Origin of the sequence: Neisseria sp. HMSC069H12 (genome assembly GCF_001812735.1) — a bacterium.
Classification (GTDB): domain Bacteria; phylum Pseudomonadota; class Gammaproteobacteria; order Burkholderiales; family Neisseriaceae; genus Neisseria; species Neisseria subflava.
In genome coordinates this window covers 1-113,432 of record NZ_KV810242.1, presented here as the reverse complement: position 1 = coordinate 113,432, position 113,432 = coordinate 1, and the positions used below count along the sequence as shown (strand labels likewise).

Here is a 113,432-nt window from a genome sequence, read left to right as displayed (position 1 = left end):
TTCTGAAAGAGGCCGACCGCGAGGCGGCGGCAAGAGCGCAGACGGATTTATTTGCAGCTTGATTGTGTTGTGTGTTTCTTGTGAGTGGACCTTTGCCCTGCTTTATGCGGGGCTTTTTTTGTTTGCGGGATAGTAAGTGCATTTGTGCCGACCGTCTTATGCCGTCTGAAAAGGTTAAATAAGGTTTTGAAAATAAATCGTGATTTAACTTTGGAGATGCTAATGGGCAAAACTGTAACTTTAACCGCAGGCCACAGCAATACAGACCCGGGCGCAGTCAACGGCAGCGACCGTGAGGCGGACTTGGCGCAGGATATGCGCAATATCGTGGCTTCTATTTTGCGCGATGACTACGGCTTGACCGTTAAAACCGACGGCACGGGCAAAGGCAATATGCCGTTGCGCGAGGCGGTTAAGCTGATACGCGGTTCGGATGTGGCGATTGAGTTTCACACTAATGCAGCCGTGAGTAAGGCGGCGACAGGCATCGAAGCCTTGTCCACGCCGAAAAACAAACGCTGGTGTCAGGTATTGAGCAAGGCTGTTGCGAAGGTAACCGGCTGGAAACTGCGCGGCGAAGACGGCTTTAAGCCCGACAATGCCGGCCAGCATTCCCGTCTGGCTTATGCGCAGGCCGGCGGCATTGTGTTTGAGCCTTTTTTCATCAGCAACGACACTGATTTGGCTTTATTTAAGGCTACTAAATGGGGCATCTGCCGCGCGATTGCGGACGCGATTGCGATGGAATTGGGAGCGGCGAAGGTATGAAAAAGTCTTTGATTGCTTTGGCTCTGTCTGTCTTGAAACCGCAGATGCCTGAATTTGAGATTAAGCCTGCCAGCATTGGCTATTTGAAACAACATCCGTCTATGCGCCTGGGCAAGTCGGGCGTGGCGGCTGCCAAACGTGCGGCGCGTAAACGCAAGGCGAGAAAGTAAGAAATATGATTGACGGTTGGGATGGTTATTAAGATGCGTATTTTTGACATTTTCAAAAACCCCGCGACAGGCGGCATTTCACACTCGAAGCTATGGGCAAACATCGCCTGTGCGGCGGGTACGTTCAAATTTGTTATGCTGCCTGACCCATCGGCGGAAATTTGGGCGGTGTACTTAGGCATTGTGGGCGGCTATGCGGTGGCGCGCTCGCTGGTCAGCGTGAAGCGACAGGAGGTAGAGAATGAATCCGAATCTCGTGAAACTGTTGGTGAATAACTGGCAGCCGATTGTCATCATCGCGCTTGTCGGTACGGGATTGGCTGTGTCGCACCATCAAGGCTACAAGTCGGCGTTTGCGAAGCAGCAAGCGGTCATCGACAAGATGGAAAAAGACAAAGCGCAAGCCCTGCTGTTGTCGGCTCAAAACTATGCGCGCGAGCTGGAAAATGCGCGCGCGGAAGCAAAACAATCTGAAGCCAAGGCGCACGCCGTCGGTGTGAAATTGGCACAAAAGCAGGCGGAAGTCAGTCGTCTGAAAACGGAAAATAAAAAGGAAATCGAAAATGTCCTTACTCAAGACCGTAAAAATGCAAGCGGTAATTGTATTGACGGCTTTGGCCATCACGGCCTGCAGCTCTACAAGCGCGCCCTTGGCTACGGAAATTAAGATTGTCGAAAAGGCGGTCATGCCGACACCGCCTGCCGCATTGATGGTTGCGCCGGTACGCCCGAATCCGCCGAAAGACGGCAAGACGACCACGCTGCTCGAACACGCCGCTGAGTTTGGCGGCTATGTTGCCGAACTGGAAAATCAAAATCAGGCTTGGCGCGACTGGGTCAACAGTCAAGCGGAAGTTGACAGTTCGGAGGGTGCGCGATGACGACTTATCGTGAGTTGGTACAACGTACGGTCGCCTGCCGCCATGCGGATTTAGAGCTGGGACTGAGCCGCGCACGCGAGCAAGAGCCGTTTGTCATCCATGTTTCCGACCTGTTGGATAAGGCCGGTATTGAGTACGCGGTACGCATGGATAAGGATTTTCAGACGACCTTTTGTGTGGAGTTTTCCGCGACCGCTCCTGCTGATGTGATTGGTATTTTGAGAAAGTATTATTCAGTCTTTTTTGACGGCCAAAAGGTCGAGGCAGCGAGTCGTCATCCCGAAGGCTACGCGGTCCGTATCGTATTTGGCGACGTGCCGGTTTAAAGGGGTTTTAAATGGACTTTGAATTTGGGTTTAAAACCCTGTGGCCGATTGCGACGGCGGCATTTTGGTTTTGGGTCAACGGCATTTCAGGCCGTCTGAAAGAGGCGGACAAGCGTATCGACGACCTTAAAGAGGAGCTGCACGCGGTCAAGCTCTCGTACCACACCAAGCAAGATGCCAAGGCAGACCGCGACAATATCGCGGCTTCTTTGGGACGCATCGAAAACAAGTTGGAAAAAGTAAACGAAAAACTGGACAGGAAAGCGGACAAATCATGAAAGACCCGATTTTGGAAGCCTTGGCGCGTATTGAAAACAAGACTGATCAGACTCTGAAAAATCAGAAGGAAATGCAGGCGGAAATTGCACAAATCCGCCAAGACACGAAACGCACGGCCATTACATTCGGCGCACTGGGCGGCGGCGTGATTACGGTCGGCTGGGAATTGCTTAAAGCGAAAATGGGACTGTAATTATGGCTCACCCGCAAGAAATCCGTGAAAAGTTACGCCGGCTCTATGTGAGCGGCGAGCAAACTTTGGAAACGGCGGCCTTGATGTGCGAAATCCCGCAGGCCACTGCGCGTGCGTGGAAACGTGCGGATAAGGAAAAAGGCGACGACTGGGATAAGATGCGCGCCGCCTACACTTTGGCCGGCGGCGGTATTGAGGACTTGAGCCGTGCGATGCTGGCCGGTTTTATGGTGCAGTACAACAGCACGATGACGATGCTGCAGGATTCGAGTACCGAAGATTTGCCGCCGTCCGACCGTGCGAAGCTGTTGGCCAGCCTGGCCGATGCGTTTACGAAAACCGTATCAGCCAATGCCCGTGTGATGCCGGAAACGTCAAAACTGGCGACGGCTTTGGAATTGATTGAGTTCTTGATGGCGTTTGTGCAAGAAAAACACCCCAAACATTTGCCTGCCTTTGTGGAGGTATTGGAGCCGTTTGGGGCGGAAGTGGAGAAGAAGTTTGGATAAGCAAAAACCTACCGTTGGAAGCCTTTTTGCAGGTATTGGCGGGTTTGATTTGGGATTTGAACAGGCTGGTTTTGATACTGCTTGGCAAGTGGAGATTAATCCTGTACTCCGTGCAGTTTTGGCCGACCGCTTCCCACACGCAAAACAGTTTGAGGATGTCAGAACGGTATTGTCAGAATTATGGCCGGTAGATGTGATTATTGGCGGATTCCCATGTCAGGATGTATCAATAGCCGGTAAGCGCAAAGGACTTGCCGGGGAAAGAACAGGTTTATTTTATGACGCAATGCGTATTGTCGACCAGCTTAAACCCCGCTGGATTGTCCTTGAAAACGTTACGGGTTTGCTCAATAGCAACAATGGCGAAGACTTTCAAACAGTCATCCAGTCCCTTGCCAAATGCGGGTATGTGGGATACTGGCGCGTGCTTAATGCAGCATATTTCGGAGTCCCCACGGCACGCCGTCGGGTTTTCTTGGTCGCTGGCTTGGGAGAGTACCCCCCCTATGAGTTTATGGCTGACGCCGGCTCAATTGGAGTCTTACCTCGCGCGGTTGAGACGTATGGGCTACAAAAGCCACATGGTACTTTGCTTAGAGGGATTTCCAAGGGAGCCATTGACCGCTCAGGCGCAAATATTCTCGTTACGCCCAACGGACGGGGTGCGATGGTTGAGCGGCAAAGAGCGTCTAACGATGATGGGCTTTGCCTCGGAATGGATGAGGCCAACATTGCGGAGGCTCAAGCTGCGGGAAACGCCGTCTGTCCGCCGGTCTCACGCTGGATTGCCGAAAAATTGATTAAGACTTTTTAAATGCATGAAAACAAAAGAATTCCTCAAATCCCTCGCCGAACTGGCCGCCAGCCTGCGCCAAGTCATCGAAGCGGAAGTGGACGGCTTTGATGCGTCGCCCAAGGCTATTGCTGCACGCCGTGCCAAGGTGTTTGACCCGGTAGGCGGTTACGAATATTTCGTAAATACCTACTTCCCCCATTATATCCGCTCGCCTGAGAAATCCGAACTGCATGCGTTTTTATTCAGCCGTCTGCCGGAGATTATCCGCTCCCCCAAAGGGGAAAATGAGGCGGTAGGTGCGCCGCGCGGCGAGGGTAAATCGACGCAGGTTACTCAGTTGTTTACGCTGTGGTGTATTGTGACCGGCCAAAAACATTATGCCGTTATTGTGATGGACAGTATCGACCAGGCATATCCGATGCTGGAGGCCATTAAGGCAGAACTTGAGTTTAATCCACGCTTGAAAACCGACTTTCCGGAAGTATGCGGGCAAGGCCGTGTATGGCAGGCCGGTACGATTGTGACGGCCAATGACGTTAAGGTGCAAGTGGCCGGTAGCGGTAAAAAGCTGCGCGGTTTGCGTCACGGCCCTTACCGTCCTGACTTAACTGTTTTGGACGATATTGAGAATGACGAGCAAGTCCGCAACCCGGAACAGCGCGACAAGCTCAATGCGTGGCTGACTAAAACGGTATTGCCTTTGGGCGGGGTCGGCCAGAAATACGATGTGATATATATCGGCACGATTTTGCATTACGACAGCGTACTTAACCGCACTTTGAATAACCCGTTTTGGCACGGTATTAAGTTTAAGGCGATGAAACGCTGGCCCGACCGCATGGATTTGTGGGACAGATGGGAGGAACTTTTCCGCAACGACGGCGAGACGGTGGCCGAGGCGTTTTATCTCGCCAACAAAGACGAGATGGAGCGCGGCGCACAAACAAGCTGGGCGGCTCGCGGCGTACTCGCGCTGATGAAAATCCGCGCCCGCGACGGCCATGCGACATTTGACAGTGAGTACCAAAACGACCCGGTCAGCGGCGAAGATGCGCCGTTTGCCGAAAACATCAAATACTGGTCGGAATTGCCGGACGATTTGGTGTACTACGGCGCGCTCGACCCGTCATTGGGTAAAGCGGGCGCGGGGCGTGACCCGTCGGCGATTTTGGTCGGCGGTTATCAGAAATCAACAGGCCGTCTGTTTGTAACCGTTGCCCAAGTCAAAAAACGCCTGCCCGATTTGATTATCGAGGACGTGATCCGCATCCAAAAAGAGGCGCGGGTCAAGCCGGTATTGTGGGTGGTTGAGACGGTGCAATTCCAAGAGTTTCTCAAGGACGAGCTGATTAAGCGTGGGGCGCGGTCGGGTGTGCATATCCCCGTGCGCGGTATCAAGCCGTCTTCGGACAAGATGTTGCGGATTGAGACCTTGCAGCCGCACATGGCAAACGGTTTGATTCTGCTCAACTCCGACCAAAAGACGCTGATTAGCCAGTTGCGTCACTTCCCGAAAGCCGACCACGACGACGGCCCCGATGCGCTTCATATGCTGTGGATGGCGGCAACGACGGGCAATGTGTCAAACAGAGCGCGAGCGATTGATTTGCCTGCGCCGATGTTGGAGATTTAAAAATGTGTGACGGAAGAGAACGTATAACTGCTCGTGAAAAAGAGCTGACAGAGGATGTTGAGTACCTCGAGCGTGGTTTGGATAAAGCGATTGCACATCTGCAAGAGGTTGTCTCCTGCTATAAGGCTGGGCGGCTATTAAATCTACATTTTATTGTCGCTGGAATTGAAGGTTTTTTGGTGGCTCGCGGCGAAGAGTATTGATTTTAAGGTCGTCTAAAAACGGTTTCAGACGACCTTTGGAGTAAGAAAATATGTTCGGATTGATTAAAAGCGCAACACGAAAAACAGCCATCAAGACATTGACGAGCGCGACTGAAGACGCGTTGGAAAGCCTGTTTTCTAATATGGAAGGCACGGACTCTCTACTATCTCGCCTCGGCGTGGACAGACAGCAGGCATTGGATGCGGTGGTAAGCGATGATGAGGTTGCCGCCTGTTTGGAGGATTTACACTCTGCTATGCAGAATAAATCTTGGCGCATTTATGGCGAGGACTTAAGCGACGAAGACAAAGACCGCTTGTGGAAAACGCTGAAACGCCACCTGCCCGCGCTTGCCGAAATCGTGTTGACGGCGCGTTTGGGCGGCTATGGTGTCGGTCGGTACGTTTATCAGCCCGAACCCGACGGCTTTTTGACGATTAAGCATATCAGCAACAAAAGCGGCGAATTGGCGAAATACGTTCCATACCGCGACGGCTCGCTGGTGTATCGCGGCAGCGGCGGTGAGGAAACCTGCAATACGGACGTTCTGTATCTCTTTATTACCCATCGTGCGACATCGACCAATCCTGCGGGCGAAATGGCGGCGGCGCGGCTGTATGCGCCGGTTGCATTGCGTAAAAAAGGCTTTGTTTATGCCGCACAATTTATTACGCGCTACGCCCAGCCTTATCTGATCGCTAAAATCCAAGCCAACAGCAACGACGACCACGACAGCTTCATGAGCCGATTTTACCGCTTTGTTTCCGGCGGCGCGTTGAGTATCGAACGCGAAGACGATGTGATGATGCTGCAAAACAGCGCGGATGGTCAGGCATTCCGCCGACTGGAAAACCTTGCCAATGCGCGTATCCAAAAAACGCTGTTAGGCAAAGTCAAAACCAGCGACCTTGAGACCGCCAGCCGCGCCAGTCAGGAAACCGAAGAAAACAACCGCGACGAGCGCATCGGCGCGTATCTCGCTCTGCTCTCCCGCGCTGCACAGCACTTTATCGACGCGCTTGTGATGGTCAACAACGCCTACGGTAAGCCGATTAATGCGCCCAAAGGCGTATGGTTTGAGTTTGAAGACGAAATCAAGGTTGATAAAACCCGAGCCGAACGCGACAAGATGTATATGGATACGGGGCAGCTCGTGTTGACCGAAACCTACTACCGCGACATCTTGGGCTTTGAGCCGGAACATTTCGAGCTGCGCGACCCGAAAGCGTTGTCTGAAAACCCTGCGTCCGCCAAATTCAGCCTGCGCCTGTCTGACGGCCTTGCCCATAATGCGCCTGATACGGTGGAGCAGGCAATCGCCCGACCGAAGATGGAAGCAGTGTTGGGTTTGTTGGAAGGTTGCAAAGACTACGCCGAATTTGAGGCAAAGCTGTCCAAACTTGATTTGAGCCAGGGCGATAATCTCTTGATCCAGCGTTTGGTTTCAGACGGCCTTTCGGCTTGGGCTGACGGAGCAGGCGATGGACGGGATTGAATACAACTTCGCCGGCTTAGTCGATAAAGCCGCTTTCGAGCATTTCAAGGCTAAGAAAATCCTGCCCGGATTCAGTCATTACGATGTTTGGCTATATCAACACAGCCTTGCCTTTACCGTCGCCAAGATGATGGACGCGGATATGCTCGCTGAAGTCAAAGATGCCATTGAATCCGCGCAGCAGAACGGCACGGCATTTGCCGATTTTAAAAAGCGTTTAAAACCGTATTTGATGGCGAAAGGCTGGTGGGGCGAGCAAGTGATGACCGACCCGCTGGACGGCGAGCCGAAATTGGTACAGCTCGGCAGTACACGTCGTCTGAAAACCATCTTCAACACCAATATGCAGACCGCCTTTGCGGCGGGGCAGTGGCAGCGGATTCAGGCAAACAAAAAAGCCCTGCCGTATTTGCGCTACAACCATTCCGCCGCAGGGCATCCGCGCGACAGCCATAAACGCTACTATGGCTTAGTCCTGCCGGTTGACCACGACATTTGGAAAGTCATCTTTCCGCCCAACGGCTACGGCTGCAAATGCTCGGTTTCCGCACTGACTCGTCGGCAGGCGGAGCGCGAGGGTATCAGCGGCGAGCCTGATGTGGATATGGTTGAGTTTACCAATCCGCGCACAGGCAAAACGGTATTGATACCCGACGACATCACGCCGAGCTTCGCGCACAACCACGGCGACCGATTGGGAGCGATGGACGCACTGTTTGGCGAGAAAAACGGCGAAGAGGCACTGGCCGCCATGATTGCCGAGCGCGAGGCGTGGCTGGACAAGCGGTACAGCGTGCCGTCTGACAAAGTGGCGGTGTTGGCTTTGCCGGACAAGGTGTCGGAAAAAGAAGTGCGCAGGCTGACAAAAGAGCAGTCTGCCAACAATACCAAAGACCACGAAGCGAGAGCTGCGGCAGCGTGGCAGGCTGAAACGGGCGACAGGCTGGAAGTGTTCGATTTGGCGGTAGAAAAAAGCAAAGGTCAAGCCGATTATCTGATTGTTTCAGACGACCTGCCCCGCGAGGAATGGGTAAAACTGGATTTTATGTTTACCGAAAATCCCGAACGTGCGGAATTGATGAACCGTTATTTTGCACACACAGCCGGGGCATGGAATACTAAGGTCGATAAGATTCAGGAACATTTTGATAAAGCCGATATTGTCCCGCTTGATTTACGCCATCTGAATGCGGCAAACCGGCATAAATTGTTGCAGTATGTGTTATCATTGCCGAAAGAACAGCGGGATAAAGTCCGCTTATTGGTAAAAATATCGGAGTAAGTCATGCCGTCTGAACTGTATGTCAGCCGCGAAGTAAAAGTATTTTTAGGCGGGAAAACCGCCCCGTCAGAATTGTTGGACTATCTGTACCCGCGTCTTGCTGAAATCGACAAGGAAGCAGCCGAGCAAATGCAGGGCGAATTTTCGGGCTGCGTATTTTCGATTGCGGATTTGTCCGCTGCGGCATTTGCCCGTGTGCGCGGATGGATACTTGAGGCAGCAGAAAAGTCCGAGTGGATTAAGCCGTACAAGTCCGATTTAAAAGCCGCGCTTGAAGCTGATCCAAGATTCAAATCTACATAACCCACAGGTCGTCTGAAACCGTTTCAGACGACCTTTTTCATAACCGCCCAAATTTCGCGTTTAAGCGCGTTTTATCGGTCAGGATAGGCAAACCCCCGTCAGAATCTTAAAAATCAATCTGGCGCGATTCTAAAGCGGTTTTAAAGTGGGTATTTTTATATTTTGCGCATAAGAATTTTCAAAGGCCGTCTGAAACCTGATATTCGGGTTTTAGGCGGCTTTTGCATTTGGATTGGGAAGTGAAATCCTGCCGTCCGTCTTTTTGAACTTGGCAAGGCAAAATGGAGCAATGGATACGAACAACACCCCCCTCAAAATCAAATTGTCCGCCGCGCTGCCGGTTGCCCTGGCGACCGGTGCCGACAAGGTGCGTACTTTTAAAGGCGTTGCCAATTCGGGCAAGCCCTTCGGCTACGGCGGTTATCAGACAGTCGTCGATTTGGCCCAGCTGTCGCACAAAGCGTCCGTCCCCGTCCTGTTGGAGCATTCCCCCGTCAAGATGGCGGGCGTGTGCAGCCTGTCGGTAACGGCGGACGGCCTGATTGCGGAAGGTAGTCTGTTGTCCAACGAGTTTGGCACGCAGATCGCCGAAGCAGCCGACCAAGGTTTTCCTTGGGAAATGTCGGTTTACGCGCAGGCGGAATCCTATGAGGAGCTGGCGGCGGGCGCAGTATTGTCCGTCAACGGCAACGAGGTAACCGGGCCGGCCGTCATCCTGCGCCGTTGTGCGATACGCGAGGTGTCGTTTACCGCCGTCGGTGTAGATGGCGAGACGGAGGCGGTGGTGTTGTCGGACGGCAGTCCCTTGCCGGATATTTTTAAACAACCTTTGGAGTTATCTATGACACCCGAAGAAAAGAAAGCGTTTGACGACCTGAAAGCGGAAGTCGATACGCTCAAGGCTGAAAAAGCCGAAGCCGAGAAAAAGCTGAAAGAAGCCGAAGCGGCTGCCAAGAAAAACCAAGTCAAGGCGAAATTGTCCGCCGCAGGTTTCAAAGAAACCGAAGACGGCAAGTTTGAAGGCTTGTCCAACGCAACCATGACCGTGCTTTTGTCTGCCGACATTGACGCGGCAGAAGCCATGATTGCCGATTTGAAGCCGAAAGCTGCTCCGTCTGTCGTACCGCCCGCGCTGTTGAGCGAAGGCGTAGGCAATGGCGAATCCGAACACACCGGCGAGGCGGAGGGCAAGTTCTCCATCGCCAGCCACAAAGGCTCATTGGGAGGCTATTATGTCTAAAGTGAAAACAGAAATCTTAGGCCCTGTTATTTCCGACTTTTTGAAATATGAGGCGACGCCGCAGACCCGTGTTGCCGTTACCGCCGATGCCGGCACAAAGGCCGGCAAGTTTGTCGAGTACCCGCTGCGCGGCAAAAAGCTGCTTGCGTTGACTGATGAAGCCGACGGCAAGGTCGTCGTACAGCCGATCAACTGCATCATCGACCTGTCAAAAGTTGCCGATGCGGACGTCAAAACAGCCACTACCGGCAAAACCTTGGACGCGCTGAAAAAAGAAGGCGACGCATACGGCATCGTTTACCAAGGCACGCCCATCGCCTGATTTTCAGACGACCTTTAAACCCGATTTAACAAGGACACATCATGCCTTTATCCGATAACAGCAAGTTTGGCGTGCAGGCTTTGACCACCGCCGTCAACAAAATCGACCCGGGCGCAAGCCAAATCCGCGAGCTGGGTATTTTCGAACCCGAATATTTGACCACCACTTATGCCGACATTGAGTTCCAAGACGGCAAAGTCCACTTGGTTGCCAGCAAAGAGCGCGGCACATCCGGTCAGGCGGTCGAAAGTCCGAAACGTACCGTGCGTACCGTCAAAGTGCCACACCTGCCGATTCATGATGTCATTCGTGCCGACGACGTGCAAAACCTTCGCGCTTTCGGTACGACCCAAGCTGCGACCGTCATGGACAAGGTCAATGAAAAGCTGGCCGGCGGCAAATCCGACCTTGAATACACCCGCGAGCATCTGATGCTCGGCGCATTACAAGGCAAGATTTTGGATGCAGACGGCAGCGTGCTTTTGGACGTCAACACAGAGTTCGGCGTGCAGCGTAAAACGCAAAACATCGAATTGTCGAAAGACGAGACCCAAGTCGGCTCGGTATTGGACAAGCTCTTGTCCGAGCAACGCCAAAAATTCAAAGGTGCGCAGGTACGCGGCTGGGTCGTGTATTGCGGCATGGATTTCCTGAATGCGCTCAAAGAGCATAAGTCCATCTTCGAAGTGTATAAACGCTACGACGAAGCACGCGCCTACCGCGAAGGCGATACGCTCAATCCGACCGAGTTTGTCCACAAGGGCATCCGCTTTATCGAGTATGCCAACCATTTCGGCAGCGACGCCGATATCGGTGCGGACAAAGCCATCCTGTTGCCGGTCGGCCGCAATCTCTACAAAGAGTATTTCGCCCCGGCGGACATGAACGCCACCGTCAACACCCGCGCCCTGCCGTATTACGCCAGCCGCGAAAAATTGCAACACGACAAAGGCTGGAGCCTGCACATGCAGTCCAACCCGCTGCCGATTGCGCTGCGCCCTGAGTTGTTGGCAACGCTGACCATGTCTTAAACGGATTTCAGACGGCCTTTAAGGCAGTTTTAAAGGTCGTCTGAAAACGGAGGACGGCATGATTACCATCCAAGACATGATTACCCGCTTCGGCGCACAGGAAATGGCGGAACGGTCGAATCATGAAAACTACGAAACCATAGACGAAGCGGTGATGGCAGCGGCAATAGCCGATGCGGAAGAAGAGGCGGCAAGCTACCTTCGGGCGGCGAAACTGTTTTTTACCAACGACACCGCGCCGCAGGTTTTGAAAATCAAAGTCTGCGACATCGCCCGCTACTATCTCTACGACGATGCGGTAACAGGTATTGTCGAAGAGCGTTATCAGTCGGCAATCGCCTGGCTGAAGATGGTCGTCAAAAATCCGAATATGCTGGACGAGAGCCGCGTGTCGGATGACCGCAGACCGTCAACGTGTGCCGTTTATGTCAATGCCGAACCCGATTTGCGGGAATGGCTGAAGGAGTAGGCAATGCGGATTACGGTATCACACGATTTATCTCGTATCGCCCAAAGCCTGAACCGCCTGTCTGGCAGGTTGAATGGCAGCCTTGAAGAGCCTTTGCGCGCTATCGGCGGCATCCTCGAATCTTCGACCCGCCGCCGTATCGCCGAAACCAAAACTGCGCCTGACGGCAAACGCTGGCAGGATGTCAGCCCCGCAACGGCGGCAGCCAAAAACGGCCGCGGCGGGATTTTGGTGGACTACGGCAACCTCTTGGCAAGCATTACGCACGAGGCATCGGCAAAAAGCGTGATTACCGGCTCAATCATGGGCTACTCGGTTTATGTGCAGGAAGGCACGAAAACCATGCCGGCGCGTCCGTTTTTAGGATTGTCTTCGCAAGATTATCAGGACATTGACGAATTGATGTCCGATTGGCTGGAAGGATTGATTGTCTGATATGGCTTTGAAACAGCATGAAAACTTATTGGCGGTCTATCCCGAAATCCTAGGTCGTCTGAAAACCGTCAAAGGTATTAAGGCGGTCAAGGAAATCGGCGAACTTGCCGAGCTGCTCGCTCAAGGCACAGCGAAGCGCAAAGCCGCCCCGCTGGACGGCGCAGTCTATGTCGTTTATGGCGGCTCGACCTTTGCCGACGAAGCGAAAAACGGCAAATTCCTCAAATCGACGCTGCACTTTACCTTTGTTCTCGCGCGAAGCTATACCGCCAACGGCAAATCCACGCTGTACGAAGTCGGCGAGACTCTGACGGCAATCCAGCGTGCGTTTTCAGGCTGGGACGCGGGCGACGAATATGCCGTTACCCCTTTCCGCCGCATCGCCTCGCCCTCCATCGAATACAACGACGGCTTTGCTTTTTACCCTATTTCATTCGCCTGCGACACCGTGCAGGCGGCAAACTAAAGGAGCTGCCACATGGCAAAACAAAACGACCACGGCTTAATCTTTGAGGGCAACGTCAAGGTACGCAACCTCAATCAAAAAGGCTCGGGCTTTATCGACATCGGCAACACCACCGCCCTGACCACGCAAACCAGCGTGGAAACCAAAGAGCGCGTGTCCAAGCAAAAAGGCACTTACGGCAGCGCACTCGACAGCCTGAAAACCGTCAAGCCTACCGAAATCGGCCTGAAGCTCGACACTTTCGACAAAGACAACCTTGCGCTTGCCCTGATGGGCGAAGCCGCCGTCATCGCGGCTACGGCGCAGACCGTTACGGGCGAGACCGTGACCATCGGCAAAAAAGGCATGGCGTACAAACTGGCAAACGGCAACATCGACCCGGCTACCGTCAAAGTCAAAAACAAGTCAAACGTCAATGTTGATGCCAAGCATTTGGACATCAATGCCACCTTGGGCATGATTACCATCCTGCCGGTCGCAGATACCGTCAACGACGGCGAAAACATCACCGTCGAATACAAAACCCGCGATTCTGGCGGCTACAAAGTCTCTGCTGCGACCTTGTCCCGATTGGATTTGGAAATCTACGTTGACGGCCGCAACCGCGTTACCGGCGAGACCGGCATCCTGCATATCCCCCATGCCGTACTGGCGGCGGACGGCAGTATCGACTGGTTCGGCGACGACTTCAACGAAGCCGAATTCAAAGGCACGGCGGTGTTGGCTTCGGGCGAGACCTCGACCTATTCCTTCACGTCGTATAACAACTAAGATTCGGTAATAAATAAAGGCCGTCTGAAACTGGCTTCTGCGTCTAGGCGCAGCGGCGGCAGGTTTCAGACGGCCTTTTTTAAAGTGGTTTTAAAACAGGATTAAATCATGGCGAATATTCAGGCAGGTTTAGAGATTAAAGCGGGCGTGTCCGGTGTTGAAAACATCGACGCGCTGGCGCAGTCCATCGAGGCGGCGGGCATTGACACAGGCAAACTGACGGAAGAAGCGAAAGAGCTGGGCGCGACGCTGTCGAAAGCGCAAGCACAACAGGCGGCGATTGCGGAATATAAGGCGTTGTCGGCGGAATTGGATAATACAGCTAAAGAAATGCGCGCCTTGGACGAGCTGACCGCAACGCTCGAGAAATCCATGCGCGGCGGCGGTACGCAGCAACAGCAGGCCGATTTGGCGAAACTGCGTGCCGAATCCGAACGCCTGGTAAAAAGCGAAACCGAGCTGACGGGCAAGCTGTATGCCGCCCGCGATGCGATGTCGGTATCGGGCGTGTCTGTCAAAAATCTTGCCGCCGAAGAGGCGCGCCTGTCGTCCGAATCTGCCGCCGCAACAGCGCAGCTAGACCGCCTGACCGCCGAAGCACAAACCCTAAAAGCCATTGCTGATGCAAAAATCCAGCTCGGCATCGATACCGACGATAAGGCACGGCAGGAAATCCAAAAGACCAAAGACGCCTACGAATTGCTTAAAAACAGCGGCACACTCTCGCATGAAGAATTAGCCCGGGCGGCGCAGTTGCAGGAAGGCAAGGTGCGCGAACTTGAAGCCAGTCTGAAAGGTGTGAAGCCGTCTATTTCCGAAATTGCCTCTGAAGTTCAAGGTTTGGTCGGTAAGGCAGGCGGCTTGGCGTTTGCTGCCAAAGAGGCGATGAAGTTTGAAACCGCGATGGCGGGTGTGAAGAAAGTTGCCGAAGGCACCGACGAGCAGTACGCCAAACTTTCAGACGAACTGAAAAAAATGAGTGCGGAATTGGGCATTTCCGCCGCTGAAATGGCGGATCTTGCCGCTGCTGGCGGACAGCTCGGCATCCCAATTGAGAAGTTGTCGGAATTTACCGCCATCGCGTCCAAGATGTCGGTTGCCTTCGGCATGACCGCTGAAGAGGCAGGCAATGCCGCCGCGACGATTGCCAACGTGTTCCAACTTCCAATCGGCGAAGTGGAAAAGCTCGGCGATGCCATCAACGTTTTGGGCAACAATACCGCCGCACGAGAAAAAGACATTGTCGCCGCAATGGCGCGTATCGGCGGTACAGCGAAACAGTTCGGCTTGGTTGCCGACGAAGCCGCCGCGCTTGCCGACGCATTTATCGCATTGGGCAAACCGCCCGAAGTGGCTGCGACCGCCATCAATGCCATGCTGCAAAAACTGCAAACCGCGCAAAGCCAGGGCAAAGACTTTCAGGCGGCCTTGGAAGGTATCGGTACGTCTGCTGATGAGATGGCGGCCAATATCGCCGCCAATCCGCAGCAGGCTTTGACGGACTTCTTGCACAAACTCGAAGGCTTGGATAAACAAAGCCGCGCCCTGACGCTCTCGCAACTCTTCGGTACGGAATATAGCGACGACATCGCGCTTTTGGTCGGCTCGTTGGGCGAATATGAAAAGGCTTTGGGCTTGGTCGCCGACAAGGGACAAGTCGTCGGCGCGATGCAGAAAGAAGTCGCCAATGCCATGTCCACCAGCGAGGCGCAGATTGCCAAAGCCAAGCAGGAAATCATCAACGTTGCTATCGAGGTCGGCGAAAAGTTGCTGCCTTTAGTGTCTCTATTGGCGAGTACGACCGGCAGTGTGGCAAGTGCAATCGGAGCGATTACCGAAGAGTTTCCGGTTTTGACGCAACTTGCCGCGCTGTTTGCAGCAGGCGCAGTTGCCGTCAAGGCTTATGAGGCGGCTGTCCGCCTGACTGGTGGTGCGGTATCGGCATCATTTGCGACCCAGCGTGTCGGAATTGAAGCAACCAAAGCATCCATACTGTCGACCACTGTCGCAGCACGAGAGCTGGGCATCGCGCTCAAATCCGCTGCTGCCGGTAACGGTTTCGGTAATGGCGCGGCGGCTGCAGGAGCGTTGGCTCAAAATCTCAAGACCGCGGCATCCAATGCCGGATTACTGTTTGCGGCTTTTGAGGTCGGCCGTGGAGTGGGCGGCTGGCTGCGCGAAAACACGGATTTAGCAAAAATTTTCGGCGATAACCTCGCCCGTATTCCTGCCATTTTGGATAGCCTGTTTACTACCGGCAGTCTCGACAAGTATCACGAGTTTTTCAAAACCGAAGCCCAAATTAAGCGCGAGTTGGAGATAGCGGATAAAAAAGCCCAGGAAGCCGCCGAAAAAGCCGCCGTCGCCAAGAAAAAAGCTGCCGAAGAAGAGGCAGCCGCCGTCAAGGCCCTACAAGCCGAATATCGTGCGTCTGCAACAGAGTTGTCAGCGTTGGAACACAGTATGGCCGCCTTGCGTGCCGACGGTCGCGAAACCAGCGACTTTTACAGCGAACTGGCAATCAAGTTGGAAAACGTGCGTACCAAAACCGCCGAACTGAAAGCCGAACTTGATAAGAAAAACGTCAAAATCAGCGCAGATACAGGCGAGCTTGCCGCAGCACAAAAAGCCCTTGAGGCTTTGGGTTTGACGGCGGAAGAGGTAACCACCGGCATAAGCAAAAAGGCGGCGGAAGGTATTGCCAATTTTTCGCGTGTTGCCTCCCAGTTTGGTAATGATGCCGAGCAGATGGGCCGGGTGTTTCAGGCTGCGCTCAAGCAGATGGACAGCAAAGAATCAACCGATGCTCTTTTGGCTGAATTGGAAAAGGTAGGTAAACAATCCGGGCTGACGGCCGAAGAAATTAAGAAAATCGGAGATACGGCAAGAGAGTCGACGGACAAGGTTGCCGATGCCTTCGCCAAAATCGGTGTAGACAGCAAAGCCGTGATGACGGGCATCAGCAGCGACGCGCGGCAGGCATTCGCTGATTTTCAGACAGCCTCGACAGAAGCGGCGGCCGCCGGTCAAAAAGATGCCAAGCTGATACAGGCAGCCTTTGAGGCAATGATGGGGAAACTTAAAAGCAAGGAGGAATTTGCCGAGTTTCAACACCAGCTCAAAGCCAGCGGCGACGCGGCACTGTTGACGCAGGAGCAGCTTGCCCGTTTGGGCGATGCGGCTTCGGGCGGTGCTGAAAAAGCCAAAGCCGCCTATCAAGGGTTAAACGATACTGCCCTCAAAACGGGCGAAGCCGCGAAAGCCGCGCATGACAAAGGCTCGCAAGCGGCGGAAAACCATGCCCAATCGGTCAGAAAAGTGGCGACAGCCAACAAAGAGGCGGCAGCGGAGGCAGACAATGCAGCCAAAGCGGCGGCAAATGCATCTAAATCGTTTAGTGATTACGGCTACCGTCTGACGCAAACGGCTGGGTTTTATAAGCTCAATAATGAGCAATTAAATCTCATGAATCAGCAGTTCTCTGGTATTAAGCTGGGCATGGAGGCCACATTCCGCGCTGCTCAGATGAAAGAGTACACGCAACAGATTTACAACGCGAATACCGCGATGCAAAGGCTGACCAATGCTTCTGCTCAAGGCGCAGTGACACAGGATATCTTGAACGATGCGGCCAGCGCGGCATCTCGTGCTGCCAATAAATTGGGGAATACTGAGCTGACAAAATTCCGCAATGCGATATCCGATGCCCAACGCCGGCTGAATGCCCTGCGTCAAGAAGCACATGATGCAACCCGCGCGCTTGAGGCTGAACTTGCCGAGCTTAATGGTAATACGGAAGCGATTTATTCTTTGCAGCAAGAAAGAAAAATTCGCGAACTGCAGCAAAAACTGGACAATGCCAACCGCCTCAAGCAAACCGACGTTGCACGCGAATATCAGCGTCAAATCGACTTGCAACAACAGATTTACAGCAGGCAGCGCAGCAAGCGCGCCGAATCTGCCGCGCAAGAGCAAGTCCGCAACCAAGGTTCGTATGGTAACAGTAATGCCGCCCAGCGGTTGCAACAAGTCGGCAATATGCAGATTAACATTGACCCGGAAAAGCTCAACCAAATTTTGGCGCAGCGCGACCAGGCAGTTGCCGAGAAAGCTGTTAACGGTTTTATTAATAGTTTACAAGCTTCATTAAAGCGCACGACATAATTCAGACGGCCTGCAAACATCTGACTGCAACCATGCCAAGCCCCGATTTTCGGGGCTTTTGTTTTAATAGGGTTTTGAGAAAAATATGCAAAGGCCGTCTGAAATGGCAAATCAAGAATGGACGTTGAAACGAAAAGACAATGGCGTGGCCGTACATCTGCCGCAGGATATGCGCTGGGAAGATGAATTTAGTTGGAACAAGGTGGCGCAGGCCGCGCCGCAGCGCACTCTGTCGGGCGGATTGGTGATCCAGCAAGGCATCAAGGCAAACGGCCGCCCGATTACGTTGTCGGGCGATTGGGTATGGCTGGACTTGGGGTCTTTGCGCACTTTACGAGACTGGACGGACGTCCCCGAATTGGAAATGACGCTGACGCATTATGACGGACGAGAGTTTAATGTCGTTTGGCGCACGCATGACGCGGCTTTGGGCAGCGTCGAGCCGGTGCGTTATTCAACACCGGAGGCGGACAGCGAACGATACACCGCCAAGCTCTGCCTGATGACGTTTTAAGGTCGTCTGAAAACAGGTTTAAACAGGATTTAAAAAGGTTTCAAAAATGGAAAAAACAACGCGCCTGACGCAGCAGGATTTGCAGATTTACCCAAGCCAGCGCATGACCGATACGCCTGACGGCGGCGGTTTGATGGTCGGTCAGCCGCTGACCGGCGAGGATAACGAGATTTTCCCACCTATTTCCGACGTTGACCGCACGATGGGCAGCCTGGATGCGCGTCTGCTATACCCTGCCGTCTTGCGCAACGATTCCGAGCCGCTTTACGGCGGTCATTTCGTCATTACCGAGCCGCCGACCTCTGAAAACGTGTCTTTTTTGGCGTTTAAAGCGCGCAACTACGGCGAGAGCCGCGCGGATATTATGCCGCGTATTGAAGCGTATTCGGTGCCGACAGTGGAAAGCCGTATGACGTTATTGGGCCGCCATTTGGCTGGCGTGCGCCTTGTGCAGGCATATCAGCGCGAAGAAGCTCCGTTGCCGAAGGTTGGCGAGCGTTATTGCCTGCAGTATGAAGAAAAAACCAAAGATGTGACGCGCCGTATCACGGAGTATTTCCGCATTATCAACATCGAAGACGAAGTGCGCATTTTTGAGATTCCGAAATCAAACGGTGAGGTCGAGGAAGTGCCGCGCCGTGTAGTCAAAATGGAAATCAGCAATCCGTTAACCCGAGATTTTGACGGTGTCGATTATCCGGTCAAGGGTTATGCCGAGTCTAAAGTTAAGATTTTGGAAACCCAAGTTGCAGATTCCGCGGCTTACTATGGCGTAAAACCTGTATCAGACGGCCTTTCGGCAGGAGATGCCGCGCTGACGGTGTCAAGCATTTACGAAAAGCTTGTACCGACCTCGACAGTCGAGACTCCTTATGCGGATGAATACCCGGTTCCCGGGGAAGCATGGGTCGCCGCTGCGCCGGAAAAACAGCTTTTTGCAGGGCGTGTCGATAGTGGAACCTTAACTTTGCCTTCGGCTGTTTTACCCGGCAGTATCAAGGTTGGGAACTACACAGACAATGGCTTCGGTCAACTTAAAAGCGGCGACAATGTTGTCAATGCTGATTACGCCAATGGGCGTTTGAGTGGTTTGCCGTCAGGTTATTACACGGTAACTGCGGTTCCGGGTTCTAAAACATCATCTGCTCGATATGCTTTTGCGGTAGAAATCAAAGAAACTAACCACGGGACATCATACGCACCGCTGTTACGCCCGATCCCCTTGGCAGGAAGTTTGAGGGTATCGTTTATGGCTTTGGGCGTTTGGTATCTGCTCTCAGATTCGGGCGACGGTATATTGCGTGATGCGGCCGGGAAAGCTGTCGGCACAGTATCATCGGCGACGGGGTCGGTTGTGCTCAATTTACCTGTTCTGCCCGATATCGGTAGTAGGTTGGTATTTCAATGGGGTGCTGCTTCGGGTTTTGTGGCGTTTGACGGGGGCGCACTTGGTGGCGGCAATACCCCCAAACGTGCAGAGGGACAGTGTATCTATTCGTTGGGGCACGCTGTCAAGCCAGGGTCTCTGGTGCTGACTTGGCAAGATAAGGGCTCAAAAACAGCAAGAGACGACGGCAAAGGCAAATTGACTGGAGACGCTTCGGGCGATGTCAATTATTTGACCGGGGAGATAAAAATGCCCACATACATCAATTCAAATAACGTCAATTATGTCTGCACCGAGCCTGAGCGTATCCATGCGGTCATGGATAATGGCTTCTCAGTAATCGAGAGTGAGCATGAATGGGTGTTGAATTTCGGCGACAAGGTGCCTGATCTCCAGGCGATTTTAATTACGGCAGCAGGTCGTGTCGATGATGCGAAAGATTATTCTGTTTCAAACGGCTATGCCATTGATGCATTGAGGTAATGATGGGATTTTTTAAGAAGATGTTTGGCCGCAAACGTCGGGGTGACAGTGCAGTCAGCGTAGATAAAACAGCCGGTATCAATTTGACAGGAAGCGTATTACGCGTGCCGAAATCGGCATTTAATGTAACAGTTACGCCGTGGGGGCTGAAGGCCGAAACTGCGTTGGGGGCGACATGGCAGCACCAATATGGGCTTCAGACGACGGTAACCAAGAATTTAAAGCTTAAAGAATGGGTGGTTGATTATATCCTTGCTAATTCGGACCGCGGCCTTCGCCAGGGCAGTTTGAACGGCGGCCTGTCGTTCAACGTATTGCGCGATTTCGACCAAGGCAGTATTTGTGTATTTAATACCTGGTCATTTCATGACGGCAAGACAGTGTTTTTTGAACGAGGCGGCACGCTTTATAAAAACTGGGATGCAGAGCGCGGTATCGGCGAGGCGGTCGGAACATTGTCTGAAGAAGGCGAAGTATCTATCACGGACCGCAGTATCGGGTTTATCAACCTAAAAATAAACTCCGGGATTGTCCGTAAACCTCAAGTCAAGACATTCGGCTATGCAGGCCGCACACCTGCCGCGCCGGTCAAGCCTGAAAGCTTTACCGTTTACGCGGGCAATGGCGAAATTGTCGGCAGAAGCAACGCCGCCGGGGAAATTACCGGCGGCATTACGGGCAAAATCGACTACGAGACAGGCTTTTACGAAATCAAGCGCGATGAGGGTTTCTACCCCGAAGATTTACGCTACAACGCCGTGACACAAGACAACCTGCCTTTGGATTCGTCGATTATCGGCATTGATGCCGTGCGCCTGCCTGCCGACGGACGCGTCCCCGTGTTTAGAAAAGGCGATATGGTCGTGATTTCAAACCGGCTCAAGCAGGATTTGGGCAGCGCGTTTACCGCCGCCCAGAAAATCACGCTCAACCGACAAAACATCGACCGCCTCTGTTTGGTCGATGCCAAAGGCAAGCACGTCCTCGCCGAAAAATACACGGCAGACCTCAAGGCGGGCAGCATTACTTTTGCCGAGCCATTGGACTTGTCGCAATATACCCTGCCGCTGACCGCTGTTTGTGCGTGGGAAGAAGAAAACCGTGTGACCGGCGTCGATATTTCAGGCCGTCTGAAACTCCAGTTTGCGATTGGGCGCAACTATCCGAAGGAGCATACATTTGTGTCCTCCGCCCTGATCGGCGGCGATTTGCTGGTGCGCGCTACCGAGCCGTTTTCGCAACAGGCATGGGACAATGTGTGGAGTGACGCGCAACGCGGGGAGCCTATTTTGGCGCGTGCCAATGTCAAAGACTACCCGATTAAGTTGGCCAGTAATGGCGCGATTACTGAGCGCTGGCTGATTAAATTCATTACTCCAACCCAATTTGAGCTTTACGGCGAACGGCTGGGCTTGGTCGCAAAAAGCGATACCTTGACCGATCTTGCGCCGACCAATCCTGCAACCGGCAAGCCGTATTTCACGTTCAAGGCGGCGGCATTCGGCGGCGGCTGGTCGGCTCAAAACTGCATCCGTTTCAACACCTACGGCACGCCGTTGCCCGTATGGATTTTGCGCAGTGTTCAGCCTTCGCCGGACAAGCAAAACGGCCGCGATGGTTTTACCGCGTGTTTGCGCGGTAATACGGTCGCTGAGTAACTGGTGGAGCGGCAAAGGTCGTCTGAAGCTTGAAATCATGGTTTCAGACGACCTTTTATTGCCGTTTGTTTATTTTTAATGCCGTTTAATTTAGAATATCAACGTCATTAACCAATAAGACAAAAGGGAAACTATGAATATTATTACTATTATTGTTATCGCAACCAGTATTTGGGTATTGATTGATGCCCAAACGATAGGCATTAAAAAGGGGCAGATTCAAGGGATGGGCAATATGGGACCGATTAGCTGGTTTCTTGCCTGCTTGCTGATTTGGATTGTGGCCTTCCCGTTTTATTTAGCTAAACGCGGTGAGTTTAAGCGGATTAATCGCAAATAATATACTCGACTGCAACCATGCCAAGCCCCGATTTTCGGGGCTTTTGTTTTAATGGGGTTTTAAAAACCAAATTAAAAAGAAAGGCCGTCTGAAATGTTTGATACGCAACGTGTGCCGGTAAAGGTTTACCGCTGGGATGACGAGGGTGCGCCGCGGGTTGAAACGGCGGCAGGCAGCATTAAAACGATTTTAAAAGCCTGCTTGGTTACCGGTTACGGCGAAGGTGATAAACGCAAGGACGGGCTGGGATGGGAAATGGCGTTTGAAAAGACGCAAGAAGCCTGTTTCCGCAGCACGCACCCGAAGGCGACAAAGTGGTGGCTGGGGGTGGATGATACGAAGTATCTTGCAGGTGGCGACAGAAATAATCGTTATACCGATGTCTGCGGGATTTTAGAGCCGACATCTGCTACAGCGGGCAAGGCTGTTCAGTATGTTTGGCGTAATTCGAACAGGGTTCGGTTTGCTAGCGCCGGTTATTACGACGATAGTTTCAGATTGAGATGGGTTTTAATAGGTCATGCACGTGCCTTTGCCCTTGTTTTGCTGAGTCAGGGCGATTCGTTCGGCAGCCCTGTACTCTATTTTGGAGAGTTTCCAAGCCTGGCGGTGGCGGATGAACATCAAAACCTATTGGGGCTAGGGGCGGATGGAGATAGAGGATTTATTAATCTTAATAGCAGCACCAACGGATTTCATTGCGCGGCCATGCGCGATTACAAAGGTGATGCGCCAAATGGATTTTATGCCGGTTCTAATGTGGTTCAATCCGCTGCCAGTTACCCAAGTCCTATCAGTGGCGGCTTTACGGCTTCCGATCTGTATCTTTTTGAGGCGATTGATGACAGTAGATATGCGATTCGCGGCTTAGTTCCGGGTTTGATGCGTACAAACGAAGCGATGCCGAGTAACGCAATTATTCCGCAGGGTACGGTTTACGATAATTTAGACAATTCCGGCGACAAATGGATGTATGTCAAAGTTTTTGGTAATCATTCCGGCCTGCTGATCAACCTCACAGCCTGGGAGCTGTAAGCCATGCCGAATTATGTTTTCCGCAGCCGTCTTGCCGTTAAGCGCGGCAAGTTGCGCGGCAAAATCGTCAACCGGATTGCGCGAAGCCGTGCTGTCAATTCGCCGCACTGGAAATACGGTGGCCACGGCTATATTGCCGGCGAAGGTACGGGCATTGTTACGGTGGGTGGTCAGCCGGCTTCGCGCCGTATTTATCTGTTTGTCCGGCCTAATATGTACTGCATCGCCGATACTTGGAGCGAGGAAGACGGCAGCTACCGCTTCGATCGGCTCAAAGAGGACGAGGAGTATTTGATGGTGGCGACGGATTATAAAAAGCAATACGAGCCTGTCTCCTATGATTTTATCAAGCCCTTTGTCGATACTGACGGCGGATAAGGTCGTCTGAAATGTCTGACGATAAATCCAAAACCTATGCCGATTCGGCGCGTATCCCTTTGCCTTTCGGCTTGGCGATTGGCTCCCGTCCGTCGTCCAGGCTCTTGCCGTTGGCGTTCAGACGGCCTTCACGCCATGTTGAGGATGGCGGCGAGATTGTCCCTGATACGCCGCCTAAGCCTAATCCGTACCGCCCTCCGGATGGTTATGCGATTGTTTCGGGGGCGTGGGGCTTTGTGCAGCAGGCGGTGTCAACGCAGGCGGCGTGCGCGGCCGGTCGTTATGATTTGGGCGGCATGGCTGCCCAAGTGTCGGGGATAACGGCGGAGGCTGTCGGGGAGGCGGTTTGTTTTCAGACGGCCTTTTCGGATATGCCTGAATTGGAAAGCTGCCTGCGTGAAACAGTCGGCTTGTCTGACGGGGTTGCCGGGTGTATGCAGGCGGTGCAGGTCGGAATGGATGGACTGGACGGCTGTCTGCATGATGCTTTCCCCGATGATTTGTTCTTAAGCGGCTGTAATGCGGACGGCTCGTCGGCAGGTCTTGGCGAGGCTTTGGCGGCGTGTTCGGAGAGTGTGTTTTCCGATGACGCGCCGGTTGGCGATTGTTTGGTATCGGAGGTGCGCGAGGCGGCGGTATTGGCGCGATGTGCGCATCCGCAAAGCCTTCCTGCTTTGGCTGTACCTTGCGAGTATTATGAGATTCCGGTTGAGCCGGAGCCTGTGCCTGAAACTTATGTTTGCGGTATCCGCCCGCCTTCAAACCGTCTGCACCTGCGGTTCTACCGCAAAAAGATTGCACACGATGCACGCCATATTCCGCTGCCGTTTGCTTGTTTTGATACGGTAAGCACTCCTGTTTTAGACGGATATATCATGCAAAATATTATTAAGGCTACGGTTGACGGCCAGCCGATCGGGCTGTTTTCTGCTTCCTTTACGACGGACACTGCCGGTTATTGCTGGCAAGGCAGTTTGACGGTTTCGCCCGATGATTTCGCCAAGATTAATCCTGATGCCCGCCCGAAAGGCCGGGAAGCCGAAATCGAGGTGCAAATTAATGCGGATACTTTTGTCATCATCGCGGAAGATTACAGCGACAACCGCCGCTTCGGACAAAAGAGCTATACGGTAACCGGCCGCAGTGTTACCGCCCGTTTGGGCGCGGACTATGCGCCTAAAGGCCGTGGTACATACCGCAATCCGATTTATGCGCAACAAATCGCAACGGAGGTTTTACGCCCGACAGGTGTGGATTTGGACGGCTGGACGATGGTTGATTGGTTGATTCCGGGAGACGTGTATTCGTTGACCGATAAAACGCCGATTGCTGTTTTGCAAGAGCTGGCTCAAGCCGCCGGTGGATTTGTGGAGAGCGACCGCGCCCGACCTGTTGTCCGCTTTAAGCCTAAGTGGAAAAAGGCTGCTTGGGAGGTTTCCGATGCGCCTGCCGATGTCAGTGTCCCTGTCAGCGTGATTTTCGGCATCAGCGGTCAGCGCAATGTATCGGAGCGTGCCAACGGGGTTTATGTTTGGCCAAGCCATAACAAGGGCAAGGGCGCGGATGTGTACCGCAACGGCAGCAACCGTGAGCCGCGTGCCTCCGCACTGACCAATGCGCTTTATACCGACCAGCCGGTCTTGCTCGCCGCCGGTATTGCCGCTTTAAGCGAGACCGGCGTTCATAAGCGCGAAACGGTGTCTTTGCCGGTATCGGATAAGTACGCCATCCCTATGGCGAATTTAGGCGAGATTTGGCAAATCAATGAGCCTTCGGGGAGCTGGCAAGGCGCGGTGGTTGGTGTGTCGGTTGAGGTTAAAATCGAAAACGACACGCCTGTCGTTACTCAAAATGTAACGATAGACCGCTATTTTGACGAGTGATTAAAGCTGGTTTAAAGATGCTTTAAAGGCCGTCTGAAAGCCATGTTCAGACGGCCTTTTATCTTTTTGTTGAGGATAACAAAATGACTAATCTGTATCAAAACCTGACGGCACTGCTCAACCGCGAACAGCGCGGCATCGCCAAAATAACGGGCGATTTGGGCGGCGGCTCATGGGCAGCACAAACGCAAAGCGGCGGCAATCTTGTTTTAAGCGGACAAGCCGCTTTAAATCAGCGCGTTTTTTATGATGTCTTGAGCAACCGTATCCTTGGGCAGGCTCCCGATACTACTGTTTTAGAGCTGGGCGTATAAGATAAGTGCAGTACAGCCAGGCGTTGCTTTCGTATAACGTCTTAAAATAATTATTATTATTTTAAGGAGGCTTTATGCGAACTGAAGTGTTGGGCGTCAGTATTGGCGACATTTTAAAATTTGAAGCCACTGCCTTGACGCGTGTGAAGGTAAAAGTGTCTGAGGGTACGCGTGCCGGTGATTGGGTTAAGTTCTCTTTGCGTGACAATAAATTAGTCGCGTTAACCGATGAGCAGGACGGCTACGCTTTGGTACAGCCACACAACTGTATTATTGACCTGCGTTATTGCGCCAAACCTGAAAATATTTCTGATACCTTGCAGCAAGGCGACCAATTCGGCATTCAATATATTGGCGCACCGGTCGAGCATGAGCGTCATACCGTTATGCCGTCCGGCCCTGTTGTTCCTCCGAAAGAGGCGGAACGCCCGGTAGCTCCTCCTTCTCCCCCTTCCGCATTGAAACGTAGCCTCAATTTCTTCGGCGACTCCACCAATGAGCGTATCGGTGATCAGGCTGTGAGTGTTGCCGCTGCCGAAAATCTGCCGGTTGTAAACAACGCAAAGGGCGGCAGCCTGGCTGCGTATGCCTTGATGTCGATGGACGGCAGTCCGGTGGAAGTTACTTTTAAAGTTGATACTATTCCGGCAAAAGCGAATGGCGTGATGGTTGATGGCGAGTTGGTTTACGGCGAAGGCGTTACGCCTTTCAGTATGCACTCTACCGTCGTTATTATTGGCGATGACATCGAAGCGGTCATGGAAGGCCAAACCGCCAATATTAAAGTTATTCCGCGCGATAGCCAGGCTCATAGCGTTGTTCCGGGTAAAAAATATACTGTACGGCTGAAAAACAGCGGCGGTGTCGATGGTATTTGTGTGTTGGCAACGGCCAAGAATGATATTAACGGCGCAAATCTCGGCAACTGGCAGACGGTCTTAGAGCGAATCAAAAGCTATGTTGAAAAATGTATTCAACAAGTCCAGCCGAAAGAATCGCCGCGTTATATTGTCCTGACTGTATGGGCTGATAATAAGCCGGGTTGGGCCAAAGAGAATCACCCATACCGACATCAGCTCAAGGATCAATTTAATAATTGGCTCAAGCTTAAATATAGCAATAATGTCTTTGATATTGAACAATATATTTTATCTGAACAGATTTGGACAGATAGCGGCCTCACGCCGAACGAGGCGGATAAAAAAGCGCAAACAGATGGCGTAATGCCGTTGTCCCTCTCGCAGGACGGCGGTGCTCATCTGCTTCCGGCGGTTGAGGCTAAAGTCGCCGAACGTATCATCGCAAAAGCCAAAGAGTTGAGCTATTTGTAGGCAAATATAAATAAAAGGCCGTCTGAATAAGGCGGCCTTGGGGAGGATTTTAAATAGTAAGTGGGACGGCGACGTAACAGTGCAGCAACACTGTTACGCCAGCCAAGCAGAGCATACCTGCATTGACTTCTAAGACCGCCTTAGTCTCTAGAGACCGAGGCATTCTATCTGATACAGGAGTGGATGCAAATGCAAATCTATCGTGAATTACGCTGTAAGTTTTGTGGGAAATTGCTGGCAAAAGGCAGCGGTTGTGTACAAATAAAGTGCGCTCGTTGTAAAAATATCAATTCTTTCAGCTAATTAATAAATCAAAAGAATGCCTTTGAGCGTCATATTAAATCTGATTTAGAGCATCGCGAATGCCATAATTTAGGAGTATATATGATGCAAAAAATGCAACAGACATTACCTATTATCCCCTGGATGGGTGGCAAACGTCGTTTGGCAAAACATCTTTTACCCATGTTCCCCGAGCATTCTTGTTATGTTGAGTTGTTTTCCGGGGGCGCAGCATTGTTCTTTATGCGCCCGATTCCTGCAAAAGTAGAGGTACTCAACGATATCAACGGACAGCTCATCAATCTCTATCGTGTGGTACAACACCATTTCGACGAGTTCGTCCGTCAGTTCGAGTGGACGCTTACCAGCCGCGAAACATTCTCCTGCCTGCAAAACACGCCGCCCGAATGCATGACAGATATTCAACGTGCCGCTCGCTTCTTCTACCTTCAGCACAACGCCTTCGGCGGTAAAACCGTCCACCAGCATTTCGGGACAGCCACCACGTCAAAAGCGTGGGATGCGTCTCAGATTGAGGTTAAATTAAAGGCTGCTAAAGACCGTTTAAAAGGTGTTTATATAGAGAATGAATCGTGGGATCGTTGCTTTAAGCGATATGACCGTGAACACACCTTCTTCTACGCAGACCCACCATATTGGCAGACCGCAGGCTATGACCAATCATTTGGCTGGGATCAGTATGAATTACTGGCCAAGGTAATGGCAGAGAGTAAGGGTAAGGTCATGTTATCCATTAATGACCACCCTGATATCAGGGAATTGTTTAAAGATTTCCGTATTACTCAACTTGAATTGGCTTATACAATCGGAAGGAATAAAACTGGCAAAGCCAGTGGAGAGTTGGTTGTATGTAATTGGTAAAATAAAAAGCGACGGTATCGTCGCTTTTGTTTTCATTTCTGAATTGCAATTTATTTGGCACAGCCGATATTTTTAAAAGTGTCAAAATTTCCGCGAAACTATGACAAATCCGCCGCGACCTTACAACTGCGCCCGCCATGCCTGTACATAATGGCATGAGTAAGGCAACGGGGGCGTAGGTTAGCTCCAAAATAAAGGCTATGGCGGTCAGGGGCATTTTGAGGGAAATACCGAGGAAAACGGCGGCGCCGACAATGGCCGCGCTTTCAGAGGACATTTCAGGAAAAACACTGTTCCACGCGGTGGCAGCGGCAAAGGCGATGGTACTGCCGAGCATCATGGACGGGGTAATCAGACCGCCGTATGCGCCGACGGCAAGCGCCATTAAGACGACCAACCATTTGACGGCGGTCAGCTCAAGGCTGTGTTGCCAGTCGGTTATGCCGCCAAAGGTCAGTTGGTTGCCTGCTTTGCCATTGCCCAAAATTTCGGGAAACCAAATGGAAATTACGCCGATGAGTGCAAACATACAGACGGCCAAGGGAATGATTTTGACATTGTCGCGTTTAATGAGGGGGAACTTTTGGGCGGTACGCTGGAAAAAGACGGCGGTTGCGCCCAGTATCGGGCCGATGATGGCGGAAAACCAAAGTAATGAGGTGTTGATGGAAAGGTTGGTCGGATGATATTGCTGCACGTCGCCCAAACCGATGCGCGCGACGGCGGTGGCGATGACTGAAGTCAGCAATGCGGCGGCGACGGCTTGCTGCGTCCACAAGCCCAGCATGACTTCGAGGATGAAAAGTGTGGACGCGAGCGGTACGTTATACACGGCCGCCAGACCTGCACCCGAGGCGCAAGCAATGACCAGCCTTGCGTCGTCTTCGCTCAACCCGAAACGGTTGACACCGACTGAAGCGAAAGCGGCGGTCATTTCGCGCGGCGCAACTTCGCGGCCGAGCGGCGAGCCAAGCCCGACAGTAATGATTTGCAACAGGGCATGGCTGACGGTTTCAAAAAACGGAAAACCGGCAAGTGGATTTTTAACCACGGCTTTAATGCCCGGTTGCGGCCTGCCGTAGCGTTTGAGCAACCACCACCCCAAACCAACCACCGCGCCGCAAAAGGTCATCACGCCGATACGCCGCGCAGGACTTGCCTGCGATACGCCCTCCCGGAAAGAAACGTATAGGCCGTCTGAACCGTAACCATAAGCAAGATGTTGAATCGTATGCATGATTTCGGTTAATACAATGCCGACCATGCCGCCGATAATGCCGGTAATGATGAGGGCGGCCCAAAGTTTATGCGTTTCTTTCACGGGATTTGGCTTGAGGTAGTAATGGTTTGATAAAAGCGTTTTAAGGGAACTATTATCCGCCTAAGGGATAGTTTTTGGGGGCGACGTGGGTTTCGCCGTTATAAGGGAAAATATATTTCTGATTTTTATAATTTTTCTTTCCTGATACGCCGCTGAGTTTTGCAGCCAACGCCCATACGCCGGATACGGCAGGACGGCTTTTGTCAAAAGCGATTTTGGCTTCCAGGCTGGTATACCTGTCTTTGCAGTTTCGTTTTTCGCGCCCTTTATATTCATCGCAATTGCCGTAATATGCGCCGTTATCGTTACCGTTGATAATTAAGCTTTTACGGACACGGTTGCTATTATCGGTAAACAGGAAATTTTCTCCGGTTGTCGTTTCACCCTGACCTGTATAACCTGATTCGACAGTGTAGCCCCAGTTTTGCTCACCCATCTGGACAAACCGCCAATCCTTATTCTCCGGCACATCCCCCCATGCGCCAATTTCATCGCTTCCATGTTGTTTGATTGCCCACTTTCCGTCTGCTTTTTCCAAAACAAACAATTCCGCCTGACCCGAAGAAGCATGGGCATTCTGTTTGACTTTGAGCTTCATATCATAGGCAAAACCAGTGTACAACACATAGCGCGTAGGCGTGCCGTTGCGCATTACGGTATGATCGGCAACGGGTTTCATGCAATACATAATATTGTCAGATGCTGTCTCACTGTCTTTCGGCGGCTTGGCGAGCTGGCATTTGTGCGCGGCAAGCGGTCGGTTGTAATACTTGGCAATGACGGCCTGTACGGCGGCTTTGTCGTTATCGGGTGCAGCCGACGCCAAGACAGGACAGGCAAGCAAAAGCAGGGAGATGATGCGTTTCATAGAAATTTTCCCAAAATGTCTTATTGAAAAAAGATACTGCTTACTTCAGGCCGTCTGAAACTGTTTTCAGACGGCCTTTTTGTGTTTGCTGCTGACACGCGCCAACATACCGGCGACAAAAGTGGACGCAATAACGACGGTAATGCCCATCGCAGACATCGCACTTAAATGTTCACCCAAAATTAACACCGCCATGATAACGCCGATGACTGGCTCAAGCGAAATCAGCAGACCGGAGACGTTGGCAGGGACTGTGTTCATGCCTTTGTTCCACAACAGATAGGCAAGCCAGCTGCAACCGATCCCCATATACAAAATCGACAGCGTACCGCCCCATGACCAGTTGATTTGATAGCTGTCTGCCAACACCAGCGAAAACGGCAGGCACAACACCGCCGCCACGGCCATGGAAGCTGCGGTAAATGCGGGCGCACCGATACGGGCAATCATCTGCTGGCTCGGACGTATCACGCCTGCAAAACCCAATCCCGCAAGCAAAATCAACAGACAGCCGAACCAGTCAATCGTACCGCCCTCTTCTGCACCGCCCATTACCATCATGCCCACGCCTGCAAACGCCACCGCGCCGCAAATCCAGTGGTAAAGTTTGGCTTTGTCGTTGAAGAAGAAATGACCAACAAAGACCACCAGCAAAGGCTCCAACCCCACCATGGTAATCGCGCTGGCAGCGGATGTATATTTCAAACCGATAAACTGGAGCATCAAAACGACAACGTAGTTTACAAAGGAAATCCACAACAACGGCTTCCACTCGCTCCGCGGAATCCTACCCAAATGACGGCGGCACGACGGCAGCACCATCAACGCGGCAATCAACAGCCGCGCCTCAACCATCAGCGTCGGGTCGAGCATCTCGTAGGAATACTTGGCAGCGATAAACGAGCTGCCCCAGATTAACAATGCGAGTATTTGGTAAAGCATGGTTCAACTCATGGTAAAAAAATTAATCGTTTCTTCTCTGGTTTTCAGACGGCCTGAAGCCTTTTCAAGCTGTTTTTATTTTGATTGTGTCAGCAAATCCAAAAATATCTAACTAATGGATAAATGACATGGCCGGTTCTTTCATTATAGGCAGGCAGAAATGTCCGTCCTATCCTCACTATTACAACAAACCATGCTGCTGCAGCTTTTTGCGCAAGGTATTGCGGTTTAACCCCAAAATAACCGCCGCTTTAGATTGGTTGCCGCCGCATTGTTCCATCACGCAAATCAGCATCGGTTTTTCGACTTGGTGCAACACCATATCGTACACGCCGCAAGGTTCCGTACCATCCAAGTCTTTGAAGTATTGTCGTAAGTTTTGTTCAATACATTGCGCAATGTCAGTAGTCGTTTGATTCATCGTGATGTCTTTCTTTGGATTTGTTTTTAAATGATAAGGCCGTCTGAAACTCTTTAGCCTTCCCGATAGTGGCATACCCAACGGTCGGTTTTCTCTAAAAGCGTCTCAAGATAGGCGGCAAGGGTGTCGTATTGTGCCGCGGCGCTATCCAAGCGGTTGATTTCCCCGCATGTTTGTTCGCCGTCGGGCATTTCATCGATATACCAGCCGATGTGTTTGCGAGCGATGCGCACGCCGGCAATTTCGCCATAAAATTCATGCATGGCGCGGATGTGGTTCAAAATGGTGGCGTTGCATTCTGCCAAGCTCAAGGCCGGCGGCAAAACGCCGTGTTCGGCGTAATGTTTTAAATCACGGAAAAGCCACGGCCTGCCTTGTGCGCCGCGCCCTATCATGATGCCGTCGGCGGCGGTTTGCTTGAGGACGGAGGCGGCTTTTTGCGGCGAAGTGATATCGCCATTGACCCAAACGGGGATGCTCAGACGGCCTTTGGTTTCGGCAATCAGTTCGTAACGCGCTTCGCCTTTGTACATCTGCGTACGGGTGCGGCCGTGGATGGCAAGGGCTACGATGCCTGATTCTTCGGCAATTTTGGCGATGGTCGGCAAGTTTTGATGTTCGTCGTGCCAGCCCAAACGGGTTTTGAGGGTAACGGGTACGTCCACCGCGTTGACAACGGCTTCCAAGATTTCGCCAACCAAAGGCTCGTTTTGCATCAACGCGCTACCTGCCTGCACATTACAGACTTTTTTGGCCGGGCAGCCCATGTTTATATCAATGACCTGCGCACCTAAGCTGACGTTGTAACGCGTAGCTTCCGCCATCTGCTGCGGATCGCTGCCGGCAATCTGCACGGCCACAACTCCGCCCTCGCCTTCAAAATCGCTGCGGCGCAAGGTCTTTTTGGTATGTCTCAGCGTCGGATCGCTGGTCAGCATTTCGCATACCGCCCACCCTGCGCCAAACTCGCGGCAAATCCGGCGGAACGGTTTGTCCGTAATGCCTGCCATGGGGGCAAGTGCGATAGGGTTGTCAATGAAATAGCCGCCGATGTGCATGATGTGTGCGCCAAATTGAAAGGGCTGAAATTGTACAATTTTTAAGCAACTTTTCCAATCGTATTTACATGTTGCACAATGAAAAAGGCCGTCTGGAACTGAGTTTCAGACGGCCTTTTTCAGCCAAAACATTTAAATAAACAGCATGACAACCATCTGCACTGCATCCTGAATCATGGCGATAATCGGCCAAATCAGTTTGGCCAGCAGACCGGTAAACAACAGAATCAGGATAATCCATGTGCCGTATGGCTCGATTTTGCGGAACTGCATGGACTGTTTGGCATTAAGGAAGGTATCGATAAAAATACCGCCGTCCCAAGGCAAAATCGGAATCAGGCTGAACGCGACCCAAATCGAGTTCACCATCACGCCGTAACCAGCCATCTGCACCAATGGCGCTTGATAAGACTCAGGCACATACGCGGAAAATACGACGACAAAGCCCCAGAAGAATGCCAAAATCAGATTGGCAATCGGACCTGAAATCGACACCCAACGCCACGCACGGCGCGGATCGCGGAAATTGCGCGAATCGATGGGCATAGGACGCGCCCAGCCGAACAGAAAACTGCCTATCATCAGACACACCAGCGGCACGACAATCGTACCGACAGGGTCGATGTGCGGCAGCGGATTGAGCGTCAAACGCCCAAGCTGCTCGCCGGTATGGTCGCCCCAATACCGCGCCGTATAACCGCGTGCCACTTCGCGCACGGTAATGGCCAACAACACGGGCAATACTGCCAGCAGAAATACGCCTAAATCAAAATTTGCAAACATGGTTTTCCTTATCAAACATGCCGTCTGAAAACAGAAAATATCCTTTCAGACGGCCTGAGGCTTTAATCGTCTTCTTTTTTATTCGAACTGAAAAACTCTTTCAGCTCTTTCCAAGTAATGCCCTTACCTTGCGGATTCAATTTGAAGACTGGTTTGCCGTAATTGCTGTACACACTGTCGCCGATAATATTAATGGCCTTATGTGTGCCGTTGATTTGCATATACATGCGGGAAGCCAACATGCGGCCTTTGCGGTCGAGATAATAGTCGACAACAAGATTGTTACCGAATATCCTCTGGAAGCTAAGTGGCTGGTTATCACTTATGTTGACAGACATACTGAAAAATTCCCGCGCATTTTTATAATCTTCTTCTGTTGACCCTGGTTGAGGCGTTTTCTGTAATTTCGACAATTCTTCATCAAAAGCCTTAGCCATTGCCTTCATTACGACAGAATCATACTCCGGTTTCATGACATGACGTACACGATAGCGTGCATGGTTTGCCTTACCAAAGGCATCCATTTCTTTAAATACATATGCATCGGCAGGCATAGCCTTATTGGCACTCAAAAAAGCACGTACTCCCGCCTCTGCAATATGATCAAAAGACATGTGTTTCGAATCACCGATTTCTTTCAAACTCACTTTTAAAGGTTCTTTAATCAAACGTTTGCCGATTTTCTCATCAGTGTACACATTAACAATGGCAGACACGCTGGCAGGCAGATCAACATAAATTTCCCATTTTTCCGCATCTAACTTCATAGGAAGTTTGATACTAAGTTTTTCATTGTGGTTGTTGATGACCAATTCAGGAATCATCTCAAATTGACGCGTTGACAAATCAACTGCCGACTCATAATTCAGATGAACCCCTTCCATATAACTGGATATGGCAGGATATTTATCCAGATAATCAACGGCAACTTGTGCGATATTGCCATCCGGCAAGGCATCAAGCATTGCATTGCGGAACTCAGCCTCTTCTCGTTCAGAAAACTCCTGCTTCAAAGCAGCGTCGTCTTCTTGAGCAACCTTCATAGAGGATGCCGCCTCCCCCTCTTTGGCTTTGGCATCCTTTGCTTTCGCTTCGGCTTTCTTTTCCACCTTTTCATCTACCAATACAGCTTCAGCCAATGGGCTGATATATATTCGAGAGCTGCCTGTGATGTTAAAGCTGCGGTCTTCTTTTAAAATACGGTCATTGGAAATCGACATGACCTCGTGTGCGGTTTTGTGATCTAAATTACTGCACGCGCTCAAACCAAATACCGCAGCAATGGCCAAACCAATTATCTTATTCATTTTGCCCAACCTTTTTGATTAAATGATTCCGTTAGTACAATTTAACACAAGGCAACGATTCCATAAAGGCTTCAAACGGCATGATTCATTGCTGCTCGCTATCATACCTAATTCAATCGCCCTATCTATTTCAAGCCCAAAGGCCGTCTGAAACTTCAAATCCAGTTTCAGACGGCCTTTGATTTCCTATTTAAAATGCCTTAGCTGTTTTACAGGCTGTAATACATTTCAAATTCCAGCGGATGAGGTGCCATACGGATACGGCGGACATCTTCTTCTTTGAAGGCGATGTAGCTGTCGATCCAGTCTTTGCTGAACACACCGCCGCGCAGGAGGAATTCGTGGTCGGCTTTGAGGGCGGCCAGTGCTTCTTCCAAAGAGGCGCAGACGGTCGGCACCAATGCATCTTCTTCCGGTGGTAGGTCGTACAGGTTTTTATCGGCAGGGTCGCCCGGATGGATTTTGTTTTGAATACCGTCCAAACCGGCCATCAACAAGGCGGCAAATGCCAAGTATGGGTTGGCGGTCGGATCAGGGAAACGCGCTTCGATGCGGCGTGCTTTGCTGCTGTTCACAGACGGAATGCGGATGGAAGCGGAACGGTTTTTGGCGGAGTATGCCAGCTTGGTCGGCGCTTCAAAGTGCGGCACGAGGCGTTTGTAGGAGTTGGTGGATGGATTGGTAATCGCGTTCAGGGCTTTGGCGTGTTTGATGATGCCGCCGATGTAATAAAGGGCGGTATCGGACAAACCGGCATAGCCGTCGCCTGAGAACAGGTTTTGACCGTCTTTCCAAATGGATTGGTGAACGTGCATACCGCTGCCGTTGTCGCCCATAATCGGTTTAGGCATGAAGGTGGCGGTTTTGCCGAAGTTGTGGGCAACGTTTTGAATCACGTATTTCATGTCTTGGGTTTGGTCGGCGCGTTTAACCAAGGTGGCGAAACGGGTACCGATTTCCATTTGGCTGCCGGTACCGACTTCGGCGTGATGGACTTCCACTTCGATGCCGAGTTCTTCCAAAACATTGACCATGGCAGAACGCAGGTCTTGGCCGCAGTCAATCGGCGCAACAGGTGCGTAACCGCCTTTGACGGTCGGACGGTGGCCGGTGTTTTGACCGTCCATGTGCAGGCCGCTTGACCATGCGCCGCTTTCGGAAGTGATTTCGTAACGGGTTTTGTGCATATCGGTTTCAAATTCTACGCCGTCAAAAACGAAGAATTCAGGCTCAGGGCCGAAATAGGCGGTGTCACCGATACCGGAAGATTTCAAATAGGCTTCGGCGCGGCGTGCGATAGAGCGCGGGTCGCGGTCGTAACCTTGACCGTCGGCGGGGTCGATGACGTCGCAGGTGAAGACGACGGTGGTGTCGTCGAAGAAGGGGTCGATGAAGGCAGTCGCGGGGTCGGGGCGCAACTGCATGTCGGATGCCTGAATGCCTTTCCAGCCGCCGATGGACGAGCCGTCAAACGCCTGACCGTTTTCAAACCACTCTTCAGGGTCGTCGAGGACGATGCGGGCGGGGATAGTGAAGTGGTGCTGCTTGCCTTTGGTATCGGTAAAGCGCAAATCTACGAAGCGGGCTTCGCTTTCTTCAATCAGTTTTACAGCGTCTTTGATGGACATCTTCATCTCCTGAGGGAATAGGTTTAAGTTGTTATTCTACCACGGTAAGGCCGTCTGAAATACATCAGGGCACCCGTTTTTACGCAATGAAATATAGTTTCAGACTGTTTAATTGTCAACAATTTTACATTACGCTTTCTTAACATAAAGACCGCTATAATAAGCACTCTTTTCTTTTGTTTTCTCAGACCGTTTTATGAACAACACCTCGCGTTACGCCGTTTTCGGCAATCCCGTTGCACACAGTAAATCGCCGCAAATCCATCAGCAGTTTGCGCTGCAGGAAGGCGCGGCCATCGAATATGGGCGCATTTGTGCCGACATCGGCGGTTTTGCCGAGGCTGTTGCGGCGTTTCGTGCCGAGGGCGGGCAAGGTGCGAATGTAACTGTTCCGTTCAAGCAGGAAGCTTTTGCGCTGGCGGATGAGCATTCCGAACGCGCTTTGGCTGCCGGCGCGGTTAATACGCTGGTGTGGTTGGAAGACGGCAGGATACGCGGCGACAACACCGACGGTATCGGTTTGGCCAACGACATCACGCAGGTCAAAAACATTGCCATCGAAGACAAAACCATTTTGCTTTTGGGCGCGGGCGGCGCGGTGCGCGGCGTGATTCCGGTATTGAAAGAACACCGTCCTGCCCGTATCGTCATTGCCAACCGTACCCACGCAAAAGCCGAGGAATTGGCGCAGCTTTTCGATATTGAAGCCGTCCCGATGGCGGATTTGAACGGCGGTTTTGATATCATCATCAACGGCACGTCCGGCGGCTTGAGCGGTCAGCTTCCTGCCGTCAATCCTGAAATTTTCCGCGGCTGCCGCCTTGCCTACGATATGGTTTACGGCGACGCGGCGCAGGCGTTTTTGAACTTTGCCCGAAGCAACGGCGCGGCCGAAGTTTCAGACGGCCTGGGCATGCTGATCGGTCAGGCTGCCGCTTCTTACCATATTTGGCGCGGATTTACGCCTGATATCCGCCCTGTTATCGAATACATGAAAGCCCTGTAACCATGTTCCGCATCATCAAATGGCTGATTGCCCTGCCCATCGGCATCTTCATTTTCTTCAACGCTTATGTGTACGGCAACATCATTACCTACCGCGCCGTCGCGCCCAGCAAAACCGCCTTCATGTCCATGCGCATGAGCCAGTTTGCAAGCGAAGGGCGCGATGTCGAGCTGGACTACCGCTGGGTGCCTTACGACCAAATCTCCGTCAACCTCAAAAAAGCCCTGATTGCTTCCGAAGATGCTAATTTTGCCGAACACAGCGGCTTTGACTGGAACGGCATCAAATACGCCATGAAACGCAATAAGCAAAGCGGCGAAGTCAAAGCCGGCGGTTCGACCATCAGCCAGCAGCTGGCGAAAAACCTGTTTCTCAACGAAAGCCGCAGCTACATCCGCAAAGGCGAAGAAGCGGCGATTACGGCGATGATGGAAGCCGTTACCGACAAAGACCGCATTTTTGAGCTGTATTTAAACTCAATCGAATGGCACTACGGCGTATTCGGCGCGGAAGCGGCGTCCCAGTATTTCTACAAGAAACCTGCCTCCGCCCTCACCCGCCAACAAGCCGCCAAACTCACGGCGCGCGTTCCGGCTCCGCTGTTTTACGCAGACCATCCTAAGAGCAAACGGATGCACAACAAAACCAATATCATCCTGCGCCGCATGGGTTCGGCAGAATTGCCCGAAAGCGATATGGATTAATTCAAAAGGCCGTCTGAACATTTCAGACGGCCTTTGTTTTTAGGCTTTCTCTTCCGGCTCCGGTACGTCAAACACTTGGCGCAGATAAGCGAGGAAGGTGTTGTTGGTGGTCATGGTTTTGCCCGGGGAGTCGGAGAGTTTGGCAACGGATTGGCCGTTGCACTCGACGAGCTTCAAGACAATGTTCAAAGGCGTATGTCCCAAGTCGTTGGTCAGGTTGGTACCGATACCGAAACTGGTTTTGAAACGGTCTTTGAAGTATTGGTGCAACGCCCATGAACGCTCAATATCGAGGCCGTCTGAAAAAGTCAGCATTTTGGTGCGGCTGTCGATTTTGAGTTTTTTGTAATGCTCGTAGGCTTTGTCGCCCCAGACATAAGGATCGCCGCTGTCGTGGCGCAGGCCGTCGAAGAGTTTAGCGAAGTACAGGTCGAAGTCGCGCAAGAAGGCATCCATGCCGACCACGTCGGTTAAGGCGATACCGAGGTCGCCGCGGTATTCGTGTACCCAACTTTCCAGCGCGGCTTTTTGGAAATTACGCAAACGTACGTCCAAGGCTTGAAAGGCTTGGAGGAACTCGTGCGCCATGGTGCCGATAGGTGTAATGCCGAGTTTTTTGGCCAGATAAACGTTGCTGGTACCGCGCACGATATCGGGAGCTGCATCCAGCAAGGTACGGATAACGTGTTCCTGCCATGCAAGGGTGTAGCGGCGGCGCGTGCCGAAATCGGAAATCAGGAACGGCGGATCATTCGGATTTTGTGTAGCCGCGATTTCTTTCAGCTGTTGCGCTTTGGCCTGCAAACGGCGCTCGCCTTCTTCGATGACGGCAGGCGTTTCCAAGCGGCGGAAATAGAGTTCATTGACGATGGCAAGAATGAAAATCTCGAAGAACATCGCCTGTATCATCGGGCCTTCGATGCGGATGTTCAGACGGCCTTGATCGTCAGGGCTGACTTGGACGAAGCGGCGTTGGAGTTGGAAAAGTTCGAGATAATCGACAAAGTCGCTTTTGATAAAGCGCAGGCTGCGCAGATAGTCGAGTTCGTCATGGGTAAAGCGCAGCTGGCACAGGGCGTCGAGTTCGCGTTCCAAGTCTTCTTGAATATCGGCCAGCGGATACACCATCTCTTTGTTGCGGCAGCGGAATTCGTAGAGGCTGTGGGTTTGCGGGAATTGGTGTAACACGACTTGCAGCATGGTGAATTTGTACAGGTCGGTATCAAGCAGGGATTGGATAATGGGCTGATAAGCAGACATAAGTTTTCTCTGAGTAAACGTGGGCGTGATGAGGGTATCGATTTTAATAGGAAAGGCCGTCTGAAAGAAACCTTATTCAGACGGCCTTTATCTTATTTAATCCAACTGCGCTACGGAAACCGGCAAAGAACGGATGGTAGACAACATCGTGCTGGCATCTTTTTGCTGTTTGCGGAATGCGGCCATATTGGTCGGGGTCAATTTCGGCGTCGGCAGGGCGACGGTAGTCGGGTTGACAGGCTGACCGTTGACGCGTGCTTCGTAGTGCAGGTGCGGACCGGTCGAACGGCCGGTTGTACCGACAAAACCAATCACTTCGCCGGCGCGGACTCTGCCGTCGGCAGGGCTGAACGCGCTCATGTGGCCGTACAGGGTCTCCACACCGTTGGCATGTCGAATCATCACGGTATTGCCGTAGCCGCCTTTCCAACCTTTGAAAATCACTTCACCGTCGGCAGCAGCCTTAATCGGGGTGCCGGTCGGCGCGGCATAGTCGATACCGGTGTGCATACGGACGGTATGCAGGACCGGGTGGACACGGTAGCCGAACGGGGAAGAAATGCGCGTGTATGCAACAGGCTCGGTATTAAAGCCTGCTTTTTGTTGTAGGGACTTACCGTTTTGGTCGTAGTAGCTACCGCTTTCTTCGTCGCCTTTGCCTTGGCTGTAATAATAGGCTTGGTAGGTTTTGCCGTCTTTAACCACTTCAGCCGCCAAAATATCGCCGACCGCCATTTGCTGGCCGCGGAAATACATGCTGTTGTACAAAAGACGCACGGTATCGCCTTCGCCCAAGTCGCTCATATTGAACGAATCGGCAAAGATTTCTTTGAGCTGGATATACACTTCGGAAGGGATTTCGGCACGGAGCATATCACCGATGGCGGAAGTGCGGATTTTCACGGAACGCAGGGTCGGCATGGTTTTCATGTCGATTTCGGCATTGGAGATGCGCCATTTGCCTTTGACTTTTTCCAAAGCGACCAAGTTGCGTTCCAATTCTTCATCGGTAAAGAATTGAACGTCGGTCACTTGGCCTGAAGAATCGATACGGATGTTGACGGATTGGTTGGTCCGCAGGTTTTTCATGTCGAGGTTGGCATTGTTTTTCGCCATGATTTGCTTGATGTCTTCTTGGTTGACACCCATGCGCGTCAAAACGTCTGCCAAAGAGTCGCCGGCTTGGACGACTTCTTGCACCCAATAGCTGGATTGATAGGTATTGGTTTCCACATAAACGGCAGGCAGCTCTTCGGAAATACGCTCGACTTTGAAATCGGTTTGTGCAGGTTGAGGGTCGGTAATGGCGTATGCGGTCATGATGCCTGAAGCCGGCAGCAGAAACGCTAAGAGGGTTGCTTTGAATCGAGTGGAATATTTGTTTTTAATCACGCGTTATCCTTAATGGGGCGGTCTGTTTTTTAAAGTTTGTAGAATGCCGGCACATCCGGCCTGCTGCGACCACCTGCTGGTTTAAACAGTTTTGGGGATAAAGGACTTTGAGTCTTTTTTCCGATCTGAAAATCAGGTTTTCATTCGGAATGAATGAGATCGTGTTTGAGATTGACGTTATTATCAGGGCTATTGTGTTGATTTACACCCTGTTTTTCTGAAATTTACGCCACGCATTCTAGCATGGCAGCCCGTTTTTTCCAAACCGGCCGTCTGAACGGCTCTTTTTCAGGGCGTAAAGGCAAGGTTCCGAAACACATCATTTGTCGCGTAAAATAACGGTTTTCCTATCTATTTGCGCTTATGAAGCTGACCCTCGCCCTCCCCTCGCTCAACCGTTTTGCCGACGAATCCGTTCCTGCGCTTGCCTTACCTGCTTTTAACTGTCTTTTGCGTTACGGCATATTACGCAAAGAAACACTCAGGCCGTCTGAATTTTACGGCCGCCATTTGTGGAGCGGCAGCCTCATTACCCAAGTGCAACGTTTACGCCACACAAGCCCAAACCGCACAGCCGCTTTTGCCTCTCCGGTTTGGCAACAGATGGGCATGCACCATGTCAACATTATCAGCGGCGAGTTTATCGGCATCCAAAAAGAGGAGGCGCAACGGTTATGTGCGGATTTGTCGGCGTTTTATCAAGATAAAGATTGGCAATTCGAGCCGCTTTGCGAAAGCATGTGGCTGCTCAGTATGCCGAAGATTGAAGATTGGGGCGCGGAATGTGTTTTGGATGTGTGCGGACAGCCGGAAATGGACGGTCAGGCACACGGCAAAGATGCGGTGTCTTGGTTAGCCATGCAGACGGAAATCCAAATGTTTCTCCACACACATCCGATTAACCAAGCGCGTGAACAACAAGGATTGCCGGAAATCAACGGTTTGTGGCTGTGGAATGATGCGGACGGTACACAGTCTGCGGATATCGTCGCTTCAGACAGCGCATGGGCGCGTTTTTCGGATAAGCCCAAACTCGATGCGCCATATGATTTGAAGGCTTGGTTTGAGATGGTTCAAGAAACAGACAACACGGTTTCAGACGGCCTTATCTTTTTGGACGACTTGGTTTCCACCTTACAAACAGGCGATGTTTGGGCATATAAAGATATTTTGGAAAGCTGGGAAACCCGTTGGTTTGCGCCTTTATGGGACGCACTCGCATCAGGCCGTCTGAAAACCGTTTGCATTGCTACAGACGGCGAAAACGGCGGCACGCTGGAAATCGGCCGCCGTTCCAAATGGGCGTTTTGGCGCAAAGCTAAAACGTTTAACGGATCGTGGTAAGCGGTTTTAAGCCTCCAACGCCTCCAATTTGGCCGAAATTCTGTCCCACACATCCTGCAACGGAATCGCTTTCAACAGACGTGTCGGATCGTTGGTGTCGATACTGTCAGGATGGGGCAATTCGGCATAATCGCCGGCATAAATGACCTCGGCCTCTTCGGAATACGGACGCCATTTATCCACCCATGACGCGCCAAACAAAGCGATTTGCGGTTTATCCAAAGCTGCGGCGATGTGCATCGGTGCGGAATCGACACCGACAAACAGCTTGGCGCCCTCAATGGCCGCCGCCAATTCACGCAGACTCAAGCATCCGGACAGCACATATACTTTTCTGCCTTCCGGAATATTCAGACGGCCTATAATTTCCTGAAGCATGTATTGCTCGACAGTGTTGTGAGAAGCAGTCAATACGACATTCTGTCCGCTGTTGAGCAGAAGCTGTACGATAGCGGCGTTTTTGCCGTCTTCCCAACATTTGAAATGCCAACGCGCACCCGGGTGCAGCAACACATAATCTTCGCCGCTCCAACCCTGCTCACGCAATTTCTGCCGCATGCTTTCCCTTGCATCTTGTGCCACCCAAAGGCGTACTTTCGCATCGGCCACGTCTTCCGGCTGGATAAGCGGCGCAAGGATATTCAATTGATTTTCAACGATATGATGACTGGTATCAAGCTCATGGTTGATAAAATCATGACAGAAACGCCACCAGAAACCGTCGCGCTTGATGCAGTCCAAACCCACGCTACAACGGGCGCACAGTTTGGCGATTATTGCCGCGCGCCATTGGTCGGACAGGTTGAAAGCCCAGTCGTAATCGCGTGCCTTCAGCTTAGACAAAAGGTTTTTCTCACACGCCAACTGCTTGATTACGCCCAGCTTCTTCCAATTTCGATCAATGGTAAAAATCTGCGCAATCTGCGGATTATCGGCAATCAGCTGCCCCGTACCGGCATACACCAGCATATCGATTTCGCAATCGGGGAAACGGGTTTTCAGCGCATCGACCACCGGCGTGCTCAAAAGCACATCGCTATGATGGCGCAATTTGATGATCAGAATACGTTTGGGTTGGGCTAAAGACATACAAATACTTTCAGACGGCCTGTTGATTGGCTGCTATTGTAAAGCGGAAAACAGGTTTCATAAAATACAAAACAGGCCGTCTGAAACCTATCCTGCTGATTCATCGCTATAAAATCCGCACAAGTCATGCAATTTATATTACAATCCGCACCCCGTGGTTCGAAAACCTCCCACATTAAAAAACTAAGGAAACCCTCATGTCCCGCAACACTGAAGAGCTGCAAGGCATCTCGCTTTTGGGCAATCAAAAAACCCAATATCCGACCGGATACGCTCCCGAAATTCTCGAAGCATTCGACAACAAACATCCCGACAACGACTATTTCGTCAAGTTCGTCTGCCCCGAATTCACCAGCCTCTGCCCCATGACCGGGCAGCCCGACTTCGCCACCATCTACATCCGCTATATCCCGCACATCAAAATGGTGGAAAGCAAATCCCTGAAACTCTACCTCTTCAGCTTCCGCAACCACGGCGACTTCCATGAAGACTGCGTCAACATCATCATGAAAGACCTCATCGCCCTGATGGATCCGAAATACATCGAAGTATTCGGCGAATTCACACCGCGCGGCGGCATCGCCATTCACCCGTTTGCCAACTACGGCAAAGCAGGCACAGAGTTTGAAGCTTTGGCACGCAAACGCCTGTTTGAGCATGATGCACAATAATCCTATTCAGACGGCCTAACGCCCTTCTCATTGCAAGACTTTCTCTATTGCACAATCTTGCAAGGCTTCATGCCGTCTGAAAAACTTCCGAAAGATTCCCATGTACGAATTTACTGCCGCACAGCAGAAGAAAGCACTCTTCTGGCTGGTGCTTTTCCATATTTTTATTATTGCCGCCAGCAACTATCTGGTGCAGTTCCCCTTTCAAATTTTCGGTATCTTTACCACTTGGGGCGCATTTTCCTTTCCCTTTATCTTCCTCGCTACCGACCTGACCGTGCGCATTTTCGGCGCGCCGTTGGCGAGACGGATTATTTTTTGGGTGATGCTCCCGGCCCTGCTGCTCTCTTACGTCTTCTCCGTCCTCTTTCATGAGGGCAACTGGACAGGCTGGGCATCTTTAACTGAATTTAACACCTTCGTCGGCCGTATCGCATTGGCCAGCTTTTCCGCCTATGCGCTCGGGCAAATCCTCGATATTTTTGTGTTCAACAGATTACGCCGTCTGAAATCATGGTGGGTTGCCCCTACCGCTTCTACCGTGGTCGGCAACGCTTTGGACACGCTGGTGTTTTTCGCCGTTGCCTTTTATGCAAGCAACGATGAATTTATGGCGGCAAATTGGCAGGGCATCGCATTTGTCGATTATCTGTTCAAACTCGCCATCTGCACCCTCTTCTTCCTGCCTGCCTACGGCATCGTATTGAGCATCTTGACCAAAAAGCTGACTTCCTTAAACGTCTGTCAAGAAATGCCCGAATCAGTTTTAGCCAAATAAGCTGCAGATAAAAAACAAGGCCGTCTGAAACTTTAATCGTTCAGACGACCTTTTATGTTTTAAACAATTAACCGGTCAATTGTTTGGTAATCAGTTTTTTCAGCGGTGGGAAGTTATTACTTGCACGCAATACCAAACCGCGCAGCAGTTTTGCCGGAGCAGTTTCATTGGTAAAGAGTTTCAGCAGCATATTAGTGCCGTGGTAAATCGGATGGGCATGGAACATATGCTTGGTGCTGTATTTTTCCAGCAGACTCTTCGCACCAATATCCTGACCGCGTTGCTCAGCTTCGAGAACCAATTTAGCCAAAAGATCGGCACTTGCCAGACCCAAGTTGAAACCGTGCGCCGTCACCGGATGCATACCGACTGCGGCATCGCCGATCAACGCACTGCGTTTGCCGTAGAAACGTTGGGCAATCATACCGACCAAAGGATAATTGTGAATGGTGCTGACCAATTCCATATCGCCCAAACGGCCTTTGAGTTGCTCTTTCACGCTGGCTGCCAATTCTTCCGGCGACATGTTTTTAATCGTTTCGGCTTTATCGCTGTCCACCGTAATCACGGTATTGGTCAAGTGTTCTTCCAAAGGCAGTAACGCAATGGTGCGGCCGTAGTGGAAGCATTCATATGCGGTATGCAGGTTGGACAGAGTATGCTTCATGCGGCACACAAACATGGTGCGGCTGTAATCGTGCATATCTGAAGAAATGCCCAGTTGACGGCGCGTTTGCGAGAAGCGACTATCGGCGGCCAACAACAGACGGCCGGTCAATACTTCGCCGCTTTCCAAAATAACTTGCGCCTCATTGTCAGAAGTTTTAACTTCTTTAACATTGGTGCCGGTCAGGATTTTGACGTTGTCCAATTTGGACACGACTTCATAAGCGGCTTTGCGGATATTGTGGTTGGAGATCAAATAGCCCAAGCAGTCCGCAGGCTCGCCGCGCGCCTGAGTCGGTTGCGGGAAGTGGAGCTGGTAATCGGAATGACCGTTCAACACTTTGGCATCGCGCAAAGGATAAATTTCGTCTTTTGGAATCAAATCCCACATCCCCAACCGCTGCATGATTTCGCGCGACAAGTGCGTCAGTGCGATTTCACGGCCATCATACGGCGGATTTTGCAACACTTCTAAAGGACTTCTTTCAATCAGGGTTATGTTCAAACCGCTTCCGGCCAACTCTGCGGCAAAACTTAATCCGGCAGGGCCTGCGCCGACGACGAGAATATCACTGTGTAAGCTCATGTGAGGAATTCCTTGTATTCAACTGATACGGATTTTTTCAGACGGCCTTAAGTTTACTGTGTTTAGCTACAAGAGGGTAAATCAAAGGCATTTGATAGATTATATAGAAAGAGTCAATAGAATAAAACAAAGACCATCGATTGTAAGCACGTTTTTACTTTGATCTTAATATAAATCAAGCTTCACGACATACAGATTTTATCCAACAGACAAAATAGTCTGACAAACAAAAGCCGCATTCCGAAAAGGAATGCGGCTTTCAATCGTAAAACGATTATTCTTCAGAACCGGTGTAAGGACGGATGCTGACGGTTTTACGGTTCAGCGCGCCTTTGGTTTTGAATTCAACGTAACCGTCGACTTTAGCAAACAAAGTGTGGTCTTTGCCCATGCCTACGTTGTCACCTGCGTGGAATTTAGTACCACGTTGACGAACGATGATAGAGCCTGCCGGAATCAGCTCGTTGCCGTAGGCTTTAACGCCCAAGCGTTTGGCTTCTGAATCGCGACCGTTGCGGGTGCTACCGCCTGCTTTTTTACTTGCCATTTGTAATACTCCTGAACTTACTTGAAATTAGGCGATTGCCACGATTTCGATTTGGGTGAAATTTTGGCGATGGCCTTGGCGTTTTTGGTAGTGTTTGCGACGACGCATTTTGAAAATGCGTACTTTCTCGCCACGACCATGAGCAACGACTTTAGCTGTTACTTTTGCGCCTTCGATAAAAGGTGCGCCTACTTTTACAGATTCGCCGTCAGCAATCATCAAAACTTCAGTCAGTTCGATTTGGCTGTCGAGTTCGGCTGGTATCTGTTCTACTTTCAATTTTTCGCCAACGGAAACTTTATATTGTTTACCGCCGGTTTTTACGACCGCGTACATACTCAACTCCATGAGAATTAGGTTAACATTCCGCACACCATGTGCGAAACGAGCTATTCTATTTCTATTTGCCTGTTTTGTCAAAATTTATTTTATTTACAAGTGAAAAGGCCGTCTGAAAGATATGTTGCATGCTTTTTAACTGATATAATCACGCGCTGGATTGCTGATATCTTTATGCAACGTTATTACCCCGACCGAATGTACGGGTTTAAACAGATTCCTTGGAGCCCCGCTCCGTTTTGTCAACAGAGAATGTTTTATGCTCGAAAACCTGCCTTACTTCCAACGCCACCTGCCCGATGACCTTGCCAAAGTTAATGCGGTCATCACCCAAGCTATTCAATCTGATGTTGCGCTGATTTCGCAAATCGGCACATACATCATCAGCGCGGGCGGTAAGCGCCTGCGTCCGATTATTACCATTTTGGCAGGCAAAGCAGTCGGGTATGACGATGAAAAACTGTACTCGCTGGCAGCAATGGTGGAATTCATCCACACCTCCACCCTCCTGCACGACGATGTCGTCGATGAAAGCGATTTGCGCCGCGGTCGTAAAACGGCAAACAACCTCTTCGGCAACGCGGCGGCTGTTTTGGTCGGCGACTTCCTATATACACGCGCCTTCCAACTGATGGTTGGTTCGGGCAGTATGCGTATTTTGGAAGTAATGGCAGACGCGACCAACATCATCGCCGAAGGCGAAGTCATGCAGCTGATGAACATCGGTAATACGGATATTACCGAAGAGCAATACGTCCAAGTTATCCAATACAAAACAGCAAAACTGTTTGAAGCAGCCGCGCAAGTCGGCGCAATTTTGGGCAAGGCTTCCCCCGAACACGAGCAAGCCTTGAAAGACTACGGCATGTACGTCGGTACGGCTTTCCAAATCATTGACGATGTATTGGACTACTCTGGCGAAACCGAAGAAATCGGCAAAAACGTCGGCGACGATTTGGCAGAAGGCAAACCTACCCTGCCATTGATTTACTTGATGAGAAACGGCTCCGAGCAGGCCGCAAACGATGTGCGCCACGCTTTGGAAAATGCCGACCGCAGCTATTTTGAAAAAATCCACGACTTTGTCGTCAACTCCGACGCTTTGCCGTATTCGATTTCCGAGGCGAAAAAAGCTGTCGACAAAGCCATCGCTTCATTGAACGTGTTGCCTGACAGCGAAGTCAAAGATGCCATGATCCAACTGGCAAAAGAATCCTTGGCCCGAGTATCTTAATCCGATGAATTTCAGCTTTATCCCTTTGTTTCTGGTTACGCTGATTTTTTTAGGCGTTGTCAGCAACAACAACTCGATTACGATTTCGGCGGCCGTCTTATTGCTGATGCAGCAAACCGCTTTGTCGCAATACATTCCCTTTGTAGAAAAACACGGCCTGCAAGTGGGCATCATTATGCTGACCATCGGCGTATTGAGTCCACTGGTTTCCGGCAAAATACAGATTCCGCCGCTGTCTGAGTTTCTCAATTTCAAAATGATTACCTCCGTCCTGATCGGCATCTTTGTCTCTTGGCTTGCCGGACGTGGCGTTCCATTGATGAGCGAACAGCCTGTTTTGGTAACCGGATTATTAATCGGTACTGTCATCGGCGTTGCTTTTCTTGGCGGCATTCCGGTCGGCCCCTTAATTGCCGCCGGCTTATTGTCTTTTTTTGCCGGAAAGGTTTAAAATCCCCTCCTTTAACGCCTCGCCATAGTTCAACGGATAGAACGTATGCCTCCTAAGCGTAAAATACAGGTTCGATTCCTGTTGGCGAGGCCATAGTTTCAATAAAAGCCTTTCATACTTTGAAAGGCTTTTTTGTTATCAATAAATAAATGCCGTCTGAAACTTTTCAGACGGCCTTTTCATTTTGCCAAACCGTTAACCCGGACGACCATCCGAACGCGGACGGATCAACCAAGGAATATATTTCCATGCGTACAACAGCAGAGATACGGCAAACAAGGCGGCGGAGCAACGGATACTGTGTATGTATGCCGTACCGCTCACAAAGGTAGCCAAAACACGGATAACCGTTGCGGCAATCATCAGCCAAAAGGCGACAGGAACCACTTTAGGCGGCGGATAAATAGAGTTGCCGGTATGGCCAAGCGCAGTTCGTGCCATCATGCCCAAAGTCAGCACGCCGATACCGCCAACGCCGATAAGGTGTACGCCCAAATTCAGGAAACTTGAAATCCAATAAGAAATACCGACAGCAATCAAGCCCAAGCCTGTAAACAGATAGCCGGCAAACAAAATCCAAAGCATAGGCTCTTTCAGTACGGCTTTATACCACCAGCGGTACACCTGCACGGTAAAAATCACACCGGCAGCGATAGAGAACAAAGCAGCCAATTCCGGCAATATGTTATGAGCCATCATCATAGCAGTCAGCATAGGCAGCCAAAGCGATGCGTGCGCGACCCATTGAGGGCTGGGAATTTGCGGTACGTTCAAACGTTTGGACGTAAAGAACGAGATAATCCGCATACCGATCAAACCGATAAAACCGGCCACCATAATCAAACCGGATTGCAGACCGGTCATCAGCGCGATGGCATCAAACGGCTGCATTTTCATATGGAACGCGAAATGGGTGCCGCCCAAAACAAAAATAGCAAATACGGCAACATAGTTGCGCTTGTTTTGAGAACGGATTACCGGCAAAGCCATACACACCGCGCCATACCAGAAAAAGATCGTGCCGAATATGCCGCTTGCCGTCGCACCCCAGCCGGGAATAAACACACACAAACGCGCAAGCAGCCAAAATGCGGTCAAACCTGCCAAAGCCTTACCGCGCGTGGGCGGCTGGCCAGTCCAAGTTGCCACGGCTGTCAGCAAGAATGCAATGACAACCAATCCGGCGTAGCCCCAAATCATTTCATGGGCATGCCAATAAAAACCCGGCAACTCAGGCGTACCCTGATAGCCGAAGCCCCAAAGCAATATAGACAATGCGCCATACAAAGCCGCCAACGAATAAAACGGGCGGAAGGCCATTGCCCACACAGGATGTTTGAACAAATCGTTCATGGTGGTTCCTTCAATTTTTATATCATTATAAAACAGCAACAGAGGCCGTCTGAAACTTTTCAGACGGCCATCGATTCCCTGCCCTATTACACATTCTCAGGCAAAGGCAAAAAAGGTTCAATCGCAGGAAAAAGCTCGCGCTCCTCAAAACGCGCATGATCGCGCAAAGTTACCGCAAAATCCTTATTCCATGATTCATTCATATATTCAGGATGAGCCATCATCGCACGCAGCTTGGCATGATCGCCTTCAAAACGCTGCCTCAACGCCGGATCAACCTTATCCCAATACGGCGCAAACATGGTTTCCTCTTCCAAAAAATGTGGCTCAAGCTCCACAAAATGAGGATCCAGCTCCGCTTGATGGCTTTGCTCCGGCGTACGCAGGAGACGGACGCACAACGACAGCGAGCCATGATGCTCGCGGGAAAGTTCTATTAAGGCAGGGTGGCGTTTCAAGGGTTTCATAAGTTCGTTATAATGGCAACAGTCTATCAAACTGGATTAATTCAAATGTTTCAGATATTATGAAACCCAACCCCACATAAAGTCAAACGGCCCCTCTCCAAGTACTACGCTTTTGACATATAATAAAAATATCTAAAGAGCCAGCCATGTATCTGACCCAACATACCGATTACGGATTGCGCGTATTGGTTTATACCGCCATCAATGATGACACCCTCGTCAATATCAGCACCATTGCCGAGACTTACAATATTTCCAAAAGCCATTTGATGAAAGTGGTTACCTCATTAGTCAAAGGCGGATTTCTGGTCAGCGTGCGCGGCAAAGGTGGCGGTTTGCGCTTGGCGGATGTTCCAGAAAAAATCAACATCGGCGCAGTCGTCCGCCATCTTGAGCCGATGCAGGTTGTCGAATGCATGAGCGATAACAACGAATGCCTCATTACCCCATCCTGCCGACTGACCGGCATCATTACCGGCGCCATCAAAGCCTTCTTCAACCATTTAGATCAATACTCCCTGCAAGATCTTTTGGACAAACCAACCTACGACATACTCTATACTCCGCGTATCCCGATCAACGAAATACGCAGAATAGTTGATTAAGTTTTCAGGTCGTCTGAAAAACAGTCCGGCTATATCAAAATAATCATCAGCCTCTCAATATAGGCGCATGTGATATTACTCGGAAAAATAAAAAATGCCGTCTGAAATTAAGATTTTCGGACGGCATTTTTTATAAAACACTCTGCAGTTTAAGTAACTGACTTTCATTTGATAGGTTAATTTTTATGCTAAATATGTCGAATATAAGACAACAGAAAAACATAAAATAAGAATGATCATAGCAACCGTAAAATTTATTCTTAATATTTCAGATAAAATTTATTGGATATTTTTTGTATTCCAAACAGTATCTTGAAAATTTTAATTGCATACTTCTATGAGTAAATAGATATTCAAAAAAACCTATATCCATCCCTTCTGATTTTAATATTTTATATAGCATTACTAGATTAATTATAATTGCAATAAAATACAAAAATACTAAACAAAACAGAAAATAACGCAATAACTACACCAAACTACTCCTTCTTTTTAAAAAAGAATTTCCCTAAAAAATATATTGGACGACATAACCGAATTGCTATACTCGACATTATATTCCAACCCTTCACAAATCAATAAATACAAAAATGCCCGAAGCCAAAAGCCTCGGGCATTTTTAATATTTGGTGGGTCCGGTGGGTTTCGAACCCACGACCAAGGGATTATGAGTCCCCTGCTCTAACCCCTGAGCTACAGACCCGTCAAGAGTAGAAGCGGATTATAGCATAACTTGTTGCTTGTTCAAGATGCCGGGCAAATGTTTCAGACGGCCTGTTGGTTTTCTATCCGGGCATTATGCCGATACGCCCAATGCTTCCCAAACTTTCAAAGCATCTGCCGTTGCTTTAACATCGTGAACACGGATGATTTGCGCGCCTCGGGCGACTGTGGCCAAAGCGGCTGCCACGCTGCCGTGTACGCGTTTGGCGGCATCTTGTTCGCCTGTCAGCTCGCCAATCATGCTTTTGCGCGATATGCCGATCAGAAGGGGGAATCCGGTTGCGTCCATCAATTCAGGCAAATGTTTTATCAGGGTGATGTTGTGTTGCAGGTTTTTGCCGAAACCGAAGCCGGGGTCTAGCGTGATGCGTTCAGGGGCAATGCCTGCTTGAACGCATTCTGCCGCACGTGCTTTCAAATAACGCGCGACTTCTTCGACGACATCTTGATATTGCGGATTCAGCTGCATGGTTTTGGGCAAACCCTGCATGTGCATGAGGCACACGCCCGTCTTCGGCTGTTGCGCCAGCAATGCGACTGCGCCTTCATCACTTAATGCGGCAACATCGTTGATAATATCGACGCCGCCTTGCGCCAAGGCTTTTTCCATGATCACCGTGCGGCGCGTGTCCAAGCTGACGGGAACATTCCACTTGGCGACTTCCGCTAAAACCGGCTGCACCCTGGCCCATTCTTCTTCAAGAGAAACATCATCCGAACCCGGGCGGGTAGATTCGCCACCGATATCGAGAATATCCGCACCGTCTTTCAGCAGCTGCTCGGCATGTGCCAATGCTATTTGGACATTTTGCGAATAGGTGCCGCCATCGGAAAATGAATCAGGGGTCAGATTGACGATGCCCATGATTTTCGGTTTGTCTAAGGCGATTTCAAATCGGCCTGCCTGCCAAATGTGCGTGTTCATAATGCGTCCATTGATGAAATAATAGGATAGAGGCAGTCTGAAATTTTTCAGACGGCCTTTAGGTTTTGACTTCAAACAGTCAATTACATTCCGCCGTAATTCGGCCCGCTTGCGCCTTCGGGACAAATCCAAGTGATGTTTTGCGTCGGGTCTTTGATGTCGCACGTTTTGCAGTGTACGCAGTTGGCGGCGTTGATTTGCAGGCGCGGGCTGCCGTTTTCTTCGACGATTTCATATACACCAGCCGGACAATAGCGGGTTTCGGGCGAGGCGTATTCTTTGTAGTTTACGTCTATCATGACCTGCGGATTTTTCAGCACCAAATGGTCGGGCTGGTTTTCTTCGTGCGCAAGGTTGGCAAGGAACACGCTGCTCAAGCGGTCGAAGGTCAACACGCCGTCGGGCTTCGGATAATCAATCGGTTTGCATTCGGCTGCTTTTTTGAGCTGCTCGTTGTCTTTGCCGTGATGTTTCAAAGTCCACGGGGCTTTGCCTCTGAAAATCATCTGGTCGATACCGGTATAGATTGAGCCGAGGTAAACGCCCCATTTGAATGACGGACGGACATTGCGCGCGGCGTAAAGCTCTTGATACAGCCAGCTTTGTTCAAAACGTTGCTGATAATCCACTGCCTCTTTGCCGCTGTCGAAGCTTTCCACTTCTTCAAGGTTTTCCAACAAGGGGAACACGGCTTCTGCGGCGAGCATAGCGGATTTCATCGCAGTATGAATACCTTTGATACGCGGCATATTGAGGAAACCCGCCGCATCGCCGACCAAAACGCCGCCTTTGAACGAGAGTTTCGGCAGGCTTTGCAAACCACCTTCAATCAGCGAACGCGCGCCATACGCGATACGGCGGCCGCCTTCAAAGGTTTTGCGGATTTCAGGATGGGTTTTGAAACGTTGGAACTCTTCAAACGGCGACAGATAAGGGTTTTGATAATCCAAACCGACCACAAAGCCGACAGCGACTTTGTTGTCATCAAAGTGATAAATAAACGAGCCGCCGTAGGTTTTGCTGTCCAGCGGCCAGCCTGCACTGTGCATGACCAAACCGGGCTGATGTTTTTCAGACGGCACTTCCCAAATTTCTTTAATGCCCAAGCCGTAAGTTTGCGGCTCGCTGTTTTGGTCGAGCTGGAAGCGTTCGATGATTTGCTTGGAAAGCGAGCCACGGCAGCCTTCGGCAAATATGGTTTGTTGCGCCCAAAGCTCCATGCCGGGCTGGAAACTGTCGGTCGGCTCGCCGTCTTTGCCCACGCCCATATTTCCGGTTGCAATGCCTTTGACCGAACCGTCTTCGTGATACAGCACTTCGGCGGCGGCAAAGCCCGGATAGATTTCCACGCCCAAATTTTCCGCTTGCTCCGCCAACCAGCGCACGACTTCGCCCAAGCTGGCAATATAGTTCGCATGGTTGTCGAAATTCGGGGTAACCGGCAGGTTGAAGGCTTTTTTCTCGGTCAGGAACAAAACCCTGTCCTTCGTCACTGTACGCGTCAGCGGCGCTCCTTTTTCTTTCCAATCAGGAATCAGCTCATTCAAAGAAATCGGATCGATGATGGCGCCTGCAAGCGAGTGCGCACCGGCCTCCGAACCCTTCTCCACCACGCAAACGCTGATTTCGCGTCCATTCTTTTCGGCAAGCTGCTTGAGTTTGATGGCGGCGGACAAACCCGACGGGCCTGCGCCGACAATCACGACATCGTATTGCATACTGTCGCGTTTGATGGTTTCTGTCATAGTGGTTCCTGTATTGTCATTATTCAATTTAATCCGCTAATTATACAGCCTGGACATATAGTTACCAAATACAACAAAAGGCCGTCTGAAACTTTACTCAAATTTCAGACGGCCTTGACTGTGTTCAAAAGATTACTGCGCTTTGGTTTCCGTTACAAAACCGATTTTGCTGATACCGGCTTCGCGCGCCGCTTGCAGGGCTTGGTTGACGTAATCGTATTCAACCGCTTTATCCGCCGCAATCGCCACAATCACATCTTCGTTTTTCGCTTTGGCTTCTTTCAGCTTGGCGGTTACCGTTGCCAAATCCACTTTGGTATCCGAATCGCCGCCAACGACATAAGCACCACTGGCATCAATGCTCAAACGCAAAGGATCTTTAGGCTGCTTATCCTCTTTCGCCGCTTTTTCCGAAGCAGTCGGCAACTCCAAAGGAATCGAGTGGGTCAGTACCGGCATGGTAATCATAAATACAATCAGCAACACCAGCATCACGTCCACCAAAGGCGTAACGTTGATATCCGACATCGGCGCATCATCGCCGGAATTCATTGATCCGAAAGCCATGGTTTAATCCTTTTGGTTCAGAAGGCGGACATGCAGGTCATGTGCAAATGCGTCCATATCTTGCGCGATGGTTTTTGTACCGCGGTTGAGGAAGTTGTACGCCAATACGGCCGGAATCGCCACAAACAGGCCGACAGCAGTCGATACCAAAGCTTCGCCAATCGGACCGGCTACGGCAGCAATGCTCATTTGGCCGCTTTCGCTGATGCCGATCAGGGCATGGTAAATACCCCAAACCGTACCCAACAGGCCGATAAACGGAGCGGTTGCACCGATAGAGGCCAAAGCGGTCATACCGTAGTCAAACTGACGCATAGTTTGGGTCAAACTGTTACGGATGTGAACGACCAAGTATTCATTCAAAGGCAATTCGTCAATCAGCGATTTGCTTGTCGTTTGACGGTAGTTTTGGTATGCGCGCAGAGATTCATCTGCAACACGGCTCATCGGTGCTTCTACCGCTTTGGCTTTTTGTACAGCATCAGCCAGCGTAAACGCATTCAGCATCAACTCTTTTACCTGTGCATTGCCTTTTTTCGCTTTGCGGTATTTGATGCAGCGAATCACAATGACGCTCCAAGTCACCACACTCATCAACAACATCAGGACAAATACACCAATCAGTACCACATCACCTGATTTGAAAACTAAACTTAAATCCATAATTTTTCCAAGTTAAAAATAAAATTAAAATTTCTATCGGGTCATTTAAAATTATTTCCCAACAGCATATATTTTCCAATCAATCAGCTTAGGCCTAGATACTTATTCGAGCGTGAATTTGACAGGTACTTTAAATTCAGTCCAAACGCTTGCATTACAGCTACCATCTTTAACGGCTTTACGCGCTGCATTATCCAGACGACTATAACCACTTGATTTATTCACACTGATTGAATCCACTTTACCGCCGGGACCAACCAAGACTTTCAAAACAACCAAGCCTTCTTCACCATTTTCAGTGGATAGTGAAGGATACGGAGGTCTTGGAATATGGCAGGTTCCTTTTGCCGGATTGCCTTTACTGCTGCCGGCACCTGTACCGCTGCCACCACCTCCGCCACCTGTGCCGGAACCATGTTCGCCTTTCGCACCGCCGCTGCCGGATCCGCTGCCTTCGCCACGGCCGCTACCTGTACCTTTCGTACCGCCGCCGTTGCCTTTTCCTTCTCCGCTCAAGGCTTTGCCTTCGCCGTTGCCTTTACCGTTTTCAGCAGTATTCGACCCGGTTTTGCTGCCTGAGTGTTCAGATGCTTTGGGAGATGGTTTAGGTTCTGCCTTCGGCTCTGGTTTTGGTTCAGGTTTTGGCTCGGGCTTCGGCTCTGGTTTAGGTTCCGGCTTAGGCTCGGGCTTAGGTTTCTCGATAGGTTTCGGTTTTTCCTTTTGCTGTACGATATCCGCTTTTTCTTTTTTCGTTACCACAGGTTTGATAACAGGTTTGGGCGGCTCGACAGGCTTAGGTTTGGGCTTCGGCTTGGGTTTTGGTTGTTCGGGGGTAGGCTCGGGGGCGGCAGGTGCGCCTTCGCCTTCAGGGCTGCCGTCGCCACCGCCGAAATCGCCCAAATCGACAAATTCAATATTCGCCATTTCGACAGGAGGCGGTTTGTGCGCGTGCCATAAAAGTGCAACCAAACCGACGTGAATCAACGCAACGGAAGTCACGACGGCTGGAGTTAAAATTCGTTTTTTATCCATAATTCCGTTATGTTAATAGCAACAATTCCCGTTTGCAAGTCGTTTTACAGTCAAAATAAGCATTAATGCTTATATAGAAAGTTTATAGACCTGCTGTTTTAAAGGCTGCATATCATAATATGATATTAGCTCTCATTACTAATATTATCAAACAAGCGGTCATCTGAAAAGATAAACGGTATTGCAGAAGCCATCGTCTCTTACAATCTTTATGCCATCCGCACATCAGACCAATATTGAAACCTCATCAGACCGATAAAAATTCAAATGGTTTCAAACCATCTACATTTTTACCATTAATAAGACATCAGGCCGTCTGAAAACATTCTTTCAGACGGCCTGACTCAAACCAAATTATTTTTTCCGTTTCGCCCTTGGGTGCGCTTCATCATAAACGCGCGCCAAATGGTCAAAGTCCAGCTTCGTATAAACTTGCGTAGCAGAAAGATTGCTGTGTCCCAACAATTCCTGCACAGCGCGGATATCGCCCGATGCCTGCAAAAGATGGGTCGCATAGCTGTGGCGCATCATGTGCGGCGAGATATGGCTGGCACTGCCCACGCGCACCGCCCACGCCTGCAGGCGTTTTTGGATTTGACGTTGCCCCAGCCTGCCGCCGTTCTTATTGGTGAACAAGGCCTGCTCGCCCTCTTTGGTAATACGCACTGCCAAATAATCGCGCAATGCCGCAATGCTTTTAGCCACTAAAGGCACTTGCCGTTGCTTGCCGCCTTTACCCTTCACACTGACCCAGCCTTCATCCAAGACGATACCGTCCAGATTCAAGCCTTGTATCTCGCTCAGGCGCAAACCGCTGCCATACATCAATTCAAACATGGCCTTATCGCGTACATCCAGCTCGTCATCAACAGGCGCATGGTCGAGAATATGGTTTAAAGGTTCTTGCGGCAGCGCTTTGGGCAGGCGTTCGGGCAGGCGCGGCGCTTTCATATTAAATGTCGGGTCGCTTTCCATGACTTCTATCTGCACCAGCCAACTGCAATACTGCCGCCACACCGACAATTTCCGCGCCAAGCTGCTTTCGCTCAAGCCCTTTTGCGACAGTTTTTTCAATACCGCCACAAAATCGCGGCGCGTCGGCAGGCCGTTTTCAAGATTATCGGGCAACAGGCGCATCAACTCACTCAAATCGCGCCGATAAGCGGAAACGGTATGCTCCGACTTGCCTTGTTGCAGCAAGGTTTTCAGATAGCGTTCAAGATGAAGCGCAAAATTGCTTGATTCCGCCATTTCAGACGGCCTCCAATACCGTTTTCAATGCCGAAGGCAAACGGCAGACACACTGCTTGCCATAATCGAAACACACCATGCCTGTCTGCACTTTCGCCAGCATAAGGCCGTCTGAAATCCTGCGGATACGGTACAGCAAAGAAAAGCCCACACCAGCCACGCCTGCCGCCCCCATTTCTACCGACAACTCATCGCCATGATGACCTTGCGCCAAATACTGCACCGCCGCATCCGCCATAATCAGGCCTGCCCCTCCGGCATCCATTTCGCTCCAACCCAATGCCGCAAGCCAACGCATCCGCACTTCATGGCACAAACGCAACACCGCATCGTTCGCCAGATGGCCGCCATAGTTCACATCGCCCACCTGCACCGTCAAGGCCGTCTGAAACAAAGGCTTATCACACTCGGCCACTGAAATCCTATCCATTTTGCACACCCGTTTTCAATACTACGCCATTATAAACCGAGACCCTGTTCGTTAATATATAAAAACAATGTAACAGCTTGTAGTCTTTCATTTCAAAAAACATTATAATTTATCGGATAAATTTACCCTTCACTACCTCAGGAGCTCCTCATGGCACTCGTATCCATGCGCCAATTATTGGACCATGCAGCCGAAAACAGCTACGGTCTGCCCGCATTCAACGTTAACAACCTCGAACAGATGCGCGCCATCATGGAGGCGGCCAACCAAGTCAACGCCCCCGTTATCGTTCAAGCATCCGCAGGCGCACGCAAATACGCAGGTGCCCCATTCCTGCGCCATCTGATTTTGGCCGCAGTTGAAGAATTCCCGCACATCCCTGTCGTGATGCACCAAGACCACGGTGCATCTCCTGATGTGTGCCAACGCTCCATCCAACTGGGCTTCTCCTCCGTGATGATGGACGGCTCGCTGATGGAAGACGGCAAAACCCCTTCTTCTTACGAATACAACGTCAACGCCACCCGTACCGTCGTTAACTTCTCCCACGCTTGCGGCGTGTCTGTTGAAGGCGAAATCGGCGTATTGGGCAATCTCGAAACCGGTGAAGCCGGTGAAGAAGACGGCGTAGGTGCAGTGGGCAAACTTTCCCACGACCAAATGCTGACCAGCGTTGAAGATGCCGTACGTTTCGTTAAAGATACCGGCGTTGACGCACTGGCTATTGCCGTCGGCACCAGCCACGGCGCATACAAATTCACCCGTCCGCCCACAGGCGATGTATTGCGTATCGACCGCATCAAAGAAATCCACCAAGCCCTGCCGAACACCCACATCGTGATGCACGGCTCCAGCTCCGTTCCACAAGAATGGCTGAAAGTCATCAACGAACACGGCGGTAAAATCGGTGAAACCTACGGCGTACCGGTTGAAGAAATCGTCGAAGGCATCAAACACGGCGTGCGCAAAGTCAACATCGATACCGACTTGCGCCTCGCCTCTACCGGTGCCATCCGCCGCTTCATGGCAGAAAACCCATCCGAATTCGACCCGCGCAAATACTTGAGCAAAACCGTCGAAGCCATGAAACAAATCTGTCTTGATCGCTACCTCGCATTCGGTTGCGAAGGCCAGGCCGGCAAAATTAAACCGATTTCTTTGGAAAAAATGGCAACCAAATACGCCAAAGGCGAATTGAACCAAATCGTTAAATAATCCGTATATCGGATTCACACTAAGGCCGTCTGAAAACTTGGCAATAAGGTTTCAGACGGCCTTAGCTTTTGGGAAATTTATAGTAAAATCTTCCACCGACCACACATCAAAACACATCGAAAACAAACATGAAACTCGCCGTTATTTTGCCGGCCTATTGCGCCGAAGCTTATTTGCCCGAATGTTTGGATTCGGTATTGAATCAAACATTCCGCGACTTTTTCGTCATCGCCATCAACGATGCTTCAGCAGACAAAACCGGCGAAATCCTCGAGGCTTACGCAGCTAAAGATTCACGTTTGCAGGTTTTCCATCTTCCGGAAAACAGGGGGCGAACCGTTTGCCTGCCAATTTGCCATGGATATGCTCAAAGACGTAGAGGTCGAATATGTGGCACGAATGGACGCGGACGATATTTGCGCCTTGGATCGTTTTGAAAAATAAATTCACTTCTTAGACAGCCATCCCGAAATCGATATTGTCGGCAGCCAAGCCACCATCTTTTTCGACGACCAAACCGGAAGAGAACCCGTTTTAAGCGACCTCCCCCTGCTCGACAAAGACATTAAAGCCTTTCTCTCCTTAGCCGCTCAAAACATGTTCAATCCCACCACCATGTGGTGGCACGACAGCATTAAAAACCTTGAGATAAACTACACCGCGACAGAAACCGCGCCCGATTTCCATATGTGGGTGCAATGCGCCCTACATGGCAAAACCTTTGCCAACCTGCCCGAGTCTTTGTTGTCATACAGGATACACACAGCTCAAGAAAGCAAAAAAAGAGACAAAATCAACAGATCCGTCCAATACACCATGGAATTGTGGTTCAGCCACCTTTTCCCTGAATTGAACCCAGTAGAAGTCACCCTCTTAAGCCGAATCTTGCATGAAAAGCAACTGCGTTTAACCACTGAAGAGCTGAAAACCATTTTTGCCGCTTATGACAGAATCAGCAAAGACCGCAGCATTTCCTTGTTTGGCGAAGACCGCAATACAATGTTCGGCATGATAGACAATTTCTTCAATCTCTTAAAAAGCCGGTTGAAATTCACTTAAATCATAAAAGGCCGTCTGAAACCAAGGTTTCAGACGGCCTTTATCTATTTCAATTTCAATCTAAATCAGAACAAGCCGTGAATCACGCCTTCTGCGTCCACATCGATTTTTTCGGCAGCCGGAACTTTCGGCAGACCCGGCATTTTCATCATATTGCCACACAACGCAACGATGAAACCAGCACCAGAAGAAACGGTAATGCCGCGCACGGTAATGCGAAAGCCTTCAGGGCAGCCCAAGAGTTTGGCGTTGTCGCTCAAAGAATATTGGGTTTTCGCCATACAGACCGGCATTTTGTCCAAGCCCAGTTTTTCCAGTGAAGCGATTTCGGCAGACGCTTCCGCGCTGAAATCGACATCTTCCGCGCCGTACACTTTTTGGGCAATCGCACGGATTTTGTCTTTAATGCTCAACTCAACATCGTAGGCGAAGCTGAAGTTATTCGGTTGGTTTTCGATGGCATTGACGACTTTGTGCGCCAAATCTGCACCACCCGCGCCGCCTTTGCCCCACACTTCGGTCAGGGAAACTTCAACGCCGTGTTCGGCGCAGGCTTTTTCAATCATGGCCAACTCGGCATCGGAGTCGGACACGAAGCGGTTGATGGCGACGACGACAGGCAGGCCGAAGACGTTTTTCAGGTTGGAAATGTGTTTCAGCAGGTTGGGCAGACCTTTTGCCAAGGCTTCGAGGTTTTCTTCGCCGAGGTTGGCGCGTTCTACGCCGCCGTTGTATTTCAAGGCGCGGACGGTGGCGACGACGACGGCTGCGTCGGGTTTCAAATCCGCCAGACGGCATTTGATGTCGCAGAATTTTTCCGCACCCAAATCCGCGCCGAAGCCTGCTTCGGTTACGGCGTAATCAGCAAGGTGTTTCGCCAGTCGGGTGGCGGTAACGGAGTTGCAGCCGTGGGCGATGTTGGCGAACGGGCCGCCGTGTACGAAGGCGGGCGTACCTTCGATGGTTTGCACCAAGTTGGGCTTGATGGCGTCTTTAAGCAATGCCGCCATCGCGCCGTGTGCTTTCAAATCTTTGGCGTAAACGGGGCTGCCGTCTTTGGCGTAGGCGACGAGGATGTTGCCCAAACGCTCTTTCAAATCGCTGATGTCTTTGGCGAGGCAGAATACCGCCATGACTTCGGAGGCGACGGTGATGTCAAAGCCGTCGGGACGAATCACGCCGTCAACGGGTTTGCCCATGCCGTCGATAATGTTGCGCAACTGGCGGTCGTTCATATCGACCACGCGCCGCCACAGCACGCGTTTGGGGTCGATATTCAACTCGTTGCCTTGGTAGATATGGTTGTCGAGCATAGCGGCGAGTAAATTATTCGCTGCGCCGATGGCGTGGAAGTCGCCGGTGAAGTGCAGGTTGATGTCTTCCATCGGCAAAACTTGGGCATAGCCGCCGCCCGCCGCGCCGCCTTTAACGCCGAACACAGGCCCCAAAGAAGGTTCGCGCAGGGCGATAACGGCATCTTTGCCGATGTGGCGCAATGCGTCCGCCAAACCGATGGTTACAGTGGTTTTGCCCTCACCCGCAGGAGTCGGATTAATGGCGGTAACCAAAATCAGACGGCCTTGTTTTTGCGGCAGTTTAAACGCTTCGGCAGGATTGATTTTGGCTTTGTAATGACCATAGGGCTCGATGTTGTCAACGTTCAAACCCAGCTTGGCGGCAATTTCACCAATCGGGCGCATGGTGGAAGACTGGGCAATTTCAGCATCGGTTTTGAAGCTCATGATTTTCCTTTATTGAGAGAGGGAAAGGCCGTCTGAAACAATACAATTAAAGACGGCTGGAAGAAAAAGAATATTAGTTCTATTATAACGTTTTCCAAAGACAAACCGCAGTGAAAATTTCGATATTTCATCAACAAGCGGATTCATATTGTCAACAATTTGAAACAAAGGAATAAACATGAGCAGCAACGCATGGCTGTTTTGGGCATTGGCATCGGCAGGCTTCGCCTCATTGACTGCCATTTTCGCCAAAATGGGTTTACAGGGCATAGATTCGGATTTCGCCACCTTTATCCGCACCTTGGTCATCCTCGCCGCTTTGGTATTGTTTTTAACCTACACCGGCAAATGGCAGGGTGTGAACGGCTTTACCGGCCGCAACTGGACATTCCTCATCCTATCCGGCCTTGCTACCGGCGCATCTTGGCTTGCCTACTTCAAAGCCCTGCAACTGGGCAACGCCTCGCAAGTTGCCCCCGTCGACAAATTCAGCCTGGTCTTGGTTGCTCTGATGGCTGTCGTTTTCTTAGATGAACGGCCAAGCACGCAGGAGTGGGTAGGCTTAGGCTTGGTAACCGCAGGCGTATTGACTTTGGCTTTGAAACGATAAAAATTGGGACATCAAAAAAGGCCGTCTGAAAAATTTCAGACGGCCTTTGCTTTGCTTCAAACAATCAGCTCAATATTAAATGGTGATTCTCCAATTATTTGTGAAAGTAACTGTGTTTTTTAATCGGGTCGTCTGAAAGGGTTTGATGGCGGATTCGCTTAACCGTCAACCGTTTGAGCGGTTGGGAATGACGGTGCGGGCATTTTGGTTTTATCCGCTGTTACTCCGTTGCCGCTAAGTTTTCAGACGACCTCTGTATCGGGTTGCCTATTCGCTGCCGAATTGTGCCAAAAATTCTTCTTCGGTCAGCTTGGGCGTGTCGTTTGCCAGTTCGTAATACGGGGCTTTGGCGTCGATGTAAATCTGCTCTTCCAATTTGAAATCGGCGTTGTCGGCAAACAGTCCGGCGAAGACGAAATAGCTGTCGTTCGGCAGGAAGTGGTAGAACAGGTGTGTACCGCAGTTTTTGCAGAACGCACGTTCCGCCCATTCGGACGAATGGTAGCGGGCGATGTTCTCCCCGCCGTCGATTTTCAGCGGTTTGGCGGCAATCAGCGAAAACGTCGCGCCGCTGCCCCAAGTGCGGCACATCCGGCAATGACAGGCGTGGACGTGTTTGTCGTGTTCCACTTCTAAAAGATACGTCGCCGCACAGGCATTTTGCTTTCATGGTCGAACTCCTTATATTTGAAAGCTGACTTCTAGGTCGTCTGAAACGGTGTTGCCAAAACTTACGTCGCTCGTTTTGGCGAAACTCGCTGAGCTCGTTTTCAGACGACTCCGCTGTCAGACAGCGGCTACAAACAGCCCGATGGTGCAGACGAATCCGCCCGTCCACATTGCCGAACGTTTGAACCGACTTTGATTTTTTGCCACAAGTTGACGGACAGTTTTTTCGCATCTGCGCTCATTTGAGGCATGACGAAACCGTCTTTCATATCTTGCTCGTTCGGGAAAATAGAACGTGTGTTCACCAACTCGGCAGGCATTTTTTCGCGTGCAGGTTTGCTGGCCGGCGCGAAGGTTACGGCGATACCGTTTTTCGCAGCCACTTCGGGATCCAGCGTGTAGTTGATGTACTTGTGGGCATTGACGACGTTTTTCGCATCGGCCGGAATCAGCCAAGATTCAATCCAGAAGCCCATGCCTTTCGGAGTCAACACTTCGATGCCGACATTGTTTTTCACTTCTTCAGAACGCGCTTTGGCCAAGTTCAAGTCGCCGCCGTTACCTGCCGCCAAGCAGATGTCGCCGCGCGCCAATTCGTCAATGATGGAAGGGCTGAAACGTTTCACGTCAGGACGGATAGTTTTCAAAACTTCCGCCGCCGCTTTCAAATCTTCAGGATTCAAGCCTTTAGGATCTTTACCCAAGTAGTTCAACAAGATTGGGAACATTTCGCTAGGGGTATCCCACAAAGCGATGCCGCAAGATTTTAGCTTGTTGGTGTATTCAGGTTTGAACAGCAAATCCCAGCCGTTTTCAGGCAGCTTGCCGCCCAAAAGCTCTTTACCCTTCGCCGTAATCGCCAAAGTGTTCACGCCGGAGAAGTAAGGCACGGCGTATTGATTGCCCGGGTCGGCGGTTTCCAACATCTTCAGCAATTCAGGGTCGATGTTTTTATAGTTCGGAATCAGATCCTTATTGATTTTTTGGTATGCGCCTGCCTCAATTTGGCGCGGCAGGAAGGCAATACCGGGCACAACCAAGTCATAGCCGGATTTGCCGGTCAGCATTTTGGCTTCCAGCGTTTCGTTGTTTTCATACAAATCGTAAGTCAGCTTCAAATTGTTGGCTTTTTTGAAGTCTTCGACTGTACTTTCGTCAACGTAGTTTGACCAGTTGTAAATATTCAAAGTATCGGTAGCGGCTGTCTCGGCATTGGCAGCAGGCGCGCTGCCTGCTTGAGGTTGCTCGGCTTTTTTCTCGCCACCGCCGCACGCGGCCAAAGACAATGCGGCCAATACGGCTAATACGGATTTTTTCATACGGGTAGATTCCTGATGAAAGAGTGGTTAATGTCAATAAATAAGAAACCCTGCACCCCATAAACACCCCGGCGCAGAGTTAGGCTATTGTAATGGAAACGTAAGCAAACGAAAAGCAATATCCATCTGATTTTTATTGAAATAAGGCAAAGCAACATCATCTTTTTCCCAAAAGCGTTGCACCGGCTGTCGTTTTTGGGCAAAATACGGCTGATTTGCGCGCGTTTATAGAGAAAAAGCTTGCACACAAGGAAATCTGTCTTTAAAATTGCGCGTTTACAGAATTTATTTTTCAGGAGATATTCAATATGGCAAACAGCGCACAAGCCCGCAAACGTGCCCGCCAGTCGGTTAAACAACGCGCCCACAACGCCAGCCTGCGTACTGCATTCCGTACCGCTGTGAAAAAAGTGTTGAAAGCAGTTGAAGCCGGCGACAAAGCTGCTGCTCAAGCAGTTTACCAAGAATCCGTTAAAGTCATCGACCGTATCGCTGACAAAGGCGTATTCCACAAAAACAAAGCAGCCCGTCATAAAAGCCGTCTGTCTGCTAAAGTAAAAGCTTTGGCTTAATACTGACGCAGATGTCGGAAATCCTGACAACCAAAGCAGGATAATCGAGCTGATACGATGCCCCTGAGGTCTTGCCTTTCAGGGGCATTGCCGTATCCACAGTCCAAACCGACTAAATAAAACCATTTACCCTTTCATCAGGCCGTCTGAAAAACAACGGAAACTCTCATGAACAAGATGTTGAAACATTCCCTAAGTATCGGATTCATTGCTGCCGCCCCACTGGCCGCCGCCAATACCGCCCTACACTGCACCACCATCCAAGACAATGCCACCCGTTTGGCGTGTTACGACAACATCTACTCGGCGCAACTCCCCCCTCAATCCCCACTGCCACAAGCGCAAACCGAAACCGCCAAAACACCGGTTGACCTCGAACAAAGCATCCGCAAGAGCATTGAGAAAAAAGAAGCGGCCATCGTATTCGACAACCCTACCCATCCGAATATTTCAGACGACGTATTAAGCGAAACTGCCGACAGCTACACGCCTTTAAGCCTGATGTACGATTTGGATAAAAACGACACACGCGGCCTGTTGAGCGTACGCGAGCACAACCCTATGTACCTCATGCCCGTTTGGTACAACAGCAGCCCCAACTACCACCCGGAATCCCCCAGTCGCGGCGTAACCACGCAGGAAAAATTCAGCGAGCAGAAACGCCTCGAAACCAAAATGCAGGTTTCCTTCAAAAGCAAGATTGCCGAAGATTTATTCAAAACCCGTGCCGACGTATGGTTTGGCTACACCCAAAAATCCGACTGGCAAATCTTCAACCAAGGCCGCAAATCAGCACCGTTTCGCAATACCGACTACGAGCCTGAAATCTTCATTACCCAACCCGTTAAAGCAGACCTGCCTTTCGGCGGCAAACTGCGTATGGTTGGTGCAGGTTTTGTTCACCAGTCCAACGGTCAAAGCCGCCCGGAATCCCGCTCATGGAACCGCGTTTATGCCATGGCCGGCATGGAATGGGGCAAGCTGACCGTTATTCCTAGAGTTTGGATGCGCGCCTTCGACCAAAAAGGAGATGACGACGACAATCCGGACATCAACAAATACATGGGCTACGGCGACTTGAAAGTCCAATACCGCCTCAATGACAAACAAAATGTTTATTCCGTCCTGCGTTACAACCCGAAAAGCGGACGCGGTGCCGTTGAAGCTGCTTATACCTTCCCACTTAAAGGCAAACTCAAAGGCGTTGTCCGCGGTTTCCACGGCTACGGCGAAAGCCTGATTGACTACAACCACAAACAAAACGGCATCGGCTTCGGCCTGATGTTCAACGACTGGGACGGAATCTGATTCCCCCATATTGTTTCAGACGGCCTTTGCAATCAAGGCGGCCGTCTGAAACAATAAAACAAAACAAGCCATTCGTTTAAAATACTCGTTTCCTAGCGCCCAAACGCGTATAATGCAAAGTTTGGGCAAAACTTGCCGGAATGAAACAAAGATGACAGAAGCCGCAGCCGAAAGCGGAAAAATCGCCAAGGCTTTAAAGAAATACCTGATTACAGGCGTACTGGTTTGGTTGCCGATTGCCGTAACCATCTGGGCGATGACCTACATTATATCCGCCGCCGACAGGCTGATCAGCCTATTGCCGGAAAGCTGGCAGCCCCAGCATTTCTGGGGATTCAACATACCCGGTTTGGGCATTGTTGCCGCCACCGTTGTCTTGTTCGTTACCGGCGTATTTGCCGCCAACGTTTTAGGCAGACGGATTCTCGGCGCATGGGACAGCCTTTTGGGACGCATTCCCGTCGTCAAATCCATCTACTCCAGCGTTAAAAAAGTTTCCGAATCCCTGCTCTCCGACAGCAGCCGCTCGTTCAAAACCCCCGTACTTGTTCCCTTTCCGCAACCGGGCATTTGGACGATAGCCTTTGTTTCCGGTCATATCCCCGACAAACTCAAAGGCAGCCTGCCGCAAGATGACGACTATATTTCCGTTTACGTTCCAACCACGCCCAACCCAACCGGCGGCTATTACATCATGGTTAAAAAAAGCGACGTTCGCGAGCTGGACATGAGTGTGGATCAGGCATTGAAATATGTAATTTCGCTGGGCATGGTCATGCCGGACGACTTACCGGTTAAAGTCCTACCCGCCCAAAAGCCGTCTGAAGACGGTGATACCGAACATAACAATTAAGGTCTTCTTTTTTCAGACGGCCTTTCCTTCTTTTTCAAATTGAACAATATAAAAAGGTGATTTTATGCGTACCAACTATTGCGGCCTTATCAGCGAGCAATACTTAGACCAAACCGTTACCGTCAAAGGCTGGGTACACCGCCGACGTGACCACGGCGGTGTGATTTTTATCGACCTGCGCGACCGCGAAGGCATCGTTCAAGTCGTTATCGACCCTGACACTCCGGAAGCATTTGCCGCTGCCGACTCTTCCCGCAACGAATACGTTTTGAGCATTACCGGCCGTGTACGCAACCGTCCAGAAGGTACTACCAACGACAAAATGATTTCAGGCAAAATCGAAATCCTTGCCAAAGAAATCGAAGTCTTGAACGCTGCCGCTACGCCTCCGTTCCAAATCGACGATGAAAACATCAGCGAAAACGTTCGCCTGACCAACCGCGTTATCGACCTGCGCCGTCCGGTGATGCAGCGCAACCTGCGCCTGCGTTATCAAGTCGCTATGGGTGTTCGCCGTTATCTGGATGCGCAAGGCTTCATCGACATCGAAACCCCGATGCTGACCCGCTCCACGCCTGAAGGCGCGCGCGACTACCTCGTGCCGAGCCGCGTTCATCCGGGCGAGTTCTTCGCGCTGCCGCAATCGCCGCAATTGTTCAAACAACTGTTGATGGTGGCGGGTTTCGACCGTTACTACCAAATCACCAAGTGCTTCCGCGACGAAGACCTGCGCGCCGACCGACAACCTGAATTCACGCAAATCGACTTGGAAACCTCGTTCCTGAACGAGGATGAAATCATGGACATCACCGAAGGCATGGCCAAACAAGTCTTCAAAGATGCTTTGAACGTAGATTTGGGCGACTTCCCACGCATGCCTTACTCTGAAGCCATGTTCTACTACGGCTCTGACAAACCGGACATGCGCATCAACTTGAAATTTACCGAGTTGACCGACCTGATGAAAACGGAAGAATTCAAAGTCTTCCGTGGCGCAGCCGACATGAAAGGCGGCCGCGTGGTTGCCCTGCGCGTACCGAACGGCGCGAAATTCAGCCGCAAAGAAATCGACGAATATACCAAATTTGTCGGCATCTACGGCGCGAAAGGTTTGGCATACATCAAAGTGAACGATGTCAGCAACCTTTCCAACGGCGAAGACAGCGGTCTGCAATCTCCAATCGTGAAATTCCTGTCTGAAAACGCCCTGAAAGAAATCATTGAACGTACCGGCGCACAAAACGGCGACATCATCTTCTTCGGCGCAGACAAAGCCAAAGTCGTGAACGAAGCCATCGGCGCGCTGCGTATCAAAGTCGGTTTGGAACACGGCGCAGAAAACGGCTACTTCGTGGACGAATGGAAACCTTTGTGGGTTGTCGATTTCCCGATGTTTGAATACGACGAAGACGCCGACCGCTACGTTGCCGTACACCATCCGTTTACTGCGCCTAAAGAAGGTCACGAAGACCTGATGGTTTCTGACCCGGCAAACTGCCTGGCACGCGCCTACGATATGGTGTTGAACGGCTGGGAAATCGGCGGTGGCTCTATCCGTATCCACCGCGCAGACGTACAAGAGAAAGTGTTTGCCGCGCTGAAAATCAGCCCTGAAGAGCAACAAGAGAAATTCGGCTTCCTCTTGGACAACCTGAAATTCGGCGCGCCTCCGCACGGCGGTTTGGCATTCGGCCTTGACCGTCTGGTGACACTGATGACCGGCGCCGAATCCATCCGCGACGTGATTGCCTTCCCGAAAACCCAACGCGCCCAATGTCTGCTGACCAACGCGCCGAATGCGGTGGACGACAAACAGCTGCGCGAATTGAGCCTGCGCCTGCGTCAGAAAGCAGTTGAAACAAAAGAAGCATAATTTACCGGCTTAACCTTTAAAATATCAAGGCCGTCTGAAAAATTTGAAATTTCTTTCAAATTTTTCAGACGGCCTTTCTACATTTTGGTCGTTTATATATATAATCAACCGCAAACTGTTTTATTTTAAACGTTTACTTTAATGACGTTAGAGTGCGAAAATTAACCGTTTGTAATAAAAACAAACAAATAGTCTTCGCAAGCAATATCATAGCTGTTATACAATAAAGGAACCTGACAATGTTTCTAATACTAATGGGGCTGATACTGACTTTTTTTGTTACATCGTTTATTATTACTTCAATTTTTCATAAAAAACAGTTTGCCTACAACACACACCAAGACTATAACTATCCCTCCCTCCCCTCTACCGCGCATGCTACCCTCAAGGGTGGCAGCCTGACTTTGCCCGCCACTATCAGCGGGCAAGATACCGTTATTGCCAAACTCCGTATCAAATCCACTTGGGCAGGATTGCTGGTATTGCCTTTTGTTGAAACCATTTCATCTAAGGGAAAATGGAAGCAATATTTCGAATACGGCGCAAAAGGCGTGCGCTATATCAATCTGAGTGATACCTTCTCTGACAACGACAAAACCATCCGCTTGGAAGGCAAATACCTATCCTTGCCCGATCAAGAAATCGAACTCTCTGTTTATCCGCGTGAAAACCTCGACGGCAAAAAAATCCTTGTCCTCGCGCCTCATGCTGACGATGCCGAATTAAGCGCATACGGTTTGTATGAAAAACACGCCGCCAATTCAATGATCTGCACCTTAACTGCCAGCGAAGGCGGCAGCTTCCACTATGGCAATCTTTACGGCAAATGCGACTGCGACACTCAGGCCCAATATCTGCAAAAAGGCCGGATGCGTGTTTGGAACAGCCTGACCGTCCCCCTTTTGGCCGGCGTGCCGTCTGAAAACATCCTGCAACTGGGCTACTTCGACAGCACATTGACCGCCATGCGCCAAAATCCGGAAAAAGAGATTAAATCGACCAAAATCGATACGACCGATGTCGATATTTTCCGCAGTGCCAATACCTCCCCATTGGCGAAACATCTCAAGCCCGGCTCGACTTGGAACAGCTTGGTGGACAACCTTGGCTATCTGATAGAAACGTTCCAGCCGGATATTATCGTGACGCCGTCTCCCAATATTGATGTGCATCCCGACCACCAACATACTGCTCTGGCCGCCATCGAAGCCCTGCGCAAAATCGATTACCGCCGCGGCAATCTGTTTTTACACACCATACATTATCTGAGCGACGACTTCCCTATCGGCAAAGTAGGTTCCTCCCTCAGCCTGCCGCCATCCTCCGAGCAACCGTTTTACTTCCAAAGCATCTATTCCCATCCCTTGGATAAAGAAGAGCAAAACCGCAAACTTCTCGCCCTTGATGCCATGAACGACATCCGTCCTAATTCAGACGGCTATATGCGTTGGAGCACCATGATATTCAAAGGCTTAAATAAACTGCGACACCACGTCCTCCATCTCGACAAAGACTTGGTCAACCGCTTTGTCCGCAGCAACGAATTCTTCTATACCATCCCCATCAGCGACTTGTACCAAGAAGAGACACTAAAACAAATCACCTATCAGGGCAAAGCCCAATAAACCACAAAGGCCGTCTGAAAAGATGTTTCAGACGGCCTTTATCACAAAATCAAAACAATAAAATCACCGCATTACAAACGAAAAACACCAAGCCCAAATCCAAACGCGACAACCCAAGTTATAATAAAACCCTTCCCATACGCCCCACATCATCATGCCGATTTACTTCATCGCCGATTTGCACCTGAGCGACTCCCATCCTCAGCTGACCGCACTCTTCCAAAAATTTATCCAAGAAAAAGCCGTTCACGCCCAAGCCGTATACATTCTTGGCGACCTTTTCGATTTTTGGATCGGCGATGACGAAAACAGCCCTTTGGTTCAAACCATCAAACAAACCATCCTCAGCCTAACCAAGCGTGGCATTGCCTGCTATTTCATCCATGGCAACCGCGACTTCCTCATCGGCAAAACCTTCGCCCGCGATACCGGCATGACCTTACTGCCCGAGTACGCCGTTATCGACCTGTTCGGCACACCCACCCTACTCTGTCACGGCGACACCCTCTGCACCGACGACCATTCTTATCAAAAATTCCGCCGTACCGTCCATCAAAAATGGCTGCAACGCCTGTTCCTACTCCTGCCGCTCACACTCCGACTGAACATCGCCACCAAAATCCGCAAGCAGAGCAAACAGGACAAACAACACAAAACCGCCGACATCATGGACGTCAATCCAGCCTTTACCCACGAAACCGTCCAACGCTTCCACACGCCCCTGCTCATCCACGGCCATACCCACCGCGAAAACATCCATCGCAACGCCGACTACACCCGCATCGTACTCGGAGACTGGCGCGACAATTACGCCTCCATTCTCGAAGTCGATGCCGAGGGCTACCGTTTTATCGCCTTATAAAACATCAGGCCGTCTGAAACCGGTTTCCCGATTGTTCAGACGGCCTGACTGACAAACATCCTCAAACGATTTACGCAAACCAACCGCGTATCCGCTCCAAACCACCAAAGCGCACACACGCATCCGCATTCGCTTCGGTTTTCGGTTTTGCCCGATAAGCAATGCCGAATCCCGCCTCCCGTATCATCGGAATATCATTCGCACCATCACCCATCGCCACCACCTGCCACGGAGCCAAACCCAGTCGCTCACGGTATTCACGCAATAAATCCGTCTTAGCCTGCGCATCGATAATCCGTCCTTTCAGACGGCCTGTCAGCTTGCCGTTTTCCACTTCCAACACATTCGCAAAATGGAAATCTAAGCCCAAACGCCGTTGCAGGCGTTCCGTAAAGAACGTAAACCCGCCCGACACCAGCATAAACTTCACATCATTCCGTTTGCACTCTTCCAACAAAAATTCCGCGCCCGGCGACAGCTGCAACACATTCTCGTACACCTCTTCCAACACACGCTCGTCCAAACCGGCCAGCAAAGCCACACGCTTACGCAAAGACTGCTCAAAGTCCAGCTCGCCGCGCATCGACTGCTCCGTAATCGCTGCCACCTCATCTTTCAGCCCGACACCGGCCGCAATCTCATCCACACACTCAATCGTAATCAGCGTCGAATCCATATCGCTGACAATCAGTCCCAAATCAGCAAAAGCCACATCCGGCAACACCGCACCATCTATCTGCTGCGCAATCAACGCCGCACGCATATCGTCCGTCAATTCAAAATCATCATCAACCGGCACGCGCAACACCGACTTCCCTGATGGCGCAGACACTAAACCGCCAAATGCCGACCAGTCGCAAGCGCCCAAATCCCCATGTTGCAACACCAAAACTTTCTTCATCTCATTCTCCTCATACCCCAAAACCTTTACAAACATATCGGGTACACATTCAGCCTAAAACAACGAAACCGTATTTTTGCAAAGGCCTTAAAAAACCAAAACAGCATTATAGCCGAACAACCCCAGCAATTTTCAGACGGCCTGTAAACAATTCAACTAGAGCTACCAATACCAATCCCTGCATCAACTAAACAAGTCATGACTCAAAAATTTGATTTAGGACAAGCTGTTTAAAAAACTTTGCAAGCAACAGATAACTTGTTGTTGCTTTTTCTTACAGTTTCGATATAGTTCTTTATGGCTAGTTTGGCACTACCCCTTATATCTAGCTTTCATTGCATTCCCACCTCCATTCGTTGCCAACGGCTCCCTTTCCGATGGCAACCTTTTTTTGACCCGATGGTTTGACAATATTAAAATTGAATCAAATAAAATGATTCGAGGATTTATATTTAATTTTTAAAACAAAACGGCTTATAAAAAATAACGGCTCAATTTAAACAGATATTGCTGCCAATATTTAAAAACAAACAGACCTTTCTTTATCAAGGACCTCATAAAATGCATCATTCTAAGAAACTATTCAAACTAAGCACACTTGCCCTCTGCCTTGCTGCATTACCCCAAGCCACACAAGCTGCCGAAGAGGTACAACAGGCTGAAGTGGAACAAGTTACCGTAGTGGGTAAAAACAAAAGTTTGCGCACTGAAAGTCAAAACAGCTACACAGTATCCGCCCTGCGCTCAACCACGGGGCTGGTGCTCTCTCCGCGGGAAATTCCCCAATCTGTCAGCGTCATTACTAAAAAACAAATTGAAGACCAGGGCATTACCGACTTAGAAGGTGCATTGCAAAACGCTACGGGTATCAATGTTTTCAAAAGCGGCGGACGCACGCACTTCATGTCGCGTGGCTATTTTATCGAACAGTTTGAAGAAGACGGCATTGCCACGCAACTCGGCTCTCCCGGCGGATTCGGCTTAGGCGGCCCGGCCGGCGACCCAACCAGTGCAACTGATATGGCAATGTACGACCACATTGAAGTGGTGCGCGGTGCGGCAGGTTTGACACAGGCAAACAACGAACCCGGCGGCACAGTAAACGCCGTCCGCAAAAAGCCGACTGCAAAACGCCAGCTTTCTGCCGATTTGATGGCAAACTCATGGGGCAAAGTAAACAGCGTCTTTGATGCATCCGGCACCTTAAGCCAAGAACACGGCCTGCGCGGACGCTTTGTCGGCTCGGTTGGCAGCAACAAAACCTTCAAAGACCAATCCGGCGGCCGCGACATCCTTCTGTATGGCGTGATGGACAAAGACATCGGCGACAACAGCAAACTTACCTGGGGCGCAAGCTATCTCAACCAAACCGAAACACCCGATCCTGACGGCCTGCCTATGCGTGCAGACGGCAAAGAGTGGAAACGCAGCCGCTATCTGGGTGCGGATTGGAACGAAGCCCGCCTGAAAAAATACAATCTTTTTACCGAATTTGAACATTATTTCAACGACAACTGGAAACTGAGCAGCAAGTTGGACTGGCGCAAGAATACCAGTTCAAAAGAATATTACACGCTGGGCGGCACAGGTAACGGCATCGGTACAGACGGCCTGGGGACCACATACAGCTTCGACCGTTACGATACAGGCAACCGCCAGTTCACTTTCCAAAACAACTTGACCGGCCGCATCTTCTCTTTCGGCCAAAATCACGACCTCTTCTTCATGCACAGCTATTCCAAAGAGAACGTGAACTCAAGCAACCGCTGGTTTGATGACAGCAGTACCTATGACGCAGATGCCTTTAACGGCAGCGAGAAAGCCAAACCCGATTGGGGTTCTGCCACAGCCAAAGCCCGTGGCGGCAACGGCCGTTATACTACCCATGCCTTTGGTTTGGGCGCGCGCATCAATCCTACCGACAAACTACATATCATCGCAGGCGGACGCTATACCAGCTGGAAACGCGACTTCTATTGGGATCGCAACCTCAAAGACGGAGTAGCAGGTTCATCAGACTCGCTCAAACGCAACCGCTTCGTTCCTTATGCCGGCATCACTTACGACATCACGCCTAAACAAAGCGTTTACGCCGCCTATACGTCCATCTTCAAACAAACGATGAACCGCGACTACAACGACAACCTGCTGCCTCCGATTATGGGACGCAACTACGAACTCGGCTGGAAAGGCGAATGGAACGAAGGCCGTCTGAATACTTCCGTCGCCCTTTACCGCACCGACAAAGACAACAACAACCAACGCGTCAATGCCAAACCGCACGCCTATTGGGAACCGCTCAACCAAAGCAGCCGCGGCTTGGACGCCGAAATTTCCGGCAGCCTGACCGACCGTTGGCAGGTTTACGCAGGCTACACCTTCAACCGCAGCACCAACCGCAACAGCGTCGGGGACAATGTTGAATCGCGCCGAAAAGGCTACAACTTCAGCAGCCATACGCCGAAACATATGTTCCGCCTCTACACCAGCTATATTCTGCCGGTGGATGACGGCAAATGGACGGTCGGACTGGGCTTAAAGAGCAGCAGCAAAACCGCCAACTCCTACGGCTCCATCAAGCAAGGCGGCTACACGGTTTGGAACACCAACGTCCAATACCGCCCGAGCAAAAACTTGCAACTGGGGCTGGCGGTCAACAACCTGACCGACAAACGCTACTACGAAAACCAATACAACCGAGCTGCCAACAGCGACAACTTCTACGGCGAACCGCGCAACGCCGTGTTCAGCCTGAAATGGAAGATGTAGTCCGTCTGCGGTAGCAAAATTAAAAAACAATAATTAAATCATATTCGGCAATCTACCCGACCTACTCCTGACAGACAGGGAACAATTGCCATTGTTGTAAAAGTAAGGGGTTGTCTGAAAACTGCTGTTTGAGTTTTCGGACGACCCCTTTTCCATAAAAACCTCTTAACCCCCACCTAAAGGAGCTGTAATGAACCATCCGATTCGTTATGCCTACCTGCTTGCCGCCGTCCCGCTGCAACTTTCCGCCCAAACTACCGAACAGACGGAACATGTTGACCTGCCCACCGTTAACGTAACCGGACAAAGCCGTACTGCTTCGCGCGACAGTTATACCGTGCCGGTCATGTCCACCGCCACCGGCCTGCCGATCTCCCCCAAAGACACGCCGCAATCCGTCAGCGTCATTACGCGCAAACAAATGGACGATTCGGGCGCGACCACGCTGGAAGACGCATTGAAAACCACCACAGGGCTGAATATTTACAAACAGGGTTTCCAAACCCGCCTTCAATCCAGAGGCTTCGACATCGCTCAGATCAGCGAAGACGGTGTCAATTCGACTGTCTGTACCATGTGCGGCAATAATCCGCACGATGCCAAACAACTGACCGATACCGCACTTTACGACCGCATCGAAGTCGTGCGCGGAGCAACAGGTCTGCGTAAAGCGCAAAGCGAGCCGGGCGGCAGCATCAATGCCATCCGAAAACGCCCGACCGCTGCGCCGCTGCTTGAATTTGATGCAACTGCCGACCGCTTCGGCACGCTGCGCTCTTCCGCCGATGTATCGGGATTCCTCAGCCGCGACAATGGCTTGCGCGGGCGCGCGGTTGCCGTACTTGAAAAAAACAAAAGCTGGCGTAAAAACAGCGACGGCAATAAAGGGATTATTTACGGCGTTATCGACAAGCAAGTCGGGGAAAACGATATGCTGACGTTGAGTGCGATGTACCACCGTGAAAAAGATGTACCTTCCCTGTTCGGACTGCCCGCCAATCCCGACGGCAGCGACCTACGATTGCCGCGCGACAGCTATTTGGGTGCGAACTGGAATCGTGCTGATTACAAAAAAGCCAATATGTTCGCCGAATGGAAGCACTATTTCGGCGATCGTTGGAATCTGACCACTTCCGTTGATTACCGCCGCAACAAATCCGTTACCGAATATGGTTACGTCCCGCAGCGGCAAAATATTTCGCCCGCAGGCACATTGAGTGACGGTTATACTGGCAGAAGCGACCGCAACAACAGTCAATGGACTGTGCAAAGCGATTTAGAAGGAAAATTTGATTGGTTCGGCCGCGAACATGAGTTTTACGCGGGCTATGAATACACCAAAGAAAAATTCGATAATATGTGGCGAGGCACACCCTTGAAAGATGGCAACTATCCTGTTTTTTCTTGGACGGGTGATGAAATTGCCAAACCTGATTGGAACACGACCCGCAATCTCGAAATTCGTAAAACCGTTCCCGACACCCACACGGCGACCATAGCCACCCGCCTGAACATTGCCGACAAATGGCACATCCTGCTCGGCACAAGTTACAGCCGCTGGCGGCAATCACAATATCTGTCATGGATGAAAACCCCCGACAGCCACTATAAAAAAGGCCGTTTCATCCCCTACGCAGGCATTACCTACGATATCACCCCGCAACAAAACCTATATGCAAGTTACACCAGCATTTTCAAATACTCGGGCGATTATTACGACATCAATGACAAGCTCTTGCCGCCTGTAATGGGCAACAGCTACGAAATCGGCTGGAAAGGCGCATGGAACAACAATAAATTGAACACCACCCTCGCCTTGTTTCAAACCGAAAAACACAACCAACCCACAGATACATGGTTGGGTAAAGACCTTGCAACGGGCAATATCCGTCCTTGGGTACGCGGCGACCGCGCCATCTACACGCCTGTACGCATGGAAAGCCGCGGTATTGATGCCGAAATTGCCGGCAACATCACCGACGACTGGCAGATTTTTGCGGGCTATACCTTCAACAAAAGGCGTTATACCTCCACTGCTGCCGCCCAAACCGCAGAGCGCAACGGTCGCGGGGTCGATTTCAGCCAGCACACGCCCCGACATATCTTCCGCCTCAATACCATGTACCGCCTGCCCGGTGCGGCGCACAAATGGACGGTGGGCGGAGGTGTGAACGTCCAAAGCAAATCCAGCCCGATTATAGTGAACGGAGAGAAACAATATTTGGGCGGTTACGCCGTTTGGCATGCAACCGTACAATACGAACCCTCCAAACACACCAAGCTCAGCCTGAAAGTCGACAACCTGACCGACAAACGCTATTACGAAAGCTATGCCCACCGCGCTACCTACCAAGGACATTTCTACGGACAGCCGCGCAATGTAACCTTGAACTTCAAGTGGAAGATGTAGCCGTTGTATGAAGCGAGGTCGTCTGAAAACACAATCCGGCTTTCAGACGACCTCTTACCCCTGCCGTCATACCCGTTCATACCGACATGACGGCATCGGTATTTTCATTTGAACATCTGCAAACAGTCGTCTAAAACCCATCAGGAAACAAAAGCGTCGGATAGCGTGTCTGATACCGTTATCCCGCCGATGCAGATTTTCAGACGACCTCCCGTTATTTGTACCAACACACCATCCATGAACATCCTCAAAAAATTCTTTTACCTTGCCCGCCCTTTTTGGTCGGGGACACACGGTCGCCTCCAATGGCTGATGCTCGCCGTTTTGATAGGGTTTACCCTATTCTCTATTACCATCAGCGTTTGGATTGCCGCGTGGGACAAACGCTTCTACGACGCGCTGGCCGCGTTTGACGGCGCATCCATGCCTTCGCTCATCGTCGAATACCTCGGCTACATGGCGATGATTATCGGCTGCATCGTCTGCGGCGACTGGCTGCAAAAACGCCTCATTTTCCGCTGGCGCACCCACCTGACCAAACAATTCCAGCAAAACTGGCTCGAAGGCCACAAACACTACCGCCTGCGCCTGACCGGCGAACCCGACAACCCCGACCAGCGCATCGCCGAAGACATCTACCTCCTCGCTGACAAAAGCATCGGACTGTTCCGCTCCTTCATCAATAATATTGCCAAATTCAGCGCGTTCGTCGCCGTATTGTGGACGCTCTCCGGCGTACAGACCTTCAATATCGGCGGGCGCGACATCACCATACACGGCTATCTTGTTTGGGTTGCACTGATTTATTCCATCTTCAGCACCATCATCGCCCATCTTGTCGGTCGCAAACTTAAAAACCTCAACATCGACCGCCAGCACCGCGAAGCCGACTACCGCGCAGCCCTTTTACGCGTACGCGACCATGCCGAACAAATCGCCTTCTACAACGGCGGCGAAGCCGAAACAGGCCGTCTGAAACAACGCTACCTCCGCATCCGCGACAACTGGCGACGGCTGACCAACTGCGAATTCCGCCAAGAAACCTTCTGGGCGACCTATGTCCGCATCAGCATCTTCATCCCCATCCTCGCCACCCTGCCCATGTACCTCGCCAAAACCATGACCTTCGGCGACATGATGCAGACCCGCACATCGTTTGCCCGCGTTCAAGACAGTTTCGGCTGGTTTACTGACGCATACCGCCGCCTGATTGAATGGGCGGCAGTCGTCGAACGCCTCTCCGGTTTTCAGACGGCCTTGGAACAAGCAGAACAAAAAAGCTCCTCCCTTCAGTCATACCAAGCAGCTTTGCCGCATCATAGCGGCAAGGTCGTCCTGCAAAACCTTACCGTCCACACCCAAACCGGCAGCCCCCTGCTTACTGATATTCACCTCCAAGCCCGTTCTCCCGAATGGGTATTGCTTGAAGGCAGAAGCGGCATCGGCAAATCCACGCTGCTTCGCGCCCTCGCAGGCTTGTGGCCGTATTACCACGGCAGTTTTTCCCTCGAAGGTAGCCGCCTGTTTTTCCCGCAACGCCCTTACCTGCCTGCGGACACATTGCGTCAAACTGTCAGCTATCCCTATACGGCCTGCCAAGACGACCATTTGATTCAAACCATTTTGGAACAAGTAGGCTTAAGCAGCCCCACGGGTCGGTTGCGCACATTGATGAACGATTTGGACACTTCACACGAATGGCACGGCATCCTTTCCGGCGGAGAGCAGCAACGCCTCAGCCTCGCTCGCGCACTGCTGCACAAACCGCAAATCCTGTTCCTAGATGAAGCCACCAACCAGCTCGATGACGAATCCGCCCTGATGTTGATGCAGACCCTCAAGCAACATTTGCCCGATACTTTGGTCATCGGCATCAGCCACCAATCCAAGATTCAAGCCCTGTTTGATAGCTCTCTGAATTTGAATGAAAAATTATTTAAATGTTAAAATGTGCAAAACGCTTGCTTTCGATCCTAATAAGGGATATAGTACTAAGTAACTAGTTCTTATTGATGAGAGCTACTCCTTGGATACTTGCCTCCGGTTCTCCAACCCGGGGGCATTTTTTTTTGCGTTTTTATTTTATATTTGTATGAATAGGATAAAGACGGAATATAAAAGGTTTTCAGAACACGAGGCCTATAATCTTTATAAAAGATTGACTATAAATAAAAAACACCAATCTCAAATCGATAGTTAAATAAAACCGCAAACCACGCTTTCCCAAACTTTCAGGCCGTCTGAAATCCTCTCTTCAATGCGGTAAAAGGAACAACCGTTACCTTGGCACAGGAACAACGCCTGGCCAACGGAGAGCTGATACCGAAAGGCTCTGTGGTAACGTGGTCGGACAATGCGGTGAAGGTTGTGCGGCCTGATGGGAAAAAGCGGAGATTTAATAGTCGGGATTGGGAACAGAAGGCATTGCCGAAACCTTCTCTATCATCATTAGCCAACTTAACCAGCAAAGAACAAAAAGTAATCAGATATTTAGCTAGAGATAATGGTAAAATTATTGTTAACGGCGAACAAATTCCTGTCAATCGGCTTCCGCAGGACATTAATGTCAAACCAACTCCGCCATCTCCCTTAAATGGTAGTGGAAGAACCATTGGTAAGAGCAAGTCTCAAAACCAAATTATGCAGGACGATGTGGCTTACTTGCGCTCAATGGGTGCAAAAGATATTAGGATCAACCAACAGCAGGTAAACAACCAAATGTGCCGGGTAGGGATCTGCCGCCCGGATGTCCAAGACACCTTGCGTGATTCTAATAAACGAATTTATATCGAATACGATCGCGCCAGTTCGAACCGTGGAGCCGGACATGCATCAAGAGCATTGAGTAATGATCCGGATGCTATTGTAATTTTAAGAACCGTGGATTAAATTATGAATGTAAACAAAGATTTTTTTCTTGCAAAAGACGGCCATCCAAGCCTGAAACAGTTTTATTTTATTGGCGCGCCATTTGAAAAAGCACTGGATCTCTATTTGAAAAGATTAATGGATTTAAGCGACTTTTATCAGAATTTAAAACCGAAACTATCGTATTTGGATGAGGAATATACCCTCAGTCAGAAATTGGATTTCTTGAATCCGCTTGAGATTACCGGATCATCCAAATATTTATTGTTGGAAACGCAGTCTGATTGGTCATTGCTAATAGGTAATAACCGGAACGGCACAGACTTTTCAAGTGTGCCGTATGAAGCCTTGCTGTGGAAAATCAGATTATTGACTATGTATTTACGTCCATATTTTGGCAAAGACGAATTCGGTGCGGTCTCATTTACCCTGTATGAGGGCAGCAAACAGGTTTCCCGTCATGACTGCGAAACCAGAAATGTTATGCTGCATAAAGAAACCAGTCGTGTCGAGTTTATGGAATATGGCACGCCGCTGCCGTTTGAACAGACAGAAAAATATACCGAAAGACTCAAAAAAAACAGGCTGACTGTGGAGATGATCGAAGAATATTGCAAACATTTAGGCATTTCATTATTTGATTTGGACTTCTACCAGTCCAAAGCCGCCCTTATTGAGATATTGAGAAACAAATAACTTCCATCTCTTCAAAAAGACAGTCTGAAAAATATTCAGGCTGTCTTTTATCGTTAATCCCATATTTTAGACGGCCTGTTTAACCCTCTATTGCAAAGCTTGGCACAAGCACCGCTGACCGACGGCAATTAATTACTATATAATCAAACGCATTGTTACCCTACAAAGGAGCCACACCATGACCACAAAAATTAAAATTGGTATCGTCGGTGCAACCGGTTACACAGGCGTTGAATTGTTACGCCTGCTCAGCAGCCACCCTAATGCAGAAGTCACTGCCGTCACCAGCCGAAGCGAAGCCGGTATTGCGGTTGCCGATTACTTTCCCAGCCTGCGCGGCATTTACGACCTTGCATTCCAAACGCCCGAAGATGCCGGGCTTGACCGTTGCGACCTCGTGTTCTTCGCCACGCCCAACGGCGTGGCCATGAAAGAAGCACCGACCCTTGTGGAAAAAGGCGTACGCGTGATTGACCTGTCTGCCGACTTCCGCATCCAAGACATCCCCACATGGGAAAAATGGTACAAAATGACTCATGCCGCGCCGCAACTCGTTTCTCAAGCGGTATACGGCTTATGTGAACTTTACAAAGACGACATCGCCAAAGCCATGCTGGTGGCCAATCCGGGCTGCTACCCTACCTGCGTTTCCCTGCCCTTATTGCCGCTGCTTCAGGCTGGCCGTCTGAAAGCCAACGCGCCTCTGATTGCCGACTGTAAATCCGGTGTTTCCGGTGCAGGCCGCAAAGCCAGCACCCACGCCCTATTGTGCGAAGCAGGCGACAACTTCAAAGCCTACGGCGTAGGCGGCCACCGCCATCTGCCTGAGATCCGACAAACCCTGTCCGGACTTCAAGACCATGTTTCAGACGGCCTGATTTTCGTGCCACACCTTGTTCCGATGATACGCGGCATGCACGCCACCCTGTATCTGCACCTGCAAGAACACACCGATCCTGAAGCCTTGCTGCGCGAATACTACCGCGACAGTCCTTTTGTCGATGTCTTGCCTTCAGGTTCGACACCTGAAACCCGCAGCGTGCGCGGCGCCAACCTCTGCCGTATCAGCATTCAAAAAGCGCCCGATCAAGACGATGTGTGGATTGTTCTTTCCGTCATCGACAACTTGGTTAAAGGCGCAGCCGGTCAAGCCGTGCAGAATATGAACATCATGTTCGGCCTACCCGAAACCACCGGCCTGACTAATGCACCATTGATGCCTTAAGCCATCATTATTGAAAACACAAGGCCGTCTGAAACTTTGATCGTTCAGACGGCCTTTATCGATTCATTCACAAACATTACTCATACACCACGCCGGCAAGCATTTCTTCTTCATTCAAGTTGCCGTACTGCTGCTCCCAATCGTGGGTAGCCTCCACCATATCGCATTCTTTGGCAAAAGCCAGCAGCCTGCCGTCCATCTGATCCAGACTCAAGCTGCCCAAGCGTTCGCATTCCGAAGCCGTCAGATTACCTTCTGCCTCATGCGCCTCCGAAGATCCGAAAGGCAGAGCAAAAAAACCCAGTACCAACGCCAGCAGCACCCAAAAAGTATTTTTACGCGAACGAGTCATTTCACACCTCTCATCATAATCATATAGCAGGTTTAAATCAGAAAAACTAAACCAAATAAAATTAAACTAAGAAAAATCGAACATAAAATTAGAAATATCGACTTATCTAAGACAAATCGAATAATACTAAGAAAAAATAGAATGTGCAATACTTTTTCTTAGATGAAGTAATTTTTTTCTTACAATTTTATAAAAACTAAGGTAAAATACACTCAAATCGTCCAAACCATATAAAAAACATACCTCCATAAAGGCATAAACATGGATACCTTTAAAGACCGCCTGGCTTTCTTATGGAAAGATGAAGCCCGCCAAGCCAAAATTGCCGCCGACATCGATATGACCATCGCCGGATTCAGCCGTATCTGGAACGAAGGCGGCCTGCCGAAATCGGAAACGCTAAAAAAAATCAAACAACTTAAAGGCTGCAGCATAGACTGGCTTTTGACAGGCGAAGGTTCTCCCTTCCCCGATTCCGAAGCCCCAAAAGCCACGGCAACCGACACACTGGGCAACCCTGTCGATATAGACGAATTTGTCTTCGTACCGCGTTACGACATCCAAGCCGCGGCCGGACACGGTCAGCTCGTCGGCGATGAGCAACCCATGTTCGCCATGGCGTTCCGACGCTATTGGATTGAAAATTATGTAACGCGCGACATCAAAAACCTTTCCGTTATCTCAGTCAAAGGCGACTCGATGGAAGGCGTGCTGAATGATGGCGACACCATCCTCATTAACCACGGCCAAACCACGCCGCGCGACGGCCTCTATGTTTTACGCCTCAACGAAAACCTTTTGGTCAAACGCCTGCAACTGATACCCGGCGGCATCGTCAACGTCATTTCTGCCAACGAGGCCTACCCTACTTTTGAAATCGACTTGAAAAACCCGACCGACGACGTCGCCATCATCGGCCGTGTCGAATGGTTTGGCAGAAGTATCTAAATCTGACATACTGGTCTTGAAATTTCTGCCATGCCCTCCATGTAAACTGGCAGACCCTGTCTGCACAAACTTGCCTTGACTAACGGTTTGCGCGACAATAGTAAAAATATTCATATAAAAGGAATCACATCATGTCAGACGAAAGCCCTATTATCTTTACTGACAGCTGCTGCACCAAAGTTGCCGACCTGATTGCCGAAGAGAACAATCCCGATTTGAAATTGCGCGTATTCGTCAACGGCGGCGGTTGCTCCGGCTTCCAATATGGTTTTACCTTTGATGAAATCAAAAACGACGACGATTTTGAAATCCAGAAAAACGGCCTGACGTTCTTGGTTGACCCGATGAGCTACCAATATCTGGTTGGTGCGGAAATCGACTACACTGAAAGCCTGCAAGGTTCTCAATTCGTCATCCGCAATCCGAATGCAGAGACAACTTGCGGTTGCGGTTCGTCCTTCTCCGTATAAACAATCCGTTTTTGCCACAAAAAACAGGCCATCTGTATCTTCAGACGGCCTTTTGTGTGAATTTATTTTAAACAATTTTATATTTACCTTATAATAATAATATCGGGCGTGAATATTTACTCTACGATAGACATAACATTGGACATGCATATTTCCATATAAATAAAAAATTATTGTCCAGCCGATTAACGACACAAAGGCAAACCGTACTTGGTCTGTCTGAGACTGCAGCCTCTGTTCTGGCTCGTATCATAAGCCAAGACAGCTCAAACACAATAACAAAACCTTAGGCCAAACCCATTTGGTTGACGCAGTCGAAATACTCATGGGATATCAATGAGCAAACAAGAAAAATTTTTCGACGTATACGTTTCCTATCCGCCAAACACGGATAGGGAGCGCATCCATGCCTGCCTGTATGAAAACCTGCCCGAAAACGAAGTTGAGAGCCTGATTCAAGCCTTGGCCGAGCGTCCGCAAGCCATTGTGGCCGAGAAATGCACCCAAGACGAGCGAGAAAATGCGCAGCATTACTTCGGCTATTTGGGTTTGGACGTGATCGTCCGTCAGGCTATGGAATTGGAAGCGGTTGAAGAAGAAGCCGTATTGGCAGTCAACACTCCCGACCCTATCCAATGCCCCGTCTGCATGACGATTATTGACGAACTAGATTCACAGGAATGTAAAACCTGCCACTTTGATTTGACAGAAAAAAATGAGCTTGCCATCCAGCGCAAGCGCATTGAATGGCAGGAAAGAATCTCTTTCGAGCATAAAAAACAAACCGAAATTGCCCACAAGCTCAAATATGAACGTGAGCAGGAAGAGAAAAAACTGCGCAAAAAAATCCGTGCCGAATTGGAATCCCAATTACGCAAAGAGTTAGGCCAAAATCCTGAGCTGGCCGCACTTGCAGCGAGGAAGAAAACACGGTTTCTGCTTACAATGGCTATCGTATTCGCCGTTTTGAGCCTGCTTGCACTCGGCTATATCGCTGCAAAATTCTTCTAAACTGATTTCAAAACTTAAGGCCGTCTGAAAAACAGATTTTCAGACGGCCTTTTATTTCCTTATTTATTGAACCATTTCAATCAAGCCTCTTGCACATCAACATCCACCGACCATCTGATTTTGCCGTCGCGGTTTTGCTGCAATACCTGTACCCACAAACTCACGGCGCGGTGCAAATCCTGTCGGGACGGAGATTCGAGGAAGATTTGCGCGCGTTCGCGTTCGGCGAGGCGCACCATCAGCATGGGGGCGGCGCCGAACTGGGAGACGCTTTCGGGCAAAAGCGGGGCGAGAGTTTCTTTGGCGGCGTTGAGAAATTCCATCGCATCGGCAACACGCGGCGCGTCGGCGCGAATGGCGGTTTGAAAACCGAAGGGCGGCATGGCGAACATTTGCCGCTCGTTCAATTCGTTTTCGGCAAACATGGCGTAGTCCTGCGCTTTGACGGCGGCGAAGACGGGATGTTCGGGCAGTTGGGTCTGTATCAACACCTTGCCGGGTTTGTCGGCGCGCCCCGCCCTGCCGGATACCTGCATCAGCTCGGCAAACAGCCTTTCCGGCGCGCGAAAGTCCGCGCTGTACAGGCTGCCGTCGGCGTTCAACACGATAACAAGGTTGAGTCGCGCGAAATCATGGCCTTTGGCGAGCATCTGCGTGCCGACCAAAATGTCGATTTCGTTTTCGGCGATGCGGCGGTACAAATCTGCCCAGTCGTTTTTGTGCGCCGTGCTGTCCCTATCGACGCGGACGACGGCGGCCTTGGGCAGGAAGGCGCGCAGGGTTTCTTCGACGCGCTGCGTGCCGTGTCCGACGGCGGTCAGGTCTTGGTTGCCGCAGTCGGAGCATTTGAACGGGATGGGTTCGCGGTGGTCGCAGTGGTGGCAGCGCAGTTGGCGGGCGCGTTGGTGCAATACCATTTTGGCGGAGCAGTTCGGGCAGCCGAAGGTATGGCCGCAGTCGCCGCAAAACAGCGCGGGTGCGAAGCCGCGCCGGTTGAGGTACACCAACGACATGCCGCCCGCTTCAAAGTTCTGTTTTAAAAGCTGCAAGGCTTGCGGCGAGAAGCCGTTGTCGAGTTTCAGACGGCCTACGTTGAGGATGTCCACTTGCGGCAGTTGCGCGGCGGTATGGGCGCGTTCGGTCAGTTGCAGCAGGCGGTACGCGCCGCTTTGCGCCTTGTGCCAACTCTCCAAGCTGGGCGTGGCGCTGCCCAAGATGACGGGGCAGCCGCTCTGCTTCGCCCGCCACACCGCCAAATCGCGGGCGTGGTAGCGCAATTCGTTGTCTTGTTTGAACGAGCCGTCGTGTTCCTCATCGACCACAATCAGCCCGACATCATCCATCGGCGTGAACACCGCCAACCGCGTGCCGATCACCAGCTTCGCCTGCCCCGACATGGCGCGCAGATAATCCTGCGTGCGCTTGCCTGCCGCCATCTGGCTGTGCAACACGGCGGTCGGCACGTCGGCAAAACGGTCTTCCACCCGCTTCAAAAGCTGCGGCGTGAGGTTGATTTCGGGCAGCAGAAACAACACCTGCCGCCCCTGCGCCAACACTTTCGCCATCGCATCGAAATACACCTCGGTCTTGCCGCTGCCGGTAATGCCGTACAGCAAAAACGGCTGAAATTTACCAAAGGCCGTCTGAATTTCATCGGAAGCCTTCTGCTGGTCGGCGTTTAATACAAATTCAGAGTGCGAAGCCTGCCCGTGGTACGACCTCAATACAGGTTTCGCCGCTTCCGTCGTTTCAATCCAGCCTTGTTCCGCCCAATCTTCGATTAACTTCGCCGCCTGCGCGTTCACCTGCTTCAACACCGCCATCGTCATTCCGCCCGACAGCAGCGCATCCCACAAAGCCGCTTTTTTGTTGAACCGCGCCGGCGGCGGCGTTTGCGCCCTGCCCGCTTCGTTCAGCGCGTAAAACAACGGCGGCTGCGGCATTTCCACCGCGCGCGTTTCCTTCAAACCCTGCGGCAGTGCGGCAAACACCGCCTGCCCCGTCGGATAGTGGTAATAACGCGACGTAAACGAGAGCAAATCACGCCAGCTTTCGGGCAGCGGCGGTTCGTCCGAAAAGGTCGTCTGAATACTCAAAATCCGCGCCGCATCCATATCGGGCGCAATATCCGTTTCCCACACAATCCCGATCACGGTCTTGTTGCGGAAAGGCACAAGCACCCGTGCTCCCTGCGGCAGCGGCTCGGAATGGGAATAAGTCAAAAGGCCGTCTGAAAGCGGCACGTTTACGGCAATACGGTGATAGAACATACAAACAATCAAATTATTTTTTCGTATTTTAACAGCCGAAAGCTATTTTCAGACGATAATTTGAGCCTGAGTACAATGCAGACATGACAGAGGTTTGATACAATGCCTTACTTTCAACACACGCAAGTCTCTCGCATGAAAACCAAGTTAATCAAGATCTTAACACCGTTTACCGTCCTTCCTTTGTTGGCATGCGGTCAACCTGCCGTATCCAATGCCAACGCGGCGCCTGCCCCTGCTGCCAAAGCGGAAGCGCCTGCCGACAAATCCGTTGCTGCTTCTTTGAAAGCGCGTTTGGAAAAAGTCTATGCCGCCCAAGATTTGAAAGTTTTGAGCGTCAATGAAACACCGATTAAAGGCATTTACGAAGTTGTCGTCAGCGGCAAACAAATCATCTATACCGATGCCAAAGGCGACTATATGCTCGTTGGCGACCTCATCAACGTCAACACGCGCCAAAGCATGACTGAAGAACGTGCCGCCGATTTGAACAAAATCGACTTCGCTTCGCTGCCTTTGGACAAAGCCATCAAAGAAGTTCGCGGCAACGGCAAATTGAAAGTCGCTGTTTTCTCCGATCCGGACTGCCCGTTCTGCAAACGCTTGGAGCATGAATTTGAAAAAATGACCGACATCACGATTTATACCTTCATGATGCCGATTCCAAGCCTGCACCCTGATGCCGCGCGCAAAGCCGAGCTGTTGTGGTGCCAACCCAATCCGACCCAGGCATGGATCGACTGGATGCGTAAAGGCAAACTCCCAAGCGGCAAAGCAAACTGCGAAAACCCTGTTTCTGAAACCACTTCATTGGGCGAACAATTCGGCTTCAACGGCACGCCGACCGTGGTCTTCCCTAACGGCCGCAGCCAAAGCGGTTACAGCCCTATGCCTCACCTCAAAGAAATCATCGAGAAAAACCAGTAATACTTTTCAGGTTTAATCTCCATAAAGGACGCTTTACGCGTCCTTTTTTCATACCGACCGCCATCAATTGCTTTCAGACGGCCTCAATACAAACAAATACAAAAAAAGGACGTGTCCGCCACGTCCTTTTTCCCTTTACCTTACAGGTAGAATTTTTCAATTACTTTCAGGTTTTCATCCAATTTGTACACCAGCGGCTGACCGGTTGGGATTTCCAAGCCCATGATGTCTTCGTCGGAAATGCCTTCGATGTGTTTGGCCAAAGCGCGCAGGGAATTGCCGTGTGCCGCAACCAATACACGTTTGCCGCTCAAGATGGCCGGAGCGATTTGGTCTTCCCAGAAAGGCAGGACGCGCTCAAGGGTAACTTTGAGGTTTTCGCCATCAGGTACGACATCGCTAGGCAGGTTGGCATAGCGGCGGTCGTTGTGGGCGGAGTGAGGGTCTTTAGGATCCAGCAGCGGAGGCAGGGTATCGTAGCTGCGGCGCCAGATGTGGACTTGCTCGTCGCCGTATTTTTCTGCGGTTTGTTTTTTATCCATACCTTGCAGCTGACCGTAGTGGCGTTCGTTCAAACGCCATGATTTAATTTGTGGAACAAACAGTTGGTCGGATTCTTCCAAAACGATGTTACAGGTTTTGATGGCACGGGTCAGAACGGAGGTAAAGGCGATGTCAAACTCGTAGCCCTTCTCTTTCAACTTTTTACCTGCTGCCGCGGCTTCTGCCAAACCTTGCTCGCTCAGCTTGACGTCGCGCCAGCCGGTGAAAAGGTTTTTCGCATTCCATTCGCTTTGTCCGTGACGGATGAATACTAATTCCATGATAGTTTGCTCCAATGAAGTTTGGGAAAGGGTATTTATATCACACTTTGCCGCCGCGCTGATAACGCCGGCGGTTACTTTTGATATGTTGCAAGTTTGCTTTTAGTCTTCAGACGGCCTTGTCGGAAGGTAAACGTCAAAACGCGTGCTTTTGCCTGTGTATTGATAAGCAGGTTTGCGCCCGTCGAGAAATTCGCCCAAGCGTGGGCGTTTGACGACAATGCGCTTTTTGGCAATATTCAACGCTGCGTCCAACAACTCGGCTTCGTCTTGTGCCGCGCCGACCAAGTCGTGAAAGTAAGCCATTTCTTTTTTCACGGCGGCGGTTTTGCGGCGTTCCGGATACATCGGGTCGAGATACACGATATCGGGTCTGCCGTTTTGCGTTGCCAATTCCTGCATTAAATCAACGGCATTACCGAAGTGCAAAGTAATGCGTTGGGCAATCTCCCGTGTTTCTTCACTTTGGCCTGCCCTGTTGAGGCCGTCTGAAAGTAGACAGGCAACGGCGGGATTTTGTTCAAAAGTGTGTACCTTCAAACCCAACGAGGCAAACACAAAACTGTCGCGCCCCAGTCCGCCGGTAGCGTCCCAGACAGTCGGTTGCGTAGTGTGGTTGACGGCTTTGGCAATCAACTCGCCTCCACCTTTAGTACGCCGATAATGGGCGGCACCGCCATCAAAATCAACGCGGACACGGCCTTTTTCACCGGCGCGGCACAAGCTGATTCCGCTTTCGTCAGCGATAAGGAAACTGCCTTCTTCAGGCTGCCGGTCGATAACGGTCAGCCCGAAAGGCGCGGCAAGGCTGCGAAGTTCGGTAGATGAAGTTTCGTCAAAATAAATCTTGTACATAAGGCTTATGTTTCAGACGGCCTTGAAAACTCAGGCCGTCTGAACGTTTTAATTGATGTCCAAGCGTTCCATGCGGTAGCGCATAGAGCGGAAGCTGATGCCCAAAAGTTTGGCGGCTTGGGTACGGTTGTAACGGGTTTGCTGCAAAGCCTGCTCGATGATGCTGCGTTCCACTTGGTCGAGGTAATCCTGTATCTGCATGGTCCGCGGATCAAACGGCGGAATCGGGCTGTGATTGAGTGTAGTTTCGCGTGCATCAGGTTCGGCAATATCGTCAAAAGAGAAGCCGCTGCGTTCAGCCTTAACCTGTGGGGCGTTTTGAATCTGCAAGTCATCCACTTGTATCACTTGGCCAACCGTCAGTGCAACAGCACGCTCGAGGATGTTTTCCAACTCGCGGAAGTTGCCGGGATAGCTGTAATGCAACAGGGCTTCTTGGGCTTTCGGGCTGAGTTTGTAGGTTTGATTGCCGTGACGGTGTTTGTACAGCAGATACAAAATCAGCGCGCCCAAGTCTTCGCGCATTTCGCGCAAAGGCGGCATGTGCAGGGTGACAACGTTGAGGCGGTAATACAAGTCCTGACGGAACGCGCCGCTTTCAACCAAAGCTTCGAGGTTTTTATGGGTCGCACAAATAATGCGCATATCCACAGGGGTTTCCCGCGCATCGCCGATACGGCGCACGGCTTTTTCTTGAATGGCGCGCAGGAGTTTGACCTGCATGGCAAGCGGCAGATCGGCAACTTCGTCAAGGAACAAAGTACCGCCGTCAGCATGTTGGAAAAAACCTAAACGGTCTTGATCCGCGCCAGTAAAGCTGCCTTTTTTGTAACCGAAAAATTCGCTTTCCATCAGGTTTTCAGGAATGGCACCGCAGTTGACGGCAATAAACGGTTTGTCGGCACGGTCGGACAGTTCGTGAATCGTGCGCGCCGCCTGCTCTTTACCCGTACCGGACTCGCCGGAGATATAAACGGGAACAAGGCTGTGGGCCAATCTGCGAATCAGGTGGCGCACTTCGACCATTTGCGGCGAGGTGCCCAACAGGCGCGGCATATCGTCCTCGCCTTCCAATATAGGTGCGTCTTGTTGCAGAGCAGGATTGATGTTACTGGCCAAAAAACGCTCTTTTAAGGAATTGAGTCCTTCCGGAACAGTCAAAGGTCGGTTAAATTCACTCTGTACGCTCTTAGGAGGCGTAACAACAGGCTTGGCCGGCTGAGGTTCGGGTTTATACAGGGCGGCAGAAACTGGCGCAGGCTGCGATTTGACTTTTTCAGACGGCGTGGGTTCGGCAGTATTGTCTGAAACCGATACTGCCGATTTAACCAATGATCGCAACTGCGACAGCGTAATCGGTTTTTGCAGATAATCAAACGCCCCTGCTTTCAAGGCTTCAACGGCTTGGTCGGCATTGCCGAAGGCTGTAATCACGGCGACGGGGGTGTCGAGCATCAACTCGTCGATGTATTGGACAACCTCGAGGCCGGAGCCGTCGGGCATACGCATATCGGTCAGCACCAGCGAATAATCGTTGTTGCCCAGCTTGTCTTTGGCTTCTTCAACACCAGCCGCAATATCGACGCGCAGACCCATTTTCATCAGGGTCATTTCCATCAGGTCGCGGATGTCTGCCTCGTCATCAACAACCAAAACCGGCTCTTGCAATTTATTCATCCCGCGCTTGCTCCTTCGGTAAAATCAATTCAAACCCGTTCATTTCAGGGTGATAATGCAGCTGCCCCATATTGGCGTGTGCCAACTCGCGTGCGACGTAAAGCCCCAAGCCGGTGCCTTGTTTTTCGGTAGTGTAAAACGGCTCGAACAAATGATTTCGTACATCGGGCGGCACGCCTTTGCCGTTGTCCGCCACTACGATGGAAATATGCATCCTGCCGCTAGGGCGGATAAGGACGGTAATGGCGTTTTCGTCCTGACGGCTGTGTCGCCACGCATTGTTGCACAAGTTCCACATCACTTGCTGCAAGTGCATAGGATCGACCAATACGGTCAGGTTGTTGCCGTTCATATTCATGCGCAGACAGCCGATGGCATCGGGATTGTTCAAGGTAAATTCCTGCTTGAACTCCAACCAGAATTTCATCAGATTAATCGGCTGGCGGCTGATGTTGTCTCGTTTGTTAAACAGGGATACGTCTTCCAACATCTTGTCGATGCGTTGGATATTGCTGTCGATGATGTTGTAGAGCTTGGCCTTGAGCGCGTCTGCCTCATTGCCCTCTTGCAACAAATCGCTGGCATGACGGATGGCAGACATCGGGTTGCGGATTTCGTGGGCAAGGTTGGCAGTCAACTGTCCGAGCGAAGTCAGCTTGGTGGACATGGCCTCCGCAGCCACTTCACGCAATGAGCGGACGTACAACATCAGCAGCTCGGTTTGCTCCTGAATCAGCGGAACGGCACGGACGTGCATGGCGTGTTGGAAAATATGGATATCGGTTTCAAAAGGTTTGTCGGGTTGACGCTGCCAGCGTGTGACCAGTTCGCCAAACACGATTTCCTGCTGATCGATAATCAGACTGGGGAAATAGATTTTTGCCTGCTTGTTAAACAGCCACACGCGTTGGGTCGCATCAATCACCACAACCGCTTCCTGAACGCGGTTCAAAACCAAATGGTTCAAGCCGCTGATACGGCGGTATGCCAGTTGATGGCGGCTGGCGGACTCTGTAGCCTGCTCCAAATAACGGGCGGCAAACGATGTCAACATTGCCACCAGATAGCCTGCGCCGATCAGCATCAAAGAATTCGCCATTGATTTCGCGTCCCAATTAAACGAATCAAAACGCATACTGCCGTCTAAAAACAGGTTCAAAATAAACAACATTGCCGTATAACCTGCATACAGCATGGGGTAATGACCATAACTGAGCAGACACGACGTGGCGACAAACGGCAAAACCAAAATCCCGAAACCGGAAGCCGTACCGCCGGAGATATACACCAAAACCATCATCATGGTGATGTCGACCACAGCGCTGGCATTGGGCAAATCCAAAGACTGCCACTGCCAGCCCGGACGGAACACGGAGAGCATAATCAGGAAGAAATACAGCGTTACCCAGATATAAAACGCAACGTCCGGCAACGAAACGCCAATCAGGTTGCCGCCCGTGTAGCTGCCGAAAGCGTGCAAAACCAAAAGCGGTAAGACGATGGCTATTCGGGCAATGTTGATTACACCGGGAATCCGCTCCCTCAGATTACCCAGTTCTTGAAGATTGGCTCTGTTCATAAGTGAACCTTTTTTATTATCATGCAATGTCGTATAAATTTAATTTATTTAGATATATTTGTTCTTGTTTCAGGACAAACTTTTCAGATGGCCTGAGATTTCCAATACCTTGCCTTTTTTACCGCGTTTGCCGTCAATATCGGCAATACGCAGTTTTTCCTGATATTCTGCACCGCGTCGGCCGACCGATACAACGGTAAACTCAGGAGAGGTCGTCACCATAATGTGTTCCAAAGATGCACCATCGGCCAACGACATCAGCTGCAAACCGCGGCCTTTAGGCATGACTTTGAGTTCGCCGATGGAAAACGCCAAGAGGCGGTGGTCGCTGCTGGCCAGTACGATTTTGCAGTCGGGATTGATGAGCGAGGAGGCATAAACCGCAATCGGCGGCAGGACGGTTTCGCCGCTGTCCACGGTCATCACCACTTTGCCCGCTTTCACGCGTCCGACCATATCGCCCAGCTTGGCGATGAAGCCGTAGCTGCCGCTGCCTGAAAGCAGGTAGTGCTGTTCAGGCTGACCGGTGAGCATGGCGACGGGCTTCGCGCCGTTTTGCAGCTCGATTAACGATGAAACCGGCACGCCGTCGCCGCGTCCGCCGGGGATTTCGGCGGCATCGAGCGTGTAGGTTCTACCCAATGAGTCGAGAATGACGACGGGTAAAACGGTACGGCCTTCAAGGGTTTGTTTGAGGCGGTCGCCTTCTTTGAACGCGGTTTGGCTCAAATCGAGATTATGTCCGGCTCGGCTACGTATCCAGCCTTTTTCCGACAGAATCAGCGTGATGGGTTCGTCGGCGGTGGTCTGCGTCAACACGGCGCGTCCGGCCTCTTCCACCAGCGTGCGGCGCGCGTCGCCGAACTGCTTCATGTCCGCCTGCATCTCTTTGATAATCAGCTTGCGTTTTTCGTTTTCGTCGCCCAAAAGGATATTCAGACGACCTTGTTCTTCGCGCAATTCGTTCAATTCTTTTTCGAGTTTGAAACCTTCCAAACGCGCCAGCTGACGCAGGCGGATTTCCAAAATGTCTTCGGCTTGGATTTCAGTCAATCCGAACGCCGCCATCAAATCGGTTTTGGGGTCGTCTGATTCGCGGATGACTTTAATCACTTCGTCGATGTGCAGAAAGACTTTCAGACGGCCTTCAAGGATGTGCAGCCGTTTTTCCACTTGGTTCAAACGGAATTTCAGACGACGTGTTACGGTCACGACGCGGAAATCCAGCCATTCCTGCAAAATCGTTTTCAGGTTTTTCTGCGCAGGGCGGTTGTCCAGCCCCATCATCACCAAGTTCATCGACACATTGCCTTCCAGCGAAGTCTGCGCCATCAGCGTGTTGATGAAGGTATCCGTATCGATGCGGCTGGATTTGGGCTCGAACACAAGGCGCACGGGATGCTCGCCGTCGGACTCGTCGCGCACGCGGTCGATTAAATCCAGCATCAGCTTTTTGGTATTGAGCTGGTCTTGGTTCAGCTGTTTTTTGCCTGCTTTCGGTTTCGGGTTGGTTTGTTCTTCGATTTCGGCAAGGATTTTGGCGGAATTGGCGTTTGGCGGCAGCTCAGTCACAATCACGCGCCACTGTCCGCGCGCCAATTTCTCGATTTCATAACGCGCACGCACGCGCACGCTGCCTTTGCCTGTCTCGTAAATCCGGCGCAATTCGTCCGCCGGCGTGATGATTTGACCGCCGCCGGCAAAGTCGGGAGCGGGAATATATTGCATCAGGTCGGCGGTTTCCAGCGTCGGCTTTTTCAACAACGCAATCGCCGCCTGCGTCACTTCGTTCAAATTGTGCGACGGAATCTCGGTCGCCATGCCCACCGCGATGCCTGACGCACCGTTGAGCAACACCATAGGCAGGCGGGCTGGCAGGTGCAGCGGCTCGTCAAACGCGCCGTCGTAGTTCGGCACGAAATCCACCGTCCCCTGATTGATTTCGGACAACAGCAATTCCGCAATCGGCGTCAGCCGCGCTTCGGTGTAACGCATCGCCGCCGCCCCATCGCCGTCGCGCGAACCGAAGTTGCCGATGCCGTCGATTAAGGGATAGCGCAAGGTAAAATCCTGCGCCATGCGGACCATCGCCTCATAGGCGGAACTGTCGCCGTGCGGGTGGTATTTACCCAAAATCTCACCGACCACGCGCGCCGATTTCACCGGCTTCGCCCCCGCCGTCAAACCCATATCGCGCATGGCAAACAAAATGCGCCGCTGCACGGGCTTTTGGCCGTCTGAAACTTCAGGCAGCGCGCGGCCTTTAACCACGCTCATGGCGTATTCGAGATAGGCGCGTTCGGCGTATTGACCTAATAGCAGGTAGTCTTCGCCGATAGGAGATGGGCTTGGAGCGGAAATGTGTTCTGTCATCAGGATGGTAAAACGAAATAAATTAAAGAAGGATATTGTAAAGCAAAATCGGTAGTCATAGCCAATTTGAGTGATGAACGGTAGTGCAGCGACAATAAGGCTTACCGAATCAGGTCAGCAAATGGAATCCGTTTCGACAAAAAAGGCCGTCTGAAACCATTTCATGTTTCAGACGGCCTTTTCATTTTGGTTTTAAATCAAAACTTCATTATTCTGCAGTAGCCGGTTTGGCCACAGTTTTAATGGTTAAGGTCAACGCGGCGGAAATGGCGAGGAAAACACCGGCAAACGTCATCGCGTTGGCAGGGTTTGAACCCAAGAAGGTTTTGTACACCCAGCCGAAAGATACGGTTTCAATCAGCATTGGAATCACAATCATCATGTTCACAATACCCATGTACACGCCGTAACGTTCTTTCGGAATAGAACCGACCACAATCATAAACGGCACGCCCATCATACTTGCCCAACCGACACCGAAACCAATCATCGGGGCAAACATCAGGTATTTGTTGCCGATGTGCGGAATGGTGAGCAAGGCCAGCGCGGCAAGGGTTACGGCAAAGGCGTGAACATATTTGGCGGCATATTTGCGCGCCATCCACATCAGGCCGAAGGCGGAGATAAAGGTTACAACGTTGTAGAAACCGTTTACCAAACCGGTCCATGCAACCGCTTGACTATACGCTTCGGTATTTTCAACAGTCGAATCCCAAACGGATTGGACGATACTGTGGGAAATATATTGCCAGTAGATAAAGAGTGCGTACCATTGGAAGAGATACACCAAAGCCAGTTGCCACAGGGCAGTCGGCATTTCGCATACAGCAACGATAATATCTTTAACAGCATGAGCCGGACCACTTGGTTACGCCTTAATAGCCGCCATTTCCGCAGGACTAGGCTCGCGTTCGGATGTCGATAAAACAGTAACCAAAACCGAACCGATAGAGCAAACCGCACCAATATAGAATGAGCCGAATACCCAATAAGGAATACCCACTTCGGAAGTTTGTTGCAACCAGCCGATTTGCTGGAAGATGTAGAGGGAAACGTTGGCCAGGGTAATACCCAAACCGGTAAACACAGACTGCATCAAGAAACCGGTAGATTGCTGATGTTCGGGCACAGTATCGGCAATAAAGGCACGGAAAGGTTCCATTGCAGTGTTGTTACTGATGTCCAAGAGCCACAGCAGCAATACGGCCACCCACAATGCGGTAACGTGCGGATAAATAAAGAGACAGAGGCTGCAGCCGATGGCGCCAATCAAGAAATACGGACGGCGGCGGCCCAATCCCGGCACCCAAGTGCGGTCACTCATCGCACCAATCATCGGCTGCACCAGCGAACCGGTAATCGGACCTGCCATATTCAAAATCGGCAATTGGCTCGGGTCGGCATGAAGAAAGCTAAAAATCGGATTAATCGCAGTTTGCTGCAACCCGAAGCTATATTGAATACCGAAGAAACCGAAGTTCATCAGCATAATCTGGCGAAGTGTCATCGCCACTTGTGGGGAGATTTTCATAGGAAGGCTACTCCTGGGTAATAAACTATGGAAACAACAAACTCCAATTTCAGCGGTATGACGCTTTTATTATATTTGGGCTGCCCTTTTTACTAAGGCAACTCCGTTTTCAGACGGCCTTTATTTTGACCGTTTGCATGATTCTTATTTTGATGTGTGTTTGTATTGTTTAAAGTTTATTTTCAGGCCGTCTGAAACTATTTATTAATCACAGACTGACGCCAGATGGTTTCCCCAACGACCTTGACTGACTGAACCGAGCCGGTCGGGTGTTCAATGTGTTGAAACAGCAAATCCGCCGCCATCGCGCCCATGCGCAAATAGGGCAACTCTGTACTGGTCAACGGCGGAAACAGCGTCTCCGCAATCGCGCTGTGGTTATCATAGCCGGCAACCGAAACTTGCTCGGGAACCCGCATGCCGCGTGTCCTCAAAATCCCGTACACGCGCACCGCCATTTCATCGTTGCCGCAGCAAATTACCATCGGCGGAAGCGGCAAAGACAGCAGCTTCAAAATAGCCGAAATCAAAGACCCGCTGTCGTTGCTGAAGTCAGGATAGCCAGTTTGCACCAAATCAGGATCGAAGACGATATCCGAATCAGCCAAAGCACGGCGGTATCCGGCCAATCTCAAACGCGTCGCTTCTACGCCCGGTTGCAAAGTCACATAAGCAATCCGTTTGTGTCCGCTTTGGATAATCCGGCGCACCAAGCCATACTGCCCTGCTTCATCGTCCGGCAAAACCGCCGGCGTACCCGCCGAATCAAAACAGTTGACCAACACCATCGGACAACGGTTGGGCACTTCCGGCAGCAATACTTCCTGATGGAAACCTGCCACATATAAAATCCCCTCGGCACAATGCTCCATAAAGGTACGGATCAGCGGCTCCATCTGACCGGGCTGACCCGGCTTATTATCGATGTCGGCAATCATCAAAATCTTGCCTTGTGCGCGAATCTGCTGCTGAATGCCCTTAATCAAGAACATATCCGGTATGCCGTGCCCGCCCGTATTCTCGCCTGTCCGCGAAATGGCGCCGATAATCAGGCCGACCAATCCGGAACGGTGTGACCGCATAATCCGCGCCGCAGAAGACGGGATATAGCCCAAAGCAGCAATCGCTGTTTCTACTTTGGAACGGGTTTTCTCACTGACCGGCGCATCGCTGTTAATCACCCGACTGACCGTCTTGGGAGATACCCGGCATAAGCAGCGACATCATAAATTGTAGCCATCTTACGGACCCGCCCCGACAAGATTTCAATAATGTTACATAGGATAACACAGCAGACATCGGTGTCATACCCCATTTTTTACAGAAACTTGATGATAATCAACCGTTTATATTGCATTTTGCATACATTTCTTAAACAAAACCGCCCCTACCACCTCCCAAAAGTTGTCCAAATTTGTTAAACTACAAACAACTACAAAAAGCAGAAAATAGATACCCTGCTTGTTTACCGTTACATACTAAGGAAACGAGATGTCCGCATACTCAGACGCATGGCAGGCCTTGGAAGCCTATCATGCCGATACTCAACACGTTACCCTGCGCGAACGCTTCGCCGCAGATGCCGAACGTTTCAACAATATGCACGAAATTCTGCACGGTTTGTTATTTGATTACAGTAAAAACCGCCTAGATGAAAACACCCTTGATTTATTGTGCAAACTGGCCGAAGCAGCCGATTTGCCACAATATATGCAGGCCATGAGCAGCGGTGAAAAAATCAACACCAGCGAACACCGCGCCGTCCTCCACACTGCCCTGCGCCTGCCTGCCAATGCCAAACCTGTTTACGTTGACAGCGAAAACATCGTGCCCAATGTTCATCACGAACTCAACCGCGCACTCGAGTTCGCACGCCAACTTTTAGACGGCACCCACGCAGGCATTACCGGCAAACCGATTACCGACTTGGTTCACATCGGTATCGGCGGCTCCGACTTGGGTCCGCGCATGGCCACACAGGCGCTGCAACCCTATTGGCAAAACATCCGCGTCCACTTTGTCAGCAACTCCGATGATGCCGACCTGACTCAAACCCTTCTCGGCCTCAATCCCGAGACCACCGTATTCAGCATTGCCAGCAAATCATTCCGTACGCCGGAAACCCTGCTCAATGCCTATGCGGCGCGCACTTGGTATCGCGATGCAGGTTTGCCTGATTCCGGCATCTACCGCCACTTCTGCGCCATTTCCGCCGATGTGGCCGCAGCCCAAAACTTCGGTATCTCCCCCGACAAAGTCTTCGCCATGTCCGACTGGGTCGGCGGCCGCTATTCCGTTTGGTCGCCTATCGGCCTGCCGCTGATGGTTGCCGTCGGTGAAAAAGCGTTCCGCAAAATGCTGGCCGGCGCACACGCAATGGATACCCATTTCTTCGAAACGCCATTCCGCCGCAATATTCCCGTCCTGATGGCACTTATCAACGTTTGGTACAACAACTTCCAACATTCAGACGGCCAAACCGTTGTCCCATACAGCCACAACATGCGCCTCTTTACCCAATGGCTCAACCAACTCGATATGGAAAGCCTCGGCAAACAGCGTACTTCAGACGGCCAACCCGTTTCCTGCACCACCGGCGGCATTGTCTTCGGCGATGAAGGCGTCAACTGCCAACATGCCTACTTCCAGCTTCTGCACCAAGGCACGCGTCTGATTCCCGTCGACTTTATCGTCCCCATGACTACAGTCTACGGCAACCACCGCCAACACCGCTTTACCGTTGCCAATGCCTTCGCCCAAGCCGAAGCGCTGATGAAAGGCAAAACCTTAGACGAAGTGCAAATCGAGTTGGCCGCCCTACCCCAAGACGAACGCGACCGCCTTGCACCGCAAAAAGAATTCCCCGGCAACCGTCCGAGCAACAGCCTGCTTATCGACAGCCTGACACCTTTCAACCTCGGCATGCTGATGGCGGCTTACGAACACCGCACCTTCGTACAGGGTGTGATTTGGCGTATCAACCCCTTCGACCAATGGGGCGTGGAATACGGCAAAGAGCTGGCCAAAACCATCGAACCCGAACTCGAACGCGGCACGCCGGCACATGACAGCTCCACCAACGGTCTGATCGCCTTCTACCGCAACTGCAACGCAAGATCGAAGGCCGTCTGAAAATAAAATGCCCGTAAGACAAGCATATCTGCCTGTCTTACGGGCATTTCAAAACCTAATCGGCGGTAAGAATGAACCGTTAAAGCACCGCACTTTTAGACAAAAGTAGCTAGATTTTGATATAAAAAAAGGCTAAATCGATAATGACTTAGCCTTTTTCATCAGACTTGATTAGTTGTTTGTTGTTAATGCGCCTAAATCTTTATCAACTAAGAACAAACCTTTACCATCTTCACCAAGAAGATTTAATTTATCCAAAATTCCACTGAATAATTTTTCTTCTTCATGTTGTTCAGCCACATACCATTGTAAGAAGTTAAAGGCAGAGTAGTCTTTCTCTTCAAAAGTTCTACCAACTAATTCATTGATTTTAGAGGTAATTAACTTTTCATGTTCATAAGTTAATTCAAGTACTTGTTTCAATGATGAAAATTGATGAGGTGGTTCATCAATTTGTGTGATGATAGCCAATGCGCCGGTCTCATTTAAATAAGTGAAGAGTTTACGCATATGCTGCATTTCCTCAGCCGCATGCTCTGATAAAAATTTTGCAGCTCCTTCGAAACCTTGTTGTTCGCACCAGGCGCTCATTTGTAAATATAAGTTAGAAGAATAAAACTCTAAATTCATTTGATCATTTAATAGTTTAATCACGCTATTTGATAACATTTTATTTCTCCTATTCTTATAAAGTTTTTAATTCACGATCAATGTAGTAGAGCGCTGTACCACTTTCACCAAGAAGTTTGAATTTATCAACAATACTGTTAAATAATTTTTCTTCTTCATGCTGTTCAGCTACATACCATTGTAAGAAGTTAAAAGTAGAGTAATCCTTTTCTGCAAAAGTACTCTCAACTAACTCATTAATTTTAGATGTCACTAGTTTTTCGTGTTCAAGTGTTATTTCAAAAACTTCTTTTAATGAAGCGTAATCGTGTTTAGGGGCGTCAATTTTACCTAACAAAGGCATTCCACTGGTTTCGCTCACATAAGTAAACAACTTTTGCATATGTTCCAATTCTTCATCGGCATGACGAAGTAAAAATGCTGCAGCGCCTTCATAACCATGTTTATGGCACCATGCACTCATTTGCAAATAGACATTTGATGAATACAACTCGAGATTAATTTGTTCGTTTAATTTTGCTGTAATTGACTTACTTAGCATAACTAACTCCTTTTCTTAATGCGGTTAATAGATGTATCACAATACAAAATTTGTATTTGCGGATGAATTTTACTCATTTTATTGAGAATAGTCAATTTTATTTTATCAATTTTTATTGTAACCCATTAATTTAAAAGGATTTTATAAATAAATCATTCTCATTTGGTTCCATTTAATGAAATGAGTTATCAATATCGCCTTTGCCTAAATTCTCTAGAGAAATGATAAGGTGTTGGAAGGAGAATCGTAGATTTCCAAAGTTTTTTGCTCTCACTTATCAACTCCAAAATACTGGATAAATAGAAAACATGAAAATTCAATGTTTTTTATAGAATTACGCATCAAAGCGATATAGTTTCAAAGTAGGTTATCCTTAATATTTGAATGTGACAATTACCATTTATTATTTAACATAATATACATATTGTTGAAAAATCTACTGGTTAACTTCAATCAGGGAAAGCATGAAGAAGTTAGGAAGTTAGTTGGAAAGTTGATTAGGGTAGATTTTATTCAAATGAAAGACTAGGCTATGAAATCAAAATTTGTGTATAAGTTACTGGTAATTTCAAAGTACCTGTATATTTTAATTTGTATATCAATACCGATCGTTTTTATTTATGAAAGCTACCAAGAAGATAATGTTGATTTTATGATTTATATTCATGCTTTTATTATTTTTTCCATATTGGGTGTATTGACTCAATATTCTATGTCTAATTTTTTTGAAAAGGAAAAATAACATGATTGAACTATCCATTTAGGATCTGGAACTAATTTATGGAGGAGGCTTAGGAGAGAGAATCCTTCAAGGAGGAGCAAATGGTGCATAAATAGGAGGATCAATTGGTGCAGGTATTGGTCTGGGTGTCGGTATAGCTTTTGGCAGTATTCCTGCCGGACCAGCTATTATGGTCGGTGGCACAATTGGTGCTGCTGTTGGTGCTGCAACTGGTATGGGTGTTGCAGCATATGAGTATTACCAAGAAACTCAGCCTAAAGGGACAGTAACGGTCGGTCCGATTTCTGCTTTTGCTGTGGACAAATCAGGAAACGGCTACACTGACGGCACAAATTACCACTGATATTTCTCATCGTTCAAACGATCTCTAGGGGTCGTCTGAAACTTTCTTAACTTCAATTTTATGAATACACCCAAGCAACCCTTCTTCCGTCCTGAAGTCTCCGTTGCCCGCCAAACCAGTTGTTCCAACAAAAGGCCGTCTGAAACTTAATTTGTCAAAGTTTCAGACGGCCTTTATTCAATAAAGATAGCAGAAGCTCATTCGCCATATCCCCCATCTTTGCTACAATATCCCTTTTCTTTTTTATTGATTCCACTATGACCACTGCACCCCAAACCAGCACTTGGCGCAAGATTTTCTCGCGCAGTATGCTGATTTGTATCTTTACAGGCTTCACTTCGGGGCTGCCGCTTTATTTTCTGATCAACCTGATTCCGGCATGGTTGCGCAGCGAACATGTCGATTTGAAAACCATCGGCCTGATGGCACTTATCGGGCTGCCTTTCACTTGGAAATTTATCTGGTCTCCCGTCATTGATTTGGTCAGATTACCTTTTTTAGGACGGCGACGCGGTTGGATGCTGGTTACGCAAATTGGTTTACTGCTGACCTTGCTCATTTACGCCTTCCTAAATCCTGCTCAGCATTTATATGTAATTATGGGCTTATCGTTGGTGGTCGCCTTTTTCTCTGCCAGCCAAGATATTGTATTGGATGCATTTCGCCGCGAAATTTTATCAGATGAAGAATTAGGCTTGGGCAACTCCATCCACGTCAATGCCTACCGTATTGCTGCTTTGGTACCTGGCTCACTCAGCTTGATTTTGGCCGACTTGATGCCTTGGCACAACGTATTCATCATTACTGCACTATTTATGCTGCCCGGTCTGCTAATGACCTTATTTTTAGCTAAAGAGCCTGACATTCCACCATCTGTGTCGCGTACATTTACCCAAACAGTCTCTGACCCTTTCAGTGAGTTCTTCTCCCGCAAAGGAATCAAACAGGCCATATTGGTATTGCTGTTTATCTTTCTCTACAAACTGGGCGACAGTATGGCAACGTCTCTGGCAACGCCGTTTTATCTGGACATGGGCTTCAGCAAAACCGACATCGGCCTCATTGCCAAAAATGCCGGCCTGTGGCCTGCTGTGATTGCCGGCATTGCCGGTGGTATTTGGATGTTGAAACTCGGGATCAACAGGGCATTATGGGTTTTCGGCGTGGCGCAATGGGTTACTATTCTAGGCTTTGCCTGGTTGGCAAATTTTGGCAAATTCGAAGCCATCACACTAACAGAGCAAATGATGCTTGCGGCTGTGATTGGTGCAGAAGCAGCGGGCGTAGGTCTGGGTACAGCGGCGTTTGTTGCCTATATGGCTCGTGAAACCAATCCTGCATTTACGGCCACACAATTAGCCCTCTTTACCAGCCTGTCAGCCGTTCCACGTACATTTATCAATGCTTCGGCAGGTTATCTGATTGAAGCGATGGGTTACTTTAATTTCTACTGGCTGTGTTTTGCTTTGGGCATACCGGGCATGTTGCTGCTGTTTAAAGTGGCACCATGGAATGGTCAAAAAGTGAGTAACTAGATTGCCAGTCTAAAACTTCTAGTAAAACAAAAGGCCGTCTGAATGTTCAGACGGCCTTTATCATACAAAAACTTTATTCGGCAGCAGGTTTGACAGTACTGCGGACATCGCCGCTTTTTTCTTTATGTTTCAAAACAGCGCGGTCGAGCTTGTCCATCAAAACATCAATCGCGGCGTACATATCCTGTTCAATCGCTTCAACGTGCAAATCTTTGCCTGCCAAATGTGCATCGGCTTCGGCTTTTTGATTGACTTTTTCCACCGAGAGCGTAATGGTCACAGAGATGATGTTGTCGGCGTGGCGATTGATTCGTGCCAACTTGTCGGAAACATAGTTTTTGATGGCTTCGGTAACATCAAAATTCAGACCGGTGATTTTCAGATTCATGATACAGCTCCTTCGGTTGATTAGTCCGTCAAAACGGATCGGAATATATCTACTCGGTAAATTTTCGCTTGTGTGCCGGTGGGATGTCTAATGATTCTCTATATTTTGCAACTGTACGTCTGGCGATTTCAATGCCGCGTTGTTTTAATAATTTGACGAGGGTCTCGTCCGAATAGGGTTTGCTGCTGTCTTCGCTTTCAATCAGCTGGCTTAATACGGCTTTGATTGCGCCTTGGCTGAACCCTTCGCCGTCATCGTCGGCATTGACTGCCTGTGTGAAGAAATAGCGTAACGCAAACAGGCCGCGCGGGCAAGACAAATATTTCTGATTGGCGGCGCGCGAGATGGTACTTTCCGCCAAACCCAATTCGGCGGCGGCATCTTTCATCAGCATGGGCGACAGGCCGATTTCTCCGAAGATGAAAAAATCTTCCTGATTTTTGACGATATACTCGGCAAGGCGGAGGACCGTGCTTTTCCGCAGCTCCAAAGAATCAATGCGCTGCTTGGCTTCGTTGATTTTTTCCTTCCACTCCGGTGCACCCTCTTCCGCTGATTTCATCAGGTCGCAATATTCCTGATTAAGCCGCAACTTCGGCCAAGCCGCCTCGTTGCTGATGACTTCCCAGCCGTCCTTACCCTCTTTGACCCAAACGTCAGGCTGAATATAAGGCGTGGGCGTGGCAGAGGCGAAACCGTAGGCCGGATAGGGATTGAGCTCTGCAATCATATCGAGCGCGGCTTCTATGGTTTCACTGTCGGTATCGGAATAGAGTTTGCGGAAACGCAGAACGTTTTGTTTGCGGTTTTTGCCTAAATCTTGAAGCGAACTTTGCACCAAATGCGCAGCCATTTGTCGGGCAGGAGAAGCCGGTAAACGCATCAGCTGCAGCATGAGCGACTCGGTCAAATCCGCCGCCGCCACGCCGGGCGGATCAAAGGTTTGCAATACATCCAGCGCTTTTTGCAGGGCTTCTTCGTCCAGCATCCATTCCAACGGCGTGTGGTCGATGATTTCTTCGAGGCTGTCGGTGAGGTAGCCTTGTTCGTCCAAAAAATCAATCAAGACGTGAACATAGGCCGCTTCCACTTGCGAGAGCGGATGCTCGCACACTTGGGCATGCAAATAGTGTTTGAAATCCTCTTCTTCGGCGATGTCGCTCCAAATATCTTCGGCATCGTCGCCGCTCAACTGCTGACCTGCGCGCGGCATGGTGACGGCACGATTGAGCCCGCTATCGGCAAACTCATCGGTTTCCGGACGCTCAAGCAGAGGATTGTCTAATAACCAGTCTCCCACTTCGCGCTCAAGCTCAAGACCCGACATCTGCAAGATGCGCAGAGACTGCTGCAGCCGCTGGTTGAGCTGCTGAGTCTGTTTGAGTTTAAGGACGAGTGAAGACATAGTGTTTTTTCGAAGTGTATGGATAGTTTTTCAGACGGCCTTTGTACGGAGGGCCGTCTGAAAAACTAGGTTATCGGTATTATATTTGTATTCTTAGTAATTATTTCAATATTTATAGCTACCCTCAATTGAAATGAGAGCCTCGTGTGAAATCGGTTTTACGATTACCGTCAAATATGCATTCAATATTTGAAATTTTCACCCAAGTAAACCGAACGGACTTGTTCATTATTGACCAAATCATCCGGCTTGCCTGAAGCCAATACAGTACCGTCGCTGATGATATAGGCACGGTCGCAGATGCTGAGGGTTTCGCGCACGTTGTGGTCAGTAATCAATACGCCGATACCGCGTGATTTGAGGAACTCGATAATTTTCTGAATATCGATGACGGCAATCGGGTCAACGCCGGCAAAAGGTTCGTCCAACAAAATGAAACGCGGCTGCATGGCCAACACGCGCGCGATTTCGACACGGCGGCGTTCGCCACCGGACAAGGACGGCGCAGGGTTGTTGCGCAGGCGCTCGATGTTCAAATCGGCCAACAGTTTTTCAAGTTCGGCATCGATACGGCTTTTGTCCTTCATGCTGATTTCCAAAATGGCGCGGATATTTTGTTCCACGGTCATTTTGCGGAAAATCGAGGCTTCCTGCGGCAGATAGCCGACGCCGAGGCGGGCGCGTTCGTGAATGGGCAGGTGGCGCAACTCTTGGCCGTCCAGCATCACGCTGCCTGCATCGGCGGCAATCAGGCCGACAATCATGTAAAAGCTGGTAGTCTTACCCGCGCCGTTGGGACCGAGCAGGCCGATGACTTCGCCGCTTTCGATTTCAAGGGAGAAGCTTTTGACGACTTGGCGTTTTTTGAAACTTTTTTGCAGGTTTTGAACCACAAGACGGCTGTTGTTTGCGCTCATATTCTGTTGACTTTCGATATTGACCTCAGGCCGTCTGAACCTTTTTCAGACGGCCTTGTTCGTGTGTTTTCTTATTTGTTTTTCTGCGTGCTGGACGGCTGGATGACAACGCTGACGCGGCCGGATTTGGCGGCGGATTTCACACCGGATTTGGCACTGCCGTTGATGGTGTAAACCTCGGTTTTGGTGTTGTAAGTAATGACCGCACCTTCAGCCACATCGCCGCCGCGCTGTACTTTGGCATTGCCGGTCAGGGTAACCAGACTGGCTGCGGAAGAATACGTGACGGTATTGGCTTGGCCGTTGACCACGCCTTTGCCGCCGTCCAACTCTTGGCTGAATTTGACGGGCGAGCCGGTGGCTTTCATCAACTGCTCGCTTTTGTCGTTGCGCGAAACGGTTACGCTGCCGGCGCGGATATTGAGCGTGCCTTGTTTGATGATGACGTTGCCGGAAAAGGTGGTGCTTTGGTTGTTTTGATCAAGCGAGCCTTGGTCGGCTTCGATTTGAATCGGCTGCTTGCTGTCGCTTTGCAGGGCAAAGGCCGGGCTGGCGGCAAAAACGGCAACAAGGGCTAAGGTTTTACAAATTTTTTGTATCATAAATTGTGGCTTTCACTTTGGAAGGGAAATTCAGCAAACCGGTTTTATGGTCATAAGTCATGCCGTTTGCCTGACCGCCGGACTGTCCGTATTGGAAAGTAACGGGGCTGTCGGTATGGGCGTATTGCGCTTCGGTATCGACATTTAAACGCTCGGTTTTGACGATGCCGGCCAAACGCTTGGCATCTGCCGCTTTGTTTAAGACAACATTCTGTTCAAAAACGACTTTTTTGTTTTGAATATTGTACGCAGCCTTGTCGCTGCCGACTTCGTACAGCAGGTTGCCGTCGCGGTAAAACGAAAGATGCGGTTTGTCCAAATGCACGTCCGCGCTATTCGGATATTGGACGGCATCGACCGCGCTCAGGTTTTCTTTCAGACGGCCTTCTTGGTCAAAACGTTTGCCGTTGATGCCTTTCATCGAATATTGCGGCTCATTCGGATTGAGGACGACTTCTTCGACTTGCACTTCGCTGATGCGGCCGAGCCACGCCGCCAATGCGCCGAGTGAAACGGCCAGCACCAGCGGAAAGGCAATTCCGTAACGCCATCTGATTTTCATCGTACATACTCTTTCAAAGCAGGTTCAAGCGTACCTTGCGCCTGCATAATCAAATCGCACACTTCACGCACCGCGCCTGCGCCGCCGGAACGTCGGGTTACATAATGGGCGTATTGCAAAGTAAACCAATGCGCTTCAGGGACGGCGACCGCCAATCCGCAACGCACCATCACGGGCAAATCAACGACATCGTCGCCGACAAAGGCACACTCATGCTCTCCCACACCGGCCTGTTCGCGTAATTGGGCGTAGGCGGCACGTTTGTCGTGAATGCCTTTGAAGTAATAGTTGATACCGAGCTGCTTCACGCGGATACCGACGGAAGGCGCATCGCGGCCGGTAATAATCGCCGTTTGCACGCCGCTGGCCTGAAGCATTTTCAAACCGTGTCCGTCCAAAGTGTGGAACGACTTGATTTCTTCGCCGTTGTCACGGATAAAAATGCGGCCGTCGGTCAAAACGCCGTCCACATCCAGTATCAGCAGTTTGATACCTAAAGCGCGTTGTTGCAGGTCGGAAGAGAGGTTTTGCATAAGGTTTCCTTATTTCAGACGGCCTATTCTAGCATAAGGCCGTCTGAAAACGTTTTTGCCGTCGTTTCAGACAATTCGTGCCATCAATAAATCGTGCATATTCAGCGCGCCAATCAGTACGCCGTTTTCTTCGACCACCAGCAAACCGTTCACATGGCCGCTTTGCATGGCTTTCAAAGCTTCGGTGGCGAGACGGTCGGCGGAGATGGTTTTTGGCCAAGCGTGCATGATGTCGTCCACTTTCAAACCGGCAAAGCTATCGCGTTCTTGAAACAGACGGCGCAAGTCGCCATCGGTAAATACGCCTTTCAGACGGCCTTCGGCATCGGTTACCGCCAACATGCCCAAACCTTTTTCACTCATGCGGACAATGGCCTCTTTCAACGGTGTACCCAACAAAACGGCAGGCAGAGCTTCGTCTTTGTGCATAATATCCGCCACGCGCAGCAGCAGGCGTTTGCCCAAACTGCCGGCCGGATGGCTTAAAGCAAAATCATCCGGCGTAAACGCACGCGCCTGCAGCAATACCACCGCCAGAGCATCGCCCAAGGCCATCACGGCGGTCGTACTGGAAGTCGGCGCAAGGCCGAGCGGACAGGCTTCTTTGGAAACCGCCGCGGTAATATGGATATCGGCATGGCGCGCCATGGTCGAAGTCGGATGGGCAGTGATACAAATAAGCGTGATGTTTTTGCGTTTCAACGCTGGAATAATCGCCGCAATTTCGTCGCTTTCGCCGGAATTGGAAATGGCAACCACGACATCGTTATCGACAATCATGCCCAAATCGCCGTGCGCCGCTTCGGCAGGATGGACGAAAAACGCAGGCGTGCCGGTGGAAGCCATGGTCGCCGCCATTTTGCGGCCGATGTGTCCGGACTTACCCATGCCGGCAATTACAACCCTGCCCTTGCAGTGCAACAACGCTTCTGCCGCACGGACAAAGTTGTCGTCCAACGCCGCCGCAATTTCACGCAAACCTTCGGCTTCCGTATTCAATACATCACGCGCCCAGTCGAGATAAAGTGTGTTTTCCGCCATCAAAGCTACCTTTCGTGCTTGAATTTAGGTTTGTTTTGCCCAAATTAATCAGCCGTAAACTGTTCAAATTCATCGAATCGGCGTAGCATTACCGCCACTTCACAAACAAACCTATTATGTAAAAGGAATCTGAGATGACTATTTTATCGGACGTTAAAGCATTAGGACAACAAATCTGGTTGGACAATCTCTCCCGTTCGCTGGTACAAAGCGGCGAATTGGCAGAAATGCTGAAACAAGGTGTGTGTGGCGTAACTTCCAATCCTGCCATTTTCCAAAAAGCCTTTGCCGGAGACGCGCTGTACGCCAATGAAGTAGCCGCACTCAAACAGCAAGACCTGACCCCGAAACAACGCTACGAAACCATGGCGGTTGCCGATGTGCAAGCCGCCTGCGACGTGTGCCTTGCCGAACACGAATCCACCGGCGGCAAAACAGGCTTCGTCAGCCTCGAAGTTTCGCCTGAATTGTCCAAAGACGCACAAGGCACGGTTGAAGAAGCGCGCTGCCTGCACGCTGCCATCGGCCGTAAAAATGCCATGATTAAAGTACCGGCAACCGACGAAGGCATCGAAGCGCTTGAAACCCTCGTTTCAGACGGCATCAGCGTCAACCTGACCCTGCTCTTCTCCCGCGCCCAAACCCTCAAAGCCTATGCGGCCTACGTGCGCGGCATTGCCAAACGTTTGGAGGCAGGACACGACGTTTCCCATATCCAAGTTGTCGCCAGCTTCTTTATTTCCCGTGTCGATGCCGCATTGGACGCCACCCTGCCCGATCACCTCAAAGGCAAAGTTGCCATTGCGCTGGCCAAAGCCGCCTATCAAGATTGGGCGCAATACTTCGGCAGCAGCGAATTTGCCGCACTTGCCGAAAAAGGTGCCAACCGCGTACAACTTCTGTGGGCATCTACCGGCGTGAAAAACCCTGCCTATCCTGACACTTTGTACGTTGACAGCCTGATTGGCGCCCATACCGTCAACACCGTTCCCGATGCGACACTCAAAGCCTTTATCGACCACGGCACTGCCAAAGCCACGTTAACCGAAGGTGTGGACGAAGCCCAAGCGCAGCTTGCCGAAACCGCCAAACTCGGCATTGATATCGAAACTTTGGCAACTCGTTTGCAGGAAGACGGTTTGAAACAATTTGAAGATGCTTTCGCCAAACTACTGGCTCCCTTGGCTTAAGCGAATTGAACGGACGGCCGAGAAACTTAAATCATTTTGAAAAGTCTCAGGCCGTCTGAAACCCAAATTCGGGCGTGTACGGCACGCCCTTTTCTATCACGATTTGAACACCGTGCAGGCATACTGCCCCTGCTCTACAAAAACACCCTGCCATGTATATAGGACGTTTCGCTCCCAGCCCTACCGGCCTGCTTCATATCGGCTCCCTACTGACCGCCGTTGCCTCCTATGCCGACGCGCGCGTTCATCAGGGCAAATGGCTGGTCCGCATTGAAGACCTTGACCCCCCGCGCGAAATGCCCGGCGCCGCTACCGACATTTTGCGCACGCTCGAAGCTTTCGGTTTTGAGTGGGACGGCGAAGTCGCCTATCAAAGCCGCCGTTACGACCTATATCAAGACACCCTCGACCGCCTTAAAACAGCCGGGCTGGTGTATCCCTGCTATTGCAGCCGCAAAGACTGGCAGGCGGCGGCAACACATGGCGCAGACGGATTTGTATATAACGGCCGTTGCCGCAATCCTCAGCAAAGACCCGACACGCAAAACAAAACTCCGGCATGGCGCATTCAAGTTCCTGATCGCATGATCGGTTTTTCAGACGACATTGTCGGACATTACGCACAAAATCTGGCACACGATATCGGCGATTTCGTCCTGCTTCGTGCCGACGGCTATTGGGCATATCAGCTTGCCGTGGTTGCCGACGATGCCGATCAAGGCATAACCCATATTGTCCGCGGTCAGGACTTGCTCGTTTCCACGCCGCGCCAAATCTATCTGCAACAATGCCTCGGCGTTCCCACACCGGCCTACGCCCACCTTCCCCTATTGACCAACAATCAAGGGCAAAAATGGTCGAAACAAACCCTTGCCCCGGCTTTGGATTTGAATCAAAAAGAACAACTCCTACGCCAAGTCCTAACCTACCTCAACCTACCCGATGCACCTACCGTGAACCGTCCGCAGGAATTGCTTGATTGGGCGGTGGTACACTGGCAAATGGACAAAATCCCAAAATCGTCCATTATCACAGACTGAATTAGCACGATTACAACAAAATTACTCTAGGTATTACAATATTTCATAAAGTTATGTAAGTAATCTTCCGGTTCATCCCAAACCATGCCCAAGAAGCGAAAAATCATGTATATTTTGAAAATTTCCTAAAATTGTCACAAACTGATAATTTCAAGGTTGTAACAACATACGGCTGACGCGTTATTGAGGATGACAAAACGCGGCAGATCTCCCACGATACAACAAAAAGAATACCGCTATGCCAAGTGCCATTATTGTAGAAGACGAAGTATTAGCAGCAGAACGCTTACGTGTATTATTGGAAGAGTGCAATGTCGTACTGCTTAACGTCTTTCACCATGCCATGCCAGCATTGGAGTGGCTGAGCGTCCACGAAGTTGACATCGTCTTTGCCGACATCGGCATGCCGGAAATCGACGGTCTCGAGTTTGTCGAACGCATTAAGCGTACCGCCAAGCGCCAGCCGGAAATTGTATTCACCACAGCCTATGAAGAACACGCCCTGCGCGCGTTTGAGCTGGCTGCCGCAGACTATCTGCTCAAACCAATCAAAATGACCCGCCTGCAAACCGCGCTTGACCGCATCATCGAGAAAAACCGCGAAAAAGCAGACAGTTTCACCCATTTCAAAGTGTACAACCGCGAACGCATGGTTGAAATCCCATGGCAACAGGCGCGTTACCTGATGGCGGAACACAAAACCGTCTATCTGTTTACCGGCGACGGCCACAGCTACGAATTACCGAAAACATTGGTTTACTGGGAAGAATTGCTGGGCGATAAAGTCATCCGCATCCACCGCAATGCCCTCGTCTTCCGCCACACCCTCGACAGCCTGATTCGACTGGACGATGACGAAAACGACGAATACGCATCCACATGGGGTGCTAAAATTCTCGATATTCCAACTCCGTTGCCTGTCAGCCGCCGACAACTGTCCACCCTAAGGAAAATCATTAAAAACAGCATCTAACAATGCGCTCCTTGATTGGCTCTCTTTAAATCAAAGGCCGTCTGAAAAGATATTTTCAGACGGCCTGACACCTTTGCAAAATCCC

General features: G+C 50.6%; 109 protein-coding genes, 2 tRNA genes, 5 pseudogenes and 1 riboswitch (1 of these 117 running past the window's edge). Of the genes and pseudogenes, 70 read left to right on the top strand and 46 right to left on the bottom strand.

Translation table 11 applies throughout. The features are described from left to right. The 35 genes from HMPREF2872_RS01590 to HMPREF2872_RS11155 all read left to right on the top strand — a co-directional run. Positions 1-62, top strand: the 3' end of a protein-coding gene (locus HMPREF2872_RS01590; protein ID WP_049350550.1) for a Mor transcription activator family protein. Its footprint begins 418 nt before the window's first position; only the last 62 of its 480 coding nucleotides appear in the window; the start codon falls outside the window, past its left edge; its stop codon occupies positions 60-62. Between the two features lie 160 nt (positions 63-222). Beyond that, on the top strand, positions 223-768 hold the full coding sequence (locus tag HMPREF2872_RS01585) for an N-acetylmuramoyl-L-alanine amidase (RefSeq protein ID WP_070630698.1): 546 nt from the start codon (positions 223-225) through the stop codon (positions 766-768). After that, on the top strand, positions 765-938 hold the full coding sequence (locus HMPREF2872_RS11695) for a hypothetical protein (protein ID WP_168164746.1): 174 nt from the start codon (positions 765-767) through the stop codon (positions 936-938). The genes HMPREF2872_RS01585 and HMPREF2872_RS11695 overlap by 4 nt, the downstream gene beginning before the upstream one ends. 33 nt (positions 939-971) lie before the next feature. After that, positions 972-1,214 carry a hypothetical protein gene (locus HMPREF2872_RS01580; RefSeq protein ID WP_070630734.1) on the top strand — a complete coding sequence of 81 codons (243 nt, stop codon included), beginning with the start codon at positions 972-974 and terminating at the stop codon, positions 1,212-1,214. Continuing rightward, complete coding sequence (locus HMPREF2872_RS01575; protein WP_070630696.1) at positions 1,180-1,605, top strand: ATP synthase subunit B family protein; 426 nt, start codon at positions 1,180-1,182, stop codon at positions 1,603-1,605. Before HMPREF2872_RS01580 ends, HMPREF2872_RS01575 begins: the two co-directional genes overlap by 35 nt. After that, positions 1,502-1,819 (top strand): hypothetical protein, encoded by a 318-nt coding sequence (locus HMPREF2872_RS01570; protein WP_349267081.1) that lies wholly within the window; start codon positions 1,502-1,504, stop codon positions 1,817-1,819. The genes HMPREF2872_RS01575 and HMPREF2872_RS01570 overlap by 104 nt, the downstream gene beginning before the upstream one ends. Further along, positions 1,816-2,145: a hypothetical protein gene (locus HMPREF2872_RS01565; RefSeq protein ID WP_070630692.1), complete on the top strand. Its 330-nt coding sequence runs from the start codon at positions 1,816-1,818 to the stop codon at positions 2,143-2,145. Before HMPREF2872_RS01570 ends, HMPREF2872_RS01565 begins: the two co-directional genes overlap by 4 nt. Positions 2,146-2,156: 11 nt before the next feature. Beyond that, positions 2,157-2,423, top strand: a complete 267-nt coding sequence (locus tag HMPREF2872_RS01560) for a hypothetical protein (RefSeq protein WP_002253472.1) — start codon at positions 2,157-2,159, stop codon at positions 2,421-2,423. Further along, a complete protein-coding gene (locus tag HMPREF2872_RS01555) occupies positions 2,420-2,617 on the top strand; it encodes a hypothetical protein (protein ID WP_070630689.1) in 198 nt (65 codons plus the stop codon). Before HMPREF2872_RS01560 ends, HMPREF2872_RS01555 begins: the two co-directional genes overlap by 4 nt. 2 nt (positions 2,618-2,619) lie before the next feature. Further along, positions 2,620-3,126 (top strand): DUF1804 family protein, encoded by a 507-nt coding sequence (locus tag HMPREF2872_RS01550; RefSeq protein WP_004520456.1) that lies wholly within the window; start codon positions 2,620-2,622, stop codon positions 3,124-3,126. After that, positions 3,119-3,940, top strand: coding sequence for a DNA cytosine methyltransferase (dcm, locus tag HMPREF2872_RS01545; protein ID WP_070630688.1), 822 nt, complete (start codon positions 3,119-3,121; stop codon positions 3,938-3,940). The genes HMPREF2872_RS01550 and dcm overlap by 8 nt, the downstream gene beginning before the upstream one ends. A gap of 4 nt (positions 3,941-3,944) precedes the next feature. Continuing rightward, the gene (terL, locus tag HMPREF2872_RS01540; RefSeq protein ID WP_070630686.1) at positions 3,945-5,555 is read left to right on the top strand and encodes a phage terminase large subunit; all 1,611 of its coding nucleotides are present in this window, start codon (positions 3,945-3,947) and stop codon (positions 5,553-5,555) included. Positions 5,556-5,557: 2 nt separating this feature from the next. Then, the gene (locus tag HMPREF2872_RS11835) at positions 5,558-5,758 is read left to right on the top strand and encodes a hypothetical protein (RefSeq protein WP_070630684.1); all 201 of its coding nucleotides are present in this window, start codon (positions 5,558-5,560) and stop codon (positions 5,756-5,758) included. Between the two features lie 50 nt (positions 5,759-5,808). Then, on the top strand, positions 5,809-7,254 hold the full coding sequence (locus HMPREF2872_RS01530) for a phage portal protein family protein (protein ID WP_070630682.1): 1,446 nt from the start codon (positions 5,809-5,811) through the stop codon (positions 7,252-7,254). Further along, positions 7,241-8,536 (top strand): phage minor head protein, encoded by a 1,296-nt coding sequence (locus HMPREF2872_RS01525; protein ID WP_070630680.1) that lies wholly within the window; start codon positions 7,241-7,243, stop codon positions 8,534-8,536. Before HMPREF2872_RS01530 ends, HMPREF2872_RS01525 begins: the two co-directional genes overlap by 14 nt. Before the next feature lie 3 nt (positions 8,537-8,539). Beyond that, the gene (locus tag HMPREF2872_RS01520) at positions 8,540-8,839 is read left to right on the top strand and encodes a glycine cleavage system H protein (RefSeq protein WP_070630679.1); all 300 of its coding nucleotides are present in this window, start codon (positions 8,540-8,542) and stop codon (positions 8,837-8,839) included. Between the two features lie 289 nt (positions 8,840-9,128). After that, entirely contained in the window at positions 9,129-10,079 is a 951-nt protein-coding gene (locus tag HMPREF2872_RS01515; protein ID WP_070630677.1) for a hypothetical protein, read from the top strand. Then, positions 10,072-10,401 (top strand): oxaloacetate decarboxylase alpha chain, encoded by a 330-nt coding sequence (locus tag HMPREF2872_RS01510; protein WP_070630675.1) that lies wholly within the window; start codon positions 10,072-10,074, stop codon positions 10,399-10,401. The genes HMPREF2872_RS01515 and HMPREF2872_RS01510 overlap by 8 nt, the downstream gene beginning before the upstream one ends. Positions 10,402-10,442: 41 nt before the next feature. Continuing rightward, a complete protein-coding gene (locus HMPREF2872_RS01505; RefSeq protein WP_070630673.1) occupies positions 10,443-11,432 on the top strand; it encodes a major capsid protein in 990 nt (329 codons plus the stop codon). Between the two features lie 58 nt (positions 11,433-11,490). Then, positions 11,491-11,901: a phage protein Gp36 family protein gene (locus HMPREF2872_RS01500; RefSeq protein WP_070630671.1), complete on the top strand. Its 411-nt coding sequence runs from the start codon at positions 11,491-11,493 to the stop codon at positions 11,899-11,901. A 3-nt stretch (positions 11,902-11,904) separates the two neighbouring features. After that, positions 11,905-12,336, top strand: a complete 432-nt coding sequence (locus HMPREF2872_RS01495; protein WP_070630669.1) for a phage virion morphogenesis protein — start codon at positions 11,905-11,907, stop codon at positions 12,334-12,336. Position 12,337: 1 nt separating this feature from the next. Continuing rightward, positions 12,338-12,802, top strand: a complete 465-nt coding sequence (locus HMPREF2872_RS01490) for a phage tail terminator protein (RefSeq protein ID WP_070630666.1) — start codon at positions 12,338-12,340, stop codon at positions 12,800-12,802. A 12-nt stretch (positions 12,803-12,814) separates the two neighbouring features. Next, entirely contained in the window at positions 12,815-13,573 is a 759-nt protein-coding gene (locus tag HMPREF2872_RS01485; RefSeq protein ID WP_070630664.1) for a phage tail tube protein, read from the top strand. A gap of 108 nt (positions 13,574-13,681) precedes the next feature. After that, positions 13,682-17,737: a phage tail tape measure protein gene (locus tag HMPREF2872_RS01480; RefSeq protein ID WP_070630661.1), complete on the top strand. Its 4,056-nt coding sequence runs from the start codon at positions 13,682-13,684 to the stop codon at positions 17,735-17,737. Between the two features lie 103 nt (positions 17,738-17,840). Then, positions 17,841-18,251 (top strand): hypothetical protein, encoded by a 411-nt coding sequence (locus tag HMPREF2872_RS01475; protein ID WP_070630659.1) that lies wholly within the window; start codon positions 17,841-17,843, stop codon positions 18,249-18,251. A gap of 46 nt (positions 18,252-18,297) precedes the next feature. Then, positions 18,298-20,121, top strand: coding sequence for a hypothetical protein (locus tag HMPREF2872_RS01470; protein ID WP_070630658.1), 1,824 nt, complete (start codon positions 18,298-18,300; stop codon positions 20,119-20,121). Continuing rightward, on the top strand, positions 20,121-21,779 hold the full coding sequence (locus HMPREF2872_RS01465) for a hypothetical protein (RefSeq protein ID WP_283118955.1): 1,659 nt from the start codon (positions 20,121-20,123) through the stop codon (positions 21,777-21,779). The genes HMPREF2872_RS01470 and HMPREF2872_RS01465 overlap by 1 nt, the downstream gene beginning before the upstream one ends. Positions 21,780-21,912: 133 nt before the next feature. Next, a complete protein-coding gene (locus HMPREF2872_RS01460) occupies positions 21,913-22,119 on the top strand; it encodes a hypothetical protein (protein ID WP_049350571.1) in 207 nt (68 codons plus the stop codon). A gap of 93 nt (positions 22,120-22,212) precedes the next feature. Continuing rightward, the gene (locus HMPREF2872_RS01455; protein WP_070630656.1) at positions 22,213-23,154 is read left to right on the top strand and encodes a hypothetical protein; all 942 of its coding nucleotides are present in this window, start codon (positions 22,213-22,215) and stop codon (positions 23,152-23,154) included. Between the two features lie 3 nt (positions 23,155-23,157). Further along, positions 23,158-23,532 carry a hypothetical protein gene (locus HMPREF2872_RS01450; RefSeq protein ID WP_070630654.1) on the top strand — a complete coding sequence of 125 codons (375 nt, stop codon included), beginning with the start codon at positions 23,158-23,160 and terminating at the stop codon, positions 23,530-23,532. A gap of 11 nt (positions 23,533-23,543) precedes the next feature. Then, the gene (locus tag HMPREF2872_RS01445; protein WP_141752826.1) at positions 23,544-25,415 is read left to right on the top strand and encodes a hypothetical protein; all 1,872 of its coding nucleotides are present in this window, start codon (positions 23,544-23,546) and stop codon (positions 25,413-25,415) included. Positions 25,416-25,498: 83 nt separating this feature from the next. After that, positions 25,499-25,729, top strand: a complete 231-nt coding sequence (locus HMPREF2872_RS01440) for a hypothetical protein (RefSeq protein WP_049350574.1) — start codon at positions 25,499-25,501, stop codon at positions 25,727-25,729. A gap of 74 nt (positions 25,730-25,803) precedes the next feature. Beyond that, on the top strand, positions 25,804-27,060 hold the full coding sequence (locus HMPREF2872_RS11830; RefSeq protein ID WP_070630652.1) for a hypothetical protein: 1,257 nt from the start codon (positions 25,804-25,806) through the stop codon (positions 27,058-27,060). Between the two features lie 183 nt (positions 27,061-27,243). Beyond that, on the top strand, positions 27,244-27,363 hold the full coding sequence (locus HMPREF2872_RS11160) for a zinc finger domain-containing protein (protein WP_311457636.1): 120 nt from the start codon (positions 27,244-27,246) through the stop codon (positions 27,361-27,363). An 81-nt stretch (positions 27,364-27,444) separates the two neighbouring features. Next, the gene (locus tag HMPREF2872_RS11155) at positions 27,445-28,224 is read left to right on the top strand and encodes a DNA adenine methylase (RefSeq protein WP_083311711.1); all 780 of its coding nucleotides are present in this window, start codon (positions 27,445-27,447) and stop codon (positions 28,222-28,224) included. Positions 28,225-28,348: 124 nt separating this feature from the next. On the opposite strand, the pseudogene HMPREF2872_RS01425 reads toward HMPREF2872_RS11155, so the two are convergent. The 8 genes and pseudogenes from HMPREF2872_RS01425 to glnA form a co-directional block, all read right to left on the bottom strand. Beyond that, positions 28,349-29,488: pseudogene (locus HMPREF2872_RS01425) on the bottom strand (chloride channel protein); the annotation flags it as partial. A gap of 109 nt (positions 29,489-29,597) precedes the next feature. Then, a complete protein-coding gene (locus HMPREF2872_RS01420) occupies positions 29,598-30,413 on the bottom strand; it encodes a hypothetical protein (protein WP_070630648.1) in 816 nt (271 codons plus the stop codon). Positions 30,414-30,479: 66 nt separating this feature from the next. Next, on the bottom strand, positions 30,480-31,355 hold the full coding sequence (locus HMPREF2872_RS01415) for a DMT family transporter (protein ID WP_070630645.1): 876 nt from the start codon (positions 31,353-31,355) through the stop codon (positions 30,480-30,482). Between the two features lie 181 nt (positions 31,356-31,536). Further along, positions 31,537-31,776, bottom strand: a complete 240-nt coding sequence (locus HMPREF2872_RS01410) for a Fis family transcriptional regulator (RefSeq protein WP_049351145.1) — start codon at positions 31,774-31,776, stop codon at positions 31,537-31,539. Between the two features lie 53 nt (positions 31,777-31,829). Further along, entirely contained in the window at positions 31,830-32,834 is a 1,005-nt protein-coding gene (gene dusB / locus HMPREF2872_RS01405; RefSeq protein WP_070630642.1) for a tRNA dihydrouridine synthase DusB, read from the bottom strand. A gap of 132 nt (positions 32,835-32,966) precedes the next feature. Further along, entirely contained in the window at positions 32,967-33,617 is a 651-nt protein-coding gene (locus HMPREF2872_RS01400; protein ID WP_070630640.1) for a site-2 protease family protein, read from the bottom strand. Between the two features lie 62 nt (positions 33,618-33,679). Then, a complete protein-coding gene (locus HMPREF2872_RS01395; RefSeq protein ID WP_070630638.1) occupies positions 33,680-34,924 on the bottom strand; it encodes a hypothetical protein in 1,245 nt (414 codons plus the stop codon). A gap of 209 nt (positions 34,925-35,133) precedes the next feature. Beyond that, the gene (gene glnA / locus HMPREF2872_RS01390) at positions 35,134-36,552 is read right to left on the bottom strand and encodes a type I glutamate--ammonia ligase (protein ID WP_070630635.1); all 1,419 of its coding nucleotides are present in this window, start codon (positions 36,550-36,552) and stop codon (positions 35,134-35,136) included. A 196-nt stretch (positions 36,553-36,748) separates the two neighbouring features. Here glnA and aroE point away from each other — a divergent pair, with 196 nt between their 5' ends. Next, positions 36,749-37,558 (top strand): shikimate dehydrogenase, encoded by an 810-nt coding sequence (gene aroE, locus HMPREF2872_RS01385; RefSeq protein ID WP_070630634.1) that lies wholly within the window; start codon positions 36,749-36,751, stop codon positions 37,556-37,558. 2 nt (positions 37,559-37,560) lie between these two features. Then, on the top strand, positions 37,561-38,262 hold the full coding sequence (gene mtgA, locus HMPREF2872_RS01380; protein ID WP_003748438.1) for a monofunctional biosynthetic peptidoglycan transglycosylase: 702 nt from the start codon (positions 37,561-37,563) through the stop codon (positions 38,260-38,262). A 39-nt stretch (positions 38,263-38,301) separates the two neighbouring features. Here the strand turns inward: mtgA and pncB are convergent, their stop codons facing one another. Both pncB and HMPREF2872_RS01370 read right to left on the bottom strand, forming a co-directional pair. Then, positions 38,302-39,522 carry a nicotinate phosphoribosyltransferase gene (gene pncB, locus HMPREF2872_RS01375; protein ID WP_070630631.1) on the bottom strand — a complete coding sequence of 407 codons (1,221 nt, stop codon included), beginning with the start codon at positions 39,520-39,522 and terminating at the stop codon, positions 38,302-38,304. 96 nt (positions 39,523-39,618) lie between these two features. Then, positions 39,619-40,914 (bottom strand): M23 family metallopeptidase, encoded by a 1,296-nt coding sequence (locus HMPREF2872_RS01370; protein ID WP_070630630.1) that lies wholly within the window; start codon positions 40,912-40,914, stop codon positions 39,619-39,621. Between the two features lie 363 nt (positions 40,915-41,277). Here HMPREF2872_RS01370 and HMPREF2872_RS01365 point away from each other — a divergent pair, with 363 nt between their 5' ends. Then, positions 41,278-42,258 carry a hypothetical protein gene (locus tag HMPREF2872_RS01365; protein ID WP_070630628.1) on the top strand — a complete coding sequence of 327 codons (981 nt, stop codon included), beginning with the start codon at positions 41,278-41,280 and terminating at the stop codon, positions 42,256-42,258. A 6-nt stretch (positions 42,259-42,264) separates the two neighbouring features. On the opposite strand, the gene rfaQ is transcribed toward HMPREF2872_RS01365, so the two are convergent. Further along, positions 42,265-43,347 (bottom strand): putative lipopolysaccharide heptosyltransferase III, encoded by a 1,083-nt coding sequence (gene rfaQ / locus HMPREF2872_RS01360; protein ID WP_070630626.1) that lies wholly within the window; start codon positions 43,345-43,347, stop codon positions 42,265-42,267. A 148-nt stretch (positions 43,348-43,495) separates the two neighbouring features. Next, positions 43,496-43,540: riboswitch (PreQ1 riboswitch) on the top strand. 4 nt (positions 43,541-43,544) lie between these two features. On the opposite strand from rfaQ, the gene queF reads away from it, so the two are divergent. Both queF and HMPREF2872_RS01350 read left to right on the top strand, forming a co-directional pair. Beyond that, the gene (gene queF, locus HMPREF2872_RS01355) at positions 43,545-44,018 is read left to right on the top strand and encodes a preQ(1) synthase (protein WP_070630624.1); all 474 of its coding nucleotides are present in this window, start codon (positions 43,545-43,547) and stop codon (positions 44,016-44,018) included. Between the two features lie 100 nt (positions 44,019-44,118). After that, complete coding sequence (locus HMPREF2872_RS01350) at positions 44,119-44,796, top strand: 7-cyano-7-deazaguanine/7-aminomethyl-7-deazaguanine transporter (RefSeq protein WP_070630623.1); 678 nt, start codon at positions 44,119-44,121, stop codon at positions 44,794-44,796. A 67-nt stretch (positions 44,797-44,863) separates the two neighbouring features. Here HMPREF2872_RS01350 and ubiM read toward each other — a convergent pair whose 3' ends face one another. From ubiM to rplU, 3 genes are all read right to left on the bottom strand, one after another. Next, the gene (gene ubiM, locus HMPREF2872_RS01345; RefSeq protein WP_049351134.1) at positions 44,864-46,048 is read right to left on the bottom strand and encodes a 5-demethoxyubiquinol-8 5-hydroxylase UbiM; all 1,185 of its coding nucleotides are present in this window, start codon (positions 46,046-46,048) and stop codon (positions 44,864-44,866) included. A gap of 274 nt (positions 46,049-46,322) precedes the next feature. Continuing rightward, positions 46,323-46,595 carry a 50S ribosomal protein L27 gene (rpmA, locus tag HMPREF2872_RS01340; protein ID WP_002212328.1) on the bottom strand — a complete coding sequence of 91 codons (273 nt, stop codon included), beginning with the start codon at positions 46,593-46,595 and terminating at the stop codon, positions 46,323-46,325. 27 nt (positions 46,596-46,622) lie between these two features. After that, the gene (gene rplU / locus HMPREF2872_RS01335) at positions 46,623-46,931 is read right to left on the bottom strand and encodes a 50S ribosomal protein L21 (RefSeq protein ID WP_002216394.1); all 309 of its coding nucleotides are present in this window, start codon (positions 46,929-46,931) and stop codon (positions 46,623-46,625) included. 262 nt (positions 46,932-47,193) lie between these two features. Between rplU and ispB the strand changes: the two genes are divergently transcribed. From ispB to HMPREF2872_RS01320, 3 genes are all read left to right on the top strand, one after another. Next, complete coding sequence (gene ispB / locus HMPREF2872_RS01330; RefSeq protein WP_070630621.1) at positions 47,194-48,168, top strand: octaprenyl diphosphate synthase; 975 nt, start codon at positions 47,194-47,196, stop codon at positions 48,166-48,168. Positions 48,169-48,172: 4 nt separating this feature from the next. Continuing rightward, positions 48,173-48,619 (top strand): DUF441 domain-containing protein, encoded by a 447-nt coding sequence (locus HMPREF2872_RS01325; protein WP_070630619.1) that lies wholly within the window; start codon positions 48,173-48,175, stop codon positions 48,617-48,619. Between the two features lie 18 nt (positions 48,620-48,637). Next, a tRNA-Arg gene (locus tag HMPREF2872_RS01320) sits at positions 48,638-48,712 on the top strand. A 102-nt stretch (positions 48,713-48,814) separates the two neighbouring features. Here HMPREF2872_RS01320 and HMPREF2872_RS01315 read toward each other — a convergent pair. After that, complete coding sequence (locus HMPREF2872_RS01315) at positions 48,815-49,972, bottom strand: NnrS family protein (protein ID WP_070630618.1); 1,158 nt, start codon at positions 49,970-49,972, stop codon at positions 48,815-48,817. Positions 49,973-50,058: 86 nt separating this feature from the next. Further along, positions 50,059-50,439, bottom strand: coding sequence for a hemerythrin domain-containing protein (locus HMPREF2872_RS01310; protein WP_070459407.1), 381 nt, complete (start codon positions 50,437-50,439; stop codon positions 50,059-50,061). A 146-nt stretch (positions 50,440-50,585) separates the two neighbouring features. Here HMPREF2872_RS01310 and HMPREF2872_RS01305 point away from each other — a divergent pair, with 146 nt between their 5' ends. Then, complete coding sequence (locus HMPREF2872_RS01305) at positions 50,586-51,044, top strand: RrF2 family transcriptional regulator (protein WP_070630616.1); 459 nt, start codon at positions 50,586-50,588, stop codon at positions 51,042-51,044. A 627-nt stretch (positions 51,045-51,671) separates the two neighbouring features. Here HMPREF2872_RS01305 and HMPREF2872_RS01300 read toward each other — a convergent pair. The 8 genes from HMPREF2872_RS01300 to HMPREF2872_RS01265 form a co-directional block, all read right to left on the bottom strand. Next, a tRNA-Ile gene (locus HMPREF2872_RS01300) sits at positions 51,672-51,747 on the bottom strand. A gap of 93 nt (positions 51,748-51,840) precedes the next feature. Further along, positions 51,841-52,692 (bottom strand): dihydropteroate synthase, encoded by an 852-nt coding sequence (folP, locus tag HMPREF2872_RS01295; RefSeq protein WP_070630615.1) that lies wholly within the window; start codon positions 52,690-52,692, stop codon positions 51,841-51,843. An 83-nt stretch (positions 52,693-52,775) separates the two neighbouring features. Further along, entirely contained in the window at positions 52,776-54,437 is a 1,662-nt protein-coding gene (locus tag HMPREF2872_RS01290; protein WP_070630613.1) for an electron transfer flavoprotein-ubiquinone oxidoreductase, read from the bottom strand. Positions 54,438-54,569: 132 nt separating this feature from the next. After that, positions 54,570-55,004, bottom strand: a complete 435-nt coding sequence (locus tag HMPREF2872_RS01285; protein ID WP_070630611.1) for an ExbD/TolR family protein — start codon at positions 55,002-55,004, stop codon at positions 54,570-54,572. A 3-nt stretch (positions 55,005-55,007) separates the two neighbouring features. Further along, complete coding sequence (locus HMPREF2872_RS01280; RefSeq protein ID WP_003686817.1) at positions 55,008-55,667, bottom strand: MotA/TolQ/ExbB proton channel family protein; 660 nt, start codon at positions 55,665-55,667, stop codon at positions 55,008-55,010. A gap of 102 nt (positions 55,668-55,769) precedes the next feature. Beyond that, entirely contained in the window at positions 55,770-56,699 is a 930-nt protein-coding gene (locus HMPREF2872_RS01275) for an energy transducer TonB (protein WP_070630610.1), read from the bottom strand. Positions 56,700-57,053: 354 nt separating this feature from the next. Further along, complete coding sequence (locus HMPREF2872_RS01270) at positions 57,054-57,950, bottom strand: tyrosine recombinase XerC (RefSeq protein ID WP_070630607.1); 897 nt, start codon at positions 57,948-57,950, stop codon at positions 57,054-57,056. Position 57,951: 1 nt separating this feature from the next. Then, positions 57,952-58,380 (bottom strand): acyl-CoA thioesterase, encoded by a 429-nt coding sequence (locus tag HMPREF2872_RS01265; protein WP_070630605.1) that lies wholly within the window; start codon positions 58,378-58,380, stop codon positions 57,952-57,954. A gap of 150 nt (positions 58,381-58,530) precedes the next feature. Here HMPREF2872_RS01265 and fba point away from each other — a divergent pair, with 150 nt between their 5' ends. From fba to HMPREF2872_RS11925, 3 genes are all read left to right on the top strand, one after another. Then, on the top strand, positions 58,531-59,595 hold the full coding sequence (fba, locus tag HMPREF2872_RS01260; protein WP_070630604.1) for a class II fructose-bisphosphate aldolase: 1,065 nt from the start codon (positions 58,531-58,533) through the stop codon (positions 59,593-59,595). Positions 59,596-59,723: 128 nt separating this feature from the next. Continuing rightward, the gene (locus HMPREF2872_RS11930) at positions 59,724-60,032 is read left to right on the top strand and encodes a glycosyltransferase family 2 protein (RefSeq protein ID WP_283118954.1); all 309 of its coding nucleotides are present in this window, start codon (positions 59,724-59,726) and stop codon (positions 60,030-60,032) included. A gap of 160 nt (positions 60,033-60,192) precedes the next feature. Next, complete coding sequence (locus HMPREF2872_RS11925; RefSeq protein WP_283118953.1) at positions 60,193-60,654, top strand: hypothetical protein; 462 nt, start codon at positions 60,193-60,195, stop codon at positions 60,652-60,654. A 65-nt stretch (positions 60,655-60,719) separates the two neighbouring features. Here HMPREF2872_RS11925 and HMPREF2872_RS01245 read toward each other — a convergent pair whose 3' ends face one another. After that, positions 60,720-62,396, bottom strand: coding sequence for a formate--tetrahydrofolate ligase (locus HMPREF2872_RS01245; RefSeq protein WP_070630600.1), 1,677 nt, complete (start codon positions 62,394-62,396; stop codon positions 60,720-60,722). A gap of 178 nt (positions 62,397-62,574) precedes the next feature. Here HMPREF2872_RS01245 and HMPREF2872_RS01240 point away from each other — a divergent pair, with 178 nt between their 5' ends. Further along, complete coding sequence (locus HMPREF2872_RS01240) at positions 62,575-63,006, top strand: EamA family transporter (protein ID WP_063076147.1); 432 nt, start codon at positions 62,575-62,577, stop codon at positions 63,004-63,006. 267 nt (positions 63,007-63,273) lie between these two features. Here HMPREF2872_RS01240 and HMPREF2872_RS01235 read toward each other — a convergent pair. Then, positions 63,274-63,676 (bottom strand): annotated as a pseudogene (locus tag HMPREF2872_RS01235) (GFA family protein). Between the two features lie 127 nt (positions 63,677-63,803). After that, complete coding sequence (locus HMPREF2872_RS01230; protein ID WP_070630598.1) at positions 63,804-64,994, bottom strand: extracellular solute-binding protein; 1,191 nt, start codon at positions 64,992-64,994, stop codon at positions 63,804-63,806. Between the two features lie 308 nt (positions 64,995-65,302). Between HMPREF2872_RS01230 and rpsT the strand changes: the two genes are divergently transcribed. The 6 genes from rpsT to lpxH all read left to right on the top strand — a co-directional run bounded on the left by rpsT (position 65,303) and on the right by lpxH (position 72,087). After that, positions 65,303-65,566 (top strand): 30S ribosomal protein S20, encoded by a 264-nt coding sequence (rpsT, locus tag HMPREF2872_RS01225; RefSeq protein WP_002212556.1) that lies wholly within the window; start codon positions 65,303-65,305, stop codon positions 65,564-65,566. Positions 65,567-65,734: 168 nt separating this feature from the next. Next, a complete protein-coding gene (locus HMPREF2872_RS01220) occupies positions 65,735-66,874 on the top strand; it encodes a phospholipase A (RefSeq protein WP_070630596.1) in 1,140 nt (379 codons plus the stop codon). 151 nt (positions 66,875-67,025) lie between these two features. Beyond that, a complete protein-coding gene (locus HMPREF2872_RS01215) occupies positions 67,026-67,727 on the top strand; it encodes a DUF502 domain-containing protein (protein WP_070630594.1) in 702 nt (233 codons plus the stop codon). Positions 67,728-67,791: 64 nt separating this feature from the next. Next, positions 67,792-69,600 carry an aspartate--tRNA ligase gene (gene aspS, locus HMPREF2872_RS01210; RefSeq protein ID WP_070630592.1) on the top strand — a complete coding sequence of 603 codons (1,809 nt, stop codon included), beginning with the start codon at positions 67,792-67,794 and terminating at the stop codon, positions 69,598-69,600. Positions 69,601-69,839: 239 nt separating this feature from the next. After that, positions 69,840-71,225 carry a PIG-L deacetylase family protein gene (locus tag HMPREF2872_RS01205; RefSeq protein ID WP_070630590.1) on the top strand — a complete coding sequence of 462 codons (1,386 nt, stop codon included), beginning with the start codon at positions 69,840-69,842 and terminating at the stop codon, positions 71,223-71,225. 154 nt (positions 71,226-71,379) lie between these two features. Further along, a complete protein-coding gene (gene lpxH / locus HMPREF2872_RS01200) occupies positions 71,380-72,087 on the top strand; it encodes a UDP-2,3-diacylglucosamine diphosphatase (RefSeq protein ID WP_070630588.1) in 708 nt (235 codons plus the stop codon). A 70-nt stretch (positions 72,088-72,157) separates the two neighbouring features. Here the strand turns inward: lpxH and serB are convergent, their stop codons facing one another. Next, positions 72,158-72,988 carry a phosphoserine phosphatase SerB gene (gene serB, locus HMPREF2872_RS01195; protein ID WP_070630727.1) on the bottom strand — a complete coding sequence of 277 codons (831 nt, stop codon included), beginning with the start codon at positions 72,986-72,988 and terminating at the stop codon, positions 72,158-72,160. Positions 72,989-73,549: 561 nt separating this feature from the next. Between serB and HMPREF2872_RS01190 the strand changes: the two genes are divergently transcribed. The 6 genes and pseudogenes from HMPREF2872_RS01190 (at position 73,550) to argC (ending at position 82,956) form a co-directional block, all read left to right on the top strand. Beyond that, positions 73,550-75,757 (top strand): TonB-dependent siderophore receptor, encoded by a 2,208-nt coding sequence (locus HMPREF2872_RS01190; RefSeq protein ID WP_070630586.1) that lies wholly within the window; start codon positions 73,550-73,552, stop codon positions 75,755-75,757. 190 nt (positions 75,758-75,947) lie between these two features. Further along, positions 75,948-78,167: a TonB-dependent siderophore receptor gene (locus HMPREF2872_RS01185; RefSeq protein ID WP_070630583.1), complete on the top strand. Its 2,220-nt coding sequence runs from the start codon at positions 75,948-75,950 to the stop codon at positions 78,165-78,167. A gap of 237 nt (positions 78,168-78,404) precedes the next feature. After that, a complete protein-coding gene (locus tag HMPREF2872_RS01180; RefSeq protein WP_070630581.1) occupies positions 78,405-80,114 on the top strand; it encodes an ABC transporter ATP-binding protein/permease in 1,710 nt (569 codons plus the stop codon). Between the two features lie 312 nt (positions 80,115-80,426). Next, a pseudogene (locus tag HMPREF2872_RS11140) lies at positions 80,427-80,603 on the top strand (adhesin); the annotation flags it as partial. A gap of 456 nt (positions 80,604-81,059) precedes the next feature. Next, positions 81,060-81,731 (top strand): hypothetical protein, encoded by a 672-nt coding sequence (locus HMPREF2872_RS01170; RefSeq protein ID WP_070630577.1) that lies wholly within the window; start codon positions 81,060-81,062, stop codon positions 81,729-81,731. A 178-nt stretch (positions 81,732-81,909) separates the two neighbouring features. Continuing rightward, positions 81,910-82,956 (top strand): N-acetyl-gamma-glutamyl-phosphate reductase, encoded by a 1,047-nt coding sequence (gene argC / locus HMPREF2872_RS01165; RefSeq protein ID WP_070630575.1) that lies wholly within the window; start codon positions 81,910-81,912, stop codon positions 82,954-82,956. A gap of 76 nt (positions 82,957-83,032) precedes the next feature. On the opposite strand, the gene HMPREF2872_RS01160 is transcribed toward argC, so the two are convergent. Next, the gene (locus HMPREF2872_RS01160; protein ID WP_070630573.1) at positions 83,033-83,308 is read right to left on the bottom strand and encodes a hypothetical protein; all 276 of its coding nucleotides are present in this window, start codon (positions 83,306-83,308) and stop codon (positions 83,033-83,035) included. Between the two features lie 261 nt (positions 83,309-83,569). Here HMPREF2872_RS01160 and HMPREF2872_RS01155 point away from each other — a divergent pair, with 261 nt between their 5' ends. The 3 genes from HMPREF2872_RS01155 to HMPREF2872_RS01145 all read left to right on the top strand — a co-directional run bounded on the left by HMPREF2872_RS01155 (position 83,570) and on the right by HMPREF2872_RS01145 (position 85,737). After that, positions 83,570-84,256: a S24 family peptidase gene (locus HMPREF2872_RS01155; protein WP_003680158.1), complete on the top strand. Its 687-nt coding sequence runs from the start codon at positions 83,570-83,572 to the stop codon at positions 84,254-84,256. Positions 84,257-84,387: 131 nt separating this feature from the next. Then, positions 84,388-84,726 (top strand): iron-sulfur cluster insertion protein ErpA, encoded by a 339-nt coding sequence (gene erpA, locus HMPREF2872_RS01150; protein ID WP_003680162.1) that lies wholly within the window; start codon positions 84,388-84,390, stop codon positions 84,724-84,726. 336 nt (positions 84,727-85,062) lie between these two features. Continuing rightward, on the top strand, positions 85,063-85,737 hold the full coding sequence (locus tag HMPREF2872_RS01145) for a hypothetical protein (RefSeq protein ID WP_003686803.1): 675 nt from the start codon (positions 85,063-85,065) through the stop codon (positions 85,735-85,737). Between the two features lie 80 nt (positions 85,738-85,817). On the opposite strand, the gene HMPREF2872_RS01140 is transcribed toward HMPREF2872_RS01145, so the two are convergent. Further along, complete coding sequence (locus HMPREF2872_RS01140; RefSeq protein ID WP_070630571.1) at positions 85,818-88,007, bottom strand: primosomal protein N'; 2,190 nt, start codon at positions 88,005-88,007, stop codon at positions 85,818-85,820. Between the two features lie 135 nt (positions 88,008-88,142). Between HMPREF2872_RS01140 and HMPREF2872_RS01135 the strand changes: the two genes are divergently transcribed. Beyond that, a complete protein-coding gene (locus HMPREF2872_RS01135; RefSeq protein WP_070630726.1) occupies positions 88,143-88,934 on the top strand; it encodes a DsbC family protein in 792 nt (263 codons plus the stop codon). A gap of 140 nt (positions 88,935-89,074) precedes the next feature. On the opposite strand, the gene HMPREF2872_RS01130 is transcribed toward HMPREF2872_RS01135, so the two are convergent. From HMPREF2872_RS01130 to HMPREF2872_RS01100, 7 genes and pseudogenes are all read right to left on the bottom strand, one after another. After that, positions 89,075-89,758, bottom strand: coding sequence for a 2,3-diphosphoglycerate-dependent phosphoglycerate mutase (locus HMPREF2872_RS01130; RefSeq protein ID WP_003679823.1), 684 nt, complete (start codon positions 89,756-89,758; stop codon positions 89,075-89,077). Between the two features lie 102 nt (positions 89,759-89,860). After that, on the bottom strand, positions 89,861-90,613 hold the full coding sequence (locus HMPREF2872_RS01125; RefSeq protein ID WP_070630569.1) for a class I SAM-dependent methyltransferase: 753 nt from the start codon (positions 90,611-90,613) through the stop codon (positions 89,861-89,863). A 48-nt stretch (positions 90,614-90,661) separates the two neighbouring features. Further along, positions 90,662-92,290, bottom strand: coding sequence for a sigma-54-dependent transcriptional regulator (locus HMPREF2872_RS01120; RefSeq protein WP_070630567.1), 1,629 nt, complete (start codon positions 92,288-92,290; stop codon positions 90,662-90,664). Continuing rightward, complete coding sequence (locus tag HMPREF2872_RS01115; protein WP_070630565.1) at positions 92,283-93,869, bottom strand: two-component system sensor histidine kinase NtrB; 1,587 nt, start codon at positions 93,867-93,869, stop codon at positions 92,283-92,285. The genes HMPREF2872_RS01120 and HMPREF2872_RS01115 overlap by 8 nt, the downstream gene beginning before the upstream one ends. A gap of 69 nt (positions 93,870-93,938) precedes the next feature. Further along, positions 93,939-96,242, bottom strand: coding sequence for a DNA topoisomerase IV subunit A (gene parC / locus HMPREF2872_RS01110; protein ID WP_070630563.1), 2,304 nt, complete (start codon positions 96,240-96,242; stop codon positions 93,939-93,941). 208 nt (positions 96,243-96,450) lie between these two features. Continuing rightward, positions 96,451-97,773, bottom strand: a pseudogene (locus HMPREF2872_RS01105) (MFS transporter). Positions 97,774-97,970: 197 nt separating this feature from the next. Continuing rightward, positions 97,971-99,013, bottom strand: a pseudogene (locus HMPREF2872_RS01100) (LacI family DNA-binding transcriptional regulator). 251 nt (positions 99,014-99,264) lie between these two features. Here HMPREF2872_RS01100 and pgi point away from each other — a divergent pair. Further along, positions 99,265-100,905: a glucose-6-phosphate isomerase gene (gene pgi / locus HMPREF2872_RS01095; RefSeq protein WP_070630562.1), complete on the top strand. Its 1,641-nt coding sequence runs from the start codon at positions 99,265-99,267 to the stop codon at positions 100,903-100,905. 171 nt (positions 100,906-101,076) lie between these two features. Here pgi and ftnA (HMPREF2872_RS01090) read toward each other — a convergent pair whose 3' ends face one another. Both ftnA (HMPREF2872_RS01090) and ftnA (HMPREF2872_RS01085) read right to left on the bottom strand, forming a co-directional pair. Then, positions 101,077-101,574 (bottom strand): non-heme ferritin, encoded by a 498-nt coding sequence (gene ftnA, locus HMPREF2872_RS01090; RefSeq protein WP_003686798.1) that lies wholly within the window; start codon positions 101,572-101,574, stop codon positions 101,077-101,079. Between the two features lie 16 nt (positions 101,575-101,590). Beyond that, a complete protein-coding gene (gene ftnA / locus HMPREF2872_RS01085) occupies positions 101,591-102,076 on the bottom strand; it encodes a non-heme ferritin (RefSeq protein ID WP_070630560.1) in 486 nt (161 codons plus the stop codon). Positions 102,077-102,987: 911 nt separating this feature from the next. On the opposite strand from ftnA (HMPREF2872_RS01085), the gene HMPREF2872_RS11915 reads away from it, so the two are divergent. Both HMPREF2872_RS11915 and HMPREF2872_RS01070 read left to right on the top strand, forming a co-directional pair. Beyond that, entirely contained in the window at positions 102,988-103,161 is a 174-nt protein-coding gene (locus tag HMPREF2872_RS11915) for a hypothetical protein (RefSeq protein WP_224783520.1), read from the top strand. A 257-nt stretch (positions 103,162-103,418) separates the two neighbouring features. Then, positions 103,419-104,696 (top strand): AmpG family muropeptide MFS transporter, encoded by a 1,278-nt coding sequence (locus HMPREF2872_RS01070; RefSeq protein ID WP_283118951.1) that lies wholly within the window; start codon positions 103,419-103,421, stop codon positions 104,694-104,696. Positions 104,697-104,769: 73 nt separating this feature from the next. Here HMPREF2872_RS01070 and raiA read toward each other — a convergent pair whose 3' ends face one another. The 7 genes from raiA to HMPREF2872_RS01035 form a co-directional block, all read right to left on the bottom strand. Next, positions 104,770-105,084, bottom strand: a complete 315-nt coding sequence (raiA, locus tag HMPREF2872_RS01065) for a ribosome hibernation-promoting factor, HPF/YfiA family (RefSeq protein WP_003679851.1) — start codon at positions 105,082-105,084, stop codon at positions 104,770-104,772. Between the two features lie 49 nt (positions 105,085-105,133). Then, positions 105,134-106,489 (bottom strand): RNA polymerase factor sigma-54, encoded by a 1,356-nt coding sequence (gene rpoN / locus HMPREF2872_RS01060; RefSeq protein ID WP_070630555.1) that lies wholly within the window; start codon positions 106,487-106,489, stop codon positions 105,134-105,136. Between the two features lie 182 nt (positions 106,490-106,671). Beyond that, entirely contained in the window at positions 106,672-107,406 is a 735-nt protein-coding gene (gene lptB / locus HMPREF2872_RS01055; protein WP_003679854.1) for an LPS export ABC transporter ATP-binding protein, read from the bottom strand. Positions 107,407-107,477: 71 nt separating this feature from the next. Further along, positions 107,478-108,008, bottom strand: coding sequence for a lipopolysaccharide transport periplasmic protein LptA (gene lptA, locus HMPREF2872_RS01050; RefSeq protein ID WP_049328829.1), 531 nt, complete (start codon positions 108,006-108,008; stop codon positions 107,478-107,480). Then, on the bottom strand, positions 107,989-108,570 hold the full coding sequence (gene lptC, locus HMPREF2872_RS01045) for an LPS export ABC transporter periplasmic protein LptC (protein ID WP_070630554.1): 582 nt from the start codon (positions 108,568-108,570) through the stop codon (positions 107,989-107,991). The genes lptA and lptC overlap by 20 nt, the downstream gene beginning before the upstream one ends. Continuing rightward, positions 108,567-109,103 carry a KdsC family phosphatase gene (locus HMPREF2872_RS01040; protein WP_070630552.1) on the bottom strand — a complete coding sequence of 179 codons (537 nt, stop codon included), beginning with the start codon at positions 109,101-109,103 and terminating at the stop codon, positions 108,567-108,569. Before HMPREF2872_RS01040 ends, lptC begins: the two co-directional genes overlap by 4 nt. Positions 109,104-109,169: 66 nt before the next feature. Then, the gene (locus tag HMPREF2872_RS01035; protein ID WP_070630551.1) at positions 109,170-110,144 is read right to left on the bottom strand and encodes a KpsF/GutQ family sugar-phosphate isomerase; all 975 of its coding nucleotides are present in this window, start codon (positions 110,142-110,144) and stop codon (positions 109,170-109,172) included. Between the two features lie 134 nt (positions 110,145-110,278). Between HMPREF2872_RS01035 and tal the strand changes: the two genes are divergently transcribed. The 3 genes from tal (at position 110,279) to HMPREF2872_RS01020 (ending at position 113,347) form a co-directional block, all read left to right on the top strand. After that, positions 110,279-111,334 carry a transaldolase gene (gene tal / locus HMPREF2872_RS01030; protein WP_070630549.1) on the top strand — a complete coding sequence of 352 codons (1,056 nt, stop codon included), beginning with the start codon at positions 110,279-110,281 and terminating at the stop codon, positions 111,332-111,334. 152 nt (positions 111,335-111,486) lie between these two features. Beyond that, positions 111,487-112,374, top strand: coding sequence for a tRNA glutamyl-Q(34) synthetase GluQRS (gluQRS, locus tag HMPREF2872_RS01025; RefSeq protein WP_070630546.1), 888 nt, complete (start codon positions 111,487-111,489; stop codon positions 112,372-112,374). A 238-nt stretch (positions 112,375-112,612) separates the two neighbouring features. Then, entirely contained in the window at positions 112,613-113,347 is a 735-nt protein-coding gene (locus HMPREF2872_RS01020) for a LytR/AlgR family response regulator transcription factor (RefSeq protein ID WP_003686784.1), read from the top strand. Positions 113,348-113,432: the final 85 nt, after the last annotated feature.

What these genes read in the sequence shown, in the direction of transcription:
- HMPREF2872_RS01585 (WP_070630698.1), top strand. Translation starts at nt 223, where the DNA reads ATGGGCAAAACTGTAACTTTAACCGCAGGCCACAGCAATACAGACCCG.
- HMPREF2872_RS11695 (WP_168164746.1), top strand. Translation starts at nt 765, where the DNA reads ATGAAAAAGTCTTTGATTGCTTTGGCTCTGTCTGTCTTGAAACCGCAG.
- HMPREF2872_RS01580 (WP_070630734.1), top strand. Translation starts at nt 972, where the DNA reads ATGCGTATTTTTGACATTTTCAAAAACCCCGCGACAGGCGGCATTTCA.
- HMPREF2872_RS01575 (WP_070630696.1), top strand. Translation starts at nt 1,180, where the DNA reads ATGAATCCGAATCTCGTGAAACTGTTGGTGAATAACTGGCAGCCGATT.
- HMPREF2872_RS01570 (WP_349267081.1), top strand. Translation starts at nt 1,502, where the DNA reads ATGTCCTTACTCAAGACCGTAAAAATGCAAGCGGTAATTGTATTGACG.
- HMPREF2872_RS01565 (WP_070630692.1), top strand. Translation starts at nt 1,816, where the DNA reads ATGACGACTTATCGTGAGTTGGTACAACGTACGGTCGCCTGCCGCCAT.
- HMPREF2872_RS01560 (WP_002253472.1), top strand. Translation starts at nt 2,157, where the DNA reads ATGGACTTTGAATTTGGGTTTAAAACCCTGTGGCCGATTGCGACGGCG.
- HMPREF2872_RS01555 (WP_070630689.1), top strand. Translation starts at nt 2,420, where the DNA reads ATGAAAGACCCGATTTTGGAAGCCTTGGCGCGTATTGAAAACAAGACT.
- HMPREF2872_RS01550 (WP_004520456.1), top strand. Translation starts at nt 2,620, where the DNA reads ATGGCTCACCCGCAAGAAATCCGTGAAAAGTTACGCCGGCTCTATGTG.
- terL (WP_070630686.1), top strand. Translation starts at nt 3,945, where the DNA reads ATGAAAACAAAAGAATTCCTCAAATCCCTCGCCGAACTGGCCGCCAGC.
- HMPREF2872_RS11835 (WP_070630684.1), top strand. Translation starts at nt 5,558, where the DNA reads ATGTGTGACGGAAGAGAACGTATAACTGCTCGTGAAAAAGAGCTGACA.
- HMPREF2872_RS01530 (WP_070630682.1), top strand. Translation starts at nt 5,809, where the DNA reads ATGTTCGGATTGATTAAAAGCGCAACACGAAAAACAGCCATCAAGACA.
- HMPREF2872_RS01525 (WP_070630680.1), top strand. Translation starts at nt 7,241, where the DNA reads ATGGACGGGATTGAATACAACTTCGCCGGCTTAGTCGATAAAGCCGCT.
- HMPREF2872_RS01520 (WP_070630679.1), top strand. Translation starts at nt 8,540, where the DNA reads ATGCCGTCTGAACTGTATGTCAGCCGCGAAGTAAAAGTATTTTTAGGC.
- HMPREF2872_RS01515 (WP_070630677.1), top strand. Translation starts at nt 9,129, where the DNA reads ATGGATACGAACAACACCCCCCTCAAAATCAAATTGTCCGCCGCGCTG.
- HMPREF2872_RS01510 (WP_070630675.1), top strand. Translation starts at nt 10,072, where the DNA reads ATGTCTAAAGTGAAAACAGAAATCTTAGGCCCTGTTATTTCCGACTTT.
- HMPREF2872_RS01505 (WP_070630673.1), top strand. Translation starts at nt 10,443, where the DNA reads ATGCCTTTATCCGATAACAGCAAGTTTGGCGTGCAGGCTTTGACCACC.
- HMPREF2872_RS01500 (WP_070630671.1), top strand. Translation starts at nt 11,491, where the DNA reads ATGATTACCATCCAAGACATGATTACCCGCTTCGGCGCACAGGAAATG.
- HMPREF2872_RS01495 (WP_070630669.1), top strand. Translation starts at nt 11,905, where the DNA reads ATGCGGATTACGGTATCACACGATTTATCTCGTATCGCCCAAAGCCTG.
- HMPREF2872_RS01490 (WP_070630666.1), top strand. Translation starts at nt 12,338, where the DNA reads ATGGCTTTGAAACAGCATGAAAACTTATTGGCGGTCTATCCCGAAATC.
- HMPREF2872_RS01485 (WP_070630664.1), top strand. Translation starts at nt 12,815, where the DNA reads ATGGCAAAACAAAACGACCACGGCTTAATCTTTGAGGGCAACGTCAAG.
- HMPREF2872_RS01480 (WP_070630661.1), top strand. Translation starts at nt 13,682, where the DNA reads ATGGCGAATATTCAGGCAGGTTTAGAGATTAAAGCGGGCGTGTCCGGT.
- HMPREF2872_RS01475 (WP_070630659.1), top strand. Translation starts at nt 17,841, where the DNA reads ATGGCAAATCAAGAATGGACGTTGAAACGAAAAGACAATGGCGTGGCC.
- HMPREF2872_RS01470 (WP_070630658.1), top strand. Translation starts at nt 18,298, where the DNA reads ATGGAAAAAACAACGCGCCTGACGCAGCAGGATTTGCAGATTTACCCA.
- HMPREF2872_RS01465 (WP_283118955.1), top strand. Translation starts at nt 20,121, where the DNA reads ATGATGGGATTTTTTAAGAAGATGTTTGGCCGCAAACGTCGGGGTGAC.
- HMPREF2872_RS01460 (WP_049350571.1), top strand. Translation starts at nt 21,913, where the DNA reads ATGAATATTATTACTATTATTGTTATCGCAACCAGTATTTGGGTATTG.
- HMPREF2872_RS01455 (WP_070630656.1), top strand. Translation starts at nt 22,213, where the DNA reads ATGTTTGATACGCAACGTGTGCCGGTAAAGGTTTACCGCTGGGATGAC.
- HMPREF2872_RS01450 (WP_070630654.1), top strand. Translation starts at nt 23,158, where the DNA reads ATGCCGAATTATGTTTTCCGCAGCCGTCTTGCCGTTAAGCGCGGCAAG.
- HMPREF2872_RS01445 (WP_141752826.1), top strand. Translation starts at nt 23,544, where the DNA reads ATGTCTGACGATAAATCCAAAACCTATGCCGATTCGGCGCGTATCCCT.
- HMPREF2872_RS01440 (WP_049350574.1), top strand. Translation starts at nt 25,499, where the DNA reads ATGACTAATCTGTATCAAAACCTGACGGCACTGCTCAACCGCGAACAG.
- HMPREF2872_RS11830 (WP_070630652.1), top strand. Translation starts at nt 25,804, where the DNA reads ATGCGAACTGAAGTGTTGGGCGTCAGTATTGGCGACATTTTAAAATTT.
- HMPREF2872_RS11160 (WP_311457636.1), top strand. Translation starts at nt 27,244, where the DNA reads ATGCAAATGCAAATCTATCGTGAATTACGCTGTAAGTTTTGTGGGAAA.
- HMPREF2872_RS11155 (WP_083311711.1), top strand. Translation starts at nt 27,445, where the DNA reads ATGATGCAAAAAATGCAACAGACATTACCTATTATCCCCTGGATGGGT.
- HMPREF2872_RS01420 (WP_070630648.1), bottom strand. Translation starts at nt 30,413, where the DNA reads ATGAAACGCATCATCTCCCTGCTTTTGCTTGCCTGTCCTGTCTTGGCG.
- HMPREF2872_RS01415 (WP_070630645.1), bottom strand. Translation starts at nt 31,355, where the DNA reads ATGCTTTACCAAATACTCGCATTGTTAATCTGGGGCAGCTCGTTTATC.
- HMPREF2872_RS01410 (WP_049351145.1), bottom strand. Translation starts at nt 31,776, where the DNA reads ATGAATCAAACGACTACTGACATTGCGCAATGTATTGAACAAAACTTA.
- dusB (WP_070630642.1), bottom strand. Translation starts at nt 32,834, where the DNA reads ATGCACATCGGCGGCTATTTCATTGACAACCCTATCGCACTTGCCCCC.
- HMPREF2872_RS01400 (WP_070630640.1), bottom strand. Translation starts at nt 33,617, where the DNA reads ATGTTTGCAAATTTTGATTTAGGCGTATTTCTGCTGGCAGTATTGCCC.
- HMPREF2872_RS01395 (WP_070630638.1), bottom strand. Translation starts at nt 34,924, where the DNA reads ATGAATAAGATAATTGGTTTGGCCATTGCTGCGGTATTTGGTTTGAGC.
- glnA (WP_070630635.1), bottom strand. Translation starts at nt 36,552, where the DNA reads ATGTCCATCAAAGACGCTGTAAAACTGATTGAAGAAAGCGAAGCCCGC.
- aroE (WP_070630634.1), top strand. Translation starts at nt 36,749, where the DNA reads ATGAACAACACCTCGCGTTACGCCGTTTTCGGCAATCCCGTTGCACAC.
- mtgA (WP_003748438.1), top strand. Translation starts at nt 37,561, where the DNA reads ATGTTCCGCATCATCAAATGGCTGATTGCCCTGCCCATCGGCATCTTC.
- pncB (WP_070630631.1), bottom strand. Translation starts at nt 39,522, where the DNA reads ATGTCTGCTTATCAGCCCATTATCCAATCCCTGCTTGATACCGACCTG.
- HMPREF2872_RS01365 (WP_070630628.1), top strand. Translation starts at nt 41,278, where the DNA reads ATGAAGCTGACCCTCGCCCTCCCCTCGCTCAACCGTTTTGCCGACGAA.
- rfaQ (WP_070630626.1), bottom strand. Translation starts at nt 43,347, where the DNA reads ATGTCTTTAGCCCAACCCAAACGTATTCTGATCATCAAATTGCGCCAT.
- queF (WP_070630624.1), top strand. Translation starts at nt 43,545, where the DNA reads ATGTCCCGCAACACTGAAGAGCTGCAAGGCATCTCGCTTTTGGGCAAT.
- HMPREF2872_RS01350 (WP_070630623.1), top strand. Translation starts at nt 44,119, where the DNA reads ATGTACGAATTTACTGCCGCACAGCAGAAGAAAGCACTCTTCTGGCTG.
- ubiM (WP_049351134.1), bottom strand. Translation starts at nt 46,048, where the DNA reads ATGAGCTTACACAGTGATATTCTCGTCGTCGGCGCAGGCCCTGCCGGA.
- rpmA (WP_002212328.1), bottom strand. Translation starts at nt 46,595, where the DNA reads ATGGCAAGTAAAAAAGCAGGCGGTAGCACCCGCAACGGTCGCGATTCA.
- rplU (WP_002216394.1), bottom strand. Translation starts at nt 46,931, where the DNA reads ATGTACGCGGTCGTAAAAACCGGCGGTAAACAATATAAAGTTTCCGTT.
- ispB (WP_070630621.1), top strand. Translation starts at nt 47,194, where the DNA reads ATGCTCGAAAACCTGCCTTACTTCCAACGCCACCTGCCCGATGACCTT.
- HMPREF2872_RS01325 (WP_070630619.1), top strand. Translation starts at nt 48,173, where the DNA reads ATGAATTTCAGCTTTATCCCTTTGTTTCTGGTTACGCTGATTTTTTTA.
- HMPREF2872_RS01315 (WP_070630618.1), bottom strand. Translation starts at nt 49,972, where the DNA reads ATGAACGATTTGTTCAAACATCCTGTGTGGGCAATGGCCTTCCGCCCG.
- HMPREF2872_RS01310 (WP_070459407.1), bottom strand. Translation starts at nt 50,439, where the DNA reads ATGAAACCCTTGAAACGCCACCCTGCCTTAATAGAACTTTCCCGCGAG.
- HMPREF2872_RS01305 (WP_070630616.1), top strand. Translation starts at nt 50,586, where the DNA reads ATGTATCTGACCCAACATACCGATTACGGATTGCGCGTATTGGTTTAT.
- folP (WP_070630615.1), bottom strand. Translation starts at nt 52,692, where the DNA reads ATGAACACGCACATTTGGCAGGCAGGCCGATTTGAAATCGCCTTAGAC.
- HMPREF2872_RS01290 (WP_070630613.1), bottom strand. Translation starts at nt 54,437, where the DNA reads ATGACAGAAACCATCAAACGCGACAGTATGCAATACGATGTCGTGATT.
- HMPREF2872_RS01285 (WP_070630611.1), bottom strand. Translation starts at nt 55,004, where the DNA reads ATGGCTTTCGGATCAATGAATTCCGGCGATGATGCGCCGATGTCGGAT.
- HMPREF2872_RS01280 (WP_003686817.1), bottom strand. Translation starts at nt 55,667, where the DNA reads ATGGATTTAAGTTTAGTTTTCAAATCAGGTGATGTGGTACTGATTGGT.
- HMPREF2872_RS01275 (WP_070630610.1), bottom strand. Translation starts at nt 56,699, where the DNA reads ATGGATAAAAAACGAATTTTAACTCCAGCCGTCGTGACTTCCGTTGCG.
- HMPREF2872_RS01270 (WP_070630607.1), bottom strand. Translation starts at nt 57,950, where the DNA reads ATGGCGGAATCAAGCAATTTTGCGCTTCATCTTGAACGCTATCTGAAA.
- HMPREF2872_RS01265 (WP_070630605.1), bottom strand. Translation starts at nt 58,380, where the DNA reads ATGGATAGGATTTCAGTGGCCGAGTGTGATAAGCCTTTGTTTCAGACG.
- fba (WP_070630604.1), top strand. Translation starts at nt 58,531, where the DNA reads ATGGCACTCGTATCCATGCGCCAATTATTGGACCATGCAGCCGAAAAC.
- HMPREF2872_RS11930 (WP_283118954.1), top strand. Translation starts at nt 59,724, where the DNA reads ATGAAACTCGCCGTTATTTTGCCGGCCTATTGCGCCGAAGCTTATTTG.
- HMPREF2872_RS11925 (WP_283118953.1), top strand. Translation starts at nt 60,193, where the DNA reads ATGTTCAATCCCACCACCATGTGGTGGCACGACAGCATTAAAAACCTT.
- HMPREF2872_RS01245 (WP_070630600.1), bottom strand. Translation starts at nt 62,396, where the DNA reads ATGAGCTTCAAAACCGATGCTGAAATTGCCCAGTCTTCCACCATGCGC.
- HMPREF2872_RS01240 (WP_063076147.1), top strand. Translation starts at nt 62,575, where the DNA reads ATGAGCAGCAACGCATGGCTGTTTTGGGCATTGGCATCGGCAGGCTTC.
- HMPREF2872_RS01230 (WP_070630598.1), bottom strand. Translation starts at nt 64,994, where the DNA reads ATGAAAAAATCCGTATTAGCCGTATTGGCCGCATTGTCTTTGGCCGCG.
- rpsT (WP_002212556.1), top strand. Translation starts at nt 65,303, where the DNA reads ATGGCAAACAGCGCACAAGCCCGCAAACGTGCCCGCCAGTCGGTTAAA.
- HMPREF2872_RS01220 (WP_070630596.1), top strand. Translation starts at nt 65,735, where the DNA reads ATGAACAAGATGTTGAAACATTCCCTAAGTATCGGATTCATTGCTGCC.
- HMPREF2872_RS01215 (WP_070630594.1), top strand. Translation starts at nt 67,026, where the DNA reads ATGACAGAAGCCGCAGCCGAAAGCGGAAAAATCGCCAAGGCTTTAAAG.
- aspS (WP_070630592.1), top strand. Translation starts at nt 67,792, where the DNA reads ATGCGTACCAACTATTGCGGCCTTATCAGCGAGCAATACTTAGACCAA.
- HMPREF2872_RS01205 (WP_070630590.1), top strand. Translation starts at nt 69,840, where the DNA reads ATGTTTCTAATACTAATGGGGCTGATACTGACTTTTTTTGTTACATCG.
- lpxH (WP_070630588.1), top strand. Translation starts at nt 71,380, where the DNA reads ATGCCGATTTACTTCATCGCCGATTTGCACCTGAGCGACTCCCATCCT.
- serB (WP_070630727.1), bottom strand. Translation starts at nt 72,988, where the DNA reads ATGAAGAAAGTTTTGGTGTTGCAACATGGGGATTTGGGCGCTTGCGAC.
- HMPREF2872_RS01190 (WP_070630586.1), top strand. Translation starts at nt 73,550, where the DNA reads ATGCATCATTCTAAGAAACTATTCAAACTAAGCACACTTGCCCTCTGC.
- HMPREF2872_RS01185 (WP_070630583.1), top strand. Translation starts at nt 75,948, where the DNA reads ATGAACCATCCGATTCGTTATGCCTACCTGCTTGCCGCCGTCCCGCTG.
- HMPREF2872_RS01180 (WP_070630581.1), top strand. Translation starts at nt 78,405, where the DNA reads ATGAACATCCTCAAAAAATTCTTTTACCTTGCCCGCCCTTTTTGGTCG.
- HMPREF2872_RS01170 (WP_070630577.1), top strand. Translation starts at nt 81,060, where the DNA reads ATGAATGTAAACAAAGATTTTTTTCTTGCAAAAGACGGCCATCCAAGC.
- argC (WP_070630575.1), top strand. Translation starts at nt 81,910, where the DNA reads ATGACCACAAAAATTAAAATTGGTATCGTCGGTGCAACCGGTTACACA.
- HMPREF2872_RS01160 (WP_070630573.1), bottom strand. Translation starts at nt 83,308, where the DNA reads ATGACTCGTTCGCGTAAAAATACTTTTTGGGTGCTGCTGGCGTTGGTA.
- HMPREF2872_RS01155 (WP_003680158.1), top strand. Translation starts at nt 83,570, where the DNA reads ATGGATACCTTTAAAGACCGCCTGGCTTTCTTATGGAAAGATGAAGCC.
- erpA (WP_003680162.1), top strand. Translation starts at nt 84,388, where the DNA reads ATGTCAGACGAAAGCCCTATTATCTTTACTGACAGCTGCTGCACCAAA.
- HMPREF2872_RS01145 (WP_003686803.1), top strand. Translation starts at nt 85,063, where the DNA reads ATGAGCAAACAAGAAAAATTTTTCGACGTATACGTTTCCTATCCGCCA.
- HMPREF2872_RS01140 (WP_070630571.1), bottom strand. Translation starts at nt 88,007, where the DNA reads ATGTTCTATCACCGTATTGCCGTAAACGTGCCGCTTTCAGACGGCCTT.
- HMPREF2872_RS01135 (WP_070630726.1), top strand. Translation starts at nt 88,143, where the DNA reads ATGAAAACCAAGTTAATCAAGATCTTAACACCGTTTACCGTCCTTCCT.
- HMPREF2872_RS01130 (WP_003679823.1), bottom strand. Translation starts at nt 89,758, where the DNA reads ATGGAATTAGTATTCATCCGTCACGGACAAAGCGAATGGAATGCGAAA.
- HMPREF2872_RS01125 (WP_070630569.1), bottom strand. Translation starts at nt 90,613, where the DNA reads ATGTACAAGATTTATTTTGACGAAACTTCATCTACCGAACTTCGCAGC.
- HMPREF2872_RS01120 (WP_070630567.1), bottom strand. Translation starts at nt 92,290, where the DNA reads ATGAATAAATTGCAAGAGCCGGTTTTGGTTGTTGATGACGAGGCAGAC.
- HMPREF2872_RS01115 (WP_070630565.1), bottom strand. Translation starts at nt 93,869, where the DNA reads ATGAACAGAGCCAATCTTCAAGAACTGGGTAATCTGAGGGAGCGGATT.
- parC (WP_070630563.1), bottom strand. Translation starts at nt 96,242, where the DNA reads ATGACAGAACACATTTCCGCTCCAAGCCCATCTCCTATCGGCGAAGAC.
- pgi (WP_070630562.1), top strand. Translation starts at nt 99,265, where the DNA reads ATGTCCGCATACTCAGACGCATGGCAGGCCTTGGAAGCCTATCATGCC.
- ftnA (WP_003686798.1), bottom strand. Translation starts at nt 101,574, where the DNA reads ATGTTATCAAATAGCGTGATTAAACTATTAAATGATCAAATGAATTTA.
- ftnA (WP_070630560.1), bottom strand. Translation starts at nt 102,076, where the DNA reads ATGCTAAGTAAGTCAATTACAGCAAAATTAAACGAACAAATTAATCTC.
- HMPREF2872_RS11915 (WP_224783520.1), top strand. Translation starts at nt 102,988, where the DNA reads ATGGTCGGTGGCACAATTGGTGCTGCTGTTGGTGCTGCAACTGGTATG.
- HMPREF2872_RS01070 (WP_283118951.1), top strand. Translation starts at nt 103,419, where the DNA reads ATGACCACTGCACCCCAAACCAGCACTTGGCGCAAGATTTTCTCGCGC.
- raiA (WP_003679851.1), bottom strand. Translation starts at nt 105,084, where the DNA reads ATGAATCTGAAAATCACCGGTCTGAATTTTGATGTTACCGAAGCCATC.
- rpoN (WP_070630555.1), bottom strand. Translation starts at nt 106,489, where the DNA reads ATGTCTTCACTCGTCCTTAAACTCAAACAGACTCAGCAGCTCAACCAG.
- lptB (WP_003679854.1), bottom strand. Translation starts at nt 107,406, where the DNA reads ATGAGCGCAAACAACAGCCGTCTTGTGGTTCAAAACCTGCAAAAAAGT.
- lptA (WP_049328829.1), bottom strand. Translation starts at nt 108,008, where the DNA reads ATGATACAAAAAATTTGTAAAACCTTAGCCCTTGTTGCCGTTTTTGCC.
- lptC (WP_070630554.1), bottom strand. Translation starts at nt 108,570, where the DNA reads ATGAAAATCAGATGGCGTTACGGAATTGCCTTTCCGCTGGTGCTGGCC.
- HMPREF2872_RS01040 (WP_070630552.1), bottom strand. Translation starts at nt 109,103, where the DNA reads ATGCAAAACCTCTCTTCCGACCTGCAACAACGCGCTTTAGGTATCAAA.
- HMPREF2872_RS01035 (WP_070630551.1), bottom strand. Translation starts at nt 110,144, where the DNA reads ATGGCGGAAAACACACTTTATCTCGACTGGGCGCGTGATGTATTGAAT.
- tal (WP_070630549.1), top strand. Translation starts at nt 110,279, where the DNA reads ATGACTATTTTATCGGACGTTAAAGCATTAGGACAACAAATCTGGTTG.
- gluQRS (WP_070630546.1), top strand. Translation starts at nt 111,487, where the DNA reads ATGTATATAGGACGTTTCGCTCCCAGCCCTACCGGCCTGCTTCATATC.
- HMPREF2872_RS01020 (WP_003686784.1), top strand. Translation starts at nt 112,613, where the DNA reads ATGCCAAGTGCCATTATTGTAGAAGACGAAGTATTAGCAGCAGAACGC.